At 64.5% G+C, this 112768-nt stretch carries 104 protein-coding genes (1 of these 104 cut by a window edge); 56 read left to right on the top strand and 48 right to left on the bottom strand.

The features are described from left to right. The 3 genes in view from mnmA to flgK are tightly spaced (at most 56 nt apart) and all read right to left on the bottom strand, a layout consistent with a single transcriptional unit that may run on beyond the window. A protein-coding gene (gene mnmA, locus Q1U94_RS03695) for a tRNA 2-thiouridine(34) synthase MnmA (RefSeq protein WP_300542059.1) crosses the window boundary here: on the bottom strand, positions 1-1017 show its 5' portion. It extends 198 nt beyond the left edge of the window; only the first 1017 of its 1215 coding nucleotides appear in the window; it begins with the start codon at positions 1015-1017; its stop codon lies beyond the left edge, outside the window. 56 nt (positions 1018-1073) lie between these two features. Then, positions 1074-1988: a flagellin gene (locus Q1U94_RS03690; protein WP_300542057.1), complete on the bottom strand. Its 915-nt coding sequence runs from the start codon at positions 1986-1988 to the stop codon at positions 1074-1076. 14 nt (positions 1989-2002) lie between these two features. Further along, positions 2003-4144: a flagellar hook-associated protein FlgK gene (gene flgK, locus Q1U94_RS03685; RefSeq protein ID WP_300542055.1), complete on the bottom strand. Its 2142-nt coding sequence runs from the start codon at positions 4142-4144 to the stop codon at positions 2003-2005. 1128 nt (positions 4145-5272) lie between these two features. Between flgK and Q1U94_RS03680 the strand changes: the two genes are divergently transcribed. The 17 genes from Q1U94_RS03680 to Q1U94_RS03600 all read left to right on the top strand — a co-directional run bounded on the left by Q1U94_RS03680 (position 5273) and on the right by Q1U94_RS03600 (position 24627). Then, complete coding sequence (locus Q1U94_RS03680; protein WP_300542053.1) at positions 5273-6379, top strand: flagellar hook-length control protein FliK; 1107 nt, start codon at positions 5273-5275, stop codon at positions 6377-6379. Positions 6380-6391: 12 nt separating this feature from the next. After that, entirely contained in the window at positions 6392-7096 is a 705-nt protein-coding gene (locus tag Q1U94_RS03675) for a flagellar hook assembly protein FlgD (protein ID WP_300542051.1), read from the top strand. Positions 7097-7197: 101 nt separating this feature from the next. Continuing rightward, positions 7198-8586, top strand: coding sequence for a flagellar hook protein FlgE (locus Q1U94_RS03670; protein WP_300542049.1), 1389 nt, complete (start codon positions 7198-7200; stop codon positions 8584-8586). Positions 8587-8791: 205 nt separating this feature from the next. Then, the gene (locus Q1U94_RS03665) at positions 8792-9061 is read left to right on the top strand and encodes a DUF1153 domain-containing protein (protein ID WP_300542047.1); all 270 of its coding nucleotides are present in this window, start codon (positions 8792-8794) and stop codon (positions 9059-9061) included. A 214-nt stretch (positions 9062-9275) separates the two neighbouring features. Further along, entirely contained in the window at positions 9276-10907 is a 1632-nt protein-coding gene (gene fliF, locus Q1U94_RS03660; RefSeq protein WP_300542046.1) for a flagellar basal-body MS-ring/collar protein FliF, read from the top strand. A gap of 8 nt (positions 10908-10915) precedes the next feature. Continuing rightward, positions 10916-11938 carry a flagellar motor switch protein FliG gene (gene fliG, locus Q1U94_RS03655; protein ID WP_300542044.1) on the top strand — a complete coding sequence of 341 codons (1023 nt, stop codon included), beginning with the start codon at positions 10916-10918 and terminating at the stop codon, positions 11936-11938. Between the two features lie 15 nt (positions 11939-11953). After that, positions 11954-12604 carry a FliH/SctL family protein gene (locus tag Q1U94_RS03650; protein ID WP_300542042.1) on the top strand — a complete coding sequence of 217 codons (651 nt, stop codon included), beginning with the start codon at positions 11954-11956 and terminating at the stop codon, positions 12602-12604. Positions 12605-12615: 11 nt separating this feature from the next. Continuing rightward, positions 12616-12978 (top strand): flagellar motor switch protein FliN, encoded by a 363-nt coding sequence (fliN, locus tag Q1U94_RS03645; protein WP_300542040.1) that lies wholly within the window; start codon positions 12616-12618, stop codon positions 12976-12978. A gap of 27 nt (positions 12979-13005) precedes the next feature. Beyond that, positions 13006-14376 carry a sigma-54 dependent transcriptional regulator gene (locus tag Q1U94_RS03640; protein WP_300542038.1) on the top strand — a complete coding sequence of 457 codons (1371 nt, stop codon included), beginning with the start codon at positions 13006-13008 and terminating at the stop codon, positions 14374-14376. Between the two features lie 12 nt (positions 14377-14388). Beyond that, complete coding sequence (gene flhA, locus Q1U94_RS03635; protein ID WP_300542036.1) at positions 14389-16521, top strand: flagellar biosynthesis protein FlhA; 2133 nt, start codon at positions 14389-14391, stop codon at positions 16519-16521. Positions 16522-16556: 35 nt separating this feature from the next. Beyond that, positions 16557-17549, top strand: coding sequence for a flagellar biosynthesis-like protein (FlhF) (locus Q1U94_RS03630; protein ID WP_300542034.1), 993 nt, complete (start codon positions 16557-16559; stop codon positions 17547-17549). Continuing rightward, positions 17549-18349 (top strand): AAA family ATPase, encoded by an 801-nt coding sequence (locus Q1U94_RS03625; RefSeq protein ID WP_300542032.1) that lies wholly within the window; start codon positions 17549-17551, stop codon positions 18347-18349. Before Q1U94_RS03630 ends, Q1U94_RS03625 begins: the two co-directional genes overlap by 1 nt. 41 nt (positions 18350-18390) lie before the next feature. Beyond that, positions 18391-18714, top strand: coding sequence for a hypothetical protein (locus Q1U94_RS03620; RefSeq protein WP_300542030.1), 324 nt, complete (start codon positions 18391-18393; stop codon positions 18712-18714). Positions 18715-19063: 349 nt separating this feature from the next. Continuing rightward, complete coding sequence (locus Q1U94_RS03615; protein ID WP_300542029.1) at positions 19064-21442, top strand: MMPL family transporter; 2379 nt, start codon at positions 19064-19066, stop codon at positions 21440-21442. Continuing rightward, positions 21411-22265, top strand: coding sequence for an outer membrane lipoprotein-sorting protein (locus tag Q1U94_RS03610; RefSeq protein ID WP_300542028.1), 855 nt, complete (start codon positions 21411-21413; stop codon positions 22263-22265). Before Q1U94_RS03615 ends, Q1U94_RS03610 begins: the two co-directional genes overlap by 32 nt. Before the next feature lie 131 nt (positions 22266-22396). Continuing rightward, positions 22397-23629, top strand: a complete 1233-nt coding sequence (locus Q1U94_RS03605) for a hypothetical protein (protein WP_300542026.1) — start codon at positions 22397-22399, stop codon at positions 23627-23629. 38 nt (positions 23630-23667) lie between these two features. Beyond that, the gene (locus Q1U94_RS03600; protein ID WP_300542024.1) at positions 23668-24627 is read left to right on the top strand and encodes a LysR family transcriptional regulator; all 960 of its coding nucleotides are present in this window, start codon (positions 23668-23670) and stop codon (positions 24625-24627) included. Positions 24628-24694: 67 nt separating this feature from the next. On the opposite strand, the gene Q1U94_RS03595 is transcribed toward Q1U94_RS03600, so the two are convergent. Then, positions 24695-25687: a DUF6607 family protein gene (locus tag Q1U94_RS03595; RefSeq protein WP_300542021.1), complete on the bottom strand. Its 993-nt coding sequence runs from the start codon at positions 25685-25687 to the stop codon at positions 24695-24697. A 137-nt stretch (positions 25688-25824) separates the two neighbouring features. Here Q1U94_RS03595 and Q1U94_RS03590 point away from each other — a divergent pair, with 137 nt between their 5' ends. Beyond that, positions 25825-27909 carry a TonB-dependent receptor gene (locus Q1U94_RS03590; RefSeq protein ID WP_300542019.1) on the top strand — a complete coding sequence of 695 codons (2085 nt, stop codon included), beginning with the start codon at positions 25825-25827 and terminating at the stop codon, positions 27907-27909. Between the two features lie 116 nt (positions 27910-28025). Here the strand turns inward: Q1U94_RS03590 and Q1U94_RS03585 are convergent, their stop codons facing one another. Next, positions 28026-28442, bottom strand: coding sequence for a flagellar FliJ family protein (locus tag Q1U94_RS03585; protein WP_300542017.1), 417 nt, complete (start codon positions 28440-28442; stop codon positions 28026-28028). After that, entirely contained in the window at positions 28439-29782 is a 1344-nt protein-coding gene (gene fliI / locus Q1U94_RS03580; RefSeq protein ID WP_366917252.1) for a flagellar protein export ATPase FliI, read from the bottom strand. The genes Q1U94_RS03585 and fliI overlap by 4 nt, the downstream gene beginning before the upstream one ends. 528 nt (positions 29783-30310) lie before the next feature. Between fliI and ctrA the strand changes: the two genes are divergently transcribed. Further along, entirely contained in the window at positions 30311-31006 is a 696-nt protein-coding gene (gene ctrA / locus Q1U94_RS03575) for a response regulator transcription factor CtrA (RefSeq protein ID WP_300542013.1), read from the top strand. 132 nt (positions 31007-31138) lie between these two features. Here the strand turns inward: ctrA and Q1U94_RS03570 are convergent, their stop codons facing one another. From Q1U94_RS03570 to chpT, 6 genes are all read right to left on the bottom strand, one after another. Further along, positions 31139-31975, bottom strand: a complete 837-nt coding sequence (locus tag Q1U94_RS03570; protein WP_300542011.1) for a protein-glutamate O-methyltransferase CheR — start codon at positions 31973-31975, stop codon at positions 31139-31141. A gap of 2 nt (positions 31976-31977) precedes the next feature. Then, positions 31978-33153, bottom strand: a complete 1176-nt coding sequence (locus tag Q1U94_RS03565) for a chemotaxis response regulator protein-glutamate methylesterase (RefSeq protein WP_300542009.1) — start codon at positions 33151-33153, stop codon at positions 31978-31980. An 11-nt stretch (positions 33154-33164) separates the two neighbouring features. Continuing rightward, positions 33165-33539, bottom strand: coding sequence for a response regulator (locus tag Q1U94_RS03560; RefSeq protein WP_300542006.1), 375 nt, complete (start codon positions 33537-33539; stop codon positions 33165-33167). A 16-nt stretch (positions 33540-33555) separates the two neighbouring features. Further along, a complete protein-coding gene (locus Q1U94_RS03555; RefSeq protein ID WP_300542004.1) occupies positions 33556-34044 on the bottom strand; it encodes a chemotaxis protein CheW in 489 nt (162 codons plus the stop codon). Next, positions 34041-36830: a chemotaxis protein CheW gene (locus Q1U94_RS03550; RefSeq protein ID WP_300542002.1), complete on the bottom strand. Its 2790-nt coding sequence runs from the start codon at positions 36828-36830 to the stop codon at positions 34041-34043. The genes Q1U94_RS03555 and Q1U94_RS03550 overlap by 4 nt, the downstream gene beginning before the upstream one ends. Before the next feature lie 107 nt (positions 36831-36937). After that, positions 36938-37609, bottom strand: coding sequence for a histidine phosphotransferase ChpT (chpT, locus tag Q1U94_RS03545; protein WP_300542000.1), 672 nt, complete (start codon positions 37607-37609; stop codon positions 36938-36940). A 236-nt stretch (positions 37610-37845) separates the two neighbouring features. On the opposite strand from chpT, the gene Q1U94_RS03540 reads away from it, so the two are divergent. From Q1U94_RS03540 to Q1U94_RS03530, 3 genes are all read left to right on the top strand, one after another. Continuing rightward, positions 37846-39324, top strand: coding sequence for a M23 family metallopeptidase (locus Q1U94_RS03540; RefSeq protein ID WP_300541998.1), 1479 nt, complete (start codon positions 37846-37848; stop codon positions 39322-39324). 75 nt (positions 39325-39399) lie between these two features. Then, positions 39400-39888, top strand: coding sequence for an arsenate reductase ArsC (locus tag Q1U94_RS03535; protein WP_300541995.1), 489 nt, complete (start codon positions 39400-39402; stop codon positions 39886-39888). A 177-nt stretch (positions 39889-40065) separates the two neighbouring features. Continuing rightward, positions 40066-40503 (top strand): glyoxalase superfamily protein, encoded by a 438-nt coding sequence (locus tag Q1U94_RS03530; RefSeq protein ID WP_366917251.1) that lies wholly within the window; start codon positions 40066-40068, stop codon positions 40501-40503. Positions 40504-40548: 45 nt separating this feature from the next. On the opposite strand, the gene clpB is transcribed toward Q1U94_RS03530, so the two are convergent. Next, a complete protein-coding gene (gene clpB / locus Q1U94_RS03525; RefSeq protein WP_300541991.1) occupies positions 40549-43161 on the bottom strand; it encodes an ATP-dependent chaperone ClpB in 2613 nt (870 codons plus the stop codon). 157 nt (positions 43162-43318) lie between these two features. On the opposite strand from clpB, the gene Q1U94_RS03520 reads away from it, so the two are divergent. Beyond that, positions 43319-44074: an MOSC domain-containing protein gene (locus Q1U94_RS03520; protein ID WP_300541989.1), complete on the top strand. Its 756-nt coding sequence runs from the start codon at positions 43319-43321 to the stop codon at positions 44072-44074. Here the strand turns inward: Q1U94_RS03520 and Q1U94_RS03515 are convergent, their stop codons facing one another. The 4 genes from Q1U94_RS03515 to Q1U94_RS03500 all read right to left on the bottom strand — a co-directional run bounded on the left by Q1U94_RS03515 (position 44075) and on the right by Q1U94_RS03500 (position 47524). Then, entirely contained in the window at positions 44075-44713 is a 639-nt protein-coding gene (locus Q1U94_RS03515) for a DUF4167 domain-containing protein (protein ID WP_300541987.1), read from the bottom strand. It lies immediately after the preceding gene. A gap of 214 nt (positions 44714-44927) precedes the next feature. Beyond that, positions 44928-45860 (bottom strand): peptide chain release factor N(5)-glutamine methyltransferase, encoded by a 933-nt coding sequence (prmC, locus tag Q1U94_RS03510; protein ID WP_300541985.1) that lies wholly within the window; start codon positions 45858-45860, stop codon positions 44928-44930. Positions 45861-45867: 7 nt separating this feature from the next. Further along, complete coding sequence (gene prfA / locus Q1U94_RS03505; protein WP_300541983.1) at positions 45868-46938, bottom strand: peptide chain release factor 1; 1071 nt, start codon at positions 46936-46938, stop codon at positions 45868-45870. Positions 46939-47107: 169 nt separating this feature from the next. Beyond that, positions 47108-47524 (bottom strand): MAPEG family protein, encoded by a 417-nt coding sequence (locus Q1U94_RS03500; RefSeq protein WP_300541981.1) that lies wholly within the window; start codon positions 47522-47524, stop codon positions 47108-47110. A gap of 194 nt (positions 47525-47718) precedes the next feature. On the opposite strand from Q1U94_RS03500, the gene Q1U94_RS03495 reads away from it, so the two are divergent. Then, positions 47719-48927, top strand: coding sequence for an LL-diaminopimelate aminotransferase (locus Q1U94_RS03495; RefSeq protein ID WP_300541979.1), 1209 nt, complete (start codon positions 47719-47721; stop codon positions 48925-48927). A gap of 50 nt (positions 48928-48977) precedes the next feature. Here the strand turns inward: Q1U94_RS03495 and Q1U94_RS03490 are convergent, their stop codons facing one another. Further along, positions 48978-49550 (bottom strand): YkvA family protein, encoded by a 573-nt coding sequence (locus Q1U94_RS03490; RefSeq protein WP_300541978.1) that lies wholly within the window; start codon positions 49548-49550, stop codon positions 48978-48980. 192 nt (positions 49551-49742) lie between these two features. Between Q1U94_RS03490 and Q1U94_RS03485 the strand changes: the two genes are divergently transcribed. The 6 genes from Q1U94_RS03485 to Q1U94_RS03460 all read left to right on the top strand — a co-directional run bounded on the left by Q1U94_RS03485 (position 49743) and on the right by Q1U94_RS03460 (position 54619). Then, positions 49743-49961 carry a hypothetical protein gene (locus Q1U94_RS03485; protein ID WP_300541976.1) on the top strand — a complete coding sequence of 73 codons (219 nt, stop codon included), beginning with the start codon at positions 49743-49745 and terminating at the stop codon, positions 49959-49961. Between the two features lie 142 nt (positions 49962-50103). After that, positions 50104-50763: a DsbA family oxidoreductase gene (locus Q1U94_RS03480; RefSeq protein ID WP_300541974.1), complete on the top strand. Its 660-nt coding sequence runs from the start codon at positions 50104-50106 to the stop codon at positions 50761-50763. A 13-nt stretch (positions 50764-50776) separates the two neighbouring features. After that, positions 50777-51169, top strand: a complete 393-nt coding sequence (locus Q1U94_RS03475; RefSeq protein WP_300541973.1) for an MAPEG family protein — start codon at positions 50777-50779, stop codon at positions 51167-51169. Between the two features lie 40 nt (positions 51170-51209). Beyond that, positions 51210-52571, top strand: a complete 1362-nt coding sequence (locus Q1U94_RS03470) for a TldD/PmbA family protein (protein ID WP_300541972.1) — start codon at positions 51210-51212, stop codon at positions 52569-52571. Positions 52572-52602: 31 nt separating this feature from the next. Beyond that, positions 52603-52851, top strand: a complete 249-nt coding sequence (locus tag Q1U94_RS03465; protein ID WP_300541971.1) for a DUF4170 domain-containing protein — start codon at positions 52603-52605, stop codon at positions 52849-52851. Further along, positions 52784-54619, top strand: a complete 1836-nt coding sequence (locus Q1U94_RS03460; RefSeq protein ID WP_300541970.1) for an ATP-binding cassette domain-containing protein — start codon at positions 52784-52786, stop codon at positions 54617-54619. Before Q1U94_RS03465 ends, Q1U94_RS03460 begins: the two co-directional genes overlap by 68 nt. Positions 54620-54664: 45 nt before the next feature. On the opposite strand, the gene Q1U94_RS03455 is transcribed toward Q1U94_RS03460, so the two are convergent. Further along, a complete protein-coding gene (locus Q1U94_RS03455) occupies positions 54665-56266 on the bottom strand; it encodes an ATP-binding protein (protein WP_300541969.1) in 1602 nt (533 codons plus the stop codon). Between the two features lie 129 nt (positions 56267-56395). Further along, positions 56396-57085, bottom strand: a complete 690-nt coding sequence (locus tag Q1U94_RS03450) for a sulfur transferase domain-containing protein (RefSeq protein WP_300541968.1) — start codon at positions 57083-57085, stop codon at positions 56396-56398. A gap of 35 nt (positions 57086-57120) precedes the next feature. On the opposite strand from Q1U94_RS03450, the gene Q1U94_RS03445 reads away from it, so the two are divergent. From Q1U94_RS03445 to Q1U94_RS03430, 4 genes are read left to right on the top strand one after another with little or no spacing between them, the layout of a single operon-like run. Next, positions 57121-57924: a lysophospholipid acyltransferase family protein gene (locus tag Q1U94_RS03445; RefSeq protein ID WP_300541967.1), complete on the top strand. Its 804-nt coding sequence runs from the start codon at positions 57121-57123 to the stop codon at positions 57922-57924. After that, entirely contained in the window at positions 57921-59207 is a 1287-nt protein-coding gene (locus Q1U94_RS03440; protein WP_300541966.1) for a 3-deoxy-D-manno-octulosonic acid transferase, read from the top strand. The genes Q1U94_RS03445 and Q1U94_RS03440 overlap by 4 nt, the downstream gene beginning before the upstream one ends. After that, positions 59204-60214 carry a tetraacyldisaccharide 4'-kinase gene (gene lpxK / locus Q1U94_RS03435; protein ID WP_300541965.1) on the top strand — a complete coding sequence of 337 codons (1011 nt, stop codon included), beginning with the start codon at positions 59204-59206 and terminating at the stop codon, positions 60212-60214. Before Q1U94_RS03440 ends, lpxK begins: the two co-directional genes overlap by 4 nt. A gap of 9 nt (positions 60215-60223) precedes the next feature. Next, positions 60224-61153: a lysophospholipid acyltransferase family protein gene (locus Q1U94_RS03430; protein ID WP_300541964.1), complete on the top strand. Its 930-nt coding sequence runs from the start codon at positions 60224-60226 to the stop codon at positions 61151-61153. A 2-nt stretch (positions 61154-61155) separates the two neighbouring features. On the opposite strand, the gene Q1U94_RS03425 is transcribed toward Q1U94_RS03430, so the two are convergent. Genes Q1U94_RS03425 through xseA form a run of 3 tightly spaced genes read right to left on the bottom strand, consistent with a single transcriptional unit; the run spans position 61156 to position 63775 of the window. Then, positions 61156-62049 (bottom strand): M23 family metallopeptidase, encoded by an 894-nt coding sequence (locus tag Q1U94_RS03425; protein WP_300541963.1) that lies wholly within the window; start codon positions 62047-62049, stop codon positions 61156-61158. Beyond that, the gene (locus Q1U94_RS03420; protein WP_300541962.1) at positions 62046-62276 is read right to left on the bottom strand and encodes a DUF2093 domain-containing protein; all 231 of its coding nucleotides are present in this window, start codon (positions 62274-62276) and stop codon (positions 62046-62048) included. Before Q1U94_RS03420 ends, Q1U94_RS03425 begins: the two co-directional genes overlap by 4 nt. A gap of 47 nt (positions 62277-62323) precedes the next feature. Beyond that, on the bottom strand, positions 62324-63775 hold the full coding sequence (xseA, locus tag Q1U94_RS03415) for an exodeoxyribonuclease VII large subunit (protein ID WP_300541960.1): 1452 nt from the start codon (positions 63773-63775) through the stop codon (positions 62324-62326). Between the two features lie 104 nt (positions 63776-63879). Here xseA and purD point away from each other — a divergent pair, with 104 nt between their 5' ends. The 3 genes from purD (at position 63880) to Q1U94_RS03400 (ending at position 67592) form a co-directional block, all read left to right on the top strand. Beyond that, positions 63880-65157: a phosphoribosylamine--glycine ligase gene (gene purD, locus Q1U94_RS03410; RefSeq protein ID WP_300541958.1), complete on the top strand. Its 1278-nt coding sequence runs from the start codon at positions 63880-63882 to the stop codon at positions 65155-65157. A gap of 78 nt (positions 65158-65235) precedes the next feature. Beyond that, positions 65236-66531, top strand: a complete 1296-nt coding sequence (locus Q1U94_RS03405) for an amidohydrolase family protein (protein WP_300541956.1) — start codon at positions 65236-65238, stop codon at positions 66529-66531. Then, positions 66528-67592 carry a phosphotransferase gene (locus tag Q1U94_RS03400; RefSeq protein ID WP_300541954.1) on the top strand — a complete coding sequence of 355 codons (1065 nt, stop codon included), beginning with the start codon at positions 66528-66530 and terminating at the stop codon, positions 67590-67592. The genes Q1U94_RS03405 and Q1U94_RS03400 overlap by 4 nt, the downstream gene beginning before the upstream one ends. On the opposite strand, the gene Q1U94_RS03395 is transcribed toward Q1U94_RS03400, so the two are convergent. Further along, entirely contained in the window at positions 67589-68005 is a 417-nt protein-coding gene (locus Q1U94_RS03395) for a hypothetical protein (RefSeq protein ID WP_300541952.1), read from the bottom strand. The genes Q1U94_RS03400 and Q1U94_RS03395 overlap by 4 nt on opposite strands. Before the next feature lie 56 nt (positions 68006-68061). Between Q1U94_RS03395 and Q1U94_RS03390 the strand changes: the two genes are divergently transcribed. Next, entirely contained in the window at positions 68062-68802 is a 741-nt protein-coding gene (locus Q1U94_RS03390; protein ID WP_300541950.1) for a sulfite exporter TauE/SafE family protein, read from the top strand. Further along, a complete protein-coding gene (locus Q1U94_RS03385; protein WP_300541948.1) occupies positions 68799-69377 on the top strand; it encodes a GNAT family protein in 579 nt (192 codons plus the stop codon). The genes Q1U94_RS03390 and Q1U94_RS03385 overlap by 4 nt, the downstream gene beginning before the upstream one ends. Here the strand turns inward: Q1U94_RS03385 and Q1U94_RS03380 are convergent. The 3 genes from Q1U94_RS03380 to tadA form a co-directional block, all read right to left on the bottom strand. Continuing rightward, on the bottom strand, positions 69374-69847 hold the full coding sequence (locus Q1U94_RS03380) for a hypothetical protein (protein ID WP_300541946.1): 474 nt from the start codon (positions 69845-69847) through the stop codon (positions 69374-69376). The genes Q1U94_RS03385 and Q1U94_RS03380 overlap by 4 nt on opposite strands. Positions 69848-69951: 104 nt before the next feature. Then, a complete protein-coding gene (locus Q1U94_RS03375) occupies positions 69952-70284 on the bottom strand; it encodes a TfoX/Sxy family protein (RefSeq protein WP_300541944.1) in 333 nt (110 codons plus the stop codon). Continuing rightward, positions 70274-70729, bottom strand: coding sequence for a tRNA adenosine(34) deaminase TadA (gene tadA / locus Q1U94_RS03370; protein WP_300541942.1), 456 nt, complete (start codon positions 70727-70729; stop codon positions 70274-70276). The genes Q1U94_RS03375 and tadA overlap by 11 nt, the downstream gene beginning before the upstream one ends. 65 nt (positions 70730-70794) lie before the next feature. On the opposite strand from tadA, the gene Q1U94_RS03365 reads away from it, so the two are divergent. Both Q1U94_RS03365 and rsmD read left to right on the top strand, forming a co-directional pair. Then, positions 70795-71745 carry a pseudouridine synthase gene (locus Q1U94_RS03365; RefSeq protein ID WP_300541940.1) on the top strand — a complete coding sequence of 317 codons (951 nt, stop codon included), beginning with the start codon at positions 70795-70797 and terminating at the stop codon, positions 71743-71745. A 3-nt stretch (positions 71746-71748) separates the two neighbouring features. Continuing rightward, positions 71749-72309 carry a 16S rRNA (guanine(966)-N(2))-methyltransferase RsmD gene (gene rsmD, locus Q1U94_RS03360; protein ID WP_300541938.1) on the top strand — a complete coding sequence of 187 codons (561 nt, stop codon included), beginning with the start codon at positions 71749-71751 and terminating at the stop codon, positions 72307-72309. A gap of 144 nt (positions 72310-72453) precedes the next feature. On the opposite strand, the gene mutL is transcribed toward rsmD, so the two are convergent. The 6 genes from mutL to Q1U94_RS03330 all read right to left on the bottom strand — a co-directional run bounded on the left by mutL (position 72454) and on the right by Q1U94_RS03330 (position 80143). Continuing rightward, on the bottom strand, positions 72454-74325 hold the full coding sequence (gene mutL / locus Q1U94_RS03355; protein ID WP_300541936.1) for a DNA mismatch repair endonuclease MutL: 1872 nt from the start codon (positions 74323-74325) through the stop codon (positions 72454-72456). 56 nt (positions 74326-74381) lie between these two features. Continuing rightward, the gene (locus tag Q1U94_RS03350) at positions 74382-74924 is read right to left on the bottom strand and encodes a DUF3035 domain-containing protein (protein WP_300541934.1); all 543 of its coding nucleotides are present in this window, start codon (positions 74922-74924) and stop codon (positions 74382-74384) included. 76 nt (positions 74925-75000) lie between these two features. Continuing rightward, on the bottom strand, positions 75001-75600 hold the full coding sequence (lspA, locus tag Q1U94_RS03345; protein WP_300541932.1) for a signal peptidase II: 600 nt from the start codon (positions 75598-75600) through the stop codon (positions 75001-75003). Then, positions 75593-78565, bottom strand: coding sequence for an isoleucine--tRNA ligase (gene ileS / locus Q1U94_RS03340; RefSeq protein WP_300541930.1), 2973 nt, complete (start codon positions 78563-78565; stop codon positions 75593-75595). Before ileS ends, lspA begins: the two co-directional genes overlap by 8 nt. Before the next feature lie 182 nt (positions 78566-78747). Further along, positions 78748-79692 (bottom strand): bifunctional riboflavin kinase/FAD synthetase, encoded by a 945-nt coding sequence (locus tag Q1U94_RS03335; protein WP_300541928.1) that lies wholly within the window; start codon positions 79690-79692, stop codon positions 78748-78750. Between the two features lie 7 nt (positions 79693-79699). Next, positions 79700-80143: a MaoC family dehydratase gene (locus Q1U94_RS03330; RefSeq protein WP_300541926.1), complete on the bottom strand. Its 444-nt coding sequence runs from the start codon at positions 80141-80143 to the stop codon at positions 79700-79702. A 121-nt stretch (positions 80144-80264) separates the two neighbouring features. On the opposite strand from Q1U94_RS03330, the gene Q1U94_RS03325 reads away from it, so the two are divergent. Continuing rightward, a complete protein-coding gene (locus Q1U94_RS03325; RefSeq protein WP_300541925.1) occupies positions 80265-80651 on the top strand; it encodes a response regulator in 387 nt (128 codons plus the stop codon). A 52-nt stretch (positions 80652-80703) separates the two neighbouring features. Further along, a complete protein-coding gene (locus Q1U94_RS03320) occupies positions 80704-81399 on the top strand; it encodes a protein phosphatase CheZ (protein WP_300541923.1) in 696 nt (231 codons plus the stop codon). A gap of 34 nt (positions 81400-81433) precedes the next feature. Here the strand turns inward: Q1U94_RS03320 and Q1U94_RS03315 are convergent, their stop codons facing one another. From Q1U94_RS03315 to Q1U94_RS03305, 3 genes are all read right to left on the bottom strand, one after another. Then, complete coding sequence (locus tag Q1U94_RS03315; RefSeq protein ID WP_300541921.1) at positions 81434-82282, bottom strand: TIGR01459 family HAD-type hydrolase; 849 nt, start codon at positions 82280-82282, stop codon at positions 81434-81436. Between the two features lie 49 nt (positions 82283-82331). Beyond that, positions 82332-83546 (bottom strand): EAL domain-containing protein, encoded by a 1215-nt coding sequence (locus Q1U94_RS03310; protein ID WP_300541919.1) that lies wholly within the window; start codon positions 83544-83546, stop codon positions 82332-82334. Between the two features lie 197 nt (positions 83547-83743). Continuing rightward, positions 83744-84415, bottom strand: coding sequence for an OmpA family protein (locus Q1U94_RS03305; protein ID WP_300541917.1), 672 nt, complete (start codon positions 84413-84415; stop codon positions 83744-83746). Positions 84416-84686: 271 nt separating this feature from the next. On the opposite strand from Q1U94_RS03305, the gene groES reads away from it, so the two are divergent. The 3 genes from groES (at position 84687) to Q1U94_RS03290 (ending at position 88756) form a co-directional block, all read left to right on the top strand. Continuing rightward, positions 84687-84992: a co-chaperone GroES gene (groES, locus tag Q1U94_RS03300; protein ID WP_300541915.1), complete on the top strand. Its 306-nt coding sequence runs from the start codon at positions 84687-84689 to the stop codon at positions 84990-84992. Positions 84993-85045: 53 nt separating this feature from the next. Further along, entirely contained in the window at positions 85046-86683 is a 1638-nt protein-coding gene (groL, locus tag Q1U94_RS03295) for a chaperonin GroEL (protein WP_300541913.1), read from the top strand. Between the two features lie 135 nt (positions 86684-86818). Then, the gene (locus Q1U94_RS03290) at positions 86819-88756 is read left to right on the top strand and encodes a S9 family peptidase (protein WP_300541911.1); all 1938 of its coding nucleotides are present in this window, start codon (positions 86819-86821) and stop codon (positions 88754-88756) included. 118 nt (positions 88757-88874) lie between these two features. On the opposite strand, the gene Q1U94_RS03285 is transcribed toward Q1U94_RS03290, so the two are convergent. Continuing rightward, positions 88875-89972, bottom strand: a complete 1098-nt coding sequence (locus tag Q1U94_RS03285) for a glycoside hydrolase family 3 N-terminal domain-containing protein (RefSeq protein ID WP_300541909.1) — start codon at positions 89970-89972, stop codon at positions 88875-88877. Between the two features lie 333 nt (positions 89973-90305). On the opposite strand from Q1U94_RS03285, the gene Q1U94_RS03280 reads away from it, so the two are divergent. Further along, positions 90306-91445 carry a hypothetical protein gene (locus Q1U94_RS03280; RefSeq protein WP_300541907.1) on the top strand — a complete coding sequence of 380 codons (1140 nt, stop codon included), beginning with the start codon at positions 90306-90308 and terminating at the stop codon, positions 91443-91445. Between the two features lie 257 nt (positions 91446-91702). Here the strand turns inward: Q1U94_RS03280 and hisS are convergent, their stop codons facing one another. Further along, positions 91703-93175, bottom strand: coding sequence for a histidine--tRNA ligase (gene hisS / locus Q1U94_RS03275; protein WP_300541905.1), 1473 nt, complete (start codon positions 93173-93175; stop codon positions 91703-91705). Positions 93176-93354: 179 nt separating this feature from the next. Between hisS and Q1U94_RS03270 the strand changes: the two genes are divergently transcribed. Next, complete coding sequence (locus Q1U94_RS03270; RefSeq protein WP_300541903.1) at positions 93355-93837, top strand: hypothetical protein; 483 nt, start codon at positions 93355-93357, stop codon at positions 93835-93837. On the opposite strand, the gene Q1U94_RS03265 is transcribed toward Q1U94_RS03270, so the two are convergent. From Q1U94_RS03265 to Q1U94_RS03250, 4 genes are all read right to left on the bottom strand, one after another. Further along, positions 93834-95936 (bottom strand): protein-disulfide reductase DsbD domain-containing protein, encoded by a 2103-nt coding sequence (locus Q1U94_RS03265; RefSeq protein WP_300541901.1) that lies wholly within the window; start codon positions 95934-95936, stop codon positions 93834-93836. The genes Q1U94_RS03270 and Q1U94_RS03265 overlap by 4 nt on opposite strands. 161 nt (positions 95937-96097) lie before the next feature. Then, positions 96098-96880 carry a SapC family protein gene (locus Q1U94_RS03260; protein WP_300541899.1) on the bottom strand — a complete coding sequence of 261 codons (783 nt, stop codon included), beginning with the start codon at positions 96878-96880 and terminating at the stop codon, positions 96098-96100. Between the two features lie 152 nt (positions 96881-97032). Further along, positions 97033-97653, bottom strand: coding sequence for an OmpW family outer membrane protein (locus Q1U94_RS03255; RefSeq protein ID WP_300541897.1), 621 nt, complete (start codon positions 97651-97653; stop codon positions 97033-97035). A gap of 123 nt (positions 97654-97776) precedes the next feature. Then, positions 97777-99963, bottom strand: a complete 2187-nt coding sequence (locus Q1U94_RS03250; RefSeq protein ID WP_300541895.1) for a TonB-dependent receptor — start codon at positions 99961-99963, stop codon at positions 97777-97779. Between the two features lie 114 nt (positions 99964-100077). On the opposite strand from Q1U94_RS03250, the gene Q1U94_RS03245 reads away from it, so the two are divergent. The 5 genes from Q1U94_RS03245 (at position 100078) to Q1U94_RS03225 (ending at position 104219) form a co-directional block, all read left to right on the top strand. After that, positions 100078-100509 carry a transcriptional repressor gene (locus tag Q1U94_RS03245; protein ID WP_300541893.1) on the top strand — a complete coding sequence of 144 codons (432 nt, stop codon included), beginning with the start codon at positions 100078-100080 and terminating at the stop codon, positions 100507-100509. A gap of 27 nt (positions 100510-100536) precedes the next feature. Continuing rightward, the gene (locus tag Q1U94_RS03240) at positions 100537-101460 is read left to right on the top strand and encodes a thioesterase family protein (RefSeq protein ID WP_300541891.1); all 924 of its coding nucleotides are present in this window, start codon (positions 100537-100539) and stop codon (positions 101458-101460) included. A gap of 49 nt (positions 101461-101509) precedes the next feature. Continuing rightward, entirely contained in the window at positions 101510-101941 is a 432-nt protein-coding gene (locus tag Q1U94_RS03235) for a MarR family transcriptional regulator (protein ID WP_300541889.1), read from the top strand. A 92-nt stretch (positions 101942-102033) separates the two neighbouring features. Beyond that, positions 102034-102816, top strand: coding sequence for an enoyl-CoA hydratase-related protein (locus tag Q1U94_RS03230; RefSeq protein WP_300541887.1), 783 nt, complete (start codon positions 102034-102036; stop codon positions 102814-102816). A gap of 29 nt (positions 102817-102845) precedes the next feature. Then, the gene (locus Q1U94_RS03225; protein ID WP_300541885.1) at positions 102846-104219 is read left to right on the top strand and encodes a serine hydrolase; all 1374 of its coding nucleotides are present in this window, start codon (positions 102846-102848) and stop codon (positions 104217-104219) included. Here the strand turns inward: Q1U94_RS03225 and Q1U94_RS03220 are convergent. Next, positions 104216-104653, bottom strand: coding sequence for a BLUF domain-containing protein (locus Q1U94_RS03220; protein ID WP_300541883.1), 438 nt, complete (start codon positions 104651-104653; stop codon positions 104216-104218). The genes Q1U94_RS03225 and Q1U94_RS03220 overlap by 4 nt on opposite strands. Positions 104654-104865: 212 nt before the next feature. On the opposite strand from Q1U94_RS03220, the gene Q1U94_RS03215 reads away from it, so the two are divergent. Both Q1U94_RS03215 and Q1U94_RS03210 read left to right on the top strand, forming a co-directional pair. Then, positions 104866-106368 carry a UbiD family decarboxylase gene (locus Q1U94_RS03215; protein WP_300541881.1) on the top strand — a complete coding sequence of 501 codons (1503 nt, stop codon included), beginning with the start codon at positions 104866-104868 and terminating at the stop codon, positions 106366-106368. A 71-nt stretch (positions 106369-106439) separates the two neighbouring features. Beyond that, positions 106440-106796 carry a hypothetical protein gene (locus tag Q1U94_RS03210; protein WP_300541879.1) on the top strand — a complete coding sequence of 119 codons (357 nt, stop codon included), beginning with the start codon at positions 106440-106442 and terminating at the stop codon, positions 106794-106796. A gap of 23 nt (positions 106797-106819) precedes the next feature. Here the strand turns inward: Q1U94_RS03210 and Q1U94_RS03205 are convergent, their stop codons facing one another. Further along, positions 106820-107407, bottom strand: a complete 588-nt coding sequence (locus tag Q1U94_RS03205; protein ID WP_366917247.1) for a TIGR00730 family Rossman fold protein — start codon at positions 107405-107407, stop codon at positions 106820-106822. Between the two features lie 34 nt (positions 107408-107441). Here Q1U94_RS03205 and Q1U94_RS03200 point away from each other — a divergent pair, with 34 nt between their 5' ends. Further along, positions 107442-108533 carry a PDZ domain-containing protein gene (locus Q1U94_RS03200; protein WP_300541875.1) on the top strand — a complete coding sequence of 364 codons (1092 nt, stop codon included), beginning with the start codon at positions 107442-107444 and terminating at the stop codon, positions 108531-108533. Here Q1U94_RS03200 and Q1U94_RS03195 read toward each other — a convergent pair. From Q1U94_RS03195 to ptsP, 4 genes are all read right to left on the bottom strand, one after another. Further along, complete coding sequence (locus Q1U94_RS03195; RefSeq protein WP_300541873.1) at positions 108530-108886, bottom strand: ArsC/Spx/MgsR family protein; 357 nt, start codon at positions 108884-108886, stop codon at positions 108530-108532. The two genes, Q1U94_RS03200 and Q1U94_RS03195, sit on opposite strands and share 4 nt — an antisense overlap. A 113-nt stretch (positions 108887-108999) precedes the next feature. After that, positions 109000-110145, bottom strand: a complete 1146-nt coding sequence (ispG, locus tag Q1U94_RS03190) for a flavodoxin-dependent (E)-4-hydroxy-3-methylbut-2-enyl-diphosphate synthase (protein ID WP_300541871.1) — start codon at positions 110143-110145, stop codon at positions 109000-109002. 85 nt (positions 110146-110230) lie between these two features. Further along, positions 110231-111097, bottom strand: a complete 867-nt coding sequence (locus Q1U94_RS03185; RefSeq protein WP_300541869.1) for a helix-turn-helix domain-containing protein — start codon at positions 111095-111097, stop codon at positions 110231-110233. A 78-nt stretch (positions 111098-111175) separates the two neighbouring features. Continuing rightward, positions 111176-112768: phosphoenolpyruvate--protein phosphotransferase (ptsP, locus tag Q1U94_RS03180; RefSeq protein WP_300541867.1), on the bottom strand; the 1593-nt coding region annotated here is incomplete at its 5' end.

Raw genomic sequence — 112768 nt, 5'->3', positions numbered from 1 at the left:
GGTCGAGCGAACCTTCACGCGCACGGGGGCACCATCCGACAGGGCGTCATCGCCCAGCCAGTTGATGTCCTTGAGACCGATCCGGTCCACTTCCAGCGCTTCGCGCGGGCCGACGATCACCTGCGCCTTCTCGGCATCCAGACGCACCACATAGAGCGGCTCGCCCAGGGCGATGTTCAGCCCGCGGCGCTGGCCGACCGTGTAGCGGATCACCCCGTCATGCGTACCCAGAACCCGTCCGTCGACATGCACGATCTCACCCGGACGCGAAGCACCGGGCCGGATTTTTTCGACAATGTCGACATAGCGGCCCTGCGGCACGAAGCAGATGTCCTGACTGTCGGGCTTGTCGGCCACGATGAGGCCAAAGGCCTCGGCCAGCTGGCGCGTCTGGTCCTTGTTCAGATGCCCCAGCGGAAAGCGCAGAAAGTCCAGCTGTTCGTGTGTGGTGGCGAACAGGAAATAGGACTGGTCCTTGCCGGCATCCGCCGCGCGGCGCAGCTCCGGTCCGTTCGGGCCCGCCACGCGCTGGATGTAATGCCCCGTCGCCATGCAGGCCGCGCCCAGCTGGCGCGCCGTGTCCAGCAGGTCGGCGAACTTGACCGTCTGATTGCAGCGCACGCAGGGAATGGGCGTGTAGCCGGCCAGATAGGTGTCGGCGAACTCCTCGATCACCGCTTCACGGAAACGGCTTTCATAGTCGAGCACATAGTGCGGGAAGCCGCAGGCTTCCGCGACACGTTTGGCATCGTAGATATCCTGGCCGGCACAGCAGGCACCCTTTTTCTGGATCGCCGCGCCATGGTCGTAGAGCTGCAGCGTGACGCCGACCACGTCATAGCCGGCACGGTGCAGCGCCGCGGCGGTCACCGAACTGTCCACACCGCCGGACATCGCCACGACAACCCGGTGGCCGGACGGATCCCCGCCCAGCCCCAGCGGATCGTCCGCCAGGGAAAATTCGGAAAGGAGTTTATCGGCGTACGCCAGGGCGTCGCCGGATACAAGCGTCGTCATCTATCTCGCCTCCAACGGGGTCAAGGCCCGGAGCAAACGGTTATGGGGCGCGCTCTTTACCTCAGAAACGGCAGCAGGGAAACCTGGTTCAGCGTGGAAAAGGTCATCGCCGAGACATCGACGGCGGTCTGGGCCTGCTGGAACCGGGTTGCGGCTTCAGCCATGTCGACATCCTCGATATCGGCGATCATCTGGGCCAGGAAGTCCTGGCGATCGGCGTGATTGTTCTTCAGCGTCTCCACTTCCGCCTGCTTCGCACCATTCTGGCCGACCTTCACGAAGACATTGTCCAGTGCCGTGATGACATTCTGGATCTCGCCGGTCAGGAAGGCATCCTGGGCCGCGGTCAGCGGTGACTGGAAAGGACCGTTCGCGCCGGCGTTGAAATCGGCAATCCGCTTGAAGGCCGCCATCACCTCGCCGCCCACATCTTCGGCCAGCATGCCGACTTCGACCGTATAATTCTGATCGAGCTGAACCACCGGCTTGCGGTCATTGTTCTCGAACGCCTCGGCGGCCGTGCCCATGGGAATCAGATCGGACAGGTCGGAAATCGTGATCGGCGGCGCATCCGAACGCGTTCCACCGAACAGGTAGGACCCGGCATGCTTCATGTTCAGCGAATTGGTGACTTCATAGAAGGCTTGGCGGGCCTGGTGCATGATGTAGTCGCCCTCTTTCGAAGTCACCGCCATGCGCAGGTCGGACACCGCTTCGGAAATCTGTTCCAGGGCGATATTCTGGGCTTCGAGCCGGGCCTCGGTACGCACCGCCGCTTCTTCATAGCTCTTGGCGCGCTCCTGCGCGGCACGCGAGGCCGACAGGCTTTCGGCCTGGTAGCCGACCCCTTTGAGATCGGTTGCCATCTTGCCCGTCGTCAGCTGTTGCTGGGCGTCGAACATCTGCTTCTGCGCCCGCATCAGGTCCATCAGTGCCGACTGGTTGGCGGCGTAGGTCGAGATCCGCGTCATCAGTCTGTATCCTCCTAGATGATGCCCATCAGGGTATCGGTCATTTCCTTGGCCGCCTGCAGCATGCGCGCCGAAGCGTTGTAGGATTGCTGGAACATCGTCATGGACGCGAGCTCCTCGTCCAGATTGACGCCTTCCACATCGGCGCGTTTCTGGGCTGCCGTCTGGCGCAGCACAACGGCGGATTCAGCTTCGCTGCCAGCCTTTGCCGCCCGCGAACCGATCGTTCCTGCCAGGCGCGCCGCATAATCGCCCAGGCTGGCGCTGGTCTGGCTGAGCGTGCCCGCCGCGTCGAAATTGCGCGAGGAATGCAGGGCAGCCTGAAGCGCGGATCCGCCCCGGTTGTCGCCCGACGTAATGACTGTGTCGCCCACCGCTGTGGCGCCGGAAATATCCAGCTGCGCAAGCGCCAGGCGGGACGAGTCCGACCGGATTGCCGGATCGACCCGGAATGCTTCGGCCCGCGCCGCACGCGCCTCCAAGCCCAGTCCGAACATTTGCGAGAAGGCAATGCCGGAGGCCGGGCGCGCCGTATCGTCGCCGGTCAGCTTGAGATCGAAACTCTCATAGCCGGCATTGGCCGTGTAGCTCAGCTCGCCATTGCCATCGAGCGTGAAGGTCGCATAGCGGCCCAGACCGGTGGCCGGATCGTTGAGGGCCGTCACCACATCGTTGAAGGTCTCGCCGGCGACCATGGGAATGTCGACCGAACCGACCGTATTGCCGTCCGTCCCCATGATTTCGAAATTCAGCTCCGTGCCGCCAGTAAAACCGTGCGCCTCGGCCCCGGTCAGACCGGTTTCGAAGAAGCCGGGCCGTACTGACCGGACGATGTCGTTCAGGCCGAAGAAGTGGGCAAAGCCCCGGCCGCCGCGATCACTGGGGTTGGCATTGTCCTGCAGAGTGGCGATGCCGTTGGCGGCCGCATCGGCGGAAACCGTCAACTGCCCGTTGGCAAAACTGGCAGAACCGACACCGGCCAGAGCCGTGTCGATGGCAGTGGTCAGGCTGTCGACCGTCGCACCGGTCGGCGCGGCGGCGCCGCCGTCCACCGACAAGGTGCCCGCGTCGAAGTCGATATCGACTCGGCGAACCAGAAGACCCGAACTGTCCGTCACGGCCAAAGTCGTGGCGCCAGAGAAATTGTGCAGGTCTGCGCCTTCCAGACCGGTATTGCGGCCGGACAGTGTTTGCGGTGCCGGATAGCTGGTCGAATTGTTGTGCGCCGCATTGAGCGCGTCGGCCGCGCCGGCCGCCAGCTCGGCGAGTTCCTCACCCAGCGCGGGCAGGTCCTTGTCGCGCAGATCGAGCAGTCCGCGCAATTCGCCGGACTGGATATGGCTGTCCAGCTGCTGCGGCGCACCACCATTGGGCGGCTGCACGAAGATGTTGCCATAGTCGACCCCGTAAGCACCCGTACCGGCCGGCTTGTAGGTGATTTCCGCCGGATAATTGTCCAGCAGCAGGACGCCGTCCGTGGTGCGCACCACGATACGGCCGTCGCTCTGGTGGTCGGCCCGAACGTCCATGTATTTCGACAACTCGTCCATCAGTTCGGACTGGCGGTTCTCGGCACCGGACGAATCACCACCGGAGGAGGACAGGTTCTGGACGCTGGAGTTCAGCTCGTAGAGCTCGTTGATAATCTCGTTGGCGCGCTGGATCGTGGCATTGATTTTCGCGTCGGCTTCCAGGCGCTGGTTGCGCACTTCGGTCGACAGCCGCCCGGTCTCGTCGAAGAAGGATTGCAGGTCGGCCGCTGCCGACAGGCGCGACACCGACAGGGTCGGGTCCACGCTCGCCTGGGCGATGGACGAGAAGGCCTTGTTCATCCGCGAGAACAGCGACCCCGCATCGTCCAGACTGCCAAATTGCGATTGCAGCCTGTCAAGCGTGCTGGCCCGGATTTCGGCCTTCCCGGCCTCGCTGATCGAGCGCAGTGAGGATGCCTGCAGATGCCGGTCGACGATGCGATTGATGCCGAGCACCTCGACACCCATCGCCACACCGCCGACATTGCGCGACTGGAAGCTGGCCTGGGTGCGGGCATAGCCGGGCGTGTTGACGTTGGCGACATTATTCGAGGCAGCGCGCAGACCCGCCTGGCTGGCAGCCAAGCCCGACAACGCGTTTCCGAGGACACCACTCAGCGACATGTTTCGCTCCTTGCGCCACGCGCGAAATCAACGACGGACCGGTCGAATCTGCCGCAAGCCCGGCAAGCCTTGCCGGGTGCGATATCACCCAACCCGCATTGCCTTGCTGCGCTGATCGATCCGTAATTCTTTGCCATCATTGAGCTTTTCACGCGCCTTCAAAACCTGTGGCCGATCGGACGCCGATCTGGCCTGCCCTCGACGTCGCAAGGCGCGGGCCAGTTCTGCGGTCGGAATAGCAGCAGGCGTGCGGCTCGCATGCGCGCAGGCTCACGCGCGGTCTTAAAAGCCCGCCTTCGAGCGTTTCGCAAAGACGCCGCGCCGCCCGGCAGCTTCCGCCCACCACCGGGAAAGTTTCGCCGGGCAAAGCCATCCACCAACAGATATTACCGCCAAATTAATCCGTATTTTCAATATATTATCTAAATTTTGGAATGGCACGGCCTTTGCGACCGGTTGAGCAGTCAAGGCGCGAATGTGCGCCGGTCAAAGCGAGTTGAAACGGCGATGCAAGCGGGTTTGCCCAGTGACATCCTTCTTTCCGGACACGGTTCCGGCGCTGATCGTGCGCGTCCGGAGACTGGTTCGAGCGCCGGGCGCAATGACGGCCTATCCCGGCCGGACGAAACCTTTTCCGGCCTGCTTCGTGAAGCCTCCGGCCGGGACGGCAACAACGCCGGTCGCCCCGCGGCGGCGAAGGCCCGGCCGGCCGATGACACTCCGGCACCCGACGGCACTGAAGCCGCCATCATTCCCGCCGCAACGGCCGCAAAACCGGCCGGCGCCGATGCGCCCGCCTCAGCGGTAGTCAATTCCGGCAAGGTACAGGCAGCCAGCACGGCTGGACAGAAGTCCCCCCAAACGGGTTCGGCATCAGCGATGCCCGCTCCCATGCAGCAGGCTGCCGCCGGCGCCGCCCCCGCTCAGGCTCAAACCACACCGGCTCAGGTCGCGTCCGCCTCTGCACAGGCCCAGCCGGCGCAGACCGCGCAGGGATCCGTCCCGGCGCAAGCCTCCACGGCCCAGAAGGCGCCCGGCTCCGCGACGGCTGCACCCACGCTGACCCGGCCGGCAGCCGACTCGAATACGGATACTGTGCAATCCGCCGGAACCCCGGCGAATTCGGGTATGGCCAAGACGGATTCCGGCAGCGCCAAGGCTTCAGAGGCCGGCACGCCCAGCGCAGCTATCCAGGCCACGGTGTCGCCGGCGGCTACGTCCGGAACGGCAAACAAGGCTCAGCCAACCTCCCGGGCCGGGGCGGCACCGAACACCGGCAATGCCAAGCCCGATCGGCCGGCCATAGCAACCGGCCAGGCCGCTTTAGCGAACCCCGGGGCAACCGCACAGCCTGGCACGCCGCAACAGGCCGGCGCGCCGCTGCCCGCCGAAAGCACGACGCCCGCCCCCTTGCGCGAGACCGCCCAGCCGCGAGCCATCCTGCAACCGCGTCAGGGTGGAAGTTCCGGCGCGAAGACCACGTCCTCTGCGACCGGCTCAGCTATAACATCCGCCGCCGCCAATGCCGCCAAGCCGGATTTGCAGGTCCAGTCCGCGCAGCCGTCGGACGCACGGCCCGACCCGTCTGTCATGCCGCCTCGTGAGCAATTGTTCGCGATGCCCCAGGCCGGCCAGCCCGGCTCCGCCGGTCTTGCGATGACGCAGGACGCCGTCCAGTCGGCCCAGGCCGCAACGGACGCCGACCTTGCCACGCAGACCGAGGCGGACCTGCAGCTTACCCGCACCACGGAAATACGCGCGGGGATGGAACGGGGCACTGCCAATCTGCCGCGCTTCGCCGCGCATGGCGCCCAGCAGCTTGCCGGGCAGATCACCCGCCAGTTCAACAACGGCAACCGCGTCTTCGACATCCGGCTCGATCCGGCCGAGCTCGGCAAGGTCGACGTGCGCCTCGAACTGCGCGCCGACAACAGGGTCCATGCGGTTCTAACCGCGGAACGGCCGGAAACGCTGGCCGAGCTGCAACGCGCGGCCCGCGACCTGGAGCGTGCGCTCAACGAAGCCGGCCTCGATCTCGCCGAGGAAGGGCTGACCTTCCAGATGAATGAGGATGGGCAGGCTGCCTCCGACGATGATGGCCGCGGCCAGTCCCTGCCTCTCTTCATGGAGGGCGACGTGACCGTTGCCGATGGCGGCACAGATGTTCGCATGGCCCCGCAATCCACCTACGGCTTCCTGCTGGCACGGCGCGAAGGCGTCGACATGCGGGTCTAGGAGTACACAGGCATGACCGATATCAGCGCGCTCGCACAAAGCGGATCGGCTTCGAGCCCCGGGCTCGCGAATTCACAGACGAGCCTGGCCGACAATTTCGAAATGTTCCTCACCCTGCTCACCGAGCAGATGAAGAACCAGGATCCGCTGAACCCGCTGGATTCGACCCAGTTCGTGAACCAGCTGGTCGATTTCTCGAGCGTGGAACAGCAAATCGCCCAGAACCAGAATCTGGAAAGCCTGCTCCTGCTGCAGTCGGCCGCCGCCCAGGCCAATTCGGTCAGCTATATCGGCCGTGTCGCCACCGCCGAGACGCCCGATGCAGTCCTCTCTGAAGGCCAAGCGGAATGGGACTACACCCTGCCCGGCGATGCCCAGAATGTCACACTGCTGGTCAAGGACGGCGAGCGCATCGTCGCCCGGGCCAACGGCGAAGCGACGACCGGAACCCATACCTTCACCTGGGACGGCACCAGTGAATCCGGGTCCAAGCTGGATGATGGTGTCTACACCCTGGAGGTCATCGCAGAAGACGCAGACGGCGAAGCCGTCCAGGCCACCATCCAGGCTGCCGCACGCGTGACGGGCGTCGACATGTCCGGAAATGAAGTCATGGTCCAGATGGGCCCGATCAGCGTTCCGCTGTCCTCCGTCCTGTCGGTTCGCGAAGCGAACACGACGCAGCCCCAGCCCGACCCCGAAGAGACCACAAGCTGAACAGCAGGCCCGCCGGCCTGACCGGTACGCCAGAAGGCGGACCACGAACCAAACCAGCAGAAAGCTCCAAACAAGACCCAAGAACGCAAGGAGCATGCATTATGAGCATCAATTCCGCGCTTTTGGCCGGCGCTTCCGGCCTGATCTCGAACTCGAGCGCGCTGGCCGCGATCTCGGACAACATCGCCAACGTCAACACGGTCGGCTACAAGCGCGCCAACTCGGTGTTCACGCCGCTCTATGACGCCGGCGGCAGCTCCAGCGACCGCTATTCCGCTGCCGGGGTGCGGTCGGTAGCCCGTCTCGCCATCGGCGAAAGCGGCCTGCTCACGCCGGGTGCATCCAAGACGGATCTGGCGATCTCCGGACGCGGCTTCTTCGTCGTGCGCGACCAGCCCCAGGCCGGGGCCAACGACCCCGTATCCTTCACGCGCGCCGGCCGTTTCTCGGCCGACGACGAAGGCTATCTGCGCAACGATGCCGGCATGTACCTGTCCGGCTGGCCCGTGGCCGCTGACGGATCCGTCGTTCAGAACCCGTCCGATCTGAATACGCTGGAGACCATCAACTTGTCGTCGATCGGCGGCGCGGCCCAGGCGACGACATCGATGGCGATCAACGCCAACCTGCAGCAGACCCAAACCGTATCGGCCGACGAAGCGACATATGATCCGACCGTTACGGCCAACAACATGGCCTCGGGCAACGTCACGCCGGATTTCCAGCGCTCGGTTCCCTTCTATGACAGTGTCGGCGGCGTGCGCACGCTCACCATCTCACTGCTCAAGAGCGCCACGCCGAACCAGTGGCATGCCGAAATCCACATGGTTCCGGCAGGCGACATCTCGACCGGGGCAGGCCTGGTCGACGGCCAGATGGCCACCGGCACGGTCGCCTTCGATGCACAAGGCCGTCTCGATACCGGCAACACGACACTACCGACGACACTGGACTTCCTGTCTTCGACCAATGTCGCCCCACTGGCGGCGAATGAATTCCAGTGGGCCACGGCGACAGGTATCGATGCGCAATCGATCGAGCTTGACTTCGGATCGCCCAACGCCCCTGGCGGTTTCACCCAGTACGACAGCCCGTCCACACTGCTGTCGACGAATGTGAACGGTTCGGCCTTTGGCAATTTCGCCAGCGTGGACGTCGACGAGGAAGGCTATGTCTTTGCCAAGTTCACCAATGGCATCGTCCGCAAGATCTACCAGGTCCCGGTAGCAACCTTCGTCAACCCGGACGGCCTGGAAGCCCAGTCGGGCGGTACATTCAACGTGACCCCGGAATCGGGCGCCTACACGCTCAGCCCGCCGGGTCTCGGCTCGGCCGGCAACATCGCCTCTTCGACCCTGGAAAGCTCAAATGTGGACCTGGCAACGGAGTTCACCAGCCTTATCACCACCCAGCGCGCCTATTCGGCATCGTCAAAGATCATCACGACCGCCGACGAGATGCTGGATGAAGCCATCCGGATGAAGCGCTAACCACCACCCACGCTTTGTCGGTCCTGTGGGCTCTGCCTCATTGAGGCGGAGCCCATTCTTTATGACCACATCCTCACCGGCACCGTGACATTTCTAGGCCAATTTTAGCCGAACGCTTAAACGTAAATTTACCCAGCGGTTTAGGGTGATGTTAAAAGCCCTCCCGTATGTTTCCCCTACAAACAAAAACAACGGGGACACGGACATGCAGCCGCGCCTTAAAAAAGAAAATTACGTCATTGGACCGGATGGTAGCCCTCTTACCCTTGCCGACCTGCCCAATCCGAGCACCCAGCGCTGGGTGGTTCGGCGCAAGGCCGAGGTTGTCGCTGCGGTGCGCGGCGGACTGTTGTCCCTTGAGGAAGCCTGTGCACGCTACTCACTGACCGTGGAGGAATTCCTCGGCTGGCAGCGCTCGATCGACAAGCACGGTCTTGCCGGTCTGCGCACCACGCGACTGCAGCAATACCGCTAGTTCCCCCCTAGACCACCCCCTGCGAGCGGCGCCCCGCCCCCAAGGCCGCCGCTGGCCATCTGACGCACACCATCGAAATTCTGTGTCCCGCTGGGTCTGGCCGAGCGGGATGCATTTCGTATGCGGCCGCATTAAATCCTTCTTTACGACACAGGTAGGAAAATTCTGCCCAGTGCTTCGCCGATGAAGCGCGGACAAACAGGCAGGATTCCTCGTGAACGCGTTACTCGAACAGTTCAAGGCCTTCGGCGCCGGTCGTCTCACAGCCATTTTCGGTCTCGCCGTCGGCGTGGCGGCCGCGCTTGTCTATTTCTCCAGCGCAGTCGGCGGTGGCAGCCAGGCGCTCCTGTATTCCGGGCTCGACCCGGCCGAAGCGGCATCCACTTCGCAACTGCTCGACCAGGCCAACATCGCCTACGAGATCCGCGACGGCGGCACGGCCATCTATGTCGACCGCAACCAGGTCGACGAGGCCCGCGTGCGCGTCGCCTCCTCGGGTCCGCTATCCGGGGCCTCGGTCGGTTATGAAATCTTCGATCGCCAGGACAGTTTCGGCCAGACCTCTTTCGTGCAGAACATCAACGCCAAGCGCGCCCTGGAAGGCGAGCTGGCCCGCACCATTGAGTCCCTGGCGTTCGTCAACAGTGCTCGCGTCCATCTGAATCTGCCGGAACGCCGGCTGTTCACCCGTGACCAGCAAGACCCGACAGCTGCTGTCACGGTGGCGACCAGCCAGCGCGTCAACGCCGAACAGGTCCGGGTGATTCGCAATATCGTCGCCTCCGGCGCCGGTCTGGAGCCGGGCCATGTCTCCCTGGCCGATGATCGCGGCCGCCAGCTTGCCGGCACGATGGACGCGGAGACCGCCGGCGCGGCCTTCATGGACCAGCGCCGCACCGACGTGGAAAGCGAACTTCGCCAGGACATTCTCGATATCGTCGAAGGCGTGGTCGGCGCCGGCGCCGCGCGCGTCCAGGTCACCGCAGAACTGAACCGCCAGAGTGTCACCCAGAGCTCGGAAACCTACGATCCGGAAGGCTCGGTCCTGCTGTCTCGCGACCGCTCCGAGGAATTGTCCAGCGACCAGGACGGCCGCAACAATCGCGTGTCCGCCTCGGAGAACCTGCCGGACGCCGAAGGTGAGGGCAATGCGGGCCCCTCCAACCGGTCCAGCCGCGAAGTCTCCAACGAGACAGTGAATTATGCCCTGTCCTCGACCACCCGTACCGAGGTGATCGAGGCGGGCGCCATCGATCGTCTCTCTGTCGCGGTCGCCGTGGACGGCATTGTCGAGGTCCAGGAAGACGGCACCACCGTGTGGCGCGAGCGCCCGCAGGCCCAGATCGACCAGATCGAAGCCCTTGTGCGCTCGGCCATGGGATATGCCGAAGACCGCGGCGACAGCCTGACCGTTCGCCAGATCGAATTCGCCCGCACCAACCCCCTGCTGGGCACGCCCGCGAGCAGCGGCTTCTCCTTTTCCAAGAACGACATCATGCGGGTCGCGGAAATTGCGGTCCTGTTCGTGACAGCGCTCCTGATTATCTTCCTGGTCGCACGTCCGCTGGTGAAGGGCGCAAGCGGCACGGCTATGCCGCAAGGTCTGGCCCTGGCCGGCGCCGGCGCCAACGCCGGGGCCGTCGGCAACACGCCTCCACCGGCAGCCCTGCCGAGCCAGGGTGACCCCCAGGCGGCCTTGCCCGCAGGAGACTTCGGCGACTCCATCGACATCGAAAAGATCGATGGCCAGGTGAAGGCGTCATCGCTGAAAAAGGTCGCCAACATCGTCGACTCCCATCCCGAGGAATCCGTCTCGATCCTCCGTTCCTGGCTGCATGAAGGGTAGTGTCCGGCATGGCTGAGAAGCGCGCCATTGAAGATCCGTCCAGGCTCTCGGGCCCCGAAAAGGCCGCTGTGATGCTGCTCGCGCTCGGCGATGAGGGCGAGATGATCTGGCAACACCTGGACGAGGAGGAGATCCGTGAGGTCTCCCAGGCCATGTCGAATCTCGGCACGGTCACCTCGACCGCGGTGGAAAAACTGATTGTCGATTTCGTCGGCCAGATGTCGTCGACCGGCTCGCTGATGGGGTCGTTCGAGGCCACCCAGCGCCTGCTCACTTCCTTCCTGCCCGGGGAGAAGGTCGAGGCGATCATGGAGGAGCTGCGCGGACCCGCCGGCCGGACCATGTGGGACAAGCTGGGTAATGTGAACGAGGTGGTTCTGGCGAACTATCTCAAGAACGAATACCCCCAGACCGTCGCCGTGGTGCTGTCGAAGGTGAAGTCGGAACACGCCTCCCGCGTCCTCGCCGCCCTGCCCGAGGACTTCGCCCTGGAAGTCGTGACCCGGATGCTGCGCATGGAACCGGTTCAGCGCGAGATTCTCGACCGGATCGAGGAAACGCTGCGCACTGAATTCATGTCCAACCTGGCGCGCACCTCCAAGCATGACAGCCACGAGATGATGGCGTCGATCTTCAACAATTTCGACCGCCAGACCGAAAACCGCTTCCTGGCGGCGCTGGAAGAGCGCAATCGGGAAAGCGCAGAGAAGATCCGCTCGCTGATGTTTGTCTTCGAGGATCTGTCGAAACTAGATCCGGGCGGCATCCAGACGCTGATGCGCGCCATCGACAAGGAGCAGATGGCCCTGGCGCTGAAGGGCGCCTCGGACAGCCTGCGCGACCTGTTCTTCTCCAACATGTCCGAACGCGCCGCGAAGATCATGCGCGAGGACATGAATGCCATGGGCCCCGTCCGCCTGAAGGATGTCGATCAGGCCCAGCAGGCCATCGTGTCGACGGCAAAGGACCTGGCGGCGAAGGGCGAAATCATGCTCGCCGACGGCGGCGCCGACGACGAACTGATCTACTAACGGGTGGGCGAACACATGAATCCGATCAAATTCGATTTCGATACCGAGTTCGACCACAACGGCGAAATCCTGCGCGAGGGAGAGAGCTACAAGCGCTTTTTCACCCAGGAGGATGTCGAGGCCGCGCGCATGTGGGGCGTCGAGGAAGGCCGCGAAATGGAAGAAGGCCGCTGCGCCGACAGTCTGCAGGCCATCGCCTCCCAGATGCAGCTGATCCTCGCCCGGCTTGCCAATGAGTCCGAAGCTCTGCGCCATGAGGCCGCCGGCCTGGCCGTCGCGGCCGCGCGCAAGATCGCCGGCGAGGCACTGAATGCCTATCCGCTGGAAACGATCGACGCCCTGGCACGCGAAGCCGTGCAGGATTTGCGTTCCGAGCCGCGCTTGTCGGTGCGCTGCGCGCCTGACCTCGTGGAAGCGCTGTCCGAACGGCTGGAGACAACCGCACGAGACGCCGGTTTCGACGGAGCCATCATGGTGCGCGGAGAGGACGGCATGCGCGGTGCTGATGTGCGCCTGGAATGGGGCGCTGGCGCGGTCCAGCGCAGCGCCGAGGAAATCGATCAACGCCTTAACGACGTGGTGGCACGCTGGCTGGCAACCGCCCCGGAAGAGAATGACGGCACGGACAGCGCTCCCGGCAATGCAGCCGGCGCATCCGCCGCATAAAGGAGGCCATTATGGCTGACGAAAACAATTTTGACCTGCCGGATCTGGGCGGCGAAGCCGAACAGCAAGTGCCGGCGACCCAGGCCCCGAAGGCCGAGAGCATGCTGGAAGAAGAAGAAAAGAACGCCGCTGACCTGGCGCCGGTTTTCGATGTTCCGGTCAACATCTCGGCGGTGCTGGGCAAGGCCCATATCGACGTCAATTCGCTATTGAAGCTGAACGCCGGATCAGTGGTCGAACTGGACCGCAAGATCGGCGAGGCGATCGACATCTACGTCAACAACAGGCTGGTGGCCCGCGGCGAGGTTGTCGTCGTGGAAGATCGGCTGGGCGTGACGATGACGGAAATCATCAAGGACGGGGACTCGGCCTAACGGCCGTATGAGGACGGAGCGATCACCATGCGTATTCTGATAGTCGGCAGCCTGGGCGGACAACTTCATACCGCCACCAAGATCGCCCTCGAACGAGGTGCGAAAGTGTCCCAGGTGGACACCATCGAACAAGCCACGTCCCATCTGCGGGCCGGGCGCGGCGCCGACCTGCTGATGGTCGACCTGTCGCTGGACGTGCAGGCACTGATCGCCGCCAACGAGGCCGAGCGCATCAGCGTTCCGGTCGTGGCCTGCGGGGTGAATGTCCGTCCGGAAGCGGCCGCCGCCGCCATCCGCGCCGGAGCCAAGGAGTTCATTCCGATGCCTCCGGATGCGGACCTGATCGCTGCCGTCCTGGAAGCGATTGCCGACGACGAACGCCCGATGATCGCCCGCGACCCGTCCATGCAGGCCGTCATCGAACTCGCCGACCGTATTGCCGCCTCCGATGCCTCCGTCCTGATCACCGGCGAAAGCGGCTCTGGCAAGGAAGTCATGGCGCGCTACGTCCATTCCAAGTCCAAGCGCGCCGCGGCCCCCTTCGTGTCCGTCAACTGTGCCGCGATCCCGGAAAACCTGCTGGAATCTGAACTCTTCGGCCACGAGAAGGGCGCCTTCACAGGCGCCATCGCCCGCCGCGTCGGCAAGTTCGAGGAAGCCGATGGCGGTACGCTGCTGCTGGACGAAATCTCGGAGATGGACGTGCGCCTCCAGGCCAAGCTTCTGCGGGCCATCCAGGAACGCGAGATCGACCGTGTCGGCGGCACCAAGCCGGTCAAGGTGAATATCCGTATCCTGGCTACCTCCAACCGTGACCTGCGCAGGGCCGTAGCCGATGGCACCTTCCGCGAAGACCTGCTCTTCCGCCTGAATGTGGTGAACCTCGCGCTGCCGCCGCTGCGCGAGCGCCCGGCGGATATCGTCGCCCTGTCCGAGCATTTCGTGAAGAAATACTCCGCTGCCAACGCCATCGACGCGCGCCCGATCTCCGAGGCCGCCAAGACCCAGCTGCTGGCGCGCGAATGGACCGGCAATGTGCGCGAACTGGAAAATGCCATGCACCGCGCCGTGCTGCTGGCTTCGGGCCGGGAGATCACGCCGGACGCGATCCGCATGCCCGACGGCTCGGCCTTCACCGGTTCGGGCAACAATGTCGCCCGCCAGGCCGCCGATGCCGCGCAGACGGTTCAGACCGACATGATCGGCCGCACGGTGGCGGAAGTAGAACAGGACCTGATCCTGAACACGCTGGACCATTGCCTGGGCAACAGGACGCATGCCGCAAACATTCTCGGCATCTCCATCCGTACCCTGCGCAACAAGCTGAAACTCTATTCCGACCAGGGCGTGGACATTCCCTCGCCCAACCAAGCCGTTACCGGCGCCTCCGTAGCCTGACTGGACTAGATCGTGGTCGACACCGCAGCTTCCGAAACCGCCGCCTCCAACGCGAGCGGATTTGACTACCGCGCCTTCCTGAACCGGGTGATGCGCGGCGATGTCGCGCTGGCCGTGGGCATTCTCGCCATTCTGGTGATGCTGCTCCTGCCGATGCCGAAAATGTTGCTGGACTTCTCGCTGGCGACATCGGTGTCGATCTCGGTGCTGGTCCTGATGACCGCGCTCTTCATCAAGAAGCCGCTGGAATTCTCGGCTTTTCCGGCCGTCCTGCTGATCACGACCCTGCTCAGACTGGGTCTCAATATCGCATCCACGCGTTTGATCCTTTCCCAGGGGCATGAGGGCACGAACGCCGCCGGCGAGGTCATCGAGGCCTTCGGCGCCTTCGTCATGCAGGGCAATGTCGTCATCGGCATCATCGTGTTCTCGATCCTGGTTATCGTGAACTTTGTCGTCATCACCAAGGGTTCCGGCCGGATCGCGGAAGTCGCCGCACGCTTCACCCTGGACGCCATGCCCGGCAAGCAGATGGCGATCGACGCCGACCTGTCGGCGGGCCTGATCACGGAGGACGAGGCTCGCAAGCGCCGGAAGGAACTGGAAGGCGAAAGCAATTTCTTCGGCGCCATGGACGGTGCCTCGAAATTCGTGCGCGGCGACGCCATGGCCGGCCTGATGATCACTGCGATCAACCTGATCGGCGGCATCATCATCGGCGTAGTGCAGTCGGACATGTCGTTCGGCGACGCCGCCAGCGCCTATTCCACCCTGACCATTGGCGACGGCCTGGTTTCCCAGATCCCCGCCCTGATCATCTCCGTCGCCGCCGGCCTGCTGGTCTCCAAGGCCGGTGTGGACGGCGAAGCCGACAAGGCGGTGTTCGGACAACTGACCGCCAATCCGCAGGGGCTGGGCCTGGTGTCCGGTGTCGCCCTGATGGTCGGCATCCTCCCCGGTATGCCCTTCCTGCCCTTCGCCCTGATGGCAGCGGGATCCGGAGCGCTGGCATGGATGAACCGGGATATCGTCGAACGAAAGGCGCAGGAAGCAGCCGATGCCGAAGCCGCCGCCGAAGCGGAGGCTGCAGAAGGGCAGGCCGGTGGAGAAACTCCGATCGAGGATTCGCTCGCCATCGACGAGCTGAAGATCGAGCTGGGCTATGGTCTCCTGCCCCTAATCAACGATGTCGACGGCCGCAAGCTGACCGACCAGATCAAGGCACTGCGCCGTTCGCTGGCCGAGGAAATGGGCTTCGTCACCCCGGCCGTGCGCATCATCGACAACATGACCTTGGGCAATAGTGAATACGCCATCCGCATCAAGGAACTCGAGGCCGGACGGGGCGAGTTGAGACTGCACAAGCTTCTGGTAATGGATCCGGCCGGCCTGCAGATCGACATGCCGGGCGATCATGTCAAGGAACCGACTTTCGGCTTGCCGGCGACCTGGATTGAGGAAGGCATGCGCGAGGAAGCGTCCTTCCGCGGCTATACGATCGTCGAACCGGCCGCGGTGTTGGTCACCCACCTGACCGAACTCCTGCGCGAGAACATGGCGGACCTGCTGTCCTACGCCGAGGTCGAGAAGCTGATCGACAAGCTCTCCAAGGAACACAAGAAACTGGTCGACGATATTGCGCCTGCCCAGATCAGCCGGGCCGGCATCCAGCGAGTGCTGCAGTCGCTGATCCGGGAACGCGTCTCGATCCGCGATCTGCCGACCATTCTGGAAGGCATCGCCGAGGCATCGGCCACGACCCAGCATCTCGACGCCATTGTCGAACATGTGCGCACCCGCCTCGCGCGCCAGATCTGCCACGCCAACAAGGCGCATGACGGCGTACTGCCGGTGCTCGCGATGGGGCCGCAATGGGAGCAGGCGTTCATGGAGGCGCTCATCGGCGAAGGCGAACGCCGGCAGCTCGCGCTCGCCCCGTCGAAACTGCACGATTTCGTTGCCGCGATTAGAAACTCTTTTGAAACCGCATCAACTCAGGGTCATGTTCCGGTACTGCTGACGAGCCCGATGATTCGTCCGTATGTCCGTTCGCTGGTGGAACGTTTCCGCCCGCAAACAGTGGTGATGTCGCAGAACGAGATTCACCCCAGCGCCCGACTGAAGACCATGGGCCATGTCGGCTGAACGGCTGCATGATTGCCCCCTTGGTGACCTGAGCCATGCATCTTAGAACCTTCGCAGCCCAATCCCTGACCCAGGCCATGGCCGATGTGCGCCGTGAGATGGGGCCGGAAGCAGTGATCATCGCCACCTCCGACGGTCCGAACGGGGGCGTGCAGGTGCGGGCCGCTGTGGAGGCCGCCTATGTCCGCGAACCGGCCGAACCGGTTCGCCAACGCGCCGAACGTCTCAATGAGGAGGCCGAGGTCGAACGCGGACTGCGCGAGGATAGCGATCTCGACCGGGTGATCCGGGCGCTGGGCTTTCATCGCACACCGGGCGGGGCAGCCCAGGCCCTGATACGGGCCGCGCACGATCTCGCCGATGGCCACGCCGTGGCCCGCCTCGCCCATGCCATCGAGTGCCGCTATACATTCCAGCCGCTGCCCGCAGTCCCGGAACACGCCGTGCTGTTTGCCGGAACGCCGGGGGTCGGCAAGACCTCGGCCCTCGCCAAGACCGCCGCCCGCGCCATCACCGCGGGAGCAACACCGACCCTGATTTCCTGCGACGGTGAGCGCGCGGGAGCGGACGACCGCCTGGCAGCCCTCGCCAAACGCATGGGCGCCGGTTTCAAGACGGTCGACGATCCGCGTGAAATGATGGATGCCGTCGCCGAGCTGGAAGGTCCGGCCCTGATCGACGCCCCTGCGGTAAACCCGTTCGAGCTCGACGATCTGGACATGACGCTCGCCTTCGCCGACTCGGCCCGGGCCGAGATCGTCTATGTATTCGATGCCGGACTGACACCGGAAGACGCCGAGGACGCCGCCTCGCTGTTTGCTTCCATCGGCGCCAGCCGGGCCGTTCCGGTCAAGCTGGACTGTGCCCGCCGTCTCGGTGCCATTCTCGGCGTCGGCGAAACCGGCCTGGCCTTCGCCCAGATTTCCTCCACCCCCTTCATCGGCGGCGGACTCGCTCCGGCAACGCCCTTGCGGCTTGCCCGCGTGCTGATCGAAGATCGTGAAACCCCGTTCGACGAGGCGGACTGATGAAACTCGCTTCCGCACCGCAAGACCGTTCCGCCGGCCGGATCCTGGCCGTAGCCTCGGGCAAGGGCGGGGTCGGCAAGACCGCAGCTGCCATCGGCATGGCCCACGCCTTCTCCTCCATGGGCGAACGCGTCCTGCTGATGGATGGCGATCTGGGCATGGCCAATATCGACGTCCAGCTGGGCCTGCAGCCCGCCTCGGACATCTCCACCGTGCTGAACGGACGGATCGGTCTGGCTGACGCCGTCTGCCCGGCCCTGGGCGGCGCGGCCGAAAAAGGCGGGTTCGACGTCATTTCGGGCCGGTCCGGTTCCGGCGCGCTGGCCAATCTCCACGGCCCCGGCCTCACCAAACTCGCCACCGGAGTGGCAGCCCTGGCATTGTCCTACGACCGCGCCATCCTGGATCTCGCCGCCGGCGCTGACCGGGCCACCGTCCGGCTGGCACTGACCGCCGATGATGTGGTGATCGTTCTCAACGACGAGCCCACCTCGCTGACCGACGCCTACGCTTTCGTGAAGACGCTGCGCCTGCACGACGACGGCGCTTCGCCTCTCGTGGTGATCAACAATGCGCCGGACATGCGCACGGCCCGCGACGCTTTCAGTGCCTTCCGCAAGACGTGCGAGGCCTTCCTGTCCTTCACGCCCACGCTGGCCGGCATCATCCGCCGCGATCACAACGTGCCGGCGGCGATCCGGAACCAGACCTGTGTTTCGGTCCGCGCCCCTGCCTGCGATGCGGCCAAGGATCTCCAAGCCCTCGCCGGGTCACTCGCGCGCGGCAAAGAAGCAGCGTAAACTCCCCTCGGGACGTTTGTGTGAAGGGGAGCGTTTGGGGCATGTACGATACTATGGGCGACCGGCTCGCATCCGGTTTCACACCCTTTGACTGGTGGCTGATCATTGTGCTTTCGCTGGTCGCCGCCCTGATCATGCGCAAATGGCCCCAATGGCCGGCCGCCGCGGCCATCGCCTTTTTCGTCGACGCCGCCGCTCCCTTCTTCTACCGCTGGGCCACCGGTATTCCGCCGGACTTCGCCTTCGACTTCGCCATCTCCCGCCTCGACGAACGCGGCGGTATCGTCGTGCTCCTGCGGCTGTCGATCTATATGATCGCCATTGGCGCCATCTATTGGGCCAAACGACGCTATGGACGTGGCTGAACACGGTTTCTGACCGCCAACTGCCCCGTAATCATGCCGGACAGGTGCGCCCGCCTTTCCGGTCGGTCTCCGCATGCGCCTCGCATTATTCATATCGCCAATGAACGATATTCCCCTCATCGATTGGCGATGCCGGCCGGCATTCCCCAATTGTGCCGCGATCCGTCATCTGCGTCGGCACAAGGAGGGACCCGACATGATCAAGGCGAGCGAAGGCTAGCCGCCTGCGGTCCGGACAGGACCGCTCCTCAAATCGACTGAATTCCGGCGCGTCCATCTCCGGCGCGCGCACATCTCCACGCCGGGCGTCCGTCCGGCGTTGGCACAGTATTGCCTGAAAGGACCCGAAATGGGCGCAATCAGAAACCGCACGGACGCGTTCGCCACCGCGCTCGCCGACGTCATGATCCGCTGGCGGTGGGGGGTGATCCTTCTCACCCTTCTCGCCACGTTCGGTTTTGCCACGGGCATGCCGAACCTGTCGTTCGACACCAATTACCGGGCCTTCTTTTCCAGCGAGAACCCCGACCTGACGGCCTTTGAGAATTTCCAGGCGACCTATACCAAGAACGACAATTTCCTGATCGTCGTGCGGCCCGCCAACGGCAATGTCTTCACGCAGGAAACCCTTGCCGCCGTGGAAGAGATCACCGAAGCCGGCTGGCAGGTCCCCTACGCGATCCGGGTCGATTCCATCACCAACTTCCAGCACACTTGGGCGGAAGGCGACAATCTGATTGTCGAGGATCTGATCCGCGACCCGCGCAGCATGAGCGCATCGCAGATTTCCCGGCGTAGCGCCGTCGCCCTCAACGAACCGCTGCTTCGCAATCAGCTTGTCACGCCCGAGGGCGACGCAACCGCCGTCAATATCGTCCTGCAATACCCCGAAGAAAGTGCCATGGAAGTGCCCGAAGCGGTCGCCGTGGTCCGGGCACTACGCGATCGGATCGAGGCCGATTATCCCGACGTCGATGTCGTGCTGTCCGGCATTTCCATGATGAACAACGCTTTCATGGAATCCGGCATGGGCGACATGGCGACCCTGATCCCGCTGATGTATGGCGTGCTCCTGGTAATCATGATGATCGCCATCCGCTCGATCAGCGGAACTCTGGCGACCTTGTTCCTGATCCTGTTCTCGTCGATCGTCGCGATGGGATCGGCAGGTTTCATGGCGATCGGCCTGACCCCGGTCTCCGCCTCCGCGCCGACCATCGTCCTGACCCTGGCCATTGCCGACTCGATCCACATCCTGATGTCGATGCGCCAACGCATGCGCGACGGCCTGCCCAAGCGAGAAGCGATCGTCGATGCGGTGCGGATCAACTTCCTCGCCGTCTCCATCACCTCGGTGACCACGATTATCGGATTCATGGCGCTGAACCTGTCGGACTCGCCGCCCTTCGGCCATCTCGGCACGATGACGGCGATCGGTATTGCCGCCGCGTGGCTGTTGTCGATCACCTTCCTGCCGGCCATCGTCTCGCTGCTGCCGATGAAGGCGGCGCCGCGTACTGGTAACGGCAAGGACGCCACTGCCCGCATGGGCCAGCTGGCCGATTTCGTCACCCGCCGCAGCCGTACGGTGCTGATCCTGTCGGCCGCCGGTTCGGCGGCACTGATCGCGCTGATCCCGACAATCGAGCTCAACGATCAGTGGGTGAATTATTTCGACGAAAGCCTGGAAGTGCGCCGGGACAATGACATCGCGCTGGAGCATTTCGGTCTCTATCCGGTCGAATTCTCCGTGCCGGCCAACGGCGCCGGTGGCGTGTCCGATCCGGAATACCTGCGGAATCTGGACGCGTTCGCGCAATGGGCACGCCAGCAGGAGAACGTCACCCACGTCTACGCCATCACCGACATCATGCGGCGGCTCAACCGCAACATGCATGAGGACAACCCGGCCTATTACCGCATCCCTGACGATCGCAGCCTGGCCGCTCAGTATCTACTACTCTACGAGCTCTCCCTGCCCTACGGGCTGGATCTCAACGACCGCATCAATATCGACAAGTCCGCCACCCGCCTCACCGTGACGCTGGACAATGTCACCACCGAGGAAACCAAGGCCTTCCTCGACGACGCGGAAGCCTGGCTGGTCGCGAACACGCCGGACTACATGCACACCTCGGCGACGGGGGCGCAGGTGATGTTCGCCTTTATCGCCGAACGCAATGTCAACTCCATGATATCCGGCAATATCCTGGCGGTGATCGCAATCGGCCTGGTTATGATCCTGGCGCTGCGCTCTTTCCGCCTGGGCTTGCTCAGCCTGGTGCCCAACACATTGCCGATCCTCACCACATTCGGCACCTGGGCGCTTCTGGTCGGCACGGTCGGTTTCTCGGTTGCGGCCGTGGGTGCGGTGTCGCTCGGCATCGTCGTCGACGATACGGTCCACTTCCTGACCAAGTACCGGCGCGCCCGCGTGGAACGGGGCGCTTCGACTGCCGAAGCCATCCGCTACGCCTTCGAGACTGTGGGCATGGCGGTGGCGATCAACACGATCATCCTTGCAGCCGGCTTCGCCGTGCTGGCCATGTCGACCTTCAAACTCAATGCGGACATGGGACTTCTGACCGCCCTGGCGATCGTCTTCGCCCTGGTGCTCGACTTCCTGCTCCTGCCGGCCCTGCTGGTGGAACTGTCCAAGCTCACCTCCCCGAAAACCCAATCCGGAGAACGCTCCAATGAAGACCGCGACTATCAACCCGTGGCGTAAGCCCCTTCTCGCCCTGGCGGCGATTGCCGCCCTGGCGGCGCCCGCCCTGTCCCAGGACATGGCACTACCCGACTGGGTCGACAACGACAGCGAGCGGCGCGGCTATGAAATTGCCATGCGCTCGGACAATTCCGACAATGGCTTCGCCGACAGCCGCGTGGAGGCCACAATGGTCCTGCGCAACGCCGCCGGCCAGGAAACATCGCGCGAGCTGAGCTTCCAGACGCTGGAGCGGGCGGACAATACGGTCGGCGACAAGTCGATCGTGGTGTTCAATACGCCGGCGGACGTGGAAGGCACGGCCCTGCTCTCCCATGCCCGCATCCTGGAACCGGACGATCAATGGCTCTACCTGCCGGCCCTGGCGCGCGTCCGCCGGATTTCCTCGGCCAACAAGTCCGGCCCCTTCGTGGGGTCCGAATTTGCCTTCGAGGATTTCACCGCCGTGGAGCTCAACAAGTATGAGCACAACTATCTCGACACGGCCCAGATCTCGGTGGGTGGCGAGACCCTGACCGTGGATGTCGTCGAGCGCTTTCCGCGCTACGGGAATTCCGGCTATTCGCGCCAGGTCTCCTATATCGACCAGGAGGTCTACCAAATCCGCCGCATCGAGTTCTTCGACCGCCGCGGCGATCTCCTCAAAACGCTCGATCTGGCCGACTACCGCGAATACGGGGACGGCATCTGGCGCTCGCACGCGCTGACGATGACCAATCACCAAACCGGCAAGTCCACCGAGCTGAACTACGGCGAATTCGAATTCGGTGTTGGCCTGAGCGACAACGATTTCGTGCGCGGCGTTCTGGAGCGCCAGTACTAGGCCGTCACAAGCCCCCCAGCGGTCCCCGCCGGCGCATTGCGCCGGCACCCCAGCGGGATCGCGCCTGGCCGCCGCGGCTGCACGTCTCCCTGTCGGTGCAACCGCGGCGGATTTCCCGATGCGAGACCAACATGAATTCCACACTACGCTTGCTCAGATCCCTGGCCATGCCTCTCCTCATCCTGGCCGCTGTCCTGTTCGGCGCCACGGCGGCCCATGCCCGGGGGGAGTGGGATACTGGCGGCTCAGCCGGCACAGAAGCGCGGGTATTCGCTGAGGCCCCGGCCTGGCCCGGCCAGGAGGACGGCGCCCAGTTTTCCATCATCCTCGAGGGCGACTTCCGCTGGCGCAGCGAGGACCGGCGGCACCACGTCGTGCTGGTACCCTGGGCGCGGATCGACAGTCTTGACGGCGAACGCACCCACGCCGACCTGCGAGAAGGTTTCTACCGCTATATCGGCGATGGCTTCACCGTCGAGACGGGGGTTATCAAGGTGTTCTGGGGCGTCGCTGAATCGCGCCACCTCGTCGATATCGTCAACCAGACCGATCTGGTCGAAGACAGCGACGGCGAGGACAAGCTGGGCCAGCCCGCCTTGCGCGTGACGCACCAGACCGGCTGGGGCCGGCTGGAAGGTTACATCCTGCCCGGCTTTCGCGAACGCACCTTCCCGGGCCTGGATGGCCGGCTGCGCGGTCCGCTTCCCGTCGATACCGATGCCCCCGTCTACGAACACGCTGACGAGGAACGTCATGTCGACATTGCCGCGCGCTGGAGCCATTTCCTCGGTGACTGGGATGTCGGCCTTGCCGCCTTCCACGGCACCAGCCGGGCGCCCGCCTTCCGCCGCACACCGGACGGGCAGGCCCTGCAGCCCTACTACGCCATCATCTCCCAGCTCTCAGCCGATGTGCAGCTGACCCGCGGCGCCTGGCTGTGGAAGGGGGAAGCGCTGGTTCGCGAAGGCCAGGGCCACACGTTCGGCGCCTTCACCGGCGGGCTGGAATACACGTTCTACGGTATCACCCGTTCCGGCGCGGATTTCGGCGTTCTGATCGAGTATCATCATGACGGCCGCGACAGCGACCCGGCCATCGCCCCGCCAACCACATTCAACAATGACGTCTTCCTGGGCGGACGTTTCGCCATGAACGATTTCAACGACACATCCTTACTCGGCGGCGCCATCGTCGATACGGAAAACGGCTCAATCGCAGGCCTGATAGAAGCGGAACGCCGGTTCGGTTCCCATATCTTCCTTGAAGTCGAGGGGCGGTTCACGCTCGATGTCGACCCTCAGGACGGGCTTTTTGCCGTCAGGCGGGACGATGCGCTGACCCTTCGGCTGACCCGTCACTTCTAGTGGCGGACAATGTTGAGCGGCGCACAAGGATGGCCATCATGACGCTGAAACACGTCGACCTGAACCTGCTGGTGACCTTCGAGGCGCTCTGGCACGAACGCAATGTGACCCGCGCCGCGCGGCGGCTCAACGTGTCCCAGCCGACCGTCTCGAACGCGCTCTCCCGGTTGAGATCCGCCTTCGGCGACCAGCTCTTCATGCGTTCCCCGCGCGGGATCGAACCGACCGAGCGCTGCAGCGAGATCATCAAGGATGTGCGCGAAGCCCTGCGCCATATCGAACAGGCGCTGGATTCCGGCCCCGCCTTCGATTCGCGCCTGTGCCGGCGCGAGTTCCGGATCGCATGCGCCGACTATTTCGACCTTTTCGTCCTGCCCGAACTGATGGCGCACATGGCCGAGGAAGCGCCCCTGATCGACCTGCGCCTGCGCGGGGCCGATCTGGACGAGGGGCTGGACATGCTCGACGCCGGCGAGATCGATTTTCTGCTGCACAAGGATGCCCCCGTGGCCAAACGTTTCGGGGTCAGTCAGGTGTTCGACGAGCAACATGTCTTCGTGGCGCGTATCGGCCACCCGACAGTAAAGGGCCTGCCCGATATCGAACGCTTCGCCGCCCTGAGCCATATCAACTTTTCACAGCGCGGAGACTCCGAATCCTTGGTCGACGAGGTCCTCGGCCGCCACGGTTACCGCCGCCGGGTCGCCGTAACGACCCAGCATATGAATACGGTTGCCCACCTGGTGAAGACGACGAATCTGGTCGCCAGCGTGCCGAGCCGGCTGGGTGCCAAAATGGCGGCAGAAGGCGGCATTGCCGTCTATGCGATGCCCTTCGAAATCCCCTGCGTGCCGATCACGCTGTACTGGAACCGGCGTTTCGAGCTCGACGGTGCGATGCGCTGGATGCGCGACGCCATCGTCCATCACTGCCGCGCACTCGACCCCGTTCCCGTACCGATACGGGCAGGCGTCGCCCCGGCCGTCGCAGCGAAATAGGCTGCACCCGAGATAACGAGCGGAGCCTTGTCCCCGCCCGCGCATTCACCCGGCCTTCCAGGCGCTTCTACTCGATCACCGTGATCTGGCTATCCAGATAGGTCTCAGCTTCGGCGAAAGCCTCCTCAACGGTGGCCATGCCGAACAGAACCCGCTGGCCGGCTTCCAGGACCGGACCGTAGAGTAGCGTGCCTTCGGCGTCGTCCTCGATGTGGAAACGCCCGGTATTGGCCTCCAGCCAGTCGAAACGTTCGCGCACCAGCGCCCAGTATTCATGGGTCGCTTCCCAATAGTCATGTGCGGCCTGGTCATTGGAGAGGTCGCTATTGCGATAGGTATTGATACCGATCTCGCGCACGAGCTCACGCACGGAACCGTCTTCCTCCACAACGATCTTGGAATTGTCCTGCTCGTGGGTCCAACCCCAGGGCGTAATGGTGTGGCGGTTCACCGCGGCGATCGCATCATAGTCGTCGCGGGTCGTGTCGTCGCGGCGTGGCAGCGGACGCCAGGAGACCGGCGGTTCCCAGGTGGAAATGCCCTCGGCATCGTGCTCCCATTGCGCCACGGCGGCGTAACGCGGACTGTCGTCGACCTGATAGACAGTCTGGGACCAGGCGCCGGCCGCATCGGCGGCAGGAACTTCCTCGACCGTCCAGTCGTCATGGCCCTGGAAGGCCAGAACAGCATCCGGCTCGTAGCGCCAGTCCTGGCGCCAGTGCTTGACGATGAAGGGATTGTCCGCCTCGCCGACAATCAGCAGATGCTGCAGCATGATGAAATCGCCAGTGTCTTCGACAACGATCACGACTTCACGGGCGGGTGTGAACTTGGGCTCCGCGAGTTCGTAACCCTCGGCAATCGGCACAGTCTCGCGGAAGTCGAACGTCACCGCGTACTCACCCTGCATGGCGAGAATGGCCTGGCGGTCCTGTTCGAACAATGCCTGCGAGCGTTCCTGAACCGATGCGGCAGGCGCTTCGGCCACAGGCGCTGTTTGACTGGTCGTGGCGCAGCCGGCCAGGGCCAGCGCTGCAGCGGCGAAATAGGCGATTTTCATGGGACCCTCATCCTCCGGGCAATACCCCCTGGGAATTTCCTGTGCTTCTTAGGAAGAATTCTCACTTGCATTCGCAAAACGCAAGAGGCAGAAGACAGGAAAATTGAAAGTCATTCGCACTCGCAGGAAACAGCCCAATGAAATCCGTGTTGCTGAGCGGCGCCGCCGCCCTTGCCCTCGCCACTCCCGCCTTCGCCCAGGAAATCTCCGGCGACGATGGCGTCGACATCATCGTCGTCGAGACCACCAAGACCGGCCTGGACGCTTTCGTCTATCCGGGCATGACCGCGACCGTCGACGAAGAGGCGCTGGACCTGCTCCGTCCTGTCGATCTGGACGATCTCCTGCGCACCGTACCGGGTGTGGAAGTCTCCGGCGGCCCCCGCCACACCGGCCAGACCCTCTCGCTGCGCGGCCAAGGCCGTGAGAACACGACACTCCTGCTCGATGGGGCCCGCCAGAACTACAATTCCGGACATGACGGCGTGTTCTTCGTCGACCCGGCCCTGTTGATCGGTGTGGAGGCCGTGCGCGGTCCGGCTTCCTCACTCTATGGCTCCGGCGCCTCCGGCGGCGTCATCGCCTTCCGCACGGCCAATGCACACGACCTGCTCGACGCTGGCGAGACCTGGGGGTACAGCCTGGGCGCCGGCTATCGTTCGGTCGACGAAGAAACCCGCGCCTCGGCCAGCGCCTACGGCCGCCACGGCACGCTTGATATGCTCGGCTCGATCGCCCGCCGCAACAGCGGCGATATTGCGCTGGCCTCCGGCGCGGATCTTCCGGCCGACGACGAGAGCCTCTCCGGTCTGTTCAAGATCGGCAACGATTTCGCCGAGGGTATCCGTGCCGAGCTGAGCTGGCAGACCTTCGACGGTGAAGCCGTCGAACCGAACAACGCCCAGGGGGTCGGCGCCGTCGGCTCACTCAATGCACTGGCCCGGAAGGATATCGGTGCGGACAATCTGACCTTGAACGCCAGGATCGCTCCCCCGTCGGTCGACTGGCTGGACCTGGATCTGACTGCCTACCGCAATGAAACCGGTGTCGACGAGCTGGAACTGGTTTCCGGCCGCCGGTTGCGGCGCGATCTGGAGACCTTCGGCGTCCGCGGCGACCAGCGCTTCGCATTCGATCTGGGCGCCTACCGGACCGCCCTGACCGTAGGCGGCGAATACTATGAGGACAGCCAGGACGGTTTCGACAGCAACGATCCGAACGGCACGCGAGGCGGGGCACCGGATGCCGACAGTGAATTCCTGGCGGGCTGGGCCCAGCTGGAAATCGACGGCCCCGCCCCCTTTGGCCTGCCCGGGCGCGTCATCGTCCTGCCCGGCATACGCTACGACGAATTCGAGACATCGACACCGACCACATCCGCAGTGACCAATGACGCGACGTCGCAGCGCCTGGGCGTGACCTATGCGCCGATCGACACGTTCAACATCTTCGTCAGCTGGGGCGAGGCCTTCCGTGCGCCGTCGATCAACGAACTGTATCTGGACGGCACCCATTTCTCGCTGCCGCACATCATCCTCGGCCCGCCGGTCTTCATCTCCAACGAATTCATTGCCAATCCGGACCTGCTGCCGGAGGAGACCGAGACCCTGGAAATCGGTTTCGGCGTAGACCTGGCCGACCGGGTCGGCGCTGACCGGCTGGACCTGCGCGCGTCCTGGTACGAGACCGACGCGGAAAACCTGATCGACCTTTTCGTTGACTTTGCCTTCGATCCGACCTGTTTCGCACCGCCCTTCTTCTCGCCCTGCTCGGCCGGGACCACACAGAGCCGCAATGTCGGGGCGGCCGAGCTGACAGGCTACGAGGTTCAGGCCAGTTTCGCGGAAGGTGCCTTCGCGATGGACGCCTCGCTGACCGGTATAGATGGAGAGGATGTCGCGACGGGCGCGCCGCTGGGCACGCTTGCGCCGACACGCCTCTTCATCGACGGCCGCTGGACACTGGACAGGCACCGGCTGATCCTGGGCGGACGCATCCAGGCTGCGGACGCCTACGACGCGCCGGTGGACCCCGCCCAACACCGCGCCGGCTATGTGGTGACGGATATCTACGCCAGCTGGCAGCCCTTTGCCGAGCACGGCCTGAGCCTCAATGCGGGCATCGAGAACGTGCTGGATCACGATTACGATCGCGTGTTCGCAGATGTCAGCGAACCGGGCCGGTCCGTCCGGTTCGATGTGAGCTGGTCGCAATCGTTCTAGGGGGCATCTGGCCCTGACGTCTCCGGGGTTTCGGCCCCGGCGAACCTCGTAGGTGGGAAACTACGTACACTCAGGTCCCGGACCGGTGGTCCGGGACCTTCTTTCTTGCAGCCCGTTCAGTTCGGCCGGCGGTGCCGGATCTGGGCGATCTCGTCGAGCTCGTCCTGCTCGGCCGCGCGCACGGCCTGTTCGATCCGTGCCAAGCGCCGCTCTTCGAGCAGTTCGTATTTCTTCAATTCCTGGAAGGCTTCCGACAGGCGGGCGCGCAAGGCATCGGCCTGCACTTCCACCTCGTCGAGCGAGGCGCGGATGTTTTCCTTCCGCTTGATCACGGCCTGCGCATAGGAGCCGTAGGCCAGATAGCCTTCCTTGGACTCCGTCGCAGCCGCCTGTTCCTCGGGCACCGACGCTTCGAGCCGCTCGATCTGGTCGATCAGCGACTGGCGGGACCGGTCCAGTTCCGCCATTTGCTTCTGGAGTTCCTCCACCTTGAACCGGGCCAGCCGGATCAAGGGTTCGTGCGAGCGAGTCATGAGCGCTCTCCTTCACCACCACCCAAAATCTCGGACAGCATCGCGAAGGTCGCCGGAATGTCCGCCGCCTCGTCTTTTTGCTGTCCCAGAAACGCTTCCAACGGTTCGTTGAGAGCGATTGCCCGGTCCACATCCGGGTTCGATCCGTGGGTGTAGGCACCCAGGCGGATCAATTCTTCCATGTCGGCATAGGCCGATAACAGCTTGCGTGCCTCGGCCACGAGCGGCCGGTGCGGCGCGTCGTAGACCTCTGGCGCAGTCCGGCTGACGGACTTCAGCACGTCGATCGCGGGATAGCGGCCGCGTTCGGCAATCGCGCGGCTCATCACCACATGGCCGTCAAGAATGCCGCGCACGGCATCGGCGATGGGCTCGTTGTGATCGTCGCCATCGACCAGCACGGTGAACAGGCCTGTGATCGACCCCTGCTTGCCACCGTCATGACGCTCCGGGCCGGGTCCGGCCCGTTCCAGCAGCCGCGGCAGTTCGGCGAAAACAGAAGGCGTGTAGCCACGCGTCGTCGGCGGCTCGCCGGCGGCCAGACCAATCTCGCGCTGGGCCAGGGCGAAACGGGTGACGCTGTCCATCAGGCACAGAACGTCCTTGCCCTGGTCCCGGAAATATTCGGCGGTCGTCAGGGTCAGGTGCGCGGCCTGGCGGCGCGCCAGGGCGGGCGCATCGGAGGTCTCGGTGATCACAACGGATCGCTTGCGGCCTTCCGGACCGAGCACATCCTCAACGAATTCGCGGGCCTCGCGACCCCGCTCGCCGATCAGGCCGATCACAATGACGTCGGCGTCGCAGGCTCGCGCCAGCATCGACATCAGGACCGATTTGCCAACGCCTGAACCGGCGAAAATACCCAGGCGCTGGCCACGCCGCATGGGCACAAAGGAATTGAGAACACGAACGCCCAGGTCGAGACGCTCGCCCAGGCGCGCCCGTCCGTGGGCGCCCGGCGGATTTCCCTTGAGCGGATAGGGGCTGGCGCCCTCGCTCAGGGGACCGTGATTGTCCAGCGGCCGTCCGAAACCGTCCAGGACGCGCCCCAGCCACGAGACCGAGGGCCGGACGCGGGCGGCGTCAGGTTGCAGGCGGACACGGGCACCGGGGCGCACGCCCTCCAACGGCCCGAAGGGCATCATCAGGGCAGTTTCGCCGCGAAAGCCCACAATCTCGCATTCGGCAGTGCCCTGCCCTGTCTCGATCAAGGCATGCGCGCCCAGGCAGAGACCGGCCTTCGGCCCCTCAGCCTCGACGAGCAGGCCGTTGAGCGCAGTGATGCGGCCTTCCAGCACGCGATCGTCCAGGCGCTCAATGCGATCGATCAGGGTCTGCATCATTAGGGGCTGTCCGCCTCTTCAGCGTGCCGCACATCTGCCAGCACACACTCACCATACACCCGAGCCGGTTGCCTTGGTGTAAACACCCGGCATTTTTTGCACGCTGGCGACGCGGTGATTTCCGTAAGGGTCCGGAACCGATTCCCGATTCGTGTCCTGCGAGTGCAAAATTCAGATGTGGAAAAGAATTTTCGCGACCGCGGCTTCGCCGGCGGCCTGATTTTCGTTGATTCAGCGCGCTTTGGGCACGTCTGGCAGGCTATACTTTATGCGTGTTATATTTGATCAATCCACAGAGTTTTTCGGACGTTCGGGTATTTCCGCACGCACTAACCCCTGAATGGTCAACACGATTTTCAATTCAAGCGTGTTGCGAAGAATCGGCGAGATTGACGATTCCAAAACGAGGTCAAGCCGCAGTTAACTTTCGTTAAGGGTTTCCGCCTAGCGTCCAAATAAGGTTAATCACGAGGTGAGGCCGGACGGCACTGATTCGTCCGGTAAGCGAAAACCGGAGGCGAACCAATGCGGGTTCTTCTTATTGAGGACGATCGGGCGACGGCCCAGTCCATCGAACTCATGCTGAAGTCGGACGGCTTCAACATCTACACAACCGATCTGGGCGAAGAAGGCGTGGATCTGGGCAAGCTGTATGATTACGACATCATCCTGCTCGACCTGAACCTGCCGGACATGCCGGGCTTCGACGTCCTCAAGACGCTGCGCATGTCGAAGATCGACACGCCGATCCTGATCCTGACCGGCAATGCCGACATCGACAACAAGGTGCGCGGCCTGGGCTGTGGCGCCGACGACTATATGACCAAGCCCTTCCACAAGGACGAGATGATCGCGCGCATCCACGCCATCGTCCGCCGCTCCAAGGGCCATTCCCAGTCGATCATCCGCACCGGTTCGATCGCCGTGAATCTCGACGCCAAGACGGTCGAGGTCGAAGGCCAGCGCGTGCACCTGACCGGCAAGGAATACCAGATGCTCGAGCTGCTCTCCCTGCGCAAGGGCACGACACTCACCAAGGAAATGTTCCTCAACCACCTCTATGGCGGCATGGACGAGCCGGAGCTGAAGATCATCGACGTCTTCATCTGCAAGCTCCGCAAGAAGCTCGCGGCCGCCACACAGGGGGAACACCACATCGAGACGGTCTGGGGACGTGGCTATGTGCTACGCGACCCGGTGGAAGAGAAAGCCGCGTCCTGATCCGGCCTCACATCTCGACCTGAGAAAACCCGGGCCTTGGCCCGGGTTTTTTCGTGCGCCGCCCCCTGCGGACACAGAAAAACCCCCCGCCGCTGGCAGGGGGTTTTCATGGTCTGGCTGCGAAATGAGCGATCAGGCCGCCTGCGACTTCGCGACACCGGACCGGCCATAAAGCCCCCGCCGGCCTTCCACCGGCGCATAATCCTGCGACAGGCCGACGACGGTCTCCGCAGCTCCCATCACGAGATACCCGTCGGTCGCCGTCTGCGCCGCCAGGCGTGTCAGCACGCGCTTCTTGGTGTCCGCGTCGAAATAGATCAGCACATTGCGGCAGAAGATGACGTCAAACGTGCCCATCCCGTTGAAATTGTCGAGCAGGTTCTGCTTCTGAAACGTCACCATCGAACGCAGGTTCGACTTCACCCGCCACTGGTCGCCATTCTGGTCGAAATGCTGCACCAGGCGCTGGATCGGAAGGCCGCGCTGCACTTCGAATTGCGAGTAGACACCGGCCTTGGCTTTTTCCAGGACACGCGGCGCCATGTCGGTGGCAATGATCTCGAAGCGCAGATTGCCCAGGCGCGCGCGCTCCTCGTCCAGGATCATGGCCAGGGAATAGGGTTCCTGACCGGACGAACAGGCCGCACACCAGATGCGGATCGTGCCACTATTGCCGCGGGCGCGCGACAGCACGGGCAGGATTTCCTGCTTGAACAGGTCGAATGGCGTACTATCGCGAAAGAAGAAGGTCTCGTGCGTGGCCAGTGCCTCGGTGATCGCCCACAGAAGCCGGTCGGCGCTCTCGCGACGGGCCGCCGCGATCAGGCCCTCGATCGAGGGGAAGCCTTCCGCCCGGGCCAGAGGGGCCAGACGGCTCTCCAGCAGGTAACCCTTGTCGGTCGACAGAACGAGACCGGAGCGCTTGTACGCTTCGGCGGCCACATATTGGATGTCCTCGGTCTTGATCATGCTCACATTCCGTTTTTCGCGCACTGGACGATGCCGGCGCCGATCTTGGCCAGGGGCAGTATTTCATCCGCCAGGCCCGCTTCGGCGACCGCGCCGGGCATGCCCCAGACGACGCTCGTTGCCTCGTCCTGGGCGAGGATGGTGCCACCGGCATTGCGCAGGAACCTTGCACCCTCGCGGCCATCATGGCCCATACCCGTCAGGATGACGCCGAGCGCCTTGCCGCCAGTCGCCTCGCTGACAGACTGGAACAGCGGGTCGACGGCAGGGCGGCAGAAATTTACGGGAGGTGTCTGGTCGAGCACCGCGTAAAATCCCGCCGCATCCTTGCGCACCGTGAGATGAAAATCCCCCGGCGCGATATAGATCGCACCACCGCCCAGGCGTTCGCCATCCTCGGCCTCCTTGCAACGAAGCGAACAGGCTTTGGAGAGATGTTCCGCCAGGATCTTGGTGAACAGCGCCGGCATATGCTGGGCAATCACGATCGGCGCACGCAGATCCGTCGGGAAGGCCGCAACGACGTCGCGCAGAGCCTGAGGGCCTCCCGTCGACGAGCCAACAGCGATAATCTCGGGCCGGCAGATATGCTTTTGCGTTACGCCGCGCGATGCCGGAGGCTGGGCGACCGGCGCGTGCGCCTTCCTGGCCGGGGCCGGCGGGGCGGCCGGCGGCACGGAAGTGCGGGCAACAGGTGCCGGCGGGGCCGGCACATCCTCGGCTGTAGGAACTGGCGGGATCGGCCGCGGCGCGAGTGCCTTCAGCTTGGTCAGCAGATCGCGCCGAAACTCCTCGGCGCCCGCCAGGCGGCCGGCCTGGGGTTTGGGCGCATAGTCGGCAGCCCCCATCGACAAGGCCCGGATCGTCACTTCACCGCCACGGCGGGTCAGTGTCGACGCCATCACGACCTTCGCACCCGGCACCGTCTTCAACAGAAGCGGTAGCGCGGCGAGGCCGTCCATCTTGGGCATTTCCACGTCAAGCACGATCAGGTCGGGCTTGTATTCCTCGGCCTTTTTCAGGCCCTGTTCGCCGTCGACAGCGGCTCCGACCAGGGTGAGATCCGGATCTTCGTCGACCCAGCGTGTCATCAGACCGCGCGCCACGGCGCTGTCGTCGATAACGAGAACTTTGGCGATAGAGCTTGCGGGAGCGCCGCTTTTGGCGAGTTCCGGCATGGGAAACTCCCTTAAGAGGCGCGCAGCAATCCGGTCTGCTGGAACTTCGATTCGATAATGTCACCGTCGAACGGTTTCATGACGTATTCGTCGGCACCGGCGCGAAGCGCTTCGGTGATGTGCGCCATGTCGTTCTCGGTCGTGCAGAACACCACCACCGGCTTGTCGCCGCCTTCTTCGCGGCGCAGCGCCTTGACGAAGTCGAGCCCGTTCATCACCGGCATGTTCCAGTCCAGCAGAACCGCGTCAGGCATCTGCTTGCGGCACGCCTCCAGGGCTTCGGACCCGTCCGCCGCCTCAACACAGTTGAAGTCGAGCTCTTCGAGAATTTTTCGTGCGACCTTCCGGATCACCCGGGAGTCGTCCACGACGAGACAGGTTTTCATACCTTTCACCCCTAGCTTAAGCCGCTTCGTTCTTGCGGGCCGCCGTTCCAATGACGGCTGACACATCGAGCACGGCGAGCAGTTCCTTTTCCAGCCGGTGCACACCCTTGACCATGGACCGCCAGCGGGCGTCGACATGGGCGGGAACCGGTTCCAGCTCCGCCCTCGGACGACGAAGCACCTCGCCGACACTGTCCACGATAAGTCCGAATATTTCGTTCCCGCGCTCGACGCCTAGCGCCATGCCCGTCTCGGTCTTCTCACGCGGAGTGAGACCGAGGCGGCGGCGCGCGTCGATGGCCGTAACGATACGGCCGCGCAGGTTCAAAAGCCCGGCGACCTCGTCGGGGGCCAGAGGCACATGCGTGACCGATTGCGGCGCAAAGACCTCGCGGATCTGGTCGACCGGAGCCCCGAAGAGCTGATCACCGATGCGCACCGACACATACTCGTTCATCGCTTCGGCGCTGAGTTCGGAACTGTCGCTGTGGTGATGCGTGGTCATGCCACTTTCTCCTCATGGGAAAACTGGTCGAGGGCGGCAATCAGCGCGCCGCGGTCGGAGCGGGGCAGTACTGCCGTCAGACCGTCGGCCGGCGTATCGTCCGGCCAGTCTGTAACACCGAGCGCCGGAAGATCGGGCCAGAAGCCTTCCTTACGGATCCGGTCGATGCCGCCGGGGTCGCCGACCAGCGCATCGAAGGTCTCGCCAGCTTCAGCAATCACCTTCACCTCATGCAATCCGCCAGCCGGAGTCACGTCATAGCCCGCAGCCGCCAGCAGCGGTGCGATCATGCGGCGCGCAAACGCGTCGGCGTCGACCAGCAGCACCTTGCGGCGGCGCGAGGTCGAGCGGCGCTGAATGTCGCCAGCGCGCGACTGGTCGAGATACCAGGCGATATCGACGACGTCGGTCGCCTTGCCCTTGATGATGGCGGAGCCAATAACGCCCTGCTTGTCCGAAGACATCTGCAGATCGACACGCTCTTCCACCACATCGACGATCTGGTCGACCGCGAGGCCGATGGCGGTATGGTTTTCGGCGAAGACCAGAACCGGCTGGCGCTGGCCTTCCACACTGCGGATTTCCGAGCTCAGCGGTACGATCGGCATCAGGCGGCCACGATACTGCACAACCTGGCGACCATTCGTCGTTTCGATCGTCGCCGGATCGAACTCCTCCAGACGTGTGACCAGGGCGAGCGGGACCGCCTTGGGTTCCTCGCCGCCGGCTCGCACGAGGAGCAGGCGCTGCGTCTGCTGATCCAGTTCGGTCACGGTGGCGCTCGACAGATCGTAGGCAGCATCTTCTTCCAGTGCCGAGACGATCTCTCCGGCCAGGCCGTTCGGATCGAGAATCATGATCACCGAACCGTCGCCCAGAATGGTGGCTCCGGAGTAGGCCGATACATTGCGCAGGGATTCCGAGAGCGGCTTCACCACGATTTCCTCGGTATCGAGGACATTGTCCACGACAAGGCCGACATTGCGGCCGCCGGCATCGAGCACCACCACGAAGGCAGCTTCGTCTTCGCCTCCGCCATAGGCTTCTCCAACGCCGAGCACGTCATGCAGGTCGACGATCGGCATCAGCCGGTCGCGAAGGCGCATGACGCGGGCACCGTGGAGTTTCTCCACCGTATGCTCCGATCCGGCACCGACGCGGACCAGTTCGCGGACGGCGAGTTGGGGAATGGCGAAGCGCTGTTCGTCACAGCCCACGATCAGGGCCGAAACGATGGCGAGCGTAAGCGGAATCTTGATCGAGAAATGCGAACCCCGGCCTGTCGTCGAGGATACGTCGATGACGCCGCCGATTTGCTCGATATTGGTGCGCACCACGTCCATGCCGACGCCGCGGCCTGACAGATTGGTCACCTTGGCAGCCGTCGAGAACCCGGCGGAGAAGATGAAACGGTGGATCTGCGCATCCGTCATCCGCTCCAGCTCTTCGTGCGTGGTCAGGCCCTTCTCCAGAGCCTTTTCGCCGATGCGCCGGGTGTCGAGACCTTTGCCGTCATCGGCAATGGAAATGATGATGTGACCGCCTTCATGATAGGCGGCAAGCTTGATTGTGCCCTTTTCCGGCTTGCCCGCCTTGGCCCGCTCGGCCGGCGTCTCCAGACCGTGGTCGGCGGAGTTGCGCACCATGTGCGTGAGCGGGTCCTTGATCAATTCGAGGACCTGGCGGTCGAGTTCGGTGTCCTGGCCCTCCATGACCAGTTCGATCTTTTTGCCAAGATCGGTGGACACATCGCGAACGATCCGCGGCAGCTTGCGCCAGGCATCGCCGATCGGCTGCATTCGCGTCTTCATGACGCCGTCCTGCAATTCGCCGGTCACGGCGGACAGGCGCTGCAGCGGGCCTTTCAGCTCGTCATCTTCCATCCCGCGGATGGTCTGCATCAGCTGGTTCCGCGTCAGAACGAGTTCCGACACAGTGGTCATCAGGCCTTCGAGCACATCCACGGTAACACGAACAGTCTGCTGAACGCGCGGTCCGCCTTCGCCAGCGCCGGCATCTTCACTACCCTTGAGCTGGGCCACGGCCGTCTGCAGGGCCTCTTCCTTGCTCATGTCGGCCGTGATCAGGCTTTCCTTGCCGGCATTGGGGTCATTGGCCGGATCGACCTCGGCACTCATGAAGGCGGCTTCGAGCTCGGCAGCGGATACCTCGCCAGGGCGCAGCTCGCGGCCCAGTTCCGGATCGAAATCGCCAGCGCCGAGATGCTCGACCTCGGCAGCCGCGGGCGTTTCCTGGGCGGCAGGGTCACTATCCGCATCGACATCGGCGTTCTGGAAAGCCGCTTCAAGATCGGCAAGCGAAACCTCGCCCGGGCGCAGTTCGCGGCCGAGATCATTGTCCCAGTTTTCCGGAGTAGCCGCCTCCGCCTCGTCGGCCGTATCTTCCAGCCTGCCCATCGCCGCATCTTCCAGGCGCGCGATCAGTTCGGCGTCTTCGCCGGCCGGTTCCTGTCCTGTCGCTTCAAGCGCTTCAAGCAGCACCTTGATCTGGTCGATCGCCTGAAGCACGAGCGTGACCATCGGCGGGCTGACGGTCAGTTCGCCATCGCGGAATTTTCCCAGCAGGGTCTCGCCGGCGTGCGCGACGGCTTCGAGGCGCGGCAATCCGAGAAAGCCGCACGTACCTTTGACGGTGTGCAGGAGGCGGAAAATGTTATCGAGAATGGCCCGGTCGTCGGGATTGTTCTCGAAGCGCACCAGCTCCGTGTCGATGACATCCAGGCTCTCGGCCGTTTCCGTCAAAAACTCGCTGATGAGATCATCCATGGCATGCCCCGTACGGTCTTGATTCCACCGCACCGTGACAGGCCTTGGTTAACGGACTGTTGGCCGCACCACGGGGTCTTGGAATACGATATGACCGGGAACAGGCATCATCCGATCATGCCTTCCGGCGGCTTTACGAGGGCCTGAAATTCGACGCGCTCCCCGTCGGCATGCGCGCTCACACGCCCTCCGGCACCCCGGGCAATGAGGGCCGTATAATAGGGCTGGATGGAGCGGCCGTCGAAACCGTGTTCCGGCGCCTGGCCCTCCAGAGCCAGGGCGGTACCCTGTTCCAGCCGGGCCCGCGGCCCCTCGGTGACCACACGCAGCCGCGCTCCTCCGGCCGAACTGGTCGCCTCGACCGTCACCGTGCCACCACGCGGCGCCGCATCGACCCCCAGCGTACACAGATTGAGCAGAAGGCGGGCCGCCGCCTTTTCCAGGCCCGCCGCCTCGACCTTCCAGACTATTTCGGGCTTGTAGGCCTGATACATGTTTTTCGTCAGCCGATGCAGTTCGCGTGTGTCGAGCACGCCCGGTGCCGAGCCGCCCGCACCGAAGGCGAGCCGCGAAAACTCCAGCTTTGCCTGGGACTGGCGTGCGCTTTCGCGGACCAGGCCCATGGCATCCTCATGCATCTCAACCGACTCGTCGTCGTCCAGAACGCTGAGCGCTGCCCCCAGCGCAGACACGGGGCTGACAAGGTCGTGACACAGCCGGGCGCAGAGCAGGGCTGCCAGCTGTTCGGCGGTGAGTTCGGAAGGAAATTCATCAAGCATGGTGTTATGGATACACGATTCTTTTCGTGTCTCGCGCGTTTTCGCAGCACGCGATTTGTCCCACGCGCGGAAAGGACTTGGCAACCGGATCGGTCCAAGACATGATTCGGCCCCGGTTGGAGGGGGCACTCAAACCGCGCGGTCTGGACATGATCCGGGCCGGACGGTGCGAGTTTTGCTAGACATACCGTGTGAACCACGTGTCATTCAACGCTGACCGGAGTATGGACACCGACATGTCCGGATTTGACGTATCCCGCGCCGATGCCCATCGCACCCGCGGCCTAGTGGCCGTGGCCAGCCTGAGCCTGTCCGCTCTGCTCCTGATCGCCCTGATGACGGGCCGTGAGCCGCAGAGCGATGCCGCCACCATCGAAACAGCCGGCGTGCTCGACGCGCCGCTCATCGATACCGATCTCTTGTCCGTGGAGATGGGCAGTGTCGCACACCGGGACATCGCGGCCGCGCCGCCCGGCATGACACCGGTCACGGCCCTGGACCCGGTCGCCCTCAACGACGCTGCCTTCACCGACTGCACGCGCTGCACGACCACGATCCAGGTCGAACGCGAAGTGCCCCGCGGAGGAACGCTCGCCGGCCTTCTGGACGATGCCGGTATCGACCGGGTCGAGGCCGCGCGCGCCGTCTCCGCACTGAATACCGTCTACGACCTTCGCTATCTGCGGGCCGGCGAACGCATCCGGCTTTATGTCGAACCGCTTCCGGACAACGGTGAAGCCGAGGCGGATGTGCGGCTGAACGGCCTGTCCTTCCGTCCCGACGTGGAGCGTTCGATCACGGTGGCGCGGACCTGGAACGACGAATACCGCGCCCGCGAGACAATCGCCCAGTTCGACCGGGAAATGGTGCGCGCGACAGGCGACATCACCACATCGCTCTATGTCGATGCCCTCAATGCCGGCGCCACCGACCGTGTGGTCGTGGAACTGGCGGGAGTGCTGGCCTACGCCATCGACTTCCAGCGCTCGATCCAGCCGGGCGATGAATTCGACATCGTCTTCGAGCGTTTTGTCGATGAGGAGGGCGAGACCGCCCGGACCGGCGACATCCTCTACGCACGTTATGAAGGCCGCGGCGAACCGAAGGAATTTTTCCGCTTCGAAACGCCGGACGGCATTATCGGCTATTACAGCGCCGACGGCGCCAGCGCCCAACGGCTGCTCATGCTGACACCGATCAACGGCGCGCGCCTGTCTTCGCATTTCTCGCGCGCCCGCCGTCATCCTATCCTGGGCTATACACGCCGCCACAACGGCACCGACTTCGCCGCTCCGCGCGGTACGCCGGTTTTTGCAGCCGGCAATGGCGTCGTGGAACGGGCCAACCGTTATGGCAGTTTTGGCAATTACGTCCGCATTCGCCACGCCAACGGCTATCAGACTGCCTATGCGCACCTGAACGGTTTCGCCCGCGGCATCCGGGCCGGATCGCGCGTGTCCCAGGGCCAGGTGATCGCCTATGTCGGCACGACCGGCCGGTCGACGGGACCGCACCTGCATTATGAAGTCCATCACAATGGCACGCCGGTGAACCCGATGACGCTGGATCTGCCGACGGGCCGCCAGCTGAATGCCGACGAAATTCCGCTCTTCGAGGCCGAACGGGACCGCATCCTGGCGATCCGCGACGCCGCCCGGCCGGCCGCAGACACGGACCAGCCCATGATGGCCGACGCCGGAAACGGGGCGCAATAGGCCCGAATTGATTCAACAATTGTTGAAATAAGCATGGGGCTGCGCTAGCTCTTGGCGCCTGACGCGAGGCGCTCCATGCTCAATATTCTTGTACTGTGTACCGGCAATTCCGCCCGATCCATATTGGGCGAAGTCCTGTTTACCGATCTGGGCAAGGGCCGCCTGCGCGGCTTTTCCGCCGGTTCCCGGCCCAAGGGCCAGCCGCACCCGGTTGCGCTGAAAACGCTCAGGGCGCACGGTCACGACACAACCGGTCTGCGTTCGAAAAGCTGGGACGAGTTTGCAGCCGACGGGGTGCCGGTGATCGACGCCGTCATCACCGTCTGCGACAACGCCGCCGCCGAAGCGTGCCCGGTCTGGCCCGGCGCTCCGGTCAAGGCCCATTGGGGCCTGCCGGACCCGGCCTATATCGAAGACCCCGCCGAGTGCCGCGCCGCGTTCGAAGCGACCTATGAGGCGCTCAGGCGGCGCATCAGCGCCCTGCTCGATGCGCTCGACGGCGACGACCGGGCCGCGCTGGACCGGGCATTGCGGCACGCCGTGCCGGACTTGCCTGCCGATTGACCGCTTACACAGCCCGGGCTACACGGCATGAAGGCACGGGAGATGCCTGCCGCTCGCGGGCGCAAGCCTTGGTGAAATCTCCCCGACACATCCAGATGCCCCATGACCTTTCCCATGCGGCGCGATGGCAGTGCGAGCCCCATCCGATACCCGCATGCGATACGGCATGAGGACGATATGACGAACCCCACTCCCCTTCCCGGGCTCGATGCATTGAAAGCTCAGGCAAAACGCCTGCGCAGATCACTCGAGGCGGAAGGCAATTTCATCGCTCACTCGGAAGCACTGGAACTGGTCGCGCACCAATACGGCTATCGCGACTGGAACACGCTGCACGCCGCCTGCGGCAATCGCCCCGCAAACCCGCTGGCCCTGGATGCGCACGTGTCCGGACGCTATCTCGGACAAGCCTTTACCGGCAGGATCATCGGACTGGCACGGCTCGGCGACGGAACACACTATCGCGTAACGCTCGACCTCGACGAAGCGGTCGATGTGGTGACATTCGGGAGCTTTTCCGCCTGGCGCAAGCGCATCAACGCAATGGTCGATCGCAACGGAATTTCGGCGGCCCGCACGTCAAACGGCCGACCGCATCTCACCATCGCCGTCTAGACCGGGCGGGGGCGCTCCAGACGGAGCCCCCCCCCGCCCTTTCGCTCAGTTCACTACCGCATGCAGCGGTGCACGCTGGCCGATGGCGACGCCGTTGACCGTCAGCACGCCGGCCTCGGTCGAGACCTGGATCGTGTCGCCGTCCTTGATCCCGCCTTCCAGCAGCAGCCTGGCCAACGGGTCCTGCAGCTCCTTCTGGATAACGCGCTTGAGCGGACGGGCGCCGTAGGCCGGATCGTACCCCTTGGCCGCCAGCCATTCGCGGGCCGTGCCGTCCAGTTCGACCGTCATGCGGCGGTCTTCCAGCAGCCTGGCCAGCCGCTGGATCTGGATGTCCACGATGGCACCCATATGCTCCTGCGCCAGCTTGCGGAACAGGATGATCTCGTCGACCCGATTGAGGAATTCGGGACGGAAATGCCCGCGCACGGCATTCATCACCTGGTCGCGTGCCTCTTCCGCGTCGGAGACCTGCTGCAGGAATTCGGCACCCAGGTTTGACGTCATGATGATGATCGTGTTGCGGAAATCCACCGTGCGTCCCTGGCCGTCCGTCAAACGGCCGTCGTCGAGCACCTGCAGCAGCACGTTGAACACATCTGGATGCGCCTTCTCGATCTCGTCCAGCAGCACGACCTGGTAGGGCCGCCGGCGCACGGCTTCAGTGAGGGCGCCGCCCTCCTCGTACCCGACATAGCCCGGCGGCGCGCCGATCATGCGGGCGACGGAGTGTTTCTCCATGTATTCCGACATGTCCATGCGCGTGACCGCCCCCTCATCGTCGAACAGGAATTCGGCGAGCGCCTTGGTCAGCTCGGTCTTGCCGACGCCGGTAGGGCCGAGGAAAAGGAAGGAACCGATCGGGCGCGCTGGATCCTTCAGGCCGGCCCGCGCGCGGCGCACGGCATCCGATACGGCGTTGAGCGCAGCTTCCTGGCCAACGACGCGATTGTGCAGCGCATCTTCCATGCGCAAGAGCTTGTCGCGCTCGCCTTCGAGCATCTTGTCGACGGGCACACCGGTCCAGCGCGAGACGACATGGGCGATCTGCTCGTCGTCGACGACTTCCTGCACCATCTGTCCGTCGGCGCCATCGCCTTCGGCTTCTGCCTCGGCCAGCTTGCGCTCGAGTTCCGGCAGGCGGCCATATTTGATCTCGGAGGCCCTGGCGAGATCGCCGCGGCGCTCCGCATCGACCAGCTCGTTGCGGGCGCGATCCAGCTCTTCCTTCAGCGTCGTCGCCGAGGCCAGCTTTTCCTTCTCCGCGCGCCAGGCGGCCGTCAGTTCAGCGGACCGGCCTTCAAGCTCGGCCAGTTCCTTGTTCAACCCCGTGAGACGCTCCTTCGATGCGTCGTCGTTTTCCTTCTTCAGCGCCTCGGCCTCGATCTTCAGCTGGATCACCCGGCGATCGATCTCGTCAAGCTCCTCCGGCTTCGAATCGACCTGCATGCGCAGACGCGAGGCGGCCTCGTCCATCAGGTCGATGGCCTTGTCCGGCAGGAAACGGTCGGTGATGTAGCGATTGGACAGCGAGGCCGCCGCCACGATAGCGCTGTCGGCGATGCGCACACCATGGTGCACCTCGTATTTTTCCTTCAACCCCCGCAGGATGGAGACCGTGTCCTCGACGCTCGGCTCGTCGACGAAGACCGGCTGGAAGCGCCGTGCCAGGGCTGCGTCCTTTTCGACATGCTTGCGGTATTCGTTCAGCGTGGTCGCACCGACACAGTGCAGCTCGCCGCGCGCCAGGGCCGGTTTGAGCAGGTTGGACGCATCCATCGCCCCGTCCGTCTTGCCGGCGCCAACGAGGGTGTGCATCTCGTCAATGAAGAGGATGATCTGACCGTCCGCCGAGGTCACCTCGTTGAGCACGGCCTTCAGGCGCTCCTCGAACTCGCCGCGATACTTCGCTCCGGCAATCAGCGCACCCATATCCAGCGCCAGCAGGCGCTTGTCCTTGAGGCTCTCCGGCACATCGCCATTGACGATGCGCAGGGCCAAGCCCTCCGCGATCGCGGTCTTGCCGACACCGGGTTCGCCGATGAGGACCGGATTATTCTTGGTCCGGCGTGAGAGTACCTGGATGGTGCGGCGTATTTCCTCGTCGCGTCCGATCACCGGATCCAGCTTGCCCCCGCGCGCCACTTCGGTGAGGTCGCGGGCATACTTCTTCAGCGCCTCGTAGCTGTCCTCGGCCGACTGGCTGTCGGCGGTCCGGCCCTGACGCAGATCGTTGATCGCGGTATTCAGCGCCTGCGGCGTCACGCCCGCTGCCTTCAGCACGTCATGCGCCTTGTTGCCCGGTGTCAGGGTAATCGCCTGCAGCAGCCGTTCGGCGGTGACATACTGGTCGCCCGCCTTCTTTCCGGCCTCCTCGGCCGCCCCGAACAGTTTGGCGGTTTCAGGCGCCAGATAGAGCTTGCCCTGACCGCCCTCGACCTTGGGCAGGCCGGCGAGCGCCTGGTCGGTCCCGTCCTGGACCTGGCGTACGCGCCCGCCGGCGGCCTCGACGAGATTGGCAGCCAGCCCGGCCTCGTCGTCGAGCAGGGCCTTGAGAACATGTTCGGGGGTAAATTGCTGGTGGTTCGACTTCAGCGCCAGGCCTTGCGCAGCCTGGACGATGGACCGGGCCCGGTCCGTGTAGTTTTCAAAATCCATGTCGATCTCCCGATTGAGGCGAGATAGGGTGCGCCGCACCGCCTTGTTCAAGCACGGTGCGTTCGCGTTTCGACTGGCATGTAGGTGTGGCGTGCATGTCACACAAGTGTTTCAGTCGCGACATTTGGCCCCTCCAGACCGGTTCGACTCAGCCCGCATGCCCCAGCTTACCGCGATCGCCCGCTTTCCCGTAAAAGGTCTCGGCCCTGACTGGCTGACCGAAGTTGACCTTGAAGCGGGCCATACTCTTCCAGACGATCGCGCCTTCGCCATTGAGCACGGTCAAAGTCCGTTCGATCCGGCCCATCCGGCGCATGTGAAGAAAAAGCATTTCCTGATGCTGGCCGGACAGGCAGGGCTGGCCCGGCTGAGCTGCCGCTACTGCACGCTGGACCGGCGGTTCACCGTATCGCTCGACGGTCGCGAGACGAGCGTGATCCTCGACGACGCAGCAACCCATCCGCCGCTATTCGACCTGCTGAACGACCTGCTGGGCGAGGACATTCGCGGCGGTCTGCGCATCGTCCACGCGCCCGGTCAGGCGATGACCGACATACCCGAGCCGCACATTTCGCTGATCAATGCCGCCTCGGTTCGCGACCTGTCGGAAACGGCGGGTAAGCCGCTCGACCCGGTCCGCTTTCGCGGCAATGTGCTGATCGACGGCCTGGAGCCCTGGGCCGAATTCGGTTGGACCGGCCAGGATATCCGAATCGGCGAAGTTCGCCTGCGGGTCGAACGGCGCATCGGCCGCTGCGCCGCCACCAGCGTCAACCTGGCCACCGGCACACGCGATATCGACGTGCCGAAAATCCTGTTTGAACACTATGGCCACACCGATTGCGGCCTATATCTCGACGTAAAGTCCAGCGGCCGGATCGCCCTGGGCGATCCGGTGGAGCCGATCGGCTGACTAGGCCGCTTCGCTGGTGGAATCGTCGCCACCACCTGTACGGTCGCCATCATCCGAGCCGGAACCGGCGTTTTCCAGCGCGGCTTCCGCAGCAGCCTTGTCGGCTGCGATCTCGGCCTTGGTGCGGCGCGGCCGGCGGGTCCGGCGGCGCGGCGCATCGTCCTCGCTATCGCCCGAGCTGTCGGACTTGTCCTCGCCATTGGCCGAGGATGCTTCACCTTCCGGCGTCACCACACCCAGCGGATCGTCCTGACCGGACTGCTGCTGCGGTTGCTGGCGCTGACGGCCCCGGCCCCGGCGATTGCGGGATTGCCCGCTATTGCCCGGGGACTGGTTGTCGTCGGAGGACTGATCGTAATCCTCGTCATCGCCGGATGCTTCGGCATTGTCGCTGTCATCCTGGTTCGGATCGCGCTTGGGCTGATTGGCCTGGATGATGCGGAAATAGTGTTCGGCGTGCTGGTAGAGGTTTTCGGCGCGCACCCGGTCCCCTGCCGACGACGCATCGCGCGCCAGCTGCAGATACTTGTCGTAAATCTGGGAGGCATTGCCGCGGATCTTCACTTCCGGGCCATTGCTCTCATAGCTGCGGTTTGCCGGGTTTCCGGACTTACGTCCTCGACCGCGTTGACGCTTCATATCGCCTATCCCTGGTTAACAGCGATGCTATTCAAACTATCTGGCTTTGCTGTGCATTTGCAGGTGCAAGCCTGTGCGCCTTCAATCACGTTGATCGTCGAATTGGCCGGATAAAGGCAGGTGGCTCATCCGGCCGCGCGAGACCCCCGTACTGGCGCGATCCACCTGCCGTGGGATCGACCCTAGACCGCCAAAGCGCGCATTCCAAGCCCTTTTAACTGTTGCATCCGATAACCACACGGTCATGGCCCGCCAGGTCCGGGACAACAGCGATCTCCGCCAGACCCGCCAACCGTGCAAGCGCCGATACCGTCGCGCCCTGGTCGTAGCCGATCTCCAGCGCGAAAAGCCCACCGGGTCTGAGGATTCGCCGCATGTCGCCCAAGATCGCACGATAAGCGTCCAGCCCGTCCCCGCCGCCATCCAGGGCGATGCCCGGTTCGTGGTCGCGCACTTCCGGGTCCAGTCCGGCCAGCACACTGGAAACGATGTAGGGCGGGTTGGACACCACGATATCGAAGGCCGCACCGGCCAGCCCTTCGCTCCAACGCCCTCGCAGGAAGCGGGCACGATTCGCCAGACGGCAACGCATCGCGTTGTCCCGCGCCACGGCGAGTGCCGCTTCGGACAGCTCGACGCCCAGCCCGCTCCAGCCGAGTCGCTCGCTGAGCAAGGCCAGCAGTATCGCACCGGATCCGGTGCCCAGATCGAGGAGGACGGCCTCGTCCGTTTCGCAACGCGCCAGCACGGCCTCCACCAGGATTTCGGTGTCGGCCCGCGGGGTCAGCACATCGGACGTCACCTTGAGATCGAGAGTCCAGAAGGGTTGCGAACCCAGAACCTGGCTGAGAGGCTTGCGCTGAAGGCGCAGCCAGGACAGATCAGCCAGATGCGCGATGCGCTGCCAGGAGACCAGGGCCGGATCGGCAAGGGCCTGCGCCAGCGTATCGGGCGCAAGAACACGAGCCAGCAGATGGCGCGTCTCCGCCTCGGCCTCGCCGATGCCGGCCTCGGCCAAGCGCCGCACGAGGTCGCGGCGGATATCCGCAAGACCGAGCCCCTGCCAGGCTTCGCGAAGGGGTTTGCTGTCCGCAGCATCGAATTCGGCCCGGGCTTCGCTCACCAGCTTGTCGAAAGGTCCGGACATGACCGGCTCAGGCGTCTTCCAGCGCCGCCAGGCGGGCCGCCTGATCTTCCGCAATCAGGGCCGATATCACTTCGTCCAGCCCGTCTCCGGCAACAATGTCCTCCAGCTTGTAGAGGGTGAGATTGATGCGGTGATCGGACACGCGGCCCTGGGGATAATTATAGGTGCGGATGCGCTCGGACCGGTCGCCGGATCCGATCTGCCCCTTGCGTTCCGCCGCGCGTTCAGCGGCGGCAGCCTCGCGCTGCATGTCGTAGAGCTTGGCCTTCAGCAACTCGGCGGCCCGAGCCCGGTTCTGGTGCTGGGACTTTTCCTGGCAGACCACGACCAGCCCGGTAGGAATATGGGTCATGCGGACCGCGCTGTCGGTCTTGTTGACGTGCTGCCCGCCCGCACCAGAAGCGCGCATCGTATCGACGCGGACCTCGTTCATGTCGAGATCGATATCGACATCCTCCGGCTGCGGCATGATGGCAACCGTGGCCGCCGAGGTGTGAATCCGCCCCTGGCTTTCCGTCGCCGGCACGCGCTGGACCCGGTGTACGCCGCTTTCGAATTTCAGCCGTCCGAACACGCCGTTGCCCGACACGGCGGCGATGACTTCCTTGAAGCCGCCATGTTCGCCCTCGGACGCCGAGACCAGTTCCCAGCTCCAGCCCTGCAGCTGGGCATAGCGCTGATACATGCCGTAGAGATCGCCGGCGAACAGGGCGGCCTCGTCGCCGCCCGTGCCGGCGCGGATCTCGATCAGGGCATTGGCGCTGTCGTCACGATCCTTCGGCAGCAGCAGCAATGACATTTCATGCTCGAGATCGGGCAGGCGTTCCTTGAGCTGGTAGTATTCGTCGCGTGCCATGTCCGCCATTTCGGCGTCGCCGCTTTCCATCATCTCGGCCAGGTCCTCAAGTTCCTGGCGCGCAGCCTTGAGCTCGTTCGCCTTCTCGGCCACGGGCTTGAGCTCGGCATGCTCCTTCGAGAGTTTGACAATTTCATCGGGATCGGCCGCGGCCCCCAGGCGGGCTTCCACCTGGTCGAACCGGTCGATCACCTGGGCGAGTCGGGCTTCGGGTGCGTGCATGGGGCTAGTGTTTAGGGGCTGTGAGAGCGAGGGAAAAGATGATTTTGCTGTGGCGGCGGATCGCCCGCCTTCGCCGGGACGCACGGTCTCCCGACCGTGGGAGGGTTCCGATCGGGGACCCGAGCCCCCGGATGGCGCTACGCGCTTCCCGGTAAAGGTGCTTGATCCGCTAGAACAAGGCGATCCCGTTCCGCACTGTCATCGCGATCAGCACCAGGCTCCCCGCGACGAAGACCAGGAAGCGCACCGGAACAAAGTTCCACAGGGCCTGGATGAGCGAATGCAGGATGCGCAGGCCTACATAGGCCCAGGCCAGCATGATGTTCAGCTCGTCGGCCACCCCGACCAGATGGGAATAGATCGCCAGCGCATAGAAGATCACCGGCTGTTCGTGCAGATGGTTGTAATTGTGCCCGATGCGGCGGATCTCGATGGGCAATGAGTTCAGCTCGGCCGGGTCCTGAATTTTTCCGGCATCGATTCCGGCCTTCTGCATGGCCGGAATGCGCGTGGCATACATCCACAGCCACATCACCAGCGTCCAGGCGACAAGTGCCAGCACCGGCGTCATCATGGATTGGAACATGGTCTCTCCCCGAGTTTTGACGGGAGATTAGAGGGCGTTGCGGCAATGGGCGAGGATTTCCTCTGCACGGCATGTCAGGAAGACAAGCGCAAAAACCCCAATCTGGCCACCAATCCTGCGAAATCCGGCCCCGGCCTGTCCCTAGCCTCTTGATGCGGCGCAGCAGCCGTGCGTTAGTGGGAGAAAATTCGAGCATGCCGGATCAAGCAATGGAATTTCACCGCACAAAGCGCCTGCCGCCCTATGTTTTCGAAGAAGTCAATCGCCTGAAGGCGCAATTGCGGGCCGACGGCGCCGACATCATCGATTTCGGCATGGGCAATCCCGATCTGCCAACACCGCCGCACATCCTGGACAAGCTCAAGGACACCGCCGACAAGGCGCGCACCAATGGTTATTCCGCCTCACGCGGGATTGCCGGACTGCGCAAGGCCCAGGCGCGCTACTACAAGCGCCGTTTCGATGTTGATCTGGATCCGGACTCCGAAGTCATCGTTACGCTGGGTTCGAAGGAGGGTTTTGCCAATCTCGCTCAGGCGATCACGGCGCCGGGCGATGTGGTGCTGGCGCCATCGCCCTCCTACCCCATCCATACCTTCGGCTTCCTCATAGCCGGGGGCACCATCCGGCATGTGCACGCCCCCTCGCCGGAAGACTATCTCCGCGGGCTCGAGCATGCAGCGAGGCATTCGGTCCCGAGCCCGATCGCCGTCGTGGTCTGTTTCCCCTCCAACCCCACGGCACAGACTGCCTCGCTGGACTTCTACAAGGATGTGGTGAAATTCGCGCAGAAGCACGATCTCTTCATCCTGTCCGACCTGGCCTATGCCGAGATCTATTTCGGCGACGAACCCTGCCCGTCCATGCTGCAGGTGGCCGGCGCGAAGGAGCGGACGATCGAGTTCACGTCGATGTCCAAGACCTATTCCATGGCCGGTTTCCGCGTCGGTTTCGCCGCGGGATCGGAGCGCCTCGTCAGCGCCCTGGCCCGGGTAAAATCCTATCTCGACTATGGCGCCTACACGCCGGTCCAGGTTGCCGCCTGTGCCGCGCTGGACGGGCCGCAGGACTGCGTCGAGGAAACCCGGCGCATTTACAGGCACCGGCGCGACGTTCTGGTGGAAAGCTTCGGCCGGGTCGGCTGGATCATCCCGGCGCCCGAGGCCTCGATGTTCGCCTGGGCCCCGCTACCGCAAGGGTGTGAGGAGATGGGATCGCTGGAATTTTCCATCCAGCTGATGAAGGAGGCCGGCGTCGCCGTCGCCCCCGGCATCGGCTTCGGCGAGCATGGCGAGGGCTATGTCCGCCTGGCACTGGTGGAAAACGAACAGCGCATCCGCCAGGCCGCACGCGGCGTCGGCGAATTTCTGAAGACGCGGCGGCCGGCGATCAGGGCCATCTAGCCAAGGGGCGCGCACCCTCGGTACGCGCCCCGGCAAATTCGGCATCAAATCTAGAAATAGTGACGAATGGTCGTCGCGTGGGGCCATCTGCCGCTCGCGCGGGCCCGCATCCGCCGGCGCCGCATGCGCTGCTGCATGAAGTCGCGCGCCTCATCCAGCGGGGCGAGGTCCTTGGCTTGGCCAGCCTTGAGATCCTCGCGGTGGGCGACGAAGTCGGCATAGGCTTCCAGCTCTGCCGTCAGGCTCGCGGCCACAAGATCGATCATGATTGCATCGTCGACATAACCAAGAACCGGCGTCGCGTCGGGGATCAAATCATCCGGATCGGCGAAGTAGGCCAGGGCGTCGAGTACGTTCTTGCGGTCCTCGCCTTCCAGCTTCCATTCCTTGTCTTCCAGCATCGCTAGCATCGGGCCAAGCTGGTCGAGCCGCTGCTTGACGAACACTGGCGGGTTGGAGGCGCGGGCCTTGTCCAGCATGTCGGAAACACCGGACAGGATCCGGCTCTCATCCGCCGCACCCAGGGACTCGCGTGCCTTGTCGAGGCGATCCCGGAAGAAGTCGAGATCGGCATCGGACAGATCGAACTCAACCTTGAGGGTCGGGGAAGAAGACGTGGTCATGACGGATAAGGCACCTTTCGTTCGCCGTTGATGGATTGCGACTGTCTCCCACGTAGCCCGGCAAGACAATAGCGGGAACGGTATGCGGCGCATCCCCCGGGACAGACGCCCGTCCCGTCCTGGAAACCATGCCTTAACCCTGTCGCCAGTTAGCGCTGCCGTTCCGGCCGACCGCGCGATAGTCTGCGTGTCATGAACGTTGCCTTCAACACCGCAGTGACCGGCATGATCGCCGCCCAGTCCCAGGCCAGCGCCGCCGGGTCCCAGATGGTGGCCAATGCCGTCCGGGGCCAGGACATCATCCAGGCTGCGGTGGCGGTGAAACGGGCCGAGGCAACGCACGCAGCAGCCGCCGCCGTCGCACGAACGGCCGCGGACATGACGGATACCCTGCTCGACATCACTGCCTGAGCAGGCCCTTCTCGGTCGGTGGATGGCCGGTGGGCGTCATCCCCCAGTCGATGTCTCCATTGGCGTGTTGCCGGCGTGGGGGATGACGATCCGGCCGTGCGCACCTCTCGCATTATCGAGCAAAACCGCCTAACTCTGGCGCATGGCTAACTCAATCTCCGTCGATATCGTTGCCGATCTCGTCTGCCCCTGGTGCTGGCTCGGCAAGCGCAACTGGGATGCGGCCGTCGCCAGCGTGCCCGAGGTGCGAGTGGAAACGCTCTGGCGCCCTTACCAGCTCGATCCGGCCCTGCCGCGCGAGGGCAAGCCCTATCGCGACTACATGAAGGCGAAATTCTCCGGCGGGAATTCCGCGCACTGGAAACAGATGCGCGACTATCTGGAACAGGCCGCACCGGCGGCAGGAATCGAATTCCGCTTCGACGACATACCGGTCCGCCCCAACACGCTGAACGCCCACCGCGTGATGCGATGGGCTGAAGGTCAGGGCCTCGCCGCACCCGTCGCCGAGGGCCTGTTCGAGGCGTTCTTCCGGGACAGCCGTGATATCGGCGATCCGGCCGTACTGGCAGAAATCGCCGCCGGAGCAGGACTGGACGGCGCGATCATTGCCGGCCTCCTCGCCACCGACCGGGACGAAAAGGCGGTCTGGGAAGAAGAGATGTTCTATCGCAAGCTCGGCGTCTCGGGCGTACCGACCTATATCTTCAACGGCCGTTTCGCTGTGTCCGGAGCACAGGAACCGGCCGTGCTGGCCGATGCGATCCGCCAGGCGGTCAACGAACCGGCCGAGACGGAATGAGAAAGGGGACATTATGACGGGACTGGAAGCGGTCGCACTCTACGCCGCACTCAACATGGCGCTGGTCCTGGGCCTGGCCGCAAATGTGTCGCGCCACCGCCGGCGCGCCAAGATCAGCCTGGGCAATGGCACCGACCGTAAGCTGGAACAGGCCTGCCGCGCCCACGGCAATGGCGTGGAATACGTGCCGCTGGCACTGATCGCCCTCTATTTGGTGGCCGCCTCGGGGTATTCCACACTGTGGATCCATGCCCTCGGCCTGGCCCTGACCACCGGTCGGATTGTCTACAGCTATGGCCTCCTGACCAGTCCCGGCCCCAGCATCGGCCGCGTGACCGGCACCGGCCTGACATGGCTGATGCTGCTGGCAAGCCTACTGCTGCTGATCGGCGCAGCGATCACCTGACCCGTTGCCCGCAGGGCGCGCCGGACGCTATAGCCATGCCATGACCCAAGCCCAATCCGCCCCCGACGCCGCCCGCCTGCAGGAAATCGCCGCGGACCTGATCGACCGCGCCCGCAAGGCCGGTGCCGATCATGCCGAAGCCTCGGTCGCCGAGTCGCGCCACACCGAACTCTCCGTCCGCGACGGCAAGCTGGAAGATATCGAGCGCTCGGAAGGCCTGGACGCCGGCGTGCGCGTCTTCGTCGGCCAACGCCAGGCCGGAGTCGCGTTCTCCGACCTGTCCGAACAGGGCCGCCAGTTCACCATCGAGCGCGCCATCACCATGGCGAAGGCCGCGCCGGAAGACCCCTATGCCGCGCTGGCCGATTCCGACCGTCTGTGCACGGACCCCCCTGCGATGAGCCTGTTCGAGCCCGTGGAATGGACGCCGGACGAGCTGGAAGTGCGCGCCATCGCGGTCGAGAAGGCCGCCCGCGCCATCGAGGGGGTGACGATGACCGACACCGCCTTTGCCAGCTACGGCCAGGGGGCCGCGGCCTATGCCACGACAACCGGCTTCAATTCCGGCTGGCGCAAGAGCCAGTTCGGCTATGGCGCCAGTGTGATCGCCGGCCAGAACGGCGTCATGGAGCGCGACTACGCCGCCACCAGTGCCCGCCGGATCGCGGACCTCAAATCGACCGAAGAGATCGGCGCCGAGGCCGGGGAGCGTACGGCCCGCCGGGTCGGTCCGAAAAAGCTGAAATCCGGCGTCATGCCTGTTGTCTTCGATCGCCGCGTCGCCACCGCCTTTCTCAGCGCCTTCTGCGGCGCGGTCTCCGGGCCTGCGGTGGCCCGCGGCGTCTCCTTCCTGCGTGACAAGATGGGCGAGCAGATCTTCGCCGGCGGCATCAATATCGTCGACGACCCCCATCGCGACTGGGGCCATGCCTCCTGCCCCTTCGATGGCGAAGGCACCGTCAACCGCCGTGCCAACATCATCGATGACGGCCGCCTGACCACCTGGTTCCTTAATTCCTCGGCCGCCCGCCAGCTGCAGCTGGAACCAACCGGCCATGCCCGCCGCAATATGGGCGGACCGCCCGGGGCAGGTCCGACCAATCTTCACCTTGAAGCCGGGTCGCAAAGCCGCGACGATCTCATCAGGGGCGCCGGCGAAGGCCTCCTGGTCACGGAAATGTTCGGCCCGTCCCTCAATGCCAATACCGGCGACTGGTCGGTGGGCGTTTCGGGCTACCGCATTGCAGGCGGCGAAATCGACCATCCGGTCAGCGAAATTACCGTCGCCGGCAATCTGATCGATATTTTTGCAAGACTTGTCCCGGCAAGCGATCTGGAGTTTAGAGGCGCCGTTAACGCTCCCAGCCTATGCGTTGACACGATTTCCGTCGGCGGGCTCTAGCCCGCTCCGGCCCCATTCGAAGAGCGAGACCATGAGCGACACCCAGATCAACAACCAACTTCTCCACCTCGTCATCGGCGGCGAACTGGTCTGCGTCGACCCCACAAACTGCGAGTTCAAGGACCTCAAGGCGGTCGACTTCGTCGGCGCCTTCGGCAGCTATGAGGACGCGCGCAAGGCCTGGAAGGAAGCGGCCCAGCGCACGGTCGACAATGCCCACATGCGCTATTTCATCATCCACGCGCACAAGCTGCTCGATCCGGCTTCGGACCAGAAATAGGCTCAGCCCCCTGACCGGTACCGCGCCCTCCTCGTCGACCTTCAGCCTCGGCCACCGGCTGTGGCTCGACTGGCTGTCCCGACACGGCGGGCTGGTAGCCGTCGCCATACTGCTGTCGGCGATCACGGCGGGTGCGGCCGCGTCCTATGTCGGCGTGGTCGGGCGGACCTTTGACCAGCTCGGCGCCGGGATCGAGGACTTTGTGTGGTTCGCCCCGCTGGCAATCGTCGGCCTGGCCCTCCTGCGTGCCCTCAGCCTCTATTTGCAGACGGTCCAGACCAACCGGCTCGCCCTGACGGTGATGCAGGACCTGCAGAACGCCCTATTCGCCAAACTGGTGCGGTCCGACTTCACCCGCCTGCAGAGCGAACCCGTCGGCTCGCTGGTTTCGCGCTTCACCAATGACATTACCCTGCTGCGCGAAACGCTGATCCGGCTGACCAACAATCTCTTGCGCGATGTCCTGCAGGTGATCGGTACCATCGGCTGGATGCTGTGGCTGGACTGGATGCTGACCCTGCTGGTTCTGGTGGTCTATCCCGTTGCCGCCTGGCCGGTGATCCGCATCGGCCAGCGCCTGCGCAAGACCTCCAACCTAGCCCAGTCGCAGATGGGCGAGGTAACCAGCCAGCTGGAGGAGAGCTTCTCCGGCACACGCATGATCAAGACCTACGGGCTGGAGGACCTGGAAACCGGGCGGGCCGGGCGCGCCTTTTTTGACCGGTTCCGCTTCCTCTTCCGCATTGCCGAGAACAAGGCACGTGTCGACCCGATCCTGGAAGCCGTGGGCGGTATTTCCCTGGCCGTTCTGATCACGGTGGCAGGCCTGCGCCTGATGGCGGGCGAAAGTTCGATCGGCGATCTGATGGGCGTGCTCACCGGCGTCGCGCTCATCGCCCCGCCGATCCGGGCGATCGGCACGCTGAACGCTGTCGTGCAGGAAGGTTTCGCCGTTCTGGAACGGGTGTTTGCCGTCCTCGACGAACCCGAACGGATAACCAGCGCCATCGACGCACCGGCGCTCGACGTGAAAGAAGGCCGGATCGAGTTTGACAGCGTGGGTTTTGCCTATCCCGACGGCACGCACGCCCTTGAGGGCATCTCGCTGAATGCGGAACCGGGCCGGACCGTCGCCCTCGTCGGCCCGTCGGGCTCGGGAAAATCGACCATCCTCAACCTCCTGCCGCGCCTCTATGATCCGCAGTCGGGCGAAGTCCGCATCGACGGCACCGATATTCGCGCCGTCTCCATCCCCTCCCTGCGCAAGACCATGGCCCTGGTCAGCCAGGACGTCACGCTGTTCGACGACACGGTGAAGGCCAATATCGGCTTTGGCGATCTCGATGCCGAAGAGGACGCAATCATCGCTGCAGCGAAGGCCGCCGATGCCCACGATTTCATCATGAACCTGCCCGGTGGCTATGATGCGCCTGTAGGCCCGCGCGGCGGCAATCTCTCCGGCGGCCAGCGCCAGCGCCTCTCCATTGCCCGCGCTATCCTCAAGGATGCCCCCATCCTGCTCCTAGACGAAGCTACCTCGGCGCTGGATACCGAATCCGAACGCCGTGTCCAGGCCGCGCTCGAACGCCTGTCGAAGGGCCGCACCTGCCTGGTGATCGCCCACCGCCTGTCCACCGTGCGCAATGCCGACTGGATCTATGTGCTCGACGAGGGCCGTATCCGCGAGGAAGGGCGCCACGAGGATCTGGTCGAAGCGGACGGACTCTATGCGCGCCTGTGCCGGATGCAGTTCGGATCGGACGCGTAGGACGGGGCCCGGCCACGACGAACCTCGCAAAAGCCCGATTGACCGCTATTCCGCCGCAGTCTCGCGCTTGTCCGCAGCATCCGCCGGCAGGGTAACGGTGAAGATCGAGCCCGCGCCCGGGGCGCTTTCCACCCCGATATCTCCGCCCATCAGCTCGGCCAGCTTCTTGGCGATGGCAAGCCCCAGACCGGTGCCACCCACCTTGCGGGCCATGGCGGATTCTCCCTGGCTGAACGGCATGAAGGCGCGGGCTATCAGCTCGCTGTCCATGCCGATTCCGGTATCGCCGACCTCGAAGACAAGATCGTGATGACCATCCGCCTTCTGGTGCACCAGGCAGCGAACGCGGATGTCGCCACGATCGGTGAATTTCACGGCGTTGGAGAGGAGATTGGACAGGATCTGGCGCAAACGGTCGGGATCGCCGGTCGCCGTCATCTCGGCGCAGGGGTCGATCTCGAGGTGCAGGTTCAGTCCCTTTTCCATCGCCTTCATGCGATAGGGCCCTGCGACCGCCCGCAAGACTTCGGCGGGATTGTATTCGCCAGGCTCGATCTCGAACCGGCCGGACTCGATGTTGGCCAGATCGAGAATGTCGTTGAGAATCCCCAGCAGCGCGTTGCCCGACGCTTCGATCAGATTGACCATTTCGCGCTGGGACGGCTCCAGGTCGGTGCTGGCCAGCAGGCTGGACATGCCCAGAACACCGTTCATCGGCGTACGGATTTCATGGCTCATCGTAGCCAGGAATTTCGACTTCGCCCGGCTTGCTTCTGTGGCCTGCTGGCGCGCCTCCACAAGATCGTGGATATCGGTCATCGCGCCGACCATTCGCGTGGCATCGCCTTCGGGCGTGCGCACGGCCTCGCCACGAATACGGAACCAGCGATGCTGGCCGCCGACAACTTTCAGCCGGATCGACAGGTCGAAGGTCCGCCCCGATTTCAGATGCGCGGCCAGTGCCGAGCTGAAGCGGGGTCGGTCGTCGACATGGATCAGGGCCAGGAAATGGTCGGAGGGGGCCGTGTATTCACGCGGCTGATAGCCCAGCAGTTCACGGCCGCGGGGCGAAATGTAGATCTGGTCGGTATCCAGGCACCAGTCCAGGATTCCGTCCGACGTTCCCTTGATGGCCAGTGCGGCCCGGTCACCGGTTTCCTGCGCCAGCATGACGCCGGTCAGACGTCGCCGATAGTGATTGAAAACGCTCAGCAGGTCATCGCCCAGATCGATGGCACGCTTGAAGGTAGCGGCCACGATGCCGACAGTCTGGGCGCCGTTGAACAGAGGCAGGCCGACATAGGCCTGGGTACCGGCTTCCGACAGGATGAAATCCTTCGGAAAATGCGCCGCGACATTGTCCTCGTAGACCGTGGCGCCCGCCTCCATTGTTTCCGCACAGGGCGTGCCGGCAAGACCGTAGCAATAATTGTCCGCAACATCGCCGTTGGAGGCCACAGCCAGCGTGCGCATGCGCGTATTGGTGGCGTCGATCCGCGCCACGAAAACGCTATCGGCAGCGAAGATCTCCGCCACATTCCTGACGAAAGCCTGGAGAAAAGCCGGCCCACATTCCCGCGACAGGAGAAAATTCAAACGGGTCAGCCGTTCTTGAGTCAGATCTGCGCGAATGGCCAGGTCCGGCATATTTCCCCTCCAGCACTCGACCGGCCTGTCCGGTCGCGAAACGTGGTTAACGAGAGGTAATTTGCCTTATTCCTGTGGATAGAGTCGTCATATCTGATGATTCCGCGGGTTATAAAGAATCAGCCCGCGCTATTCCCGGCGAAGCACGCGCTCGGTCAGGACGTTACCCCACCAGCTTGACATGAAACCCGACTGCACCCGGTTGCGGTCGTAGACATTCTCGATCCAGTCCATGAATCCAATCGGATTCGATTCGGTGTAGGCGCGGTAGGTTTCGAAGAAATAGTCAAGCACGCCGGTCTTGCCGGCCTTCACGTGAAGATATTTCAGGGACAGGTGCCGGATAGCCTCATCATAGGGCAGGCCCAGCCGGGTGAGGCAGAACAGAACCGATATCAGCCCGGCCCGGTCGGCTCCGGACTTGCAGTGGATAAGGGCGGGATACTCGATCTCGTCGAAAATCCGTACGGCCCGCTGGATACGGTCGACATAGGGCGCCTCGCGCGATCCGAACGGCATGTCGATCATGACCAGGCCCAGGCGCTCGCAGGCCTCTTTTTCAAGATCGTAATAGCAAACACCCGGCTGGGTGCCGCGGATGTTGAGAATGGTCCTGAAGCCCCGGCCAGCCAGTTCTTCCAGCCTCTGCGGCGAGGGCTGGTTGGCGCGCCACATGCCGCCACCGACCTCGTGCATATTGTGGAATCGCTGCCGCAGGATGCCGTGGTCCTTCCACAGATAGTCCTTCCAGGCGCGTTCGCGGTCTTGCGGGTCACTGAGGTCGTAGGGCATCGGCTCGCTTTCCGGTTCGCTGGGCATTTAGGCCCATGAGGCGGGCAAGGCAACCGCGCCCCATGCTTGACCTTTTGCGTCATGAAGGCGAGCTAGTGACCACCATGCTGAAACGCCTGCTTTCCCTGCCTTGGGCCCAGGAAGTCGTCGGCTTCCTCGTCCTTCTCTATGTCGAAGGAGTCCGCCGCTCCATTCGCTGGGAAGTCCGCAATGGCGGGCATGTCGAAAAGGTCTGGGCCGAGAAGGGCGCCATTATCGGCTGCGTCTGGCACGGCCGCGTCCTGATGGCACTGCAGGGCTGGAACCGGCAATACGACCGCATGGTGGCCCTGGCCTCGCGATCACGCGAGGGCGAGATCGGATCGCGCTTTGCCCGCTGGTACAAGGTGGGCGTGGTGCGCGGGTCCTCGCGCAATCCCGACAAGCCCGGCCACACCAAGGGCGGCGAGGCCGCCTACCGGGCCATGGTCAATCATCTCAGGGCCGGCGGCTGCGGCGCAGTCACACCGGACGGACCGCGCGGACCGCGCATGCGGGCCGGGTTCGGCGCGGTCCGCATGGCGCGCGACACGGGTGTACCAATCCTGCCCTTCACCTGGTCGGCCCGGCGCAAGACCGTGTTGAGGCGCGCCTGGGACAAGCATTGCCTGCCGCACTTCTTCACCCGCGGCGTGATTATCTGGGGCGATCCGATCCACGTACCGGCAGATGCTTCGCCCGAACAACTCGAGGCGGCACGGCTGCAGCTGGAGACCGTACTCAACGATATCACCCGCGAGGCTGACGAAGCGGTCCGCGGCCCCGTGATCGAACCGGATGAACGCCTGCGTCCGGGCACGGCCAAGACGCCGGGAGCGCCGGCGTGAGCCTTCCGCCTGCCCTGATCTGGTATCGCGGCATGACCCGTCTGGCCGCACCGTTCCTGCCGGCCGTGCTGGACCGCCGCGCCCGGCACGGCAAGGAGGATCCGGCGCGGCGCCACGAACGGCTGGGCCGGCCCCGGCAGCCCCGCCCCGATGGCCGCCTGGTCTGGCTGCACGGTGCGAGCGTGGGCGAAAGCCTGGTACTGGCCACGCTGGTCGACGCCCTGACCGAGCGCCACCCCGATCTGGGCTTTCTGGTCACCACGGGCACGACGACGTCCGCCAGCCTTCTGTCCGAACGCCTGCCCGCACAGGGAATGCACCAGTATGTGCCGGTCGACACGCCGGGCGCGGTGTGCCGGTTTCTCGAGCATTGGCAGCCGGACCTCGCCATTTTCGCCGAATCCGAACTCTGGCCCAATCTCGTTGTCGAGACTGCGCGGCGCGATATACCGATGGCGCTGGTCAATGCGCGCATGAACGATGCCTCGATCCGCAATTGGCGGCGGCGGCCGGATACCGCGCGCTACCTGCTGGGCCGTTTCGGCTGGATCGGCGCAGCAGATACGCGCACCCGCGACGGGCTGGAAGATCTTACCGGCCTGCCCATTGCCCTCGCCGGCAATCTGAAACTGGAGGCCCGGCCGCCCGCGGCCGACCCGGTGGAGTTCGATCGGCTCGAGCCTCTCCTGGCCGGACGGCCTGTCTGGCTGGCGGCCTCGACCCATGCCGGCGAGGAAGAAATCGTGCTGGACGCGCACAAGGCCGTGCTGGCTCGACAGCCCGATGCCCTCCTGATCCTCGCCCCGCGCCATCCCGACCGCGCCGACGCAATCGCCCGCCTCGCCGCCGACAGGGGATTGAGCACGGTACGGCGCTCCCAGGCGGCCGATCCGGACGACCGGACACAGGTCTGGCTGGCCGACACGCTGGGCGAAATGCCGCTCTGGTTTGCGCTTGCACCGGTATCACTGATCGCCGGCAGTCTCATTCCCGGCATCGGCGGGCACAATCCGGTCGAGGCGAGCCAGGCCGGATCCGCCGTGATCACCGGCCCCTTTGTGCCCAGTTTCGACGAGCTCTATGCCACCTACCGCAAGCGCGGAGCCCTCCTCGACGCCGCCGACGCAAGCGCGCTCGCTGCGGCGGTCCGGACGGTCTGGGACGGACAAGGCCCGCCCGCAGGCGCCGCCCGCACCGCCCTCGCCGAAGCCTCGGGCGGGGCGCTGGCGACCACGCTGGCAGCACTGGAGAGCCTTCTGGCAAGGCGGGAGGTCATAGCATGAGAGAGCCGGCCTTCTGGCGCACCGATGGCGGGCGTGGGTCCGGCGCCCTTGCCCGTGCCCTGTTGTCTCCGCTCGGCACGCTCTATGCCTGGGCTGTGGCACGGCGCATCCGCAAGACCGCCCCGGCCAATGTCGGGATCCCGGTAATCTGCGTCGGCAATCTGACCGTGGGCGGGACCGGCAAGACACCTGTTTCATGCGCATTGTTGTCGCGTCTTAAGGCCATGGGATACCGCCCGGCAGCCCTGTCGCGCGGGTATGGCGGCACTGTTTCGGGACCATTGCGGGCCGATCCTGAAGCGCACGCCGCGCGCGAGATCGGCGACGAACCCCTCCTCCTGGCCCGTGCTGCCCCCGCCTGGATCAGCCGTGACCGCCCCGCCGGGGCCAGGGCCATCGCCGGCTCCGGCGCAAATGTCATCGTGATGGATGACGGCCATCAGAACCCGACGTTGAAAAAGCATTGCTCGATCATCGTTGTAGACGGGGCCGCCGGCTGGGGGCCCGGCACCATCTTCCCGGCCGGCCCGCTGCGCGAGCCGGTCAAATCCGGCCTGGCACGCGCCGATGCGGTTGTGGTCATGATGCCCGGCAGGGACACTGTTCCGGACTATCGCGGCCTCGGCCTTGCCGAGCTGGAAATTCCTGTTTTCCACGCCTGGCTGGAACCCGCCGCACCGCCGCCGGATGGACCGCTGGTGGCCTTTGCCGGGATCGGGCGGCCGCAGAAATTCTTCGACGCTCTCGCCGCCGCCGGCGGACAACTCGCTGAAATTGCGAACTTTCCCGATCATCACTCCTACACAGCGAAGGACCTTGCGCGACTGGACGACCTGGCCGCCGCGCACAATGCATCCCTGATCACGACCGAGAAGGACTGGGTCCGCCTGGATGTACAGTCCCGCACCCGCATTGCCGCCTGGCCGGTCGAGGCGCGCTTTGCCAACCCGGCGGCTCTGGACGGTCTGTTGCGCGATGTGATGGACGCCGCGAACCATGGTCGCTAAATCCCCGTCATGATCGAAGCCCAGCGCAGAGCCTCCCTTCTGACCCGGATTGGCTGGCGGTTCGAGGCCGTCGCCTGGGACGCCTATGCGGCCTGGTATCGCGCCAAGGGGATCGACAAGGCCTCAGACGCGGCCGGCGAGCTGATGCGTCTGATCGGCCCGCTGACCCCGACCCAGCGCATTGCGCGCATCAATATGCAGCGCTGCTTTCCCGAAGCGGAGAAGCCCGAGATCGACCGCCTCCTGGGCGTCATGTGGGAAAGCTTCGGCCGCCTGGCCGGCGAGATGCCGCATCTCGGCGTCTTCGCGGGCCCCGAGTTCGACGAACGTGTGGAATTCATCGGCCGGGAACGCCTGGAAGCCGCCCGCGACAGGGGCCAGCCCCTGGTCATCATTTCCATGCACCAGTCCAACTGGGAAATCGCCGCAGCCGCGATCAGCCAGACGGGCCTGCCCTGCCACATCACCTACCGCCCGGCGAACAACGCCCTGATCGACCAGCGCATTTCCGACATGCGTGTGGGTTATGGCGTGAAAACGCTGACAGCCAAGGGCGGCGAAGGCGCGAAACTGCTGATGCAGGCGCTGAAGCAGGGCGAGTCGATCGCCCTGATGAACGATCAGAAGATGAATGACGGGGTGGAAGCGCCCTTCTTCGGGCATCCCGCCATGACAGCTCCGGGCCCTACTCGCCTGGCCATGCGCCATGGCTGCCCGCTGCAGCCCCTGTCGGTGCGGCGCATTGGCGGCGCGCGCTTTCGCGTCGAGGCCCACGAACCCATCGAGATTTCAGACAATCCGGACAGATCCGCCGCCATCGTGGATACCGTGGCGAAGATCAACCAGTGGGTGGAAGGCGAGATTCGCAAGGCACCGGAACAATGGTTCTGGGTGCACCGGCGCTGGGCCAAGGACGTCTATCGGGTGGCGACCGGCTAGGGCTATTCCAGACCGTTCAGGTCCAGATCCAAGAGGGATTGCGGATCGACGTAGAACCCGTTCCGCAGCTTCACACGCCAGTCCAGATGCGAACCCGTCGCCCGGCCGCCGGCGCCCATCTGGCCGATCAGCTGGCCCTGTTCGACGATATCGCCGTCTTCCACCGACACACCGGACAGGTGAAGGAAGGCCGAGACCAGGCCCTGACCGTGATCAATGAAGATCAGTCCGCCTTCGTAATACATGTCCGGCTCGGCCAGCGTCACCAGGCCGCCCGCGGGCGCATAGATCGGCGTACCTTCCTGGTTGGCCCAGTCCAGACCCCAATGGGGATTACCTTCATGGCCGTTGTTATAGACCCGCGCCGAACCGTAGACGCCGGTCGTGATGCCCTCGGCCGGTGCGATGAAACCGTCAAGGAAACCCTGCCCGTCCCAGACCGAATTGAAGGCGTCCTGTTTTTGCGCGTATTCGCGCTGGCGCCGCGGCAGGGTGGAGGGGTCGGGCGTCACGGTCGCCTGCGGCACACCATCGACATGCTGGAGATCGTATTCGCGCTGGGCGATGGAAACCGTTTCGACGATCTGGCCGGTGCCGTCGCCGGCATCGCTGTAATCGATCCGCAGGGCCAGGCTCTCGGGCGCCTGACGCGGAATGCCCAGCGTGACGAAGCCGCCGGCATCGGCCCTAGCGGAGACCTCGCCCAGCGTCACGCGCGTTCCCGGCTGGAAACGACAGACCAGCAGGCTGCCTTCGCGCCATTGGCCACGACACCGGTCCTGCGGCGCCGCACCGACCCGCACATTGTCGCCGCGGTTCTGCGCGATCAGTTCGCCAATCGGGTCGGCAGACCCGCCGGCGGATTGCAGAGCGATAGTCAGAAGCAGGGCAATCATTGACCGGGCTCCCCGTGCAGCTCCAGCCAGCGCTGCTTGGCGACCAATGCGTCACGATAGGCTTCCTGCTCGTCGACATTCCAGTAGCGCAACTGTTCCAGTGCAATCTTCTCACCCGTCACGGCACAGCGCACATAGGCCCCGGCCTCGAGGATGATGAAATCGCTGTCGCCATACTCGAGGATGGCTTCGCCCTGGAATTCTTTGTCAAAGGTGAAATCACTCATGAGGCCGCTCTAGCATGCTCGCCGCAAAAGGGGGAGTAGCACGGTGATCAAAACAGGGTGCCCTGGCCTTCCGGACGCGGCCGGGTGGGCGGCTTTGCCTTGGGCTTGGCCGAGCCCGGTTTCGCCGCCGGCGGGGATGACAGTGGTCCCTTTTCGCCGTCCACAATCGCCGATCGCCGCGTATCGGCAAACTCCAGCTCGACCCTGGACCCGCTATCCAGTGCCTTGCCCGAACGCACCACCATGCCGGCCTCGTCGCGGACCAGGACAAATCCCCGGCTGAGCACGGATTCATGGCTGACCGATTTCAGCCGCGCGACCCAGTTTTCGAACCCGCGTCTTTCCTGGCGCAACACACGCCGGATCGCCGGCGTAAGCCGCTCGCGCAGCCCGGCCACGCGCTCGCCGCGCTGACGAATATCCCGGCTCAGGGCAGCCGGCTTGAGCCCGGCCTGGAGAACCAGGAGTTTCGAACGCTTCTCGGCCGCATTGTTGAGCAGCGCGGGATCGAGCTTGTCCGCGATCATGTCGAATCGCTGACGCTTGAGCTCAAGCAACGACGCCGGGCGCGGCAGGGCCCGCGCGGCCCCGCGCAATTCCGACCGGCGCCGGTCGATATGGCGCGACAGGCCGGAGACCAGGCGCGCTGCCAACGCGTCGACATCGCCCTTCAGTTCGGCGCGAACCGGCACCGCCATTTCCGCGGCGCCCGTCGGGGTGGGTGCGCGGCGGTCGGCGGCAAAATCGATCAGCGTTGTATCCGTCTCGTGGCCAACGGCGGAGATGACAGGAATGTCACTCTCCGCGACAGCACGCACAACGATTTCCTCGTTGAAACTCCACAAGTCCTCGATCGAACCGCCGCCGCGCGCCACGATCAGGACATCGGGACGCACCACCGGTCCGCTGGCGGTAAAGGCGTTGAAGCCGCGTATCGCGGTGGCGATCTGCTCGGCCGCCTTTTCGCCCTGCACCAGGACCGGCCAGAGAATGACATGGCGCGGGAAACGGTCCTGCAGCCGGTGCAGGATATCGCGGATCACGGCCCCGGTCGGTGAGGTCACCACACCGATCGTGCGCGGCAGGAAGGGGATGGGCTTCTTGCGCTCGGGGTCGAACAAGCCCTCCGCGGCGAGCATCTTCTTGCGCTCTTCCAGCAACGCCATCAACGCCCCGGCCCCGGCGGGTTCCATCGTGTCGACAATCAGCTGGTATTGCGAGCGGCCCGGATAGGTCGACAGACGCCCTTCGATAACGACTTCCAGGCCTTCTTCCGGTTTGAAGCGGAACCGCGCCGCCGTGCCCTTCCAGGCGATGGACGCAATGACAGCCTTGTCGTCCTTGATGTCGAAATAGACGTGACCCGACTTGGCCACGACCACGCGACCCAGCTCGCCACGCACACGGACATGGCCGAAAGCATCCTCGATGGTGCGCTTGAGCGAACCGGCGAGTTCGGAAACGGAGAATTCGTGAAGGTTTCCGGAGGGCTGACTCATGACTTCTCTGGTAGGATGGATCCGGCCGCACCGCAACGGCCCCACGGACTCGCGAACGAAGCGGGTTTGGGCTAGGCAGGGCCGAAAGGCTGCAAGAGGGTGACATGAAGGTTCTCGTTGTCGGATCGGGCGGGCGCGAACACGCGCTGGTGTGGAAGATCGCGCAGAGCCCGCTGCTGACCGCGCTGCATGCGGCGCCGGGCAGTGCGGCGATGGCCGAACACGCGACCTGTCACGATGTGGCCGTGTCCGATCTGGACGGGCTGGTCGAGCTCGCAAAGGCCGAATCGGTCGATCTGGTTGTGGTCGGCCCCGAGAATCCGCTGTGCGACGGTCTGGCCGACCGGCTACATCAGGCCGGCATTGCCACCTTCGGCCCGTCCAGGCTGGCCGCACGCCTGGAAACCTCGAAGGCATTCGCCAAGGATTTCTATGCCCGCCACAATGTGCCGAGCGCCCGCTACGGCACGTTCTCCGACGCGGCCGAAGCGAAGGCATTTCTCGACCAGTTCGAGCCGCCCTATGTGCTCAAGGCCGACGGGCTGGCCGCGGGCAAGGGTGTCGTCATCGTCGAGGACCGCGCGGACGCCGAAGCCGAGATCGATGCCTTCCTGTCGGGCAAGTTCGGCGATGCGTCCAAGACGCTCGTCATCGAGGAGTTCATGGCCGGCGAGGAAGTCTCCGTTTTCGCCCTGTGCGACGGCGAGCACGTGCTCTTTTGCGGCGCGGCGCAGGATCACAAGCGGGTAGGCGAAGGCGATACCGGTCCCAATACCGGCGGCATGGGCGCCTATTCTCCGGCCCCGGTTGCAACGCAAGCGCTGATCGATACGGCCATGAAGACCATTATCGAACCAGTGGCAAACGGGCTAGCCGCCGAAGGCCATCCCTTCCGGGGCGTGTTGTTCGCCGGCCTGATGGTTACCTCCGAGGGCCCCAAAGTGGTCGAATTCAATATCCGGTTCGGCGATCCGGAATGCCAGGTCCTGGTAATGCGGATCGCGAACGACTTCCTGCCCTATCTCAATGCGGCTGCTACCGGCGGCCTTGCCGAGATGGCGCCGATCGACTGGTCGCCCGAGCCGGCGATCACCGTCGTAATGGCAACCAGGGGCTATCCGGAGTCATACGAGAAGGGCTCGGTCATCAGGGGCGTTGCGGAAGCCAACCGCATGGAAGGCGTGCATGTTTTCGAGGCCGGCACGGCGCGCAACGCTGACGGTGAGCGTATCGCGGCCGGCGGACGCGTACTCAATGTCACGGCATCGGGCGAAAGCCTTCACTACGCCGTCGACCGGGCCTATGCCGCCATCGACCAGATCGACTGGCCCGACGGCTTCTGCCGCCGGGACATCGCATGGCGGGCGCTCAAGCGGCATTAGGCCATCGCCGCATACGTCATTTGACTTCCCGGTATGCATCTCCATCCTCTGCGCAGCACAATTCGTGGGGAGACGATCATGCTGAAATCCGCCCTCGCCGCGCTGGCCCTCAGCGCCACTGCCGGCTTCGCCATCGCGCAGGACGCCGAAGAGGCGCCGCTCACGGTAATTCATGCCGGCTGGCTCCTGGCCGTACCGGGTGAAGACCCTCTGGCAGACCAGTCCATCCTTATCCGGGGCGAACGCATCGAGGCAATCGAAGCCGGTTTCGTCAGCCCTGAAGGCGCCGAAATCGTCGATCTAAGCGACGGCTATGTCATGCCCGGCTTCATCGACAGCCATGTCCATCTGCAGTCCGAACTCGGCCCGGGCCGGCGTTTCAATGCCTTTACCCATTCCGCCTCCGATCTCGCCTTCGACGGCGCGGTAAACGCGCGCACAACACTACTTGCCGGCTTCACGACCGTGCAGGATGTTGGCGGCAATTTCGAAGCCAGCCTGGCACTACGCGACGCGATCAATGACGGCGACATTCCCGGACCGCGCCTGCGCATCGCGGGATCGTCCGTCACGCCCACCGGCGGGCATGGCGACGTGAACGGCTTCAATCTCGATGTGCTGCACATGTTCTCCAGCGAAACCTCGTGCGACGGTCCGGCAGCATGCCGCGAGGCCGTACGCTCCCTGGTTCGCGGCGGGGCCGACGTGATCAAGATCACCGCCACGGGCGGCGTTCTGTCCGACACCGCAGCCGGTGTCGAACGGCAGTTCTTCGACGACGAGTTGGCCTCCATCGTCGAAGCGGCACACATGATGGGCCGCCGCGTGACGGCGCACGCCCACGGGGCGACCGGCATCAATGCATTCCTGGAAGCGGGTGGCGATTCCATCGAGCACGGCACCTATCTCGACCGCGAGTCGATCCGGCTCATGCGGCGCAACAATGCCTATCTCGTGCCCACCGTGCTGGCCGGGGTGACGGTCGCCGAACTGGCCGAGACAGCCGATTTCATGACCGACAACCAGCGCGCCAAGTCGCGTGCCGTCGGGCCGCTGATGCTGGACATGGCCCGCCGCGCCCATGAAGGCGGGGTCACCATCGCCTTCGGCACCGACAGCGGCGTCTCCCGGCATGGCGACAATGCCCGCGAATTCGAACTCTATGTCGAAGCGGGCATGACGCCCATGGAAGCGATCGTCACCGCGACCATCAACGCCTCGCACCATGTGCAGATGGAAGCCGATATCGGCACGATCGAGGCCGGCAAGTTCGCCGATATCGTCGCCGTGGACGGCAATCCGCTGGAGAGCATTTCCGAACTGCGCGATATCGATTTCGTCATGAAGGGCGGCGAGGTCTATCTGAGCGAATGAGCGAGATTGACGACCAATTCTCCGGCACCAAGCGGGTCACCGATGCCCTGGCCTTCGACGAAGGCGCGCTGACGGCCTGGATGGCCGAACATGTGGACGGCTTCGAGGGTCCGCTGACCGTTTCCCAGTTCAAGGGCGGCCAGTCCAACCCGACCTACAAGCTGGACACGCCCGGACACGCCTATGTGCTGCGCCGCAAGCCTCCCGGCAAGCTGCTGCCCTCCGCCCATGCCGTCGACCGTGAATTCGAGGTCATGAGCAAGCTGGGGGCCGCCGGCTTCCCGGCGCCCAAGATGCACGGGCTATGCATGGACCGCGACGTGATCGGCACGGAGTTCTATGTCATGGATTTCGTCACCGGCCGCATCTTCTGGGATCCGCTCCTGCCCGATCTGGACAAGACCGACCGCGGAGCCATCTACGATGCCGCCAACGCCACGCTGGCGCAGCTGCACGGGATCGACCACGAAGCCGCGGGCCTGGGCGAATACGGCAAGCCGGGAAATTACTTCCAGCGCCAGATCGGACGCTGGTCGAAACAGTATCGTGCTGCGGAAACCTCGACCGTCGAAGCGATGGACCGGCTGATCGACTGGCTGCCCCGGGCCGCGCCGGAGCAGGAACGCACCAGTGTGGTGCACGGCGACTACCGGCTGGACAACATGATCTTCCATCCCACCGAGCCCCGCGTCATTGCGGTTCTCGACTGGGAACTTTCGACCCTGGGCGACCCCCTGGCCGATTTCACCTATCAGCTGATGGGCTGGGTCATGCCGCCGGAGGTGCGCAACGGCTTTCTGGGTATCGACATTGCCGCAATGGGGATTCCCACGATCGGGGAATACACCGAAGCCTATTGCCGGCGCACCGGGCGGGACGGCATTCCCGAACTGGATTTCTACTTCGCCTACAACATCTTCCGGCTGAGTTCGATCATCCAGGGCGTCTATGCCCGCTCGCTTCAGGGCAATGCCTCGAACGAACGGGCCAGGGAGATGGGCAAGGCCGTGGAGCCGCTCGCCCAGGCAGCCTGGGGCTTTGCGCAGAAGGCTGGAGCCTAACCGCCGATATGGCCCAGCCAGGGTGCCATCAGCGCCAGCCCCACGACCAGTTCGAAGCCCACAGATAGCAGATTATAGCCGGTCCGAGTCTGGTGCCGGCGATGGTCCAGCAGCATCGAGACCGAACGGCCGATGGCCATGCCCAGCCAGGCCGCTCCGGCCGCGAATCCTGTGGCGATCACACTGGCCATGCCGGCCTGTTCGCGCATGGCGATGGCCAACAGCACGGCGGCGTGTAGCAGCAGAAGTCCGCCGCCATAGGATGCCCGGAATTCCGCCCATCCTCCCGGCCTGTCGGCGTCCGCCCGCAAACGCACAACCCGCGAACCCCAAGCCGGAAAGATCAGGCTGCCAAGCCCCAGCGCCGCACCGAGGGCGGCCGCTAAACCACTGAAGATTACCGCAACGGGCATGAAATTCCCCTGTACTGTCCCGGACAGGAAACAGGTGAATCCGGAGCCAGACAAGCATGCTCGCGATCCTTCTTGCCGCCACCTTCATCACCGCCTTCATCTCGGGCGTGTTCGGCATGGCGGGCGGGCTGATACTGATGGGCGTCCTCGCGCTTCTCCTGCCGGTCTCTGCCGCCATGGTTGTACACGGGGCGGTGCAGAGCGTGTCCAATGGATGGCGCGCGATCCTGCACATCAGGTGGATCGACTGGCGTATCCTGGGCATCTATCTGTTCGGCTCGGCCAGCGCGGCGGCGATTCTCGCCGTCGCCACCTTCCAGCTTTCCAAACCCTGGCTCTTCGTCATTCTCGGCCTGGTGCCCGCCGTCATCTGGCTACCCAGGCGCCGGGTGCATTTCGATGCGGCCAGGCCGCTGCACGCCGTGACCTGCGGTTTCACCGTGACCGGTCTGAACACCGTCGCCGGCGTTTCCGGCCCGCTGCTCGACGTCTTCTTCGCGGATACCGAGCGCGACCGCCGCTGCATCGTGGCGACCAAGGCAGCAACGCAGGTCGTCTCCCATTTCGTCAAGATCGGCTACTACGTCATGCCGGCCATCGCCGCAGGCACCCTGCCTCAGGCACACTGGCTGCTGATCGCGGCACCGCTGGCCATTCTGGGCACCACGCTGGGCGCCCGCTTCCTGGCGATAATGAGCGATGTGCAATTCCGCCAGTGGACGAAGTGGATCGTCTCGGCAATCGGCGCGGCTTATGTGATCCGGGGACTGGTCCTGCTGGCAGGAGGAAGTGCATGAAGATCGAACCGGCGGTACTGGAAAACGCCATTGTCCGCCTGGAACCCCTCACCGAATCACATCGCGAAGAGTTGCGCCCCCTCGCTCAGGAGCCCGAACTCTGGGCTCTGACCTCGCTGCGCGGCGATGGCGAACATTTCGATACCTGGTTCGATCTGATGCTGGACGGGCAGGCCGATGGCGGTCAGGTCTCCCATCTGGTGCGGGCTCAAACGGACGGCCGGGCAGCCGGGCATTCCGCCTACCTCGCCATCACGCCGGCCCACAAACGCCTTGAGATCGGCTGGACATGGTACGGCCCCATGGCCCGCGGCACGAAAGTCAATCCGGCCTGCAAACGCCTCCTGCTCGGCCGCGTCTTCGATTGCGGCGCCGAACGTGTCGAACTGAAGACGCACCACCGCAACCTGCGCTCACAGAATGCCATGCAGAAAATGGGCGCGACCCGGGAAGGCAGGCTGCGCCGGCATCTTCTGTGCTGGACCGGGGAATGGCGCGATACGGTGTGGTTTTCGGTGCTCAGGGAAGAATGGCCGCGAGTCCGCGACGGGCTGGATGCCCGTCTGTCCGGCTAGCTATTGCAGGCGGACAGTGCGCCGACGATACGGCCGGCGCGGATTTCCAGCTCGACTTGGCCGGGTCCGGCTGTAGCGGCGCCGAAAACCAGGAGATCGGCCGGCGCGCCCGGCATCAGGACCGTTTCGCGCGGCGAGGGCGCAGCGCTGCGGTTGGAGGTGCGGATGAAGATCGCCGCGGCCTGCCGCGCGGGACGCGGCCGCACGACGGCACCGGGACGCTGGAACACCGTCACGACCTGCCGGGTTTCCAGCAGCAGGCCTTCGCCGATCGCGGAAATACGGCCATTCTCGATGAAGATGTCCTGATCGTCCCAGCGGCCCGACGCGTCCATGATGGTCACATCCTGCAGCAGCAGCGGCGCCGGCTGGCACACGACGTTGCCGGCCACGTTCGCGGCGTGGGCCGCGCCGGCGGCAGCGAGCACCACGAAGGCCGCTGAAATGGAATTGATCAGGGTACGCAGCATCTCGCGCTCCGGTAAGCCGCGACCCTATTCGACCGCATACCGATTCAACGCAAGACAAGGTTTTATGACAGTTTCGGCAATACGCAATTTACCGAATAATATCGTTACTTGACCGGCAATGTCCGGACAAATCCTAGGCTCTGCGCCGCCCACTCCGAAAGGGAATCGTCATCAAGATCGGCCGGGCCGTCGACCGTGACCCAACCCGTCATCACCCGTCCGGTCAAATCCATCGGCCGGGCGCCCGGTTTCGCCAGCGCCGCCTCGTACGCGTCCGGTCCGACGCGCACATGCAGCTCGTCCCTGGATGTGCCATAGCTCATATGGCCGTTCACCAGGAAGGCGATACCGCCGAACATGCGCTTGCGCACCGGATCGGCCCCCTGCGCCCGCAATGCCGCCTCCAGCCGGTCCGCCAGATCGGGATCAAATGCCATCGCCCTTCGCCTTTCGCCGTGAGCGGAAGAAACCGCGGAGAAGGTCCGCACTCTTCTCCGCCATGATCCCCGAAACCACATCCGGGCGCCAGTGACAGGTGGGCTGATCGAAATATCGCGGCCCATGGGCGACGGCCCCGCCCTTCTCGTCATGCGCGCCATAGACCAGCCGGCCGATTCGGGCGTGGCTGATGGCGCCGGCGCACATGGCGCAGGGTTCCAGCGTGACGAAGAGTTCCAGCCCGGTCAGACGATAATTTCCGCGCCTTTCCGCCGCTTGCCGCAAGGCCAGGATTTCGGCATGGGCGGTCGGATCGTTCGCCAGGATCGGCCGGTTATGGGCTTCGGCCAGGATTTCGTCCGTTGCCGGATCGACCAAAAGCGCGCCGACCGGCGCTTCGCCGGCTTCGGCGGCCGCTTGCGCCAGTTCTAGCGCTCTGGCCATAAAACGTGTATCGCGCGGGTCCGTCATCTCCAGCGGGTTAGTGCCGCCGTCAGAAAGGGTCAAGCGTGACCGAAACATCCGACACGTCCGAGCGCATCGCCAAATATCTCGCCCGGGCCGGAGTGGCCTCGCGCCGCGAAGTCGAACGGATGATAGAGGCCGGCCGTATCAGCGTGAACGGCAAACGCCTGGACACGCCGGCCGTCAAGGTTTCGCCGGCCGACCGGATCGAGGTCGATGGCAAGCCGGTCGAACCGCCAGCCGCCACCCGCCTGTGGCGCTATCACAAGCCGACCGGCCTGGTGACGACCCATGCCGACCCGGAGGGCCGGGAAACCGTGTTCGACGCGATCCCCGGGGATATCGGCCGGGTCATCTCCATCGGCCGGCTGGACCTCACCTCCGAAGGCCTGCTTCTCCTGACCAATGACGGCGCCCTGGCGCGCGCCCTGGAACTGCCTTCGACCGGCTGGACCCGCCGCTATCGCGCCCGCGCCTTCGGCACGATCGACGAGGCAGCGGTGGCCAGGCTGCGCGCCGGCGTGACCGTGGACGGCCTCAAATACGGGCCGATGGACGTCGAGATCGAACGCGAGACCGGATCGAATATCTGGCTCAATATCGGCATCAGGGAAGGCAAGAACCGCGAGGTCCGCAAGGCCCTCGACAGCGTCGGCCTGAAGGTCAACCGGCTGATCCGCACGGCCTATGGCCCTTTCCAGCTGGGCGATCTGCCGCGCGGCGAGATCAAGGCCGTGCCCGGCCGGGTATTGCGCGACCAATGCGGACACCTGGTGGAGATGGCGGCGACCACCGGCGAGGCCGTGGCCAAGAACCGGCCCGCCCGCAAGCCGGCCCGCCGCAAGATGGGCGGGGCCGGTCAACCCGGCCTGCCCAAACAGGGCGGAGAGGACGGCGCCAAGCCGCTCAAGCGTGCCCGCGGCCGGCCGTCGGCCCGCCATTCCGGACCCGATGCGGCCCCGCGCCCGCCCCGCAAGCCGCGAGGCCGGAGCTAGGCCATGCGCATCGTCGGCGGGAGATACCGCAATCGCCCCATTGTCGCACCGAAGGGCCGTTCGACGCGTCCGACGTCCGACCGGGCACGGGAAAACCTGTTCAACGTGCTCGAACACGCCGGCTGGGCACCCGCCATCGACGGCGCCCGCGTGATCGACCTGTATGCGGGATCGGGCGCGCTGGGCCTGGAGGCGATGTCGCGCGGCGCAGGCTTCTGCCTGTTCGTGGAAATGGCGGCCGAGGCGCGCGGAGCCATCCGGAACAATATCGACACGCTGCAGCTTTTCGGCGTCACCCGCCTGCACCGCCGCGACGCCACAGCATTGGGGGAAAAGCCGTCCAATCTGGGCGCTCCCTTCAACCTCGTCTTCCTCGACCCGCCCTATGGCCACGGCCTGGGCGAGAAAACGCTGGCCCGGCTGATCGAGGGCGGCTGGGTGAGCGAACATGCCGGCGCCGTGCTGGAAGTCGGCGCCGACGAGGACCCGGTCACACCCGGCTGGGAGCGGCAGGCGGTGAAGGAATACGGCGCGGCGAAGGTGCTGTTTCTGACGCGGGGCTGAGGCCAGGGTCACACGCCTTCCCGTCTCTGACAGGACCTTTTCGCTTCCGTTCTGTTTGCCCCGGCCCTGTGCCGGGGTCCGGGGGAATGACGCCTTCCTTGTCCAAACGCGCCCGGTCCCTCGCTTGCGCGGGCGCGGCGCATTTTACCGCCGCCCGAACAGCCGCTCGATATCGCTGAGCTTCAGCTCCACATAAGTCGGCCGGCCGTGATTGCACTGGCCGGAATGGGGCGTGGCCTCCATTTCGCGCAGCAGGGCGTTCATCTCCTCGCCGGTGAGACGGCGGCCGGAGCGGACCGAACCGTGACACGCCATGGTGCCGACCACGTCCTCCAGCTTTTCCTTCAGTGACAGCGCCTGGTCCGTTTCGGCCAGGTCGTCGGCGAGATCGCGGATCAGGCCCTGCACATCGAGCTTTCTCAGGAGGGCTGGCGTTTCGCGCACGGCGATGGCGCCTTGCCCGAAGGGCTCGATCACAAGGCCCAGCTCCTCCAGCTCGTCCGTCCGGTCGAGCAGGCGCCTGGCCTCTGCTTCGTCGAGATCGACGATTTCCGGCACCAGCAATTGCTGCCGCTGCACGCCGGTCTCCGCGATCATCGTCTTCATGCGCTCATAAACAAGACGTTCGTGCGCGGCATGCTGGTCGACAATGACGATACCGTCAGCGGTCTGGGCGACGACATAGGTCTCGTGCACCTGCGCCCGGGCCACGCCCAGAGGCCAGTCGGGCCGAGATGCAGGCGCATCGGCAGGTCCTTCCGAAAACCCTGCGGGCACGGATGTCCGTTCCTCGTCCAGCCGCGCGGACATACCGGGGTCGAAGACGCGGCCCTGAACCGCTTCCTCCGGTCCGGCGGGGCGGCCCCAGCCGGCGACGTGATGGGCTGCGGACCGGTAGGGCTGTGCCGGCGCTGCATATCCTTCCGGCCGGGCCCGGCCCAGGGCGAAGCCGGCCACCGTGGTGGACGCCCGGTGTCCGGCGCCCGCCAGGGCATGGCGCAGCGATCCGACAATCAGGCCACGCACAAGAGCGGAATCGCGGAAGCGCACCTCGGCCTTGGCCGGATGCACATTGACGTCAACCAGATGGGTGGGCAGGTCGACATTCAGGGCCACGACCGGATGGCGGTCGCGGGCCAGGAAGTCCTGGTACGCGCCGCGCACCGCCCCGCCCAGGAGCTTGTCGCGTACCGGCCGGCCGTTGACGAAAAGGTATTGGTGCTGGGCCGAGCCGCGCGAAAAGGTCGGCAGGCTGGCAAAGCCCGAGACGCGGACACCGTCGCGTTCCTGGTCGACTTCCAGCGCATTGTCGCCGAAATCGGCGCCCAGCATGGCCGACATGCGGGCCTTGCGGGCGTCGGCTCCCTCGCCCCGCTCGGCCGCGACAGACAAACGCTTGCGGCCATCGAGCGTGAGGAAGAAGCCGACATCCGGGCGCGACATCGCCAGACGTTTGACAACATCGGAGATCGCCTGGTTTTCGGCCCGCTCGCTCTTGAGGAATTTCAGCCGAGCCGGCGTCGCGTAGAAGAGATCGCGCACTTCGATACGGGTACCGCCGCGTCCCAGCGGCGCCGCCGGCGCCGTACCGTGGGTCTGCCCCCCCTCGACCGAAATGGTAAAGGCATCGCCCTCGCCCCTGGCCTGGCTGGAGATCGACAGGCGGGCGATCGAGCCGATCGAAGGCAGGGCTTCGCCGCGAAACCCCATGGTGGCGATGTTGAGCAGGTCGTCCTGCCCGTCCGCGCCGACAGGCAGTTTCGACGTGGCGTGCCGTTCGACCGCCAGGGCAAGCTCCGCCTCGCTCATGCCCTTGCCGTCATCCTCGACAACAAGACGCACCAGCCCGCCGCCCTCGGCGGAAATGTCGATCCGGCGCGCACCGGCATCGAGGGCATTTTCGGCAAGCTCCTTCACCACGGACGCCGGCCGTTCGACCACTTCGCCGGCGGCGATGCGGTTGACGGTTTCCGGCGGCAGCCGGCGGATGGCGGGTTGGGTGGCGGTCAACGACATGGGGCCAGCCTTCCGGCTGGCCCCGAGTCGGTCAAGTCTGCAGGGATGCGCGGCAGTTAAAGACCGGGCAGTTTCGGCAGCAGGCGCCGGTCGCGTTCGATCTCGACTTCGCCGCCGCCGGTCGCACCGAGAATGCGTTCCTGGCGCTCGGCTTCCGCTTCCGGATCGAGCGGCGTGGCATCGGGCGGCGGATTGTAGGACCCGTCGCGCCAGAACAGGATCTGGTCGGCAAAGCCGCGCGATTTACGCACCACGCCGGCAGTTTCGCCGTCGATGATGGAGCGGATGAAGGGATCGGCTCCGCCGCCGCCGGCCCGGGCGACAAGCAGGGCTTCCGCATCCGAACCCTCGAAGCCCGAAGAGGCCCCCAGCAGGGCGGCCCGCGCCTGCTGATCGGGATAGATTTCGTCCGGACGCGCCTCGCCCGGACGCGGCGGGCGCAGATTGTATTCCGGGGGCACGGTCAACGGGGCGATCGTCACCGTGCGGAATTCGTCCGGCGTGACCCGGTTGCCGCCCAGGGCCTGGGAGACGCCGGAACATCCGGACAGGGCGATCGAGGCCGTGGCAGCGGCCAGAAGAGCAGTACGCAAACGCATCTCGACGAAGCTCCGTAGATTGTTGCGCCCAGTTTTAGCGAAGAGTGGCGTTCATCTCCACCCTGCTTACCACCCTTTAACGATCGGCAGCAGGTTTCCGGTCGTTAACAAGCAGGTCGAGAATGATCGCGGCCACGCCCAGATTGATCCCGACATCGGCAATATTGAAGACATAGGGGAAGTAGACATCGGAAAAATTGAGGAAATCGACCACGGCGCCGTAAAGGACGCGGTCGATGGCATTGCCGATCGCGCCTCCGATGATGAAGCCGAAGGCCACGGCCTGCAGCCGCCGGGCAGCCTTGAGCGGTCCGTAGGACAGCAGCCCCGCGATCAGAGCGCCGGCGACCAGTAGCGAAAAGGCGACGAGGACAAAACGCCCCAGCGGCCCGTCGGCCCCGAACAGGCCGAAACTGACGCCCTTGTTCCACACCATGGTGAGATCGAAGACCGGAGAGACCTCGATATGGCCGCAGGTATTGGCCAGGCCGATCCGCTCCTCGCCCGAGGCACGCTGGAATTCCAGACAGCCTTCGGGCGAGAAATTGAGCTTGTCGAGCACGAGCCACTTGCTCACCTGGTCGAGCAGGATGATCGCGCCGGCCAGGGGCAGCCCGATACGGGGCGCCGGCGACGTCGCCAGACGGCGCCGGATGTCACCCCACGGATCAGCCATGCCGGGCATCCCAATACGCCACGGCGTCGGCATCGCGCGGGGTCACGTCGGGATAGCGCGGATCCGCCCCGATCTCGGTGGAATACTTCCAGGATCGGGCGCATTTGGCGCCCTCGGCGCGGCCCGGCACGACCGCCACATCGGCAACATCGTCCAGCCGGAAGGCCTCACCGCCGGCCGCGCCGTCGATCAGATAGGCCTGGCTGGTGATGGTGATCTCGGCCAGGAAGTCGTCCACCCCGTCCGGAGCCTCCGCTGTCATGGCCGCGCGGAAGACCGGATCGGTCACATGCACGCGCGGCGCGGCTTCCAGCGAGGAACCGATGCGCTTTTCGCGACGCTCCACTTCCAGCGCCCCGTTCACCACGCGGCGCAAACGGCGGATGGTGCGCCAGTTCTCGGCCAGGCCCCCGTTGTGCCAGTCGGACGGCGTTTTCGGGAAGGTTCGCAGATGCACGCTGTCGTCCCCGGACGGGAAGCGGGACAGCCAGACCTCTTCCATGGTGAAGGGCATGATCGGCGCCAGCCAGGCAGTCAGCCGCATGAACACTTCATGCATCACTGTCCGCGCAGCGCGGCGGCGGTCCGAATCCGGCCGGTCGCAATAGAGGCTGTCCTTGCGGACATCGAGGTAGAATGCCGACAGGTCGACGACACAGAAATTGAACAGGGCCGCATAGACCTTCTTGAAGTCGAAGGCCTCGTAGCCGGCCTTCACAACACCGTCGAGCTCGTGCAGGCGGTGCAGTACCCAGCGTTCCAGCGAGGGCATGCGCTCGAGCGGCAGGTGTTCCACCGTCTCGTCATAGCCGTGCAGCGCGCCCAGCAGGTAGCGCATCGTGTTGCGCATCTTGCGATAGGCATCGACCGAGGTCTGCAGGATTTCCTCGGAAATTCTCAGATCGTCGGTGAAGTCCTGGGCGGCGGCCCACAGGCGCAGGATCTCGATCCCGTATTTCTTCGCGATCTCGTTGGGCGCCAGCGTATTGCCCAGAGATTTCGACATTTTCCGGCCTTCGCCGTCCATGACGAAACCATGGGTGAGTACATTGTCGTAGGGCGCCCGGCCGCGCGTGCCACAGCCTTCCAGCAGCGAGGACTGGAACCAGCCGCGATGCTGGTCGGAGCCTTCCAGATAAAGATCGGCCGGCCATTTCTGGTCCGCCCGCGGCTCCAGCGCGAAGGCGTGGGTGCAGCCACTGTCGAACCACACATCGAGAATGTCGGTGACCTTCTCGTAATCGTCCGCATTGTATTCTGCGCCCAGGAAGTCCTCGGCCGGACGCTCGAACCAGGCGTCGGCCCCCTCCTCGCGCACCGCCCTGACGATGCGGTGATTGACCCTGGGATCGTCGAGCACCCGCGTCGTGCCCTTTTCCACGAACAGGGTCAGCGGCACGCCCCAGGCGCGCTGGCGCGAAACCAGCCAGTCCGGCCGCTGTTCGACCATGGAGCGGATCCGGTTCTCAGCCGCCTTCGGCGTCCAGCCCGTCTCGGCAATGGCCTTGAGCGCCTTTTCGCGCAGCGTGCCGCCGGACTTCATGGGCCGGTCGATGGCCACGAACCATTGCGGCGTGTTGCGGAAGATGACCGGCGCTTTCGAGCGCCAGGAGTGTGGATAGGAGTGTTCCAGGCGGCCGCGGGCCAGCAGCTGTCCGAGTTCGACCAGCTTGTCCATCACCGCCTTGTTGGCCGGTCCGTCCTGGCCCTGCTTTTTCCCGTCCAGACGGATGATGTGCAGCCCGGCGAACAACGGGATATGATCGTAATAGGCCCCGTCCGCCCCGACGACATGCGGCACCGCCTCGTGCTTGTCGTGCCATTCGGGAAACGCCATCCAGGCCGCATAGTCCTCCGCGCCATGGCTGGGCGCGGTGTGCACGAAACCGGTGCCGGCCTCGTCCGTAACGTGATCGCCCGGCAGCAGCGGAACCGGATAGCTCCAATACTTGTCGGCCTCGGCCAGCGGGTGCGAGCAGACAAAGCCGGACGGGTCCACCGTTTCCAGGCGTTCCCAATTGACGATTTTCGCGGCCCTCGCGGTTTCCTCCCACAGCGCGTCGGCAATGATCAGCGTGTCGCCGGGCGCAGCCCAGGGCTGGAAACCTTCGGCGTCGACGCCCGTGACCTTGTAGAGGCCGTAGACGATCTCGGGCGAATAGCAGATCGCGCGATTGCCCGGGATGGTCCAGGGCGTGGTGGTCCAGATGATCACGCTGGCACCGATGCAGGATTTCGGCACGGCCGTGCCGTCCTTGCGCACGCCGCGCAGCGGGAATTTCACATGGATCGTGTTGGAGGTCTTGTCGTGATACTCGACCTCCGCCTCGGCGAGGGCGGTCTGCTCGACCGGCGACCACATCACCGGTGCCGAGCCGCAATAGACCAGACCTTCCTCGACGAATTTGAGGAATTCCTCGACGATCATCGCCTCGGCGTCGAAGGACATGGTCAGATAGGGATCGTCCCACTCGCCGGAGACGCCCAGGCGCTGGAATTCCCCGGACTGCACGCCGATCCATTCGGACGCGTAGTTGCGGCACTCGGTGCGGAATTCCTTTTTCGGGATATCGTCCTTGTGACGACCCCTGGCGCGGAAATTCTGCTCGACCTTCCATTCGATCGGCAGGCCGTGACAATCCCATCCCGGACGGTAGGGGGCGTCATAGCCGGCCATCTGGCGCGAACGCACGACGAAATCCTTGAGGATCTTGTTCATCCCCGTTCCGATATGGATGTGCCCGTTGGCATAGGGCGGTCCGTCGTGCAGCACCCAGCGCTCGCGCCCTTGCGACTGCTTGCGCAGCCGCCTGTAGAGATCCAGCCTGGCCCAGCGCTCGAGCCATTCCGGCTCCTTCTTGGGCAGGCCGGCGCGCATCGGGAAATCAGTCGTCGGCAGGAAAAGTGTGTCTTTGTAGTCGCGAGCGGCAGCGTTGGCGCCGGTCTCGGCAGGCGTATCCGTCATCGGATCGGGTCCTTGCGGTCTGGGTCGTCAAATAGGTTCAAGGCAGGACATCTCCCGGCACCGCCTGGTTCACCCCTGGCGGCCCGGGCCGGTAATTCGTCCCGTGATGAACGCGGACAGGCATGCCGCGCGGCGTATGAAGACGTGAATGCGGACCATGAAACCGCGTGTAACAGAGCCTGTCAGGCCGGTCCAGATAGACCGGTCAGCAGCCGGCGCGCCTGATCGGCATCGGCGGCGATCTGCGCCTTGAGCGCGTCGAGCCCGCCGAATTTGCGTTCCGGCCGCAGGAATTCGTGGAATTCCACCTCCAGGACGCTGTCGTACAGCGAGCCTTCGAAATCGAACAGATGGACTTCCAGCAATTCCGTCTCGCCATCCACGGTGGGCCGTTTTCCGATATTGGCCACGCCCGGCCAAGCCGGCCCTTCCCCCTCGATGCGCGCACTCACCGCATAAACGCCATAGGCCGGACGCACAAAATCGCCCAGGGCAAGATTGGCGGTCGGAAAACCGATTGTCCGGCCGCGCCGGTCGCCCCGCCGGACGACGCCCTCGACGGCCCAGCGTGTGCCGAGCAGTTCGGCCGCCGCGGCCATGTCGCCGTCATGGATCGCCTTGCGGATACGTGTGGAGGACACCTTGTCGGCCCCGTTGCCGTGCAATTCGGCAAAACCGGTGCGGATGCCGTGCGCGGCACACAGCCGTTCAAGATCGCCGGTCGCGCCGGCCCGGCCGGCACCGAAGCGGAAGTCGGCGCCCGTGACGACGCCCTTGATACCCAGTCCGTCATGGAGAACTTCGTCCACGAATTGCTGCGGCGTCATCTTTGCCATCCCGGCCGTGAACGGCAGAACATGCAGACGCTCCACGCCGAGATCGGCCAGCGTCCTGTTGCGGCGGCCCGTACTCATCAGGCGGAATGCAGGGGCGTCGGGCGCGAAGAAGCGCCGCGGGTGCGGATCGAACAGGGCCACGCCGAGCGGCGCATCCCGTTCCGACGCCAGCCGTGCGGCCAGGGCGATGACGTGCCGGTGCCCGTGGTGGACGCCGTCGAAATTGCCGAGCGCTACGACCGATCCTCGCCCCTCGTCCGGTATATCGCTATAGCCGTGGAAAACGCGCATCGCCGGATCAGTCGTCGGTCTTGCGGCGGCGCTTGCGGACCATCACTTCGGCCTCCGCCTGCATGGTCACCTTGCCATTGGCCTCGCATACGCAATCCATCACCGCCTTGCGCGCCTTGAGGTCGACCGACTTGACGGTCACCGTCGTCTTCACCTCGTCGCCGATGCGTGTCGGCAGGAAGAAGCGCATGTTCAGGCCGAGGAAGATCGCTCCGGGCCCGGGCAGCTGGTTGCCGAGCACGCCGGAGATGAATGAGGCCACAAGCGCGCCATGGGCAATTCGTCCGCGAAATGGCGTGGCCCGGGCGAATTCCTCGTCCATATGCACGGGATTATAGTCCCCGGACACTTTAGCGAACAGGTCGAGATCCTCTTCGGTAACGACTCTAACCGCTTCAGCCGATTGGCCAATTTCCATTTCTTCAAGAGCGATACCGCGCACTTCCGCCATAAGCGACTCCCTCGTTGCAACCGCTTTAACCGATTTTTATCCGCGAATGTCTAGGGTCCTCGCTGAAGACGGCGAAACAAGCCGTCCTTGTGTAAACGCGCCGAGTGGATGGAGACTACGCATGGCTGTCGAAATGACTATGCCGATCCTGGTTGTGGACGACTACAAAACCATGATCCGTATCATTCGCAACCTGCTCAAGCAGATTGGCTTCGAGAATGTGGACGAAGCGGCTGACGGGCAGGAAGCCTACGAAAAGATGCAAAAGAACAAGTACGGTCTGGTCATTTCCGACTGGAACATGGAACCGATGACCGGCTACGAGCTCCTGCAAAAGGTCCGCGCCGACGAGTCGATGAAGGCAACACCCTTCATCATGGTGACGGCGGAGTCCAAAACCGAAAACGTGGTCGCGGCGAAGCGCGCCGGTGTAAACAACTACATCGTGAAGCCCTTCAACGCCGGTACGCTCAAGTCGAAGATGACGGCAGTCCTGGGCGACTTCTAGGTCCCATGGCTGTTCGGTTATCTGATTGAGTCTTCAAAGGAAGGAGGGCCCCATGCCCGCCGCCAATGTTGCCGCGCAAGTCCGCACCTCGCTGGCGTCGCTGAAAGCCAGCGACCTGCAGGACGCGCAGATCATGGAAGTTCTGAAGCTGGCCCACCAGCTGACGGATACGATGAAGCTGTTCTTCAGCTCGCTCGACCAGTCGATCTGCCAGGAATTCAACTATATCGCGGACTACATCTCCCGAACCCGGGACGAAATTGCCGCTCTGCGGCCCAACGACATCAAGACGGAGCGCATCCCGTCTGCCGGTGTCGAGCTGGAAGCCGTCGTCGGAGATACCGAGAAGGCGACCGAGACCATCATGAGCGAGGCGGAAGCGGTGCTCTGCGAAGAAGCCACGGACTATGACGAGTACCGGGCCAACGTGGAAGCGCGCATGATGACCATCATCGAAGCCTGCTCCTTCCAGGATCTCGCCGGTCAGCGCGTCTCCAAGGTCGTCAACTCGCTGCGTCACGTGGAAAGCCGTGTCGCCCGGTTTGCCGAAGTGATGGGCGTACGCGAAGACGAAAGCTTCGAGACCGAGGCAGAAAAGGCGGAGCGCGAACGCGCCCGGAAGAACCTGCTCAACGGTCCGGCGATCGGCGGTCCCGAAACCAGCCAGGATGCCATTGACGCCATGTTCTCCGAAGATGGCGGGGCGGCCGATCTCGACCAGTCCTCGATCGACAATCTGTTCGACTAGAATCCACGCATTCGCGCTTTCGCTGAAAGCGCGTCTACCAGACGAGTTTCGGCGCCATCCATCGCGCCGGAACTCCATACCCCTCCAAGGCGCGGGCGACAGCTTCTTCATCGAAGCTGTCGCTTTTCATGCCGGCGCCCACAATACCGTCGAGAATGAATAGCGCGTCGATGCCGACACGCGCAGCGCCGGCCAGATCGGTCTCCGGCCCGTCACCGATGGCCAGCGTCCGGCCGGGATCCGCCGGCCGCCCCAGATCCTGCAGCGCAGCCGCAGCAAGCTCGTAGATCGGCTTGTGCGGCTTGCCGGCAACAATGCTTGTCCCGCCCATGTCCCGGTACAGCCGTGCGATCGCGCCGGCGCAGTAGATCAGCCGGTCGCCGGCCTGCACCACGATATCCGGATTGGCACACACCAGATCGAGCCCGCGCGCCAGCGCTGTCTCCAGGGTCTGCGCATAATCCTCGGGTTTGCCGTTCCAGTAGTCGTCGGGACCGGTACAGGAGATGAAGTCGGCGTACTCCACGCCGGTGAAGGTCAGCTCCAGACCGTCATAGAGGCCGGTATCGTGATCCGGCCCGATTTTCAGCGCCCGCCCCGGTGTTCTGGCGGCCAGTTCGGCGTGAATGGCATCGCCGGAGGTGACCATCGTGTCGGCCGCATCGGCCGGCAGCCCCATCTGCAACAGCATGCTGGCCAGGCTGGAGCTGCGCCGGGGCGAGTTCGAGACCAGGCAGACCGCTCCGCCGGACCGGCGGAAGGCGCGCAGCGCCTCGACCGCTTCGGGCAACAATGCCTTGCCATCGCGGATGACGCCCCAGACGTCGCAGTACAAGGTATCGTAGAATTCGCGGAGTGCGCCGAGGCGTGCGGGCTGGTTCATGCCGCGCTTGAAGCAGGGCGGCCCGCTCGCGTCAATCGTGCTGCGGCGTTCAGCCCGCCAGGCGGGCAGAGGGCTGATGGGCCGCCTCGTCCAGCACGTCGTCGCGCACGGGGCGCGGCTCACCGAACAGATGCCCCTCGCCATAGGCCACATCCAGCTCAAGCACTTCGACCACCGTGGATTCCTGCTCGATCCTGTCGACGATCAGTTCTATGCCGTGGCGCGCGAACAGGCCCGCGAGATCTTCCGTCGCGATGGACCCCGCCTCATAGCCGGCAATGGGCTCGTAATCGGCGATCGCATCCAGCAGGCGCTGCCCGCCGATCTTCGCGAAGCGCACGCCGGCACGCTCCATCGCGTCGAGATCGAGATCGACATGCTGAATCTGATCGACCGAGAAGCGGAAACCGAAATCGGCCATCCGCGCCATGTTGCGGGCGGCGACGGCATCGCGTTCCTCAAAGGCCCGCTGGGAAATCTCGAAGATCAGCGAACCGGAGAGATCCTTGTTCTGGCGGACAAAGTCCAGGAATTCCGGGAAGAAGTCCTCGTCGGCCAGGGAGTTCAGCGAGATATTGCAGAAGATGCCGACCTTGCGGTCCTGGCCGGTCAGCCGGCGTACGATCTGGACACAGCGGAACAGCAGCAGATTGTCGACCTCGGTCATGATGCCGGCTTCCTCGGCCGCCTGGATGAAGGCGGACGGAGCGAGCACGCGCCCGGTGGCGTCGCGCAGCCGGGTATAGCCTTCGTAGAAGGCAACGCGGCGTTGCGGAAGGGTGACGATGGGCTGAAGATAGAGATCCACGCGATTGGCCTGCAGCGCATCGCGCACGGTCTCGATATCGATGCTTGACCCCGATGACGTGCCCGCCGCCGGACGGACACCGGTCTCGATCGGTCCGCCAACCCGGCGGATCAGATCTTCGAGCACCTTGACCTCATGCACCAGCGCATTGTCGCGCTCGACGGCCTCGGCGCGCAATTCGTCGGTAATCTCGTCAAGCCGTTTCTGCGCCGCCTCGAACTCTTCCGCCAGGGCGAGATTGGAGGCCTTGAGATTGTGGATCTCGTTTTCCAGCGCCCGCCGCTCCTGTGCCCGGGAGGCCGCGGAATGCGCCATGCCGGCAACGATGAAGACAATCGCCCCCATCATCCAGGCCATCAGCGGCGGCATCAGACCCAGACGCTCAAAGCCGATCGCCGCCACAGTGGCGATGGCGATGTAGGTCATCAGGATGAGAATATCGAGCGCGCGGGGCATTGAGGGCCTTCAAAACAGCGAATCGTCACGTGTGCTTGAAGGTTAAGCTGTGTCGCAGCCGGTTGTCGTTTGGTTAACGAAGGTAAACCCTGCAAGCTGTCTTTCTATCTAACATGTTGATCTTCAATGATATGCATAAATTAAAGCGGCCCGCACGAGGCGAGCCGCTCCAGGAATAAAGTGTTGAAATCGCCGCCCTACGACGTCGTGTGCGGGCGGATCAGGATTTCCACCCGGCGGTTTTGCTGACGGCCGGACGGTGTGTCGTTGGAGGCGATCGGTGCCCGTTCGCCCATGCCCGCCACGTAGAAGCGGTCACGCATCACGCCCTGGGCGATAAGATAATTGCTGACCGAGACCGCCCGCTGTTCCGACAGGCGCTGATTGTAGTCGGCAGCACCGGTCGAGTCGGCATGACCGACCACGTCGACATAGGTCGCGGGATAGCGGTTCAGAACCACGGCGACGTCGTTGAGGATGCCGTAGAACTGGCCCTGGATATCCGAGGAGTTGGTGGCGAAGGTGACATCGCCCGGCATGATCAGGCGCAGGTCATTGCCTTCGCGGCGCACGCCCACGCCGGTATCGCTCAGCGCCTCGCGCATGGCCGCTTCCTGGCGGTCCATGTAGTTGCCGATGGCGCCACCGGCCAAGGCGCCGATGCCTGCGCCGATCAGAGCATTGGTGCGGCCTTCCTCGCTGTCATTGGTGTTGGTGAGATAGCCCAGGGCGGCGCCGGCTGCGGCGCCCAGAAGCACGCCGCGACCGGTGTAGTTGGGCCTGGTCTCACCCGTGTAGGGATCCGTGGTCGTGCAAGCGGTAACCGCCAGCGCGGCCAAGGATGTGACGACTGCAGTGCGGAGTTTCATGGGTCTACCTTCTCAGCTACGCAACTAGGAGGATCATAGCCCGAAATGTGACAGGCATTGCAACGCCGATTAGCGATCCCAACATGAACGGCAAATGAGTACGCCGTGAACGGCCCGCCCTGTCCCGCACTGCAAAAAATTGGCACCGGCTGCTCTTGACGCCAATCCCCCCACCCCCTATCTGCCCGCTGTTAGCAGTCGGCTGGGGTGAGTGCTAACGATCCCCGGTCCTGCAGAAGAACCACAGTCCTCTTGTTGGAGATAGACCAAGATGACCTTTCGTCCTCTGCACGATCGCGTGCTGGTAAAGCGCGTCGAAGAAGAGTCCAAGACCAAGGGCGGGATCATCATCCCGGACACGGCCAAGGAAAAGCCGCAGGAAGGCGAGATCGTCGCCGTCGGAGGCGGTGCGATCAAAGACGACGGTACGGTACGCCCGCTCGACGTGAAGGCCGGCGACCGCATTCTGTTCGGCAAGTGGTCGGGCACCGAAGTCACCCTGAACGGCGATGAACTCCTCATCATGAAGGAGTCCGACATTCTCGGCGTCATGGAAAAGGTCGCCGAGCCGGCCTAAGCGCCGCGCCGCCCGATCTGTAGCAAACATCAAAACCACAGGAAGCAACGCACATGGCTGCTAAAGACGTACATTTCGGCACCGACGCGCGCGAGCGCATGCTGCGCGGCGTCGACACCCTCGCCAACGCCGTCAAGGTCACGCTGGGCCCGAAAGGCCGCAACGTGGTCATCGAGAAATCCTTCGGCGCGCCGCGCACCACGAAGGACGGCGTCTCCGTCGCGAAGGAAATCGAACTCGCCGACAAGTTCGAGAACATGGGCGCGCAGATGCTGCGCGAAGTCGCCTCCAAGACGAACGACGTGGCCGGCGACGGCACCACGACGGCGACGGTCCTGGCCCATTCCATCATCCGCGAAGGCATGAAGTCGGTCGCGGCCGGCATGAACCCGATGGACCTCAAGCGCGGCATCGACAAGGCCGTCTCCGTGGTCGTCGAGGACATCAAGGCCATCTCCACCCCGATCAAGGGTTCCGAGGAAGTCGCCCAGGTCGGCACCATCTCCGCCAATGGCGAGAAGGAAATCGGCGAGATGATCGCCAAGGCGATGGACAAGGTCGGCAATGAAGGCGTGATCACGGTCGAGGAAGCCAAGTCGCTCGAGACCGAGCTGGATGTCGTCGAAGGCATGCAGTTCGACCGCGGCTATCTCTCGCCCTACTTCATCACCGACGCCGACAAGATGCAGGCCGAGCTGGAAGAGCCCTACATCCTGCTCTTCGAGAAGAAGCTGACCTCGCTTCAGCCGATGCTGCCGATCCTGGAATCGGTTGTGCAGTCGGGCCGTCCGCTGCTGATCATCGCGGAAGACGTGGAAGGCGAAGCGCTGGCCACTCTCGTGGTCAACAAGCTGCGCGGCGGCCTGAAGATCGCCGCCGTCAAGGCTCCGGGCTTCGGCGACCGCCGCAAGGCCATGCTGGAAGACATCGCCATCCTGACCGGCGGCCAGGTGATCTCCGAAGACCTCGGCATCAAGCTGGAAACGGTGACGCCGGACATGCTGGGTTCGGCCAAGCGCGTCAACATCACCAAGGACGACACGACGATTGTCGACGGCGTTGGCGCCAAGGCCGACATCGAGGCTCGCGTCGGTCAGATCCGCAAGCAGATCGACGACACCACCTCGGACTATGATCGCGAGAAGCTGCAGGAACGCCTGGCCAAGCTGGCCGGCGGTGTGGCCGTGATCAAGGTCGGCGGTGCCACCGAAGTCGAAGTGAAGGAGAAGAAGGACCGCGTCGACGACGCCCTCAATGCCACCCGCGCTGCGGTGGAAGAAGGCATCGTTCCGGGCGGCGGTGTCGCCCTCCTGAAGGCCTCGGCCAAGCTGGCCGGCCTGGAAGGCGACAATCCCGACCAGACCCAGGGCATCGCCATCGTGGCGCGCGCCCTGCAGGCCCCGATCCGTCAGATCGCCACGAATTCCGGCGTCGAAGGCTCGATCGTGGTCGGCAAGGTCATGGAGAATGCCTCCGCGACCTTCGGCTTCAACGCCCAGACCGAAGAATACGGCGACATGCTGACCTTCGGCGTGATCGATCCGGCCAAGGTCGTGCGCACGGCCCTGCAGGATGCTGCCTCCATCGCTTCGCTCTTCATCACCACGGAAGCTGCCGTGGCCGAAGCGCCGAAGGAAGAAGGCGCGGCTCCGGCCATGCCCGACATGGGCGGCATGGGCGGCATGATGTAAGTCACGCCGTTCAAGCGAACGACACAGGAAGGGCCGCCCCTGCCGGGCGGCCCTTTTCTTTTGCCCTTGCCTCGACGGGCCACGCCTGCACTATGCTGCGTCAAACCGATCAAGGGGATAGGGATGACACATTTCATGAAATTTCTGGCCGCAACGTCGCTGATAGCCGTGGCGGCCTGCCAGCCCGCCGGCGACACGCCGGAAGCAAGTTCGCCGGAGCCGGCGGCCGCGATCGCGCAATACGATGCCGCCACCTTCCACCAGACTACCAGTTTCGGCATGGCATCCTCGGCCGGTCATGCCTGGTCGGCGGATGACAGCCGCATCCTCATCTCCTCCGACGAGACGGGCGTGTTCAATGCCTATGCCGTCGACCCCGGCACCGGCGAACGCAGCGCGCTGACGAATTCCGAAACGAATGCCACCTTCGCGATCAGCTGGTTTCCGGAAGACGACCGTGTCCTCGTCACGGCGGACCAGGGCGGCAACGAGCTCAACCATATCTATGTGCGCGAACTCGACGGCCGCCTTGCCGATCTGACGCCGGGCGATAATGTCAAAGCCCAGTTTATCGGCTGGTCGCCGGATGGCACGGACATCTGGATCGCCACCAATGAACGCGACCAGGCCGCGTTCGATATCTACGAGTACGACACCCTGTCCTACGAGAGCGGCTATGTGTTCGAGAATACCGACGCCCTGCAGATCGGCGATGTCAGCCCGGACGGCCGCTGGCTGGCGCTGGTGCGCAACCGCACCTCGGCCGACAGCGACATTCTGCTGGTCGATCTAGCCGCCGAGGACCCCGCACCGCAGCTGATCACCGAGCATGAAGGCAATATCGCCTACGGCGTATACACCTTCACCCCCGACAGCCGCTCCCTGGTCTATGCCACCGACGAACATGGCGAGTTCAACCAGGCCTGGACCTATGATCTGGCGTCGGGCGAACGTGCGCCCCTGATCGAGGCGGACTGGGACGTCTCCTTCGTCACCTATTCGCCTTCCGGCCGCTACCGCGTCTCCGGCATCAACGCCGACGCCCGCACCGAGGTTTCCATCGTCGACACCGAAACCGGCGGCGCCGTGGACCTGCCCGAACTTCCGGCCGGCGAGCTTGGTTCGGTGCGTTTTTCGCGCGACGAGAGCCGCATCGCCTTCATGATCGACAGCTCCACATCGCCCTCCAACCTCCACGTCGTCGACCTGGCGAGCCAGGATCACGCCCAGCTGACCAATGCCCTCAATCCGGCGATCTCGGAAGCGGAAATGGTCGAGGCCGAGGTCGTGCGTTTTGAAAGCTTCGACGGGCTGGAAATTCCCGGCATTCTCTACCGGCCGCACGGCGCCAGCGCCGACAATCCCGTGCCGGCCCTGGTCTGGGTGCATGGCGGTCCGGGCGGGCAGAGCCGGATCGGCTATTCGGCCACGATCCAGCACCTGGTCAATCACGGCTATGCGGTCTACGCCGCCAACAATCGCGGCTCGTCAGGCTACGGCAAGACCTTCTTCCACATGGACGACCGCCGGCATGGCGAGGAAGACCTGCGCGACATCGTCGCGGCGGGCGACTGGCTGCGCGAGCAGGACTGGGTGCGCGACGACCAGGTCGGTGTCATCGGCGGGTCCTATGGCGGCTACATGACCGCCGCAGCCCTCACCTTCCATCCGGATGCCTTCGATGTCGGCATCAACATTTTCGGTGTCACCAACTGGGTGCGCACGCTGCAGTCCATCCCGCCCTGGTGGGAGAGCTTCCGCGAGGCGCTGTACGACGAGATGGGCGATCCGGCCACGGATGCCGAACGCCACCGGGCCATTTCGCCCCTCTTCCATGCGGAAAACATCACCAAGCCGCTGCTGGTGATCCAGGGCGCCAACGATCCGCGCGTGCTGCAGGTGGAAAGCGACGAACTGGTTGCGGCCGTCGAGGCCAATGGCGTTCCGGTGGAATACGTCCTCTTCCCCGACGAGGGCCATGGCTTCCGCCGCCGCGAGAACCGCATCACTGCCTCCGAAGCCTATGTGGCGTTCCTGGACGAGTATCTGAAGGGAGAAGAGGCGGCAGAGTAGGATGTGAGCGGGCGGCTTCGCCGCCGCCCCTCACCTTTTATCCCCCTCCCCGGCCGGTGAGACTATGGCCCGGAGGGCCGGACGAGGCGTGCGCGGCGGAGCCGCGCCAGGAAGATCCCTACCCCGCCCGCGCCCTCAACACCTCCAGACGCGCCACCGACGCATCGATCCGCGCCTCGTCGAAACGGCCCGCCGCGATGGCCTCGCCGACCCAGCCGGCGACACGCTGGGGCAGCTCCGGATCGGGAGCCGCGGAATTCGACATCATGATGATGTCATTGCCCGCCTCGATCGAGCGCAGCACCGCCTCGCGCTGGTCGTAATTCTGGCGGATCGCCGCCATGTCGAGATCGTCGGTCATCACCGCACCGGCAAAGCCCAGCCGCTCGCGCAGAAGCCCCTCCAGGACGGGCCGGGAGAAGGTGACGGGCGCGCCCGAGGGATCCACCGCACGCAACGTCAGATGCCCGCCCATGATGAGATGGGCCCGGCCGCGGTCGATCAGTTGCCGGAACGGGTCCAGCTCCGCCTCACTCCAGGTCTGGGAAATGTCGACGAACCCGTCATGACTGTCGCCGCGGGAACGTCCATGCCCGGGGAAATGCTTGATTGCACACACGGCCCCGGCTGCCTCGAATGCCTCGATGAAGGCGCCGGCATAATCGGCGATAGTCGTGCCATCGGTACCGTAAGCCCGGCCATGCCGGCCGATCACCGCATTGTCCGGATCGTGAACATCGGCAACCGGAGCGAGATTCATGTTGAACCCGGCAGCGCGGAATTCCTCCGCGCCCAGCCGGTAGAGATCGCCGGCACTCTGCGGCGAGCGGGCCTCGGCCACCTGCATGGCGCGCGGGATATGGGTATAGCCCAGATCTCGGGAGAGACGCTGGACCAGACCGCCCTCCTGGTCGATCGCCATCCACGCCGTCGGGTCGATCTCGCCGAAGCGCCGCGCCGAGCTTTCCGCCCCTTCGCGGGAACGCACATTGTGGCGCAGGAAGAGCACTCCGCCGATGCGGCGATTGTCCAGATGTCCCGCGATGATGTCGGCGCCTTCGCTATCCGCATCCCGGCCGATGAAACCCAGAAGCAGCATCTGGCCCACTTTCTCGGCCAGCGGGCGGGCAGCCGCTTCGGCCAGGACGGACGGGCACAGACCCGCCGCAAGGCCTGCCGCGCTCCATTTCAGAACGGTACGCCGATCAGGTCCCAAAACGCTCGTCTCCTGCAATATCCTCGCCCGCGACCGACCATGCAAAGCGGGGCCGCCGCTGACAAGACCGTATCGTGTGCGAAGATGTCCAAATCGTCATTCTGCAGCAAAGCTCCGGTGCCCTTCGCAATGTCAGGTTCAGCGATGCCGCGATTGCTCACGATTGCGGCCCCTGAACTATGATCCTTGCGCGGCGGCCGGAATTTCCGGCACGCCGCGCCTTTTTCTTTTAAATTGCAACCGGTGTGTGACGAAATGTTCAGACGGTCGCACGGCCGCCGTAAGGCGCTGTGTCCGAGTGTGCCGCGGGGTAAGGAAAGCGAGGGATATCCAATGAAACGCATTCTTCTGGCCGGCGCGGCCATTGCGACACTTTCGGCCGCAGCCTGGGCTGTCGATGGCGGCAAGCAGGAAACGCGCGTCCGCGTGAACTCCGATCACCATGTCGTTCTCGGCGGAGACGGGCCAATCGTCGAACTGCGAGGCGCCAATGGCGAACGCACGCTGCACATGGAGCGCGACGGCAACGAGACCGTGATTACCGTCGACGGGCAGACTATCGAGATACGCGACGGCGAAGTCCGGGTAGACGGCCAGGTGGTCGAAGCCGGTCGTGGCCATGTCGTGATCGTCGATGGCGGCGATGTCCGTGTCGTGGGCGCGGGATCGGAGGTCGAGTTCGACCGCGCCTTTGCCCTCCACATGGCCGAACGGGCCGAACACATGGCACGCCTGCACGAGCATCTGGACAATGAGTTCGTGTTCGACGGCGACGGCGATTTTGTCTTCGAGTTCGACATCGATGGCCTGCAAGCCGACATGCTCGCCTCCTTTGAGGAAACGTTCTCGGAGCTCGAGGACGGCGACTACCGTGGCCGCGACTGGGACGAGCTGAGCGAGGAAGAGCGCGAGGAGGTCCGCGAAGCCCTGCGCGAAGCCCGCGACGAAATGCGAGAGACCATGGCCGAGGTTCGCGAGGAAATGCGCGAAATGGAGCGCGAAATGGAAGGCGAGCGCCGGCGCATCCGCGTCGAACTGCGCAATGCCGCCCGCGAAATGGAACGCGCCGAACGCGAGGTGGAGCGGGCTGCGCGCGAACACCGCCGGGTGGAGATCATCCGCCGCCTGCACGGCGACGAAGCCGACGGTGACAGGGCCATAACCTGGCACCGCCGCAATGACGGCGAAGGCATCGCCGAACGCCGCGACGTGCGCATCGAGGAAGACGATGACGGCCGCCGCCGCGTCTGGATCGATGGCGAGGAACAGACCGGCGACGATCTCACCCGCTGGCTGAACCGGCTCGAGACCGACCGCCTGGCCGGTGCCTCAGGTGATGACGCCCCCCGCCGGCACCGCCGGGTCGAACGGCTGGAACTGGACGGAGACAATGGCCACCGGGTGATCGAGCTGGATGGCGGACGCCGGGTGGTTATTCTTGAACGCAGCGGCGATGAGGACGGCGAGAACTAGCCACTGCCAAGGATGCGGGACAGGGGACGGGCCGGTTCACCGGCCCGTTTTCCATCCGAAACCGTAAAAAAAGAGGCTGGCGAAACGCCAGCCCCAGATAACGGTTGGTCGATAAAGGGCGTCTCCTCCCCGAAACGCCAAAGGACAGGACGGTCAGGCCCGTGTCCTGTCTCTACGTTTACGTAGCGCTTCCGTTGCGTCAACCCCATAATTCCGCCGACCAAGGATAACTCGCGCCATATCTTCGTCTTTTGATATTACCGGTTTCGCGCTGAAATCCTTGCCACGGCATCGATCCAGGCGTCCCGGGACACTGTCTCCTGGGCCGGTTGTTCCTCTCTCCACTGACGATTGTCAGTGATGTCGGCCGCCAGGCGGGCGCCCAGTTTGAGGTCCTTGACGGTAACCCGTCCCTGCTCGCGTTCGTCCGAGCCGACGATCACCGCCGCCACAGCGCCGCGCCGGTCGGCATATTTCATCTGCTTGCCCATATTGCCCGATCCGACAAAGGCCTCGGCCCGGAAACCGGCCGCCCGCAGATCGGCGGCCATGGCGAGATAATCCGCCGAGCGGTCCTTTTCCGCCGCAACCACGACGACCAGGGACTTGTCTTCCGCCTCGCCGGTCAGTCCCAGCGCCGACAGCGCCGCCGCAAACCGGCTGACACCGAAGGAAAACCCGGTCGCCGGCACGGCCTGGCCGGTAAAGCGCGCGACGAGATCGTCATAGCGGCCGCCACCGCCGACCGAGCCGAACCGGATCGGCTGGCCGTCCTCATAGGTCGCCTGGGCAAGGAGCTCGGCCTCGAAAACGGGTCCGGTGTAATATCCCAGTCCGCGAACGACAGACGGGTCGAACAGGGCGCGGTCTTCGCCAACACCGATATTCGACAGGACCGCTGCGATTTCGGCCAGCGCTGCCAGGCCGGCCTTGCCGGTTTCCGACGCACCGACGAGCGGCTCCAGGCGGGCGATGACATCCTCGCGGCTGCCGCCGGTGGCACCGAGGAAGGCCAGCACGGTATCGATCCCGGCTGCATCCAGCCGCGCCCCCTCTGTGAAGTCGCCCGACTCGTCCTTGCGTCCCTCGCCCAGGAGCGCGGCCACGCCGTCACGTCCCAGACGGTCGAGCTTGTCCGCCGCGCGCAATACACGCATGCGCCGCTCCGGCTCCGCCGCACCGATACTCTCCAGAACACCATCCAGGACGCGCCGGTCATTCACCCGCACGACATAGTCGCCATCCTTCAGCCCGACCGAGCGCATCACTTCGGCCGCCAGGGCGATCATTTCGGCATCGGCGGCGGCGCTGGCGGCGCCCACCGTGTCGGCATCGCACTGCACGAACTGGCGGAACCGCCCCGGTCCGGGCTTTTCATTGCGCCAGACATCGCCGGCCTGATAGCGCCGATAGGGCTTGTTGAGTTCCTGGAAATTCTCCGCCACGAAGCGCGCCAGCGGGGCAGTGTGATCATAGCGCAGGGAGAGCCATTGGCCGTCATCATCCTCCAGCGCGAACACGCCTTCGTTCGGCCGTTCCTCGTCGGGCAGGAACTTGCCCAGGGCATCGGCATATTCGAACGCCGGCGTCATCAGCGGCTCGAAACCCCATTCGTCATAGACCTTGCTGGCGCGCTCGATCAGATGCCGCTCGACCCGCAGGGTGGTGCCTGTACGGTCTTCAAAGCCGCGCGGACGGCGCGCCTTGGGTCGGAAGGGCTTCTTGCTCATCAGGTCTCTCCGGCGAAGGTCCGGGCCATATCCAGGGCCCGTCCGGCAGGGTGAAAGCGCTGTTTTCCATGACCGGCGGGGCTCTGTGAACCCGGGATAGCAGGCCTGGCCCCGGAATTGCGTCCTCTTCACGGGAAATCAAGGGCTTACCGTCAGTATGGCCCGAAAGGACACGGGAAATGGCCATCATGATCCGCACCCTCGCCGCCAGCCTGGCCCTCGCCATCGGACTTAGCACCGCCGCCAGCGCCGGCCCGGGCAGCGATTTTGCCGAATTTGCCCAGAGACTTGGCGCGCAAGCGACGGCCCGCTCGCAGGCCGCGGCGCAGCGTCCGGCCGCACCGGCACAGCCGCTGGACATCGAAGACCCGTTCGCGTTCGAACTGGAACAGTTTGCCGTCGAAGCCCTGTTGATGAGCCGCCGCATCGACGAGGCCGGCGGGCCCGTCGACCTGCGCTGCATCTTCCGCGGCATGTCCGAGGACGCCGGCAGCCGGATGGATGCGCTGAACAGTGCCGAAACGGCTGCGGAGCAGGCGCATGTCTATGCCGGCCTGGCCGATCTGATGCGCGATGCCGCCGAAATCGCTCCGGCTGTGGACAGCGATACGGACCTGGCCGGCACCGGCATCCAGGCCAGCTGCCCCATCGCACGACCCTAGCGTCGCGTCGCCCGGTCGAGCGCGTCGATCAGCCCGTCCTTCGTGAGTACGGTTGGCAGGACGCGCGCCGATCCCCCACCCGGCGGATAGAGCAGATAGAGCGGCACGCCGGCCTGGCCATGCTCGTAGATCAGCTGGGCAATGGTCTCGTTGCGATTGGTCCAGTCAGCGCGCAGCTGGGCGACACCGAACCGGGCGAAAGCATCCTGCACCTCCCGATCGTTGAGCACCCGGATCTTGTTGACCTGGCAGGTCACGCACCAGGCCGCGGTCACATCCACGAAGACGGCGCGCCCCTCCGCCTGGAGCTGGGCGACGCGGTCACGCGACCAGGCCTCCTCCTCGGCCGCGGCGGATTGGGTGCCGATCGCGGCGGGCAGCCGGGCGACCCAGACCGTGCTGGCAGTCATGCAGGCCAGGGCAACCACGGCAACCGCCTTCCAGACGAGGTTTTCGCGGCCCAGCGCCCAGACAGCGAAGGCCAGCGAGACAATCGCTATGCCGACCAGGAGGACGCCCGCCGGACCCGACTGGATCGACAGGACCCAGATCAGCCACAGGGCCGACGCGAACATCGGGAAGGCAAGAAACTGCCGGAAGGTCACCATCCAGGCTCCAGGCCTGGGCAGGAGGCGCAGGAGAGCGGGAAAGAAGCTGAACAGCACGAAGGGCGCCGCCAGGCCCATGCCCAGCGCAGCTGCCACGAGGACCACCACGATCGCGGGCTGGGTCAGCGCCAGTCCCAGTGCTCCGGCGGCCAGCGGCCCGACACACGGTGCGGCCACGACAACCGCCAGCACGCCGGTGAAGAAGGCGCCGCGCCAGCCCGGCGTGTCGGCCAGACCCGCGCCCACGCCCATCAGGCGGGAGCCGAATTCGAACGCACCCAGCAGATTGAGCCCGATGGCGAAAAGCAGGACGGACAGGATCGCCACCACCACCGGCACCTGCAGCTGAAATCCCCAGCCGACCGGCAGGCCGAACTCGCGCAACCCGACCAGAATCGCCGCAAGACCGATGAAACTGGCCAGAACGCCAACCAGGAAACTCAGGCCCTGCAGGCGTATCTGTGCGGCATCATCATGGGCGACCTGGACGAATTTCAGAACCTTGATCGACAGGATGGGGAAGACACACGGCATCAGGTTGAGGATCAGCCCGCCGCCCAGTGCCAGAATGAAGAGCCAGGCCAGATTGGCCGGTGCCGCTTCGGGCGCCGTGGCTGCACCGAGATCGACACTTCGGGTCAGCGGCTCCGGGTCCACCTCGGCCGTGCGCCGCTCCCAGCGCCCACCGGTATTGACCTCGTAGGCGATCACGCCGGCACGGGCATGGTCGACCTTGTTGTCCGCGGCGTAGCCCGCTTCGGTGACCAGCACGACATGATCCGCCTCGCGCTGGACCTGCTGGGGCGCAGCGTGACGGATCAGACCGGCGCTGAACGGATAGAATTGCAGATTGCGCCACTCGTCCCCCGCGCCGGTGAGCACACCGCCGGAAAGGTCGAGCACGACACGGCCGGATACCAGCCCCAGCTGTGCCGACAGGGCCTCGTCCGGCTGTGGCACGGCCGCAAGGGCGGTGCGGATGTGCCAGTAGCCGTCCTCGTCGCGGACCGCACTGTCACCCACCGGCAGGGTGAGTTCCAGCATACGCTCTTCAGGGATGCAGATATCTTCGCAGACCAGCCAGGTCGCGTCGGCCCGCAGGCTCAGACTATCTCCGGCAAAGCCTTCCGCCAGGCGGACCGGCATGGGCAAGGTGACCTCACCGCGATAGCCGTAATCCATGATATCGTCGGTCAGCGGCAGATTGATCGGAGCCGGCCAGGCGATCTCGCCGATCTCGACACCGGCCGGCACCGTCCAGTCGATCTCGATGGGCAGGCCGTTGTCGCCCGGATTGCGCCAGTAGGTGTGCCAGCCTTCGGGCATGATCTGGTGTACACCGATATGGAAGGTCTCACCGCGTCCGGCCTGCTCGACATCGGCCACCAGCTGCGCCTCGACGATCGGCTCGCCGCTCGCCCAGCCGGGCTGTTGGCCCATGGCCGGCGCGGCCAGGGCCAGAAGGCTCAGGCAGGACAGGATCAGACGCATGGGCGAACCTCGCAAGGGCAGGAGAAAACGTGTCGATACGCCGATATAGGCGAAAATAGCGCCGCGTCGAACCGGCCTCCCGCAAAGGTGATGTCATAAACGCGAGCGGCCGCACCCTCCGGGCGCGGCCGCTGTCAATCTTGTCGAACCGGAGGACCGGTTCAGACCTGGGCCTGTTCCTGCGGAGCGGCGCGCAGGGAGGTGCGGCGCAGGATACGGTCCCAGCGCTGCAGCGAGATCAGGTGCGCCGTGATGGCAACCAGATCGCCGCTGTCGTGCAGCTCTTTCAGCTTGTCGGCCGGCAGGGCCGCAAACTTCTCGTTCGCAACGCCCCAGTATTCCGCAACGGTCACCGGCGTGTCGGGATCCTGCGGATTGGCCACCTTGATGTCCTTCTTCTCCAGCAGGTCAAGCGCGATCAGGCGCTCCACAAAGGCCTCTGTCGTGCGTGCATCGTTCTCAAACGCCGACACGAAATCGATGGCCTGCTGGGTGTACTCGGTCGGTTCGCCATTCTCGTTGAAGAAGGGGCGTTCCGGGTTTTCGGCCACGACGAAATCAGCCGCCATGTCGACGCAGACAGTGGACGGCTGGTCACCGGCACCGGTCGCGCTGACGAAGGGATAGCGGCGCACATAGGCCGGGATGTAGTGCTCGTGATCGAACTGGCCGTTCTCGTCGACGAAGAGATTGGTGCCCTGGCGCAGGCCCATCACCAGAACCGGCATCTTCTTTTCACCCAGGAAGACGATCGGATAGCTGCCGCACGCGAAGGCAAATTCCGGGCTGATGGCCGGTACGAAATGCCAGTCCTTCAGGAAGGAAAACGGATTGGGAACCGTCTTCACACCGTAATTCTTGTGCTTCTGACGGTTCAGCGGCTCCACATTCTTGTACAGCGGAACGGAACCGGTAAGGCGCGGCTCGGTGGCGGCGTCGACCATGGCAAAACCCCTTTAAGTCCTTTGGGCGCTAGATAGCGGATATGCCCGGATGCGGCAACGCAGCCGCGCAGGCCAGCTTGGCCGGTTAAAAGCAAAAAGAATGCCGGACCCCGGAGGAGGTCCGGCAGGTCTCTGCAATCGCCGGTGAAATTCTAGAAACGGCGGCCGAAGCCGACACCGGCAATCACGGGATCGATCTGCACATCGGCGGCGATGGCACCATCGATCAGGACGCCGGTATCGATATCGATGTATTTGATATCGAGATTGAGGAACCAGTCACTCTGGAGCGCAAAGTCGACACCGGCCTGCGCAGCGAGGCCGAAACCGCCGTCATACTCGATCATGCTCAGGGCCGATCCGCCGGGCAGGTCCTCGTTGAAGAAGTGGGTATAATTCACACCCGCACCGAGATAGGGGCGCACATCACCGCCGGGATTGAAATGATATTGCAGTGTCAGTGTCGGCGGCAGCAGTGTGACGTCGCCCAGGTCGATATCGCCGGCGGCCGTATCCACGGCTATCACATCGTGCGGCGTGACCCCGAGGATGAGCTCGAACGCCCACCGGTCCTGCATGAAATAGGTGATGTCCAGCTCGGGCACGATGGAGGTGTCGATATCGACATCGCCGCCGATCGGCGTGATCGCCGCCTCCTCGTTCGGGATGACGTTGAGCGCCCGCAGGCGTACCAGCCAATCGCCCTGTTCCGCCGTTGCCGGTGCCGCGAGAACAAGGGCCGCGGCTGCCGCGCCCAGAAGATACCGTTTCATGGATCCGTCCTTTCGTCCCTAAAAAACATAAGGACTTTCTGGACTCATCCGGACAGAGCCTGAACCGCGCGTTTCGCCGCGCGTCCGCCGGCCGCGCGGCAGGCTGACGCACGCCCGGGAGTGCTAGAAGTCAAGCACCAGGGCGGCACGGAAGTTCCGGCCGGGCAGCGGCACCTGGTCCTTGAGGACGGAGGTGTGCACCCGCGCCTCTTCATCGGTCAGATTGCGGCCCTCCAGGAGGACCCGCATGCCACGATCGGCGAAGGGTTCGACCGACCAGCGCGCATTGACCAGGACATAGCCCTGCGTTTTCAGCTCCTCGGCCGCGGTCTCGTCCTGCACGTCGGCCCATTCCGCCTCGAGGTGCAATTCGTGACGCTCAGTGCTGGCGGTCACGCCCGTGGTGAAGGAGAGCGGGGGCAGCCGGGGCAGATTGCCGCCATCGTCAAGTTCCCCATCGACATATTCGCCGGTCACCTCACCCGTCAGGTCCCAGCCGCCGAAGCGGCCGAGCGGGCCTTCCAGACGGCCCTCGAAGCCGGACAGCGTCGCATCCTCCTGGCGGTACTGGAAGACGGGAAGCTCGTCCTCCTCCTCGCCGGTCGGGAATGCGGCGATGAAGCCGTCATATTCGGCTCGGAACACCGCACCTTCGAGCGACCAGCCGCCGATCGTGGTGCGCGCCGTCAGTTCGGCCGAAACGGCCGACTCGACACCCAGCGCCGCATCGCCACGTTCGAAGGAACGCGTCGCCACGTGCGGACCGTCGGCGAAGAGTTCGACATCGGTCGGTGCGCGCTCGGAGGAAGAGACAGTCAGCGCCAGGAACGTATCCCGTACCGGACGCAGGAAGACCGAGGCCGACAGGCTCTGAGTATCGAAATCGCGGCTTTGGGTTGCCGTGTCGATCTCGCGGTTCTCCAGTCGCAGCCCGCCTTCAAGGCCCCAATTCCCGGCATCCCAGCGTTCGACCAGGAAGACACCCCAGTCCGAGGTTTCGGACGCCGGCACGAAGGCTTCCTCGCCGGTCGCAGCAAAGTCGCGGTTGAAGGCCTGCAGACCGGCCGCGCCTTCCCACGTGCCGCCCCACAGGTCGACGGGCGCGTGGCGGGCCTCAATGCGACCCTCCCAGCCGTCATTGTTGAAGACGGTGCCGATCTCGTCACCTTCAAGTTCGACATGTTTGTAATTGCCGACGCCCAGGGAAAAGCGGATGCGTTCGATGTGCTCGCCCAGATCGCGCCATTCGCCGCGCAGGTCATAGCGGGTCTGTTCCAGGTTGATGCGGACCGATTCACCATGGCCGTGACCGTCTTCCTCCTCGTGATCATGATCCTCGTCATGATCCTCATCGTGGTCCTCGTCATGATCTTCGTCGTGGTCTTCGTCGCCATGGGCGTGGGCGTGACCGCCGGGAATTCCATAAAGTGCGGTCGAGCGCTTGACGCCGAAACCGATGAACCCGTTGTCGCCCACCCAGGAAACGCCGCCCGAGATCATGTCGAAGGTCAGGCCGGAATTCTCGACCGTGCCGAAGGAGTGTTCCTCCTCTTCGTGATCGTGTTCGTCCTCATGATCCTCGTCATGATCTTCGTCGTGATCCTCGTCCTCGTGAGCATGCTCCGCTTCCTCGAACAGGCGGAACAGGTCCGACTCGGCATAGCCGGGAATGTCATAATCCTCGGCGGTGCGGGTCAGGCCCTCGATATTGAACACCAGGTCGCCGGCATTGAAACGCACGCGGCCGGCTGCTGTCTCGCCCTCATCGACGGATGTCATGGAAGCATAGAAGCGGCCCTCGAAACCGTCTTCGGCACGTTCCTCGGGGATACGGCCGTCGATCACATTCACCACGCCGCCAATGGCACCGCCGCCATAGGCGATCGCGGCCGGTCCGCGCAGGATTTCCACCTGTTGCGCCTCCAGCGCCTCGGACGCCACGGCATGGTCGGGGGAATTCGTCGAAGCGTCGATCAGGCCGACGCCGTTGACCAGGACACGCACCCGGTCGGAACCGAGGCCGCGGATCACCGGACGACTGGCGGCGGGACCGAAATAGCTCGTCGACACACCGGGCTCGTGGGCGATCGTGTCGGCCAGGGACCCAGCCAGATTGTCCTCGATATGACGCCGGTCTACGACTTCGACCGCTCCGGCAATCTCGTCGGCCGCAATCCCCAAAGGCTGAGAGGTGACACGGATGACATCAATCTCTCCGGACGGCGTTTCGCCCTCCTGGGCATGAAGGCTGGCCGGAGCTGCTAGTGTCAGGACGACCAGGGCAGTGGTCGAATAAAGGACGGAACGCATGGCTTCCCCGCTATGTAATAACAACACGTTTCATCGGGGTGATATTATAACGTCCCGCCTGCGGCAATCCCGAAGGGTGTGAAAACCGCAAATCTGCGATTAAATATCGGACAGATGACACATGATTCCCTCACCCGGGCCCTTGAGGCCGCCGAAGCGCATTGCCAGGCACGCGGCGAGAAGCTGACGCCTGTTCGCAAGCGTGTGCTCGAACTCGTCCTGACGGCCGACGGACCCGTCAAGGCCTACGACCTGCTGGAGGCCTTGAAGCCCGGGCCGGGTTCAGCCAAACCGCCCACCGTCTATCGCGCCCTCGATTTCCTGATGGGGGCCGGCCTGGTACACAAGGTCGAAGCGCTGAACGCCTTTGTCGGCTGTACCCATGCCCACGACGATGGCGGTGCCGAACTCTTCATCTGTTCCGATTGCGGCACCGTGGAAGAACGCCATGGCGCGCCCGATCCGGTCCACACACCGGACGGTTTCGTCATCGAGCGTTCAGTAGTGGAGCATTTCGGCCATTGCGCCAATTGCAGCAGGCACTGAGCTTCAAGCCGACGGAGACAGCGTGCGATGATCGAGTTGTGGCGCGGAGCGGTAAACGCCTGGGAGTGCGACGAGCTGGGCCACATGAATGTGCGCTTCTATCTCGCCAAGGTGTCCGAGGCGATCGCCAATCTCGCCGAAGAGGCCGGACTGAATCCTGTACAGCGGACCGATGCATCGGCAACGCTCATTCCGCGCGACATCCATATCCGCTTCCTGGCCGAAGCCCATCCGGGTGCCCCCATCTTCATCGAGGGCGGCTTTACCGCCCACGACAACACTACGGCCACGGCTATTCTGGTCATGCGCCATTCCGGCGGGAGGCAGCCCGCTGCCAGCTTTCGCGTCACACTCGGTCATGCGTCCCCGCAAAACGCCAAAGACTTTGCCTGGCCCGAGCGTTTTGCCGCACGGGCCGATGCGCTGATGGCGCAAGTGCCCGATTTTGCGGCGCCGCGGGGCCTGGCATTGACGGACGCACCCACGCCGGCCCGCCTGACCCGGGCCGACGCGCTGGGCCTGGAGACGATCGGACGCGGACGCTTCGGGCCCGCCGAGATGGACCCCTTTGGCTGGCTGCGCGCGGAATTCCTGCTCGGACGCATTTCCGATAGCGTAACCAATTTCGCCTCGGCCTTCCCCGAAGAATGGGCCATGCATGAAAGCGGTGGCAGCGGCAATGTCGGCTCGGCGCTTCTGGAATGCCGCATCCGGCCCTGCCGCTGGCCACAGACGGGTGACGGTTTTGTGGTCCGCTCGGGTTTGAAATCGGCCGGAACCAGGGTGCGCAACATCGTCCACTGGGTTCTCGAGCCCGCCACCGGACTGCCCTGGTGGACGATGGAGGGCGTGGCGGCGCCGATGGACCTGGATGCCCGCAAACTCCTTTCTGTTTCCGACGACGTCACCGCCCGGCTGGAAACGGCTTGCATCGACGGCCTTTGCGCCTGACCGCCACCGCCCCTCCCCCCGGGGCCAGAATCGCACCAGTTTCAGACTTATGGCTCGCGCACGTGCCGTCGACCGGCGGCTCTTTCTCCTGCTTGAAATTGCGGCCCGGCGTCTCGACCGGGAAGCCGATGCCCGTTTGCGCGCCACAGCCGGCGTGACCACGGCCCAGGCCGCCGTCCTGTTCCTGCTGGCCCGGCGCGGAGAACGGCGCATGGGCGATATCGGCGAAACCCTGTCGCTCAACCCGCCCGCGGTTACCGGCCTGGTAAACCGGATGGAAGCGCTGGGCCTTGTGGTGAAGACCGCGTCGAAGACCGACCGGCGCTCGGCGCTTGTTTCGCTGACCGAAAAGGGCCGGGCCATGGGCGATGCGGCCGACCATATCCTGCGCGACCTCAATACCGAGCTCGAAGCGCGGCTCGGCGAGGATGACAGCGATATGCTGCACCGTGTCCTGACCCGGCTGGCGACGGAGCGCTGACCGCTTCATTGACGTTTACGTCAACTGAAATTGGGTTTCCGGCCGGCCGGTTTCGGTCTAGCATACTCCAAAATCGAAAGTGGGAGGCTCGCGTGAGCGAACTGGTTCTGGTCGATACCGCGGAGCGCATCCGCACGATTTCCTTCAATCGCCCCGACAAGAAGAACGCCCTCACCCGGGCCATGTACACGGCGGCGGCACAGGCCATCGAGGATGGCGAAAGGAACGGGGACGTCCGCGCCTTCATACTTACCGGCACGAGCGGTGTCTTTACCGCCGGCAACGATATCGTCGACTTCATGGAACGGCCTCCGGCCATGGGATCCGACGAGACGCCCCCCGTTGGCCGGTTCATGAACGCCCTCCTGCATGCGAAAAAGCCCGTTGTGGCGGCCGTCGACGGGCTGGCCATCGGTATTGGCGTAACCCTGCTGATGCATTGCGACCTAGTCTATTGCTCCGATCGCGCCAGCTTCAAGACACCCTTCGTCGATCTGGCACTGGCACCGGAATACGGATCGTCGCAGACCATGACCCGCGCCTTCGGCCACCAGATCGCTGCCGAGCTTCTGATGCTGGGGGCCAGCTGGGATGCCTGGCGCGCCGAACAGACCGGACTGGTCACGCGCACGACCACGCCCGAAGCGCTGATGGACACTGCCCGCACCGCGGCAGCCGCACTCGCTGCCAAACCGCCCGCCGCCCTGGCCAAGGCCAAGGAATTGATGCGCATGGCGCCGGAACCGGTCGAAGACCGTGTCGCCCGCGAAGGCAGGCTTTTCTCCGAGCTGCTGCAATCGCCGGAATTCGCCGAGGCGGCTGCGGCTTTCATGGAACGCCGCGCACCGGATTTCGACAAGCTGACCACGGGCTGAGCGGCCGGGCGGGCACAGGGGACGATTTGATGATCAAGCGCTTCTTGCTGGGTGCCAGCGCGCTGGTTTTGGCGGGCGGCCTTCTCGCCCTCAACCTCTCGCCGCTGGGCCGGACCTATTTGCCTTCGGGTACCGGGATCGTCGCCAAACAGGTCTGTTCCCTGACCTTCGTTTCGGGACTGGACAGCGACTTCGCCAAGTCGATCTATCTCGATCCCCTGCTGGGCGGCGCCGGCGGCGGCATCATGATGGACATCGACGAGGAAGCCCGCGAAGTCCGCGCCAGCGTGCTGGGCCTGTTCTGGCGCCAGCATGCCGTTTATCGGGACGGGCTGGGCTGTACGCTGGTGCACGACGGGAACGGTTTTGACGCCACCCTGTCCGCGCCGCAGGCGCAGGATTTCATCCCCCTGGAGCTCGACACACAGCACCGCGACACGCATTTCGACGCCGCGGCCCTCAATGCAGCCCTCGACGCTGCCTTCGGCGATCCGGAGACCGATCCCCGCAACACGCTGGCCGTCGCGGTGCTGCATCGGGGCCGCCTGGTAGCCGAACGCTATGTGCCGGGCGCGAACCGCGAGACGCGCTTTCACGGCTGGTCGATGACCAAAAGCGCGATGACCACCCTGGCCGGGCGCCTGCAGCACGAAGGCATGACCGATATCGAGGCCGAAGGTGCGGTCCCTGCGCTCGCGGCGGTCGATGACGCCTATCGCGATGTCACGATCGAACATCTTCTGCGCATGGCCGGCGGTTTTGCGATTGCAGAAACGAATACCGGTTTCGATCCCAACTCGCGCATGCTGTTCACCCAGACCGACATGGCGCAATTCGCGGCGACCCGCGAACGCCTGTATGCGCCGGGTGCCCACTGGCAATACATGAGCGGCAATACGGTGATGGCAACGCACGCCTTGCAGCAGCAGCTCGGATCGACCCTGCCCGAGCAGGTCCGCAATCTGCGGGCTATGCTGTTCGAACCCCTGAACATCCATTCCGCCGTCCTGGAAGCCGATGAGAGCGGAACCTTCCAGGGTTCGTCCTACATGTATGCGACAGCCCATGACTGGGCGCGCCTGGCCCAGCTCTACGCCGACGATGGCGTCGCCCATGCGCAAAGGCTCCTGCCCGAGGACTGGCTCGACATCGTCACGGCGCCGACAGAGGGATCCAATGGTCAGTACGGCATGGGTTTCTGGCTGCCCGAGGAACATGAGGATGTGCCCGGGGGGACATTCATGATGAGCGGCTTCCAGTCGCAATGGGCCTTCATCATGCCGGAGCAGGACCTGGTCGTGGTGCGTTTCGGCGCCACCAACGGCACCTCCTCGCGCAGCTATGCCCTGGCTAGCGCCGTGGCCGCCGCGCTTGCGCCGCAGGACATGCCGGACGGCAACTAGGCCGCGACCACCAATGGCGGCGATTCCGCCAGCGGACCCGCTGCCAGACTCTCGCGAAGCACGAAACGCACCTTTTCGGCGGAGACCCGGCCGCCGGCGAGGTCGCGCAGCAGGTCCGGACCGGCTCTGTCGTGGCGGCGCCTGGCTATAGCCCAGGTGGAGTATTCCCGCCGCAACAGCGGCAAAAACTCGAGCACCTGCAGCCGTTCGATGCGCGCATCGCCGGTAATCCGCGCGCGAAATTCGTTGAGCGTCTCGCGGTCGCCTTCGAGCACTTCCAGAAAATGCCCGCTCTCCCAGAGCAGCGCACCGGTCATGCATCCGTCGACCGAAGCCTTCATGAGACGGGACAGCATGATGCCGAGATCGCCGTTCAGCGCCCCCCGGCCCAGCTCGACATTGGAGCGGGCCACCAGAACCATTCGATGCAGCATGGGAAAACGCCTTCAAACCTCTTGGGACCGCCCTTTAACGCGGAAGCGCCAAAAGAGTTTCAACCCGGTCGCGACAATTTGAATCACAGTCGCGTCAAGCGCCGACAAACCGCCGTCAAAACGGACATCCGCCTGCTTGCGCGGCGTATAGCGCGCTGGACTTTTGCCGCGGGAATTGCAGTTTCGATGCAGCTGACTTGCGGAGCCGGTCTATGGCCTACAAATCCCTGCGCGAATTTCTCGACCAGCTGGAAGCTGAAGGCGATCTGGTTCGCATTTCCCACCCCGTCTCGACCGACCGGGAAATGACCGAAATTCATCGCCGCACCCTGCATGCGGGCGGACCGGCCCTCCTGTTCGAGAATGTCGTCAACGAAAAGGGCGAAAAAAGCGCAATGCCGTGCCTTGTGAACCTGTTCGGCACGGTGAAACGCGTTGCCCAGGCGGTCACGCTGGGCGGCGAGGCGCGCACGACGGGCGAGGAATTGCGCGAGGTCGGCGAACTGCTCGCCTTCCTGCGCCAGCCCGAACCCCCGCGCGGCGTGAAGGACGCGCTGGAGATGCTGCCGCTGGCAAAGACCGTAATGTCCATGCGGCCCAAAAACGTCTCGAAGGCACCCTGCCAGGAGGTAGTGCTGACCGGTGAGGATATCGATCTCGACCGCCTGCCCATCCAGACCTGCTGGCCTGGCGAACCGGCACCGCTAATCACCTGGCCGCTGGTCGTCACCAAAGGGCCGGGCAAGGATCGCACGGACGATTTCAATCTCGGCATCTACCGCATGCAGAAGCTGGGCAAGACCCGCACCCTTATGCGCTGGCTGAAGCATCGTGGCGGCGCTCAGCATTATCAGCGCTGGAAAAAGGAACGCCCCGAGCCATTGCCCGCCGCGGCCGTTCTGGGCGCCGATCCGGGGACCATCCTGGCCGCCGTGACCCCGGTGCCGGACACGCTTTCCGAATACCAGTTCGCCGGACTCCTGCGCGGCAAGAAGGCCGAGTTGATCGACTGCAAGACCGTGCCGCTGAAAGTGCCGGCCGAGGCCGAGATCGTGCTGGAAGGCCACGTCCTGCTGGACGAGTACGGCCCGGAAGGGCCCTATGGCGATCACACAGGCTACTACAATTCCGTCGAGCACTTTCCGGTCTTCGAGATTTCCGCCATCACCATGCGGAAAGACCCGATCTATCTGACCACCTATACCGGCCGGCCGCCGGACGAGCCGTCGGTGCTGGGCGAGGCCCTCAACGAGGTCTTCATACCGCTGATCCAGCAACAGTTCCCGGAGATCACCGATTTCTGGCTGCCGCCGGAGGGCTGTTCCTACCGCATCGCCGTGATCTCGATGAAGAAGGCCTATGCCGGCCATGCCAAGCGGGTGATGATGGGGGCGTGGTCCTATCTGAGACAATTCATGTACACGAAATGGATCATCGTCGTGGACGAGGACGTCAATACGCGCGACTGGAAGGATGTGATGTGGGCGGTTTCCACGCGCATGGATCCGGCGCGCGACATCGTCACAATAGAAAACACACCCATCGACTATCTCGACTTTGCCTCTCCGGTCTCCGGCCTCGGCTCGAAGATCGGCCTGGATGCCACCAACAAGATGGACGGCGAGACAGACCGGGAATGGGGTGAAAAGCTTGACATGGATGACGAGACAAAGGCGCGGATCGACGCGATCTGGGCTCAGCTGGCAATCGGCTGAGCGTCGCCAAAATCTCGTCACATCGCCTTCCCAGCGTCCCGCGCGGACGCAAGACAATGGGAGGTCCCATCATGCATCGCACGATGATCCTGGCCACATCACTGGCCCTGACGGCCCCGGCCCTGGCGCAACAGTCGGAGGGCACGCCGCCGGAACCGGAGATGACCAATCCGGACATCGATATCGCCGCGCCGGAGCCCGAACCTATCGCCCCGCAACCCCTGCCCGAACCCGGCATGCCCCAACCCGACATGGGCGAGCCCCAATTCACCCTGGGCCCGCAGGCGCCCGCGACATCGAACGAAGACTGCGAAAACCGGGTCGGAACCCGCGAACCGCGGGCCGATGACAGCGCCGCGGTGGCACTGCGCGGTCACTGCCCGGATCACTCGCTGGGCGAGACCGGCGATGTACCGCCGGAGCGATGATCCGCCTGGCGCTGGCATCGCCCCTAGGTCTGCCCCGTCTTGATGCGCACATCGGCGTCCGGTGCCTCGTAGGCGTCGAACCCGTCGAGCAGTTTGTCGACCGTATCGGCCACAAACAGGGCGCCACGATGTCCGGGTGCGAGGAAGCCCTGGCCGGTCATCTTGTCGAGGAAGGCGACGAGTTCGTCGTAATAGCCCTCGACGTTCAAAAGGCCGACCGGATGCCGGTGCTGTCCGAGCTGGGCCCAGGTCCAGACCTCGAACAATTCCTCCATCGTGCCGATGCCGCCCGGCAGGGCGATGAAGCCCTCCGACAATTCCACCATCTTTGCCTTGCGGGCGTGCATGGAGCGGACCACGTGCAGCTGGGTGAGCTCCATGTGGGCGATTTCCTTTAGGGCGAGGAATTCGGGAATCACGCCGTGCACCTCCCCGCCGGCGGCGAGCGCGGCATCGGCCATTTCGCCCATCAGCCCGACCTGGCCGCCACCATAGACCAGCCGCACGCCACGCCCGGCCAGGGTCTCGCCGACAGCACGCGCCGCTGCGACAAAGGCCGGATCCTGTCCGGAGTTTGAACCGCAATAGACACAAACGGATTTCATGGCCAACCTGTTCGACCGAAGGATGGGGGCGGAGCAATCGATGAAATGGTTTCCTGTCTTAGTCGCAGCCTGCCTGGGCGGCAATCTTCACGCCCATGCGCAGCCTGACGAACACGCCGTTCCCACCGAGATGTGCCGCGGCTATTTCATGGTTCCTCTCACGCTTTCAGCGGATGACGGCCGGCCGGAAGAGCGGACCTTGTGGTTCCTGCACGACACCGGCGCCACGACAACCTATGTCGACCCGGACAGTCTGGAGCGCGTGGCAGGTCATCGGATCGACAGTACGCGCGTGCGCATCCGTAACGCCACGGCCGGGCCGGTCACCTATCACAGCCTGCGTGCGCGTGTGACCGACCTGGACCACTTGTCGCGTTCCCTGGGACGGGAAATCGACGGCGTCCTGGCCTATGATGCCTTCGGAGACCGTTTGCTGATACTCGATTATGAGAGTGAACAGATCCGGATTCGCGACGGCCGGTTGCCGCCCCCCGACGGGCAGACCATCTTCGACGCGGACGGGCCGGACAAGCGCCCCTGGCTGCAGATGCATTTTCCCGGCCGCACGCGACGTATGCTGATCGACAGCGGCGCGGCGCAGACCGTGCTCGCGATCAACGATATCGACCGCTATCCGACCGTCGAAGCCCCCCGGGCCGTCGGCGCGGCCATGCGTTTTCGCACCGTGGAGCCGCGCTCCGGCGCGCGCCTCGACGGGCAGGTCCGAATGGGACCTCACCGGCTGGAAAGACCGACCCTGCAATCCACGCCCGGCAGCGAGCTGATCGGCGGACGGATAATGCGCTATTTCACCTGGACCTTCGATCCGGTCCAGGACCGCGTCCAGATCGTGCGCAACGATCTGCCGGCCGCGATCGCATTCGATCCGATCTACGGCCACGGCATGATCCTGGCCCCCAACGATATTGGCTTGCGGGTTGCCGGTGTTCTGGCAGGCGCGCCGGCCGAACGGGCGGGAATTCAGGTCGGGGATGTGGTGACCCATTTCAACGGCGAACCGCTGATATCCCGCGATTGCGATGCGAATCCCGGCGCCGACCTGCTCGTTACGCTGCTGCGCGCCGGCGACAGGATCGACGTCCTGATCGATGTGGAGACGCTGGTCGACTAGCCGGCCATACCTTCGATGACCGACCGTTTGACCGCCGGTGTCCAGCCCACCGTCACCTTATCACCGAACTCCACAATCGGGCGCTTGATCAGGGTCGGATGCGCGATCAGGAGACCGGCCGGATCCTCCTCGGCGATGGACCGGTCTTCGCCGGACAGGTTGCGCCAAGTCGTGGACCGCGTGTTGATCAACGCCTGAGGCCCTACAGCATCGATCCAGGCGGGGACTTTCCGAACGCGGTCGGCATCTTCCCGGATATCGACGAAGCGATGTACCACGCCGGCATCAACCATGTCTTTCAGTGCCTTGCGGCAAGTGTCGCAATTTTTCAGTCCGTAAACTGTCAGAGCCATTTTCCGGTCGACCTTCTCGCAATTGGAGCAGTGGGGTCAGGGGCTCGCCTGATAATTGCAAACTAGCACCGCAACCGGGATTGGCCAGTATCCGCGCACAGCCCGGAATAGGTTTATTCTGCGGCCGTCGCCTGCTCGCGCTCAGCCTTCATCTGCGCTGCCCGCGTTTCGACCATTTCGACGATGTGATCGATCATCTCCTCATTGGAGACATTGTGGTCGGGCCGGCCGGCGACATACATCTTGCCGCGTCCCGCGCCCCCGCCGGTGAAACCCAGATCGGTCATCAGCGCTTCGCCCGGCCCGTTGACCACGCAGCCGATGATGGACAGCGATATTGGCTCGGAAATGTGCGCCAGGCGCTGTTCCAGCTTCTCCACGGTGCGGATGACATCGAACCCCTGCCGCGCACAGGACGGGCAGGCAATGATGTTGACCCCGCGGGTCCGCAGGCCCAGGGATTTGAGGATGTCGAAGCCGACCTTCACCTCCTCTTCCGGCTCGGCGGAGAGGGAGACCCGGATCGTGTCGCCGATCCCGGCCCAGAGCAGCGAACCGATACCGATCGACGACTTCACGGTCCCCGTGCGCAGCCCTCCCGCCTCGGTAACGCCAAGGTGCAGCGGGGCATCGGTCGCCTCGGCCAGGGCCATGTAGGCAGCAACGGTCAGGAAGGCATCGGACGCCTTCACCGAAATCTTGTAATTGCGGAAATCCAGCTCTTCCAGGATACGCGCATGCTCCAGCGCGCTCTCGACCATCGCTTCGGGACAGGGCTCGCCGTATTTTTCCAGCAGGTGGCGCTCCAGCGAACCCGCATTGACGCCGATCCGGATCGCGCAATCATTATCACGCGCGGCCTGTACGACATCCTTCACCCGGTCCATCGAGCCAATATTGCCCGGATTGATACGAAGGCAGGCGGCGCCGGCCTCGGCCGCCTCGATGCCGCGCTTGTAGTGGAAATGGATATCGGCGATCAGCGGCACTGTGGCGGCCCGGGCGATCTGCCTGAAGGCCGCCGTCGACTCCTCATCGGGACAGGAGACACGGATCAGGTCGGCCCCGGCCTCTTCGCAGCGCCGGATCTGGGCGATCGTCGCCGCGGCGTCGGCCGTCGGCGTATTGGTCATGGTCTGGACGCTGATCGGCGCATCGCCGCCCACTTCCAGGCCGCCGACACGCACGGTGCGTGTCGCGCGCCGTTCAATCATGCGCCAGGGGCGAACGCTGCGAGGATCCTTGTCGGTTTGCGACATGCCGTCACTCCGTTCGCGGCCGGTACTGCCGCGTCAGCCCGGATATAACGTCTAACAGCCGCTGTTGCGACCGGGGTGCGACAGTTTATTGCGGCTGGACGTTTTCGCCGGTCCCGGTCTCGACCCGGGCCATCACGGGAAGATTCTCGACCGGCACGCCGGCCGCCCCCAGCAGGCCGACGGCCTGACCGTTGCGCTCGAGCTGGATCGCGCCGGCATTGGCGGCGGACACGGTCAGACCCGCTTCCAGCGCATGATAGGTCTCGCCCGCACCCAGTTCGCGGGAAAACAGGATACGGCCCGATGCGTCGCGAACCTCGATCCATGTCGGCGTCATGGCGCGCATCACCACCGCGGACGACATGGTCGCAGTCTCCCCGAGAGGCAGGCCCGACCAGATGTCCTCGATGGTGGGCGCTTCGGCCGCCACGTCAAAATCGGCCCGGGCCCAGTCCGGCGCGGCGTCCGGCGGCGAAGGCGGATTTCCCAACCCGCCGATCGGGCTGGCGTTCTCGGAATACCACCAGGCGACGGCGGCGACAGCGGCGAGAATGAGGACCGCCCCAAACACGCCGCGGGGCAGTTTGATCGGGTCGCGCGTCTTGGCCGCGGCAGAAGGCTGGGCCCGGCCGGTCTCGGTGTCGACCTCGCGTTTGAACTGTTCGACAACGCCGGACGGTTCCAGCGACAGGAAGCTGGCATAGGTGCGCAGATAACCGACAGCATAGGCCCGCGCCGGCAGACCGCGCGGGTCCATGTTTTCAAGGGCTTCAAGATAATCGACGCGGATCCGGGTGCGTTCGGCGGCCTGCTTGAGCGACAGGTTCATCTTCGACCGTGCATCGCGCAGCCGGTCGCCGGCCGTCAATTGCACATACCCGATGCTGTCGTCAGCATAGACAGCATCAACCGGAACAAAGTCCGCACCCGACGCTTGACCCATCATAGCCATCTACCGCTCTCTCCCCGGAGCGATCGTCACCCAAGAACGCAATTAAGGGTAACTTTGCCCTAACCCCGCCCTATAAGATCAAATCCCTCGACCGTTTTCAACAGCCTCGCGAGGCAATCCGGCGTCTTCCCCTGCCTCGAGGAGAAGCGGACGCAGACTGTCTGCGGGGCTCTGAAGCCGGCTCGCAAGCCAGGTGCCAAGTTTTTCGACATCGAGACCGGAGACGAGTTTCTTGATGGGACCGATGTTCGGCGCGGCCATGGAAAGACTTCGGTAACCAAGGCCTATCAGGACTGCAGCCTCCAGCGGCTTGGAGGCAATTTCGCCGCATACGGACACCGGCGTGTCATGCTCGGCGCAGATATCACGCACCCGTTTGAGAAGGTCGAGGGCGGCCGGGCTCAGCACATCGTACCGATCCGAGACACGCGAATTCTGCCGGTCGGCCGCGAAAAAATACTGCATCAGGTCATTGGCACCGACGGCGACGAAATCGACAGCGTCAATCGCATGCTCCAGCGCCCAGGCCATGCCCGGCGTCTCCAGCATGATGCCGACCTTCACATCCGACGGCATGACATAGCCGGCCCGTTCGGCATGGCGCAGCTCGCGGTCCAGCATGTCGCGCGCGGCCCGCACTTCCCAGGGCGCCGAGATCATCGGGAACATGACTTTCAAGGGCCGTCCGCCCGCCGCCAGGATCAGGGCGCGCAGCTGGTAGCGCAGCAGGCCGGGACGGTCGAGTCCCATGCGGATCGCCCGCCAGCCAAGCGCCGGATTGGGTTCCTTGGTCGAGGGCGCAAAGGGCGCAACCTTGTCGCCCCCCAGATCGAGCGTGCGGAATACGACCGGCCGCTCGCCCGCCGCATCCAGCACCGACTTGTAGACCGCCGACTGGGCCGACAGGCGCGGCAGGGTCTCGGCGACCATGAACTGGAATTCGGTGCGGAAAAGGCCGACTCCATCGGCACCGGTCTCGTCCAGCGCCATCAACTCGATCAGCAGACCGGCATTCATGTGCAGGCCGATCCTCACACCATCCGCCGAGACCGCCGGCCCCCGCAGTTCTGCGTAGGACAAGCGGCGCTCGGAAAGGGTCTGGATACGGGCATCGTAGGTCTCGGCAACATCCAGCTGCGGCCGGATGTGCAGCACACCGAACTCGCCGTCCAGGATGACCGGATCGCCGTCTTCGGCCTGGTCCAGCGCGCCTTCAAGACGGCCGACGAGCGGAATACCGAGCGCCTTGGCGACGATCGCAGCGTGTGACTGGGCCGAGCCTTCTTCCAGCGCGATGCCCTTGAGCTTCTCGCGATCGAATTCCAGCAGTTCGGCCGGGCCGATATTGCGGGCGATAATGATCGCATTGTCGGGCAGCTCGGCCGACGACTTGGCACCGCCATTGAGATGGCGCAGCAGGCGGTTGGCGAGGTCTTCCAGATCGTGCAGGCGCTCGCGGAAGGTCGGATCCGCCGCCTTCATCAGCCGCGCCCGGTTCTCGTTCCGCACGCGTTCGACCGCCGCCTCGGCGGTCAGGCCGCGCCGCACCGCCTCGCGCAGCCGCTCCAGCCAGCCGCGGTCATGGGCGAACATCCGGTAGGCCTGCAGCACGTCACGTGTCGGCCCGCCGAACGGGATGCGGCCACTGTCCAGCATCTCGTCGATCTGGAT

The organism is Maricaulis sp., assembly GCF_030149515.1.
Classification (GTDB): domain Bacteria; phylum Pseudomonadota; class Alphaproteobacteria; order Caulobacterales; family Maricaulaceae; genus Maricaulis.
Note: the sequence above shows the minus strand (reverse complement) of the source record. Positions and strands in the feature narration are given on the sequence as shown.

Bases quoted from the DNA above. Each gene is read 5' to 3' on its own strand.
- Q1U94_RS03690 (WP_300542057.1), bottom strand. From the start codon at position 1,988: ATGACGCGGATCTCGACCTACGCCGCCAACCAGTCGGCACTGATGGAC.
- flgK (WP_300542055.1), bottom strand. From the start codon at position 4,144: ATGTCGCTGAGTGGTGTCCTCGGAAACGCGTTGTCGGGCTTGGCTGCC.
- Q1U94_RS03680 (WP_300542053.1), top strand. From the start codon at position 5,273: ATGGCCAAGACGGATTCCGGCAGCGCCAAGGCTTCAGAGGCCGGCACG.
- Q1U94_RS03675 (WP_300542051.1), top strand. From the start codon at position 6,392: ATGACCGATATCAGCGCGCTCGCACAAAGCGGATCGGCTTCGAGCCCC.
- Q1U94_RS03670 (WP_300542049.1), top strand. From the start codon at position 7,198: ATGAGCATCAATTCCGCGCTTTTGGCCGGCGCTTCCGGCCTGATCTCG.
- Q1U94_RS03665 (WP_300542047.1), top strand. From the start codon at position 8,792: ATGCAGCCGCGCCTTAAAAAAGAAAATTACGTCATTGGACCGGATGGT.
- fliG (WP_300542044.1), top strand. From the start codon at position 10,916: ATGGCTGAGAAGCGCGCCATTGAAGATCCGTCCAGGCTCTCGGGCCCC.
- Q1U94_RS03650 (WP_300542042.1), top strand. From the start codon at position 11,954: ATGAATCCGATCAAATTCGATTTCGATACCGAGTTCGACCACAACGGC.
- fliN (WP_300542040.1), top strand. From the start codon at position 12,616: ATGGCTGACGAAAACAATTTTGACCTGCCGGATCTGGGCGGCGAAGCC.
- Q1U94_RS03640 (WP_300542038.1), top strand. From the start codon at position 13,006: ATGCGTATTCTGATAGTCGGCAGCCTGGGCGGACAACTTCATACCGCC.
- Q1U94_RS03630 (WP_300542034.1), top strand. From the start codon at position 16,557: ATGCATCTTAGAACCTTCGCAGCCCAATCCCTGACCCAGGCCATGGCC.
- Q1U94_RS03625 (WP_300542032.1), top strand. From the start codon at position 17,549: ATGAAACTCGCTTCCGCACCGCAAGACCGTTCCGCCGGCCGGATCCTG.
- Q1U94_RS03620 (WP_300542030.1), top strand. From the start codon at position 18,391: ATGTACGATACTATGGGCGACCGGCTCGCATCCGGTTTCACACCCTTT.
- Q1U94_RS03615 (WP_300542029.1), top strand. From the start codon at position 19,064: ATGGGCGCAATCAGAAACCGCACGGACGCGTTCGCCACCGCGCTCGCC.
- Q1U94_RS03610 (WP_300542028.1), top strand. From the start codon at position 21,411: ATGAAGACCGCGACTATCAACCCGTGGCGTAAGCCCCTTCTCGCCCTG.
- Q1U94_RS03605 (WP_300542026.1), top strand. From the start codon at position 22,397: ATGAATTCCACACTACGCTTGCTCAGATCCCTGGCCATGCCTCTCCTC.
- Q1U94_RS03600 (WP_300542024.1), top strand. From the start codon at position 23,668: ATGACGCTGAAACACGTCGACCTGAACCTGCTGGTGACCTTCGAGGCG.
- Q1U94_RS03595 (WP_300542021.1), bottom strand. From the start codon at position 25,687: ATGAAAATCGCCTATTTCGCCGCTGCAGCGCTGGCCCTGGCCGGCTGC.
- Q1U94_RS03590 (WP_300542019.1), top strand. From the start codon at position 25,825: ATGAAATCCGTGTTGCTGAGCGGCGCCGCCGCCCTTGCCCTCGCCACT.
- Q1U94_RS03585 (WP_300542017.1), bottom strand. From the start codon at position 28,442: ATGACTCGCTCGCACGAACCCTTGATCCGGCTGGCCCGGTTCAAGGTG.
- fliI (WP_366917252.1), bottom strand. From the start codon at position 29,782: ATGCAGACCCTGATCGATCGCATTGAGCGCCTGGACGATCGCGTGCTG.
- ctrA (WP_300542013.1), top strand. From the start codon at position 30,311: ATGCGGGTTCTTCTTATTGAGGACGATCGGGCGACGGCCCAGTCCATC.
- Q1U94_RS03570 (WP_300542011.1), bottom strand. From the start codon at position 31,975: ATGATCAAGACCGAGGACATCCAATATGTGGCCGCCGAAGCGTACAAG.
- Q1U94_RS03565 (WP_300542009.1), bottom strand. From the start codon at position 33,153: ATGCCGGAACTCGCCAAAAGCGGCGCTCCCGCAAGCTCTATCGCCAAA.
- Q1U94_RS03560 (WP_300542006.1), bottom strand. From the start codon at position 33,539: ATGAAAACCTGTCTCGTCGTGGACGACTCCCGGGTGATCCGGAAGGTC.
- Q1U94_RS03555 (WP_300542004.1), bottom strand. From the start codon at position 34,044: ATGACCACGCATCACCACAGCGACAGTTCCGAACTCAGCGCCGAAGCG.
- Q1U94_RS03550 (WP_300542002.1), bottom strand. From the start codon at position 36,830: ATGGATGATCTCATCAGCGAGTTTTTGACGGAAACGGCCGAGAGCCTG.
- chpT (WP_300542000.1), bottom strand. From the start codon at position 37,609: ATGCTTGATGAATTTCCTTCCGAACTCACCGCCGAACAGCTGGCAGCC.
- Q1U94_RS03540 (WP_300541998.1), top strand. From the start codon at position 37,846: ATGTCCGGATTTGACGTATCCCGCGCCGATGCCCATCGCACCCGCGGC.
- Q1U94_RS03535 (WP_300541995.1), top strand. From the start codon at position 39,400: ATGCTCAATATTCTTGTACTGTGTACCGGCAATTCCGCCCGATCCATA.
- Q1U94_RS03530 (WP_366917251.1), top strand. From the start codon at position 40,066: ATGACGAACCCCACTCCCCTTCCCGGGCTCGATGCATTGAAAGCTCAG.
- clpB (WP_300541991.1), bottom strand. From the start codon at position 43,161: ATGGATTTTGAAAACTACACGGACCGGGCCCGGTCCATCGTCCAGGCT.
- Q1U94_RS03520 (WP_300541989.1), top strand. From the start codon at position 43,319: ATGCCCCAGCTTACCGCGATCGCCCGCTTTCCCGTAAAAGGTCTCGGC.
- Q1U94_RS03515 (WP_300541987.1), bottom strand. From the start codon at position 44,713: ATGAAGCGTCAACGCGGTCGAGGACGTAAGTCCGGAAACCCGGCAAAC.
- prmC (WP_300541985.1), bottom strand. From the start codon at position 45,860: ATGTCCGGACCTTTCGACAAGCTGGTGAGCGAAGCCCGGGCCGAATTC.
- prfA (WP_300541983.1), bottom strand. From the start codon at position 46,938: ATGCACGCACCCGAAGCCCGACTCGCCCAGGTGATCGACCGGTTCGAC.
- Q1U94_RS03500 (WP_300541981.1), bottom strand. From the start codon at position 47,524: ATGTTCCAATCCATGATGACGCCGGTGCTGGCACTTGTCGCCTGGACG.
- Q1U94_RS03495 (WP_300541979.1), top strand. From the start codon at position 47,719: ATGCCGGATCAAGCAATGGAATTTCACCGCACAAAGCGCCTGCCGCCC.
- Q1U94_RS03490 (WP_300541978.1), bottom strand. From the start codon at position 49,550: ATGACCACGTCTTCTTCCCCGACCCTCAAGGTTGAGTTCGATCTGTCC.
- Q1U94_RS03485 (WP_300541976.1), top strand. From the start codon at position 49,743: ATGAACGTTGCCTTCAACACCGCAGTGACCGGCATGATCGCCGCCCAG.
- Q1U94_RS03480 (WP_300541974.1), top strand. From the start codon at position 50,104: ATGGCTAACTCAATCTCCGTCGATATCGTTGCCGATCTCGTCTGCCCC.
- Q1U94_RS03475 (WP_300541973.1), top strand. From the start codon at position 50,777: ATGACGGGACTGGAAGCGGTCGCACTCTACGCCGCACTCAACATGGCG.
- Q1U94_RS03470 (WP_300541972.1), top strand. From the start codon at position 51,210: ATGACCCAAGCCCAATCCGCCCCCGACGCCGCCCGCCTGCAGGAAATC.
- Q1U94_RS03465 (WP_300541971.1), top strand. From the start codon at position 52,603: ATGAGCGACACCCAGATCAACAACCAACTTCTCCACCTCGTCATCGGC.
- Q1U94_RS03460 (WP_300541970.1), top strand. From the start codon at position 52,784: ATGCCCACATGCGCTATTTCATCATCCACGCGCACAAGCTGCTCGATC.
- Q1U94_RS03455 (WP_300541969.1), bottom strand. From the start codon at position 56,266: ATGCCGGACCTGGCCATTCGCGCAGATCTGACTCAAGAACGGCTGACC.
- Q1U94_RS03450 (WP_300541968.1), bottom strand. From the start codon at position 57,085: ATGCCCAGCGAACCGGAAAGCGAGCCGATGCCCTACGACCTCAGTGAC.
- Q1U94_RS03445 (WP_300541967.1), top strand. From the start codon at position 57,121: ATGCTTGACCTTTTGCGTCATGAAGGCGAGCTAGTGACCACCATGCTG.
- lpxK (WP_300541965.1), top strand. From the start codon at position 59,204: ATGAGAGAGCCGGCCTTCTGGCGCACCGATGGCGGGCGTGGGTCCGGC.
- Q1U94_RS03430 (WP_300541964.1), top strand. From the start codon at position 60,224: ATGATCGAAGCCCAGCGCAGAGCCTCCCTTCTGACCCGGATTGGCTGG.
- Q1U94_RS03425 (WP_300541963.1), bottom strand. From the start codon at position 62,049: ATGATTGCCCTGCTTCTGACTATCGCTCTGCAATCCGCCGGCGGGTCT.
- Q1U94_RS03420 (WP_300541962.1), bottom strand. From the start codon at position 62,276: ATGAGTGATTTCACCTTTGACAAAGAATTCCAGGGCGAAGCCATCCTC.
- xseA (WP_300541960.1), bottom strand. From the start codon at position 63,775: ATGAGTCAGCCCTCCGGAAACCTTCACGAATTCTCCGTTTCCGAACTC.
- purD (WP_300541958.1), top strand. From the start codon at position 63,880: ATGAAGGTTCTCGTTGTCGGATCGGGCGGGCGCGAACACGCGCTGGTG.
- Q1U94_RS03405 (WP_300541956.1), top strand. From the start codon at position 65,236: ATGCTGAAATCCGCCCTCGCCGCGCTGGCCCTCAGCGCCACTGCCGGC.
- Q1U94_RS03400 (WP_300541954.1), top strand. From the start codon at position 66,528: ATGAGCGAGATTGACGACCAATTCTCCGGCACCAAGCGGGTCACCGAT.
- Q1U94_RS03395 (WP_300541952.1), bottom strand. From the start codon at position 68,005: ATGCCCGTTGCGGTAATCTTCAGTGGTTTAGCGGCCGCCCTCGGTGCG.
- Q1U94_RS03390 (WP_300541950.1), top strand. From the start codon at position 68,062: ATGCTCGCGATCCTTCTTGCCGCCACCTTCATCACCGCCTTCATCTCG.
- Q1U94_RS03385 (WP_300541948.1), top strand. From the start codon at position 68,799: ATGAAGATCGAACCGGCGGTACTGGAAAACGCCATTGTCCGCCTGGAA.
- Q1U94_RS03380 (WP_300541946.1), bottom strand. From the start codon at position 69,847: ATGCTGCGTACCCTGATCAATTCCATTTCAGCGGCCTTCGTGGTGCTC.
- Q1U94_RS03375 (WP_300541944.1), bottom strand. From the start codon at position 70,284: ATGGCATTTGATCCCGATCTGGCGGACCGGCTGGAGGCGGCATTGCGG.
- tadA (WP_300541942.1), bottom strand. From the start codon at position 70,729: ATGGCCAGAGCGCTAGAACTGGCGCAAGCGGCCGCCGAAGCCGGCGAA.
- rsmD (WP_300541938.1), top strand. From the start codon at position 71,749: ATGCGCATCGTCGGCGGGAGATACCGCAATCGCCCCATTGTCGCACCG.
- mutL (WP_300541936.1), bottom strand. From the start codon at position 74,325: ATGTCGTTGACCGCCACCCAACCCGCCATCCGCCGGCTGCCGCCGGAA.
- Q1U94_RS03350 (WP_300541934.1), bottom strand. From the start codon at position 74,924: ATGCGTTTGCGTACTGCTCTTCTGGCCGCTGCCACGGCCTCGATCGCC.
- lspA (WP_300541932.1), bottom strand. From the start codon at position 75,600: ATGGCTGATCCGTGGGGTGACATCCGGCGCCGTCTGGCGACGTCGCCG.
- ileS (WP_300541930.1), bottom strand. From the start codon at position 78,565: ATGACGGATACGCCTGCCGAGACCGGCGCCAACGCTGCCGCTCGCGAC.
- Q1U94_RS03335 (WP_300541928.1), bottom strand. From the start codon at position 79,692: ATGCGCGTTTTCCACGGCTATAGCGATATACCGGACGAGGGGCGAGGA.
- Q1U94_RS03330 (WP_300541926.1), bottom strand. From the start codon at position 80,143: ATGGCGGAAGTGCGCGGTATCGCTCTTGAAGAAATGGAAATTGGCCAA.
- Q1U94_RS03325 (WP_300541925.1), top strand. From the start codon at position 80,265: ATGGCTGTCGAAATGACTATGCCGATCCTGGTTGTGGACGACTACAAA.
- Q1U94_RS03320 (WP_300541923.1), top strand. From the start codon at position 80,704: ATGCCCGCCGCCAATGTTGCCGCGCAAGTCCGCACCTCGCTGGCGTCG.
- Q1U94_RS03315 (WP_300541921.1), bottom strand. From the start codon at position 82,282: ATGAACCAGCCCGCACGCCTCGGCGCACTCCGCGAATTCTACGATACC.
- Q1U94_RS03310 (WP_300541919.1), bottom strand. From the start codon at position 83,546: ATGCCCCGCGCGCTCGATATTCTCATCCTGATGACCTACATCGCCATC.
- Q1U94_RS03305 (WP_300541917.1), bottom strand. From the start codon at position 84,415: ATGAAACTCCGCACTGCAGTCGTCACATCCTTGGCCGCGCTGGCGGTT.
- groES (WP_300541915.1), top strand. From the start codon at position 84,687: ATGACCTTTCGTCCTCTGCACGATCGCGTGCTGGTAAAGCGCGTCGAA.
- groL (WP_300541913.1), top strand. From the start codon at position 85,046: ATGGCTGCTAAAGACGTACATTTCGGCACCGACGCGCGCGAGCGCATG.
- Q1U94_RS03290 (WP_300541911.1), top strand. From the start codon at position 86,819: ATGAAATTTCTGGCCGCAACGTCGCTGATAGCCGTGGCGGCCTGCCAG.
- Q1U94_RS03280 (WP_300541907.1), top strand. From the start codon at position 90,306: ATGAAACGCATTCTTCTGGCCGGCGCGGCCATTGCGACACTTTCGGCC.
- hisS (WP_300541905.1), bottom strand. From the start codon at position 93,175: ATGAGCAAGAAGCCCTTCCGACCCAAGGCGCGCCGTCCGCGCGGCTTT.
- Q1U94_RS03270 (WP_300541903.1), top strand. From the start codon at position 93,355: ATGGCCATCATGATCCGCACCCTCGCCGCCAGCCTGGCCCTCGCCATC.
- Q1U94_RS03265 (WP_300541901.1), bottom strand. From the start codon at position 95,936: ATGCGTCTGATCCTGTCCTGCCTGAGCCTTCTGGCCCTGGCCGCGCCG.
- Q1U94_RS03260 (WP_300541899.1), bottom strand. From the start codon at position 96,880: ATGGTCGACGCCGCCACCGAGCCGCGCCTTACCGGTTCCGTTCCGCTG.
- Q1U94_RS03255 (WP_300541897.1), bottom strand. From the start codon at position 97,653: ATGAAACGGTATCTTCTGGGCGCGGCAGCCGCGGCCCTTGTTCTCGCG.
- Q1U94_RS03250 (WP_300541895.1), bottom strand. From the start codon at position 99,963: ATGCGTTCCGTCCTTTATTCGACCACTGCCCTGGTCGTCCTGACACTA.
- Q1U94_RS03245 (WP_300541893.1), top strand. From the start codon at position 100,078: ATGACACATGATTCCCTCACCCGGGCCCTTGAGGCCGCCGAAGCGCAT.
- Q1U94_RS03240 (WP_300541891.1), top strand. From the start codon at position 100,537: ATGATCGAGTTGTGGCGCGGAGCGGTAAACGCCTGGGAGTGCGACGAG.
- Q1U94_RS03235 (WP_300541889.1), top strand. From the start codon at position 101,510: ATGGCTCGCGCACGTGCCGTCGACCGGCGGCTCTTTCTCCTGCTTGAA.
- Q1U94_RS03225 (WP_300541885.1), top strand. From the start codon at position 102,846: ATGATCAAGCGCTTCTTGCTGGGTGCCAGCGCGCTGGTTTTGGCGGGC.
- Q1U94_RS03220 (WP_300541883.1), bottom strand. From the start codon at position 104,653: ATGCTGCATCGAATGGTTCTGGTGGCCCGCTCCAATGTCGAGCTGGGC.
- Q1U94_RS03215 (WP_300541881.1), top strand. From the start codon at position 104,866: ATGGCCTACAAATCCCTGCGCGAATTTCTCGACCAGCTGGAAGCTGAA.
- Q1U94_RS03210 (WP_300541879.1), top strand. From the start codon at position 106,440: ATGCATCGCACGATGATCCTGGCCACATCACTGGCCCTGACGGCCCCG.
- Q1U94_RS03200 (WP_300541875.1), top strand. From the start codon at position 107,442: ATGAAATGGTTTCCTGTCTTAGTCGCAGCCTGCCTGGGCGGCAATCTT.
- Q1U94_RS03195 (WP_300541873.1), bottom strand. From the start codon at position 108,886: ATGGCTCTGACAGTTTACGGACTGAAAAATTGCGACACTTGCCGCAAG.
- ispG (WP_300541871.1), bottom strand. From the start codon at position 110,145: ATGTCGCAAACCGACAAGGATCCTCGCAGCGTTCGCCCCTGGCGCATG.
- Q1U94_RS03185 (WP_300541869.1), bottom strand. From the start codon at position 111,097: ATGGCTATGATGGGTCAAGCGTCGGGTGCGGACTTTGTTCCGGTTGAT.